This window comes from Campylobacter sp. BCW_6873 (assembly GCF_001762365.1).
GTDB classification, from domain to species: domain Bacteria; phylum Campylobacterota; class Campylobacteria; order Campylobacterales; family Campylobacteraceae; genus Campylobacter_D; species Campylobacter_D jejuni.
On the sequence record NZ_MJWS01000065.1, the window covers coordinates 57,672 to 173,014 of the forward strand.

The window sequence follows — 115,343 nt, forward strand, 5'->3', positions numbered from 1 at the left end:
CTTTTTCGCGATCTAAGTCTATAGAAACGCCAAATTTTTCTATGATTTCTTTGATGGTTTTTCCAGCTTGCCCTATGATATCAACGATTTTTGAAGGATCAACGCTAAAAAGCTCAAGTTTAGGTAAAACTTCTTCATTGACTACGATTTCTTTGGCGGCTTCTTCCATGATATTTAGGATGTGAATTCTTCCTTCTTTGGCTTGGTATAAAGCTTGTTTTAGTGTTTCTTGATCGATTCCGCCTAGTTTTATATCCATTTGAAGAGCAGTAACGCCGTCTTTGCTTCCTGCTACTTTAAAGTCCATATCCCCATCATGATCTTCAAGTCCCATGATATCTGTTAAAACAGCAAATTTGCTATCTTCAAAGATAAGCCCCATGGCTACTCCTGCAACAAGTTTTAAGCTTGGCACTCCTGCTGCTTTTAGGGCTAAAGATCCGCCACAAACCGTTGCCATAGAACTTGAGCCATTGCTTTCTAAAATTTCACTGACTAAGCGGATTACATAAGGATAGTTTTCATCTATGCTTGGATAAAGTGCTCTTTTGGCTAAATTTCCATGTCCTAGCTCTCTTCTTCCTGGAGCTTTGATAGGACTTGCTTCGCCTACTGAAAAACCTGGAAAATTATAATTTACCATAAAGCGTTCGCTTATAGGATTTTTTTCTGTAAGCAAGTCTATCATTTGAGCATCGTTTTCTCCGCCTAAGGTTGCAACCACTAGAGCTTGAGTTTGTCCACGAGTGAAAAGACAAGAGCCATGAGCGTTTGGCAAGAGATTGGTTTCTATACTGATAGGACGCACCTCGTTTAAACTTCTACCATCAGCTCTTTTGCCTTCATTTAAAATTTGCTCACGAATAAGTTTGCGTTTGACTTTAGCTAAGGTATTTAAGATACTTTCTTCGCTCCAGTCTTTAGCGATTTCAAGATTTAAAATTTCTTTAGCGATTTTATTTAGTTCGCTTGCTCTTTCACTTTTTGCCATTTGGTTGATGGCTTCTTTGATTTGTTTTTGGAAATTATTTTCTATAAAAGCTAAAATTTCAGGATGTTCAATCTCATTTTTTAGTTCGATTTGAGAATTTTTTTTGTGTTTGCTAAAGGCTTCTTCGTAAGCATTTGAACCATTTAATATAGCTTTTTGAGCTAAATTTAGAGCTTCTAAAATTTCATCTTCGCTAAGTTCATTCATGTTTTGTGAAGTGGTTTGAGTTAAAACATCAGCATAAGGAGCTTCGATAAAAATTTCATTTTCTTTTTGATCAGGTAAGGCTCTCATTTCTATCATCAAAAGCTCATCTTTTACACCTGCTACATAGAGATCTAGAGTGCTATTTTGAAGCTCTTCATTGTTTGGATTGAGTATGAAATTTCCATCTATCTTTCCTATGCGAACACCACATACTGGAGCTTTCATAGGTATATCGCTAAGATAAAGTGCCACGCTTGCGGCATTTAAGCTCATTACTTGCAAATCTACTTTAGGATCAGCTGAGAGGACCATCACAACGATTTGAGTTGGATAAGCATAGCCTTTTGGAAAAAGAGGGCGTAAGCTTCTATCGATAATACGTGCTGTTAAGGTTTCTGCATCGCTTGGCTTGGTTTCTCTTTTGACATAACCACCAGGGATTTTTCCCGCGGCATAAGCTTTTTCGATGTATTGGACGGTTAGAGGTAAAAAATCTTCTTCAACTTGTTTTTCTTCTCTTGCAACTGTAGCTAGAACAACGCTTTTGCCTTGTCTCATTAAAACAGCACCAGCAGCTTGTTTGGCGACTTTATCTATATCAAATATTTCTGTATTTTTGTTAATTTCTATGCTGTATTGCATTATTTTTCCTTTTTTGCCAGATAATAAATTCGTAAAATTTTTTAAAATATTTAGCAAATTTCATCCTTTTTAAATTTTGTTTTCACTTTCTGCTAAAGAGAAATCGTATTTTACTCCTCCTAAAGGATAGAAGTTGAAAATAAAATAAACTCCGCTTTGATTTTTAGCTGTGATACCACCACTTGTGAGTTGTGGATCGATTCTTTCTCTATACATTAAAGAATAGTTCCAACATTTTCTTTGATAGGTATAGCCAAGTTCCCACATGTTTGCATGAGCTCTTTGAGTATCAAACCAAATTCCACCAAATAAATTGTAATTAGGTGTGGCAATATAATTTGCTCTTGTGCCAATAAAGCTATATTTTCCATACTCATCGTTTTGATAAGCATGAGAAAACATCCAATTAAATTTTGAATTTGTATTGACTTCTATTTGGCTGATGACATTGGTAAAGCGACTTTGCTCATAAGAGTAAAGCACTTCGCTGTTGAGATTGATGTTTTCATTAAAATAATAAGTTAAAAGATTTTCAAATTCATAGAATTTATTTTGTTTATTGAGATAGTCAAGTGAAAATCTGTGTTTGAGTTTTTTTTGTCCTTCGTTGTTATAGAAATATTGCACAGCATAAAGACTTGTATGTTCGTTTTCTTTGTCGTATTCTTCAAGATAATCTTGCGTGATTTTACCTGATTTTGCTCCTGGTAAAATGTAATTCACTCCTAAATTTAAAGTATGAAAGAAATTTTCATAAGCTTTTGAAAGATCGGTGTAGAGATTAAAATCATGAGTGTTTCTAAAATAATGCTCATGGTTTCTTTCGGGATCGTTGCTATAATTTACAAAAGAAGCATAAAATCTTTCTGTAAAAGTAAAGTGTAAAAAGTCTCCAAAAAAAGCGTTGTGATATGAGATAGGCAAGTCTAAATTTAGCTCATTTGCATAAGAACCAGCAGGTCGGTAAAAATTATGAAATGAAGCATCAAATGAATAACGCAAGCGTTCATCAAAAAGGTTATTTAAAAATCTATGATATTGAAAGCTTGGATATTCTTGTAAGGTTGTATTGTTGCTAAGTTTAGATGTGTCGATATAATATCTTGCATAAGCTCCGTAAAAATTGTTTTCATCAGCTAAAAAATAATTGATTTTGGAGGTTACAAGCGAGTTAAGATCTCGATAATCTCTACTTCCTAAATTTAAATAATCCACATCGTTGAGATAGGTTGCATCTATCCATAGGCCTTCTTGAAAATTATCACTGAGTAAAGATTTGATTAAATCATCTCTTGAGTATTTTAGTTCTATTCCATAGTGGGTTTTGTTTTTCAAATTTTCATCGTGAAAATAGGAGCTATTTTCCCTAAAAGCACCAAAATTTAATTCTCCTGTTGAATATGGAGAATCAAGAAATCTTAAAGTAGAATAAAGTCCAAAACCACGGTTTGTTCGAATTTGTGGATCAAGTTCTAAATCCCAATTTTCTTGAGTGGCAATATAAATAGGTTGTTCATAGTATAAGCCTTCGCTACTTTTTAAAACGATTTTTGGGATTAAAAGCCCGCTTTGTCTATGAGTATCAGCACTAAATCCAAAATAAGGTAGATAAAAAACCGGGGTATTTTTAACATATAATCTTGCATTGTAAAGATGAACAAAATTGGTTTCCCGGTTAAGCCAGCCTTTTGAAAAACGAATTTCCCAATCAGGATCTTCAACATTGCAGCTTGAAACTGCTGAAATTTTACTTTCAAAGACTTTATCATTTAGATGGCTTGTTTTGCTTTGAAACCATACTTCAAGATTGTTATTGGAAAAGAAAAAATTACTAAAATCGGCTTGATTGGAATTTAGGTTGATTTTAGCATAATCAGAATGTGATCTTTCGTTTTGTCCTCTTAGGATGTTAACATCGCCAAAAAGCTCAACATCTCCGGTTTTTTCATTGTAAATTGCTTTATTGGCAGTGATGAAATAAAAATCAGAAAAAATAATAACATCATTGTTCGCAGTAAGAATATCACCTTCTTTTTTTGCATCAAGAGCGTAAATATCAACTTGTGCTGCACTTAAAGCTATGCTAGTTCCTAGCAATAAGGAAAATTTACGCCACATCGACTACTATTGTCCTTGCTAGATAATCCTCCCAAGCTTTGCGCAAATCATTACTTAAAGCCCAAGCAAATCCAAGCATAAATACCATAGCACTAACCTGTCTTATGGCAGATCTGATGCAACTTTGGATGAGATTGGGTTTGTCAAGAAGATTTTCATCCAAGATGATAATTTTGCATAATATTTTTCCCAAACTTGCCCCATAAAGATAAGTAAAAATCGCTTGATAACTAAAATGAAGCAAGATGAAGCCAAGATAAAAATTTCCTATAATTTGAGTTGTTTCAAATAAATCTTTTGCTTGGATTAGACGATCATAAAAAATGATAAACACAATCAAAGAAATAATCATATCATCGATTAAAAAAGCTAGAACTCTTTTTCCAAAACTTGCTATTTTTAGATTTTCACGCTCTAAGCGGTCTTGTAAATTTTCTTTCATTTAAGAACCTGATGAGCGATGTCTTTTCTGTATTGCTTTCCTTTGAAATTTACATTATCACAAAGTTTATAAGCATTTTTTTGCGCTTCTTCTATACTTTTTCCTGTGCCAACACAAACCAAAACTCTTCCACCATCAGCCATTAATTTGCCATCTTCTAGGCTTACTCCAGCATAAGAGATATGAGAGTTTTCAGGAATGTTATTTACAGTAATTTCACTTTTTGGTGAACTTTTGTAAGGATAGTTTTCACTCGCGCATACAACCCCTACTGCAAATTCTTTTTTGATTTTGATTTTTGTGTGTCTTAAGCGTCTTTGAGTAGTAGCTAAAATAAGCTCCAAAGGATTTTCGATTAAAGGCATTAAAACTTCACATTCAGGATCGCCAAAGCGAACATTAAATTCTAATACATAAGGTTTATTTCCAACGATCATAGCGCCTATAAATAAAACACCACAAAATTCCGCTCCTTCTTTTTTCATGCCTGCTAAAGTCGGTAAAATAATATCTTTTTGAACTTTTCTAAGCAAGCTTTCATTCGCTAAAGAGCTAGGAGCGTAAGCACCCATTCCGCCAGTATTTGGCCCTTGATCATTATCGAGTAATTTTTTGTGATCTTGTGCTGCAGGAAGTAAAACAAAATCATTGCCATCACATACTGCAAAAATGCTTAATTCATAACCATCTAAAAATTCTTCAATTACAACGAGTTTTCCAGCATCTCCAAAGCTTTCTCCGCTCAGCATTTTAGCTGTTTCTTCTATGGCTTCTTCATGAGTCTTAGCTATGATAACACCTTTTCCTGCACAAAGTCCATCGGCTTTTACTACTATAGGAGGGGTTAAACTATGTATAAAATTTTTTGCTTTTTCAATATCATTTGTGTTTAAAAATTTGGCTGTTTTGATACGGTATTTTTTAAGAAAGCTTTTCATAAAAGATTTTGAGGTTTCAAGCATTGCAGCAGCTTTACTTGGCCCAAAAATAGCAAGTCCTTGTTGTTTAAAAATATCTACAACACCTTCAGCTAAAAAACTTTCACTTCCTACTATACAAAGATCAAAACCTTTTTCTTTCGCATAGGTTGCTAAAACTACTGGATCTTTTAGGTTTAAATTTGTTCCAAGACTTTCGGTAGCGCCATTTCCAGGAGCAAAATAAAACTCTAAATTTTTGTCTACTCTTCTTAAGGCTAAAGCAATAGAATATTCTCTTGCACCACTACCCAAAATCATTATTTTCATTTATATCTCCTTTTAAACCCAAACAGCCGTTTAACAAAGATTGACCCCAAAAAGTCAAAGAAAACCGCTAGGTAATTTTTAAAGGCTGCAACTTCTCGCTTTTTTCAAAGCTCAAACGATGTCACAGAACACGGTAAATCACACAATCGCAGTTAATAAAAATGTGTTGGATCACTTTAAATACCACAAACTGTTTAGGCAAGGAAATTATAACTTAATTTAGCTTAAATTTCTATGTCTTAAATCAGTTTAAATTTGGTTTTTCCTGATTTGTCAAAATGCTTTCCTTGTAAAATAATATCGGCAACATTTTCCCAAACATGTTTTTCATCAATATAGACTATATCAAAGGTGTTATCACGCATTAAAGACTGATAATTCACTTTTTTAGGTGCGTATTTTACTAAATAATATGGATTTTGTGAAAAGTTTTCAATTTTTAATTTACATAATAAATCTAAATCCGATGTGACAACTAAAAATTTTTTTCTTTGTTCTTTTGTAATTTTTTGAATATACACTAAAAGTTTTTGATCAAAAGGATTTAGAGCGGATTTATTTAAGCGACTTAAGTAATGTTCTGCAAAAGAAAGAGAACAGAAAGAATTTTCTATATTGCTCATAGTAAAATAAGAATTTTTAACCCCTGATGATTTTAAAGATAAGTGCCAAATTTTAACATCCATTATGGTTGCACATAGATTTAAACCTGTGACAATTTTTTTAAAGAGCTTTTCTCGTGAAAGCTTAAAAGCATTTTCGAAAATATTGTAATTTTTCTTATAAAAATCCTCCCTTATAGCATCAAGTCTTTTTAGTGTTGTTCTGTAGTATTCTGCTTCTTTTTGTAGCTTAGCCAATCTTTCTTGTCGTGCTTTAAGTTTTTCAGGGTCTGTATTGGCCGCATTGCTTTTAAGATTTATTTCAGATTGTAAAGTTTTCATTTGTGCTTCAAGTGAGGCTAGACGATTTTTTCTTGTATCTATGGTGGCTACTAAAGCTTGGTAATGACACTGCAAAGATAAAAAAGTTTCGTTAAAAATTTTAGTGATATTTGGTTTTTGATCAGCTATCATTTGCTTATATGAATTCTCTAAATGCATCATGATGCTTTTTAACGCGCTAAATTGGGTTTGGTCTATGCTATTATCCATAAAAACTAAAGTATCATAAGCTTTAAATAAAAATCTTTTAAGTATAAGATAATCAAGTATGCAAGGAATTTCCTTTTCATCTTGTAGATTGGCTTGAAGCGTTTCTACGGATAAAATTTCATGGGCAAAATATTTTTGTATAGCTTGAGGTATAGTAAAAGAAAGAGGAATTTTTTCTATACTGTCAAAGTCTGTTGTTCTATAGAGTTCTGTTATATAAGCACTTCTTCTTGAGTTTTGCAAGTCTTCTAATTCATCATCATTATCAGTTTTCCAAAAATCATGCTCAGTGATAAAATCCCCTTCTTTAAATTCTTGAAATTTTGAAGGTTTTATACCCGTTATGGTTTTGCTTGTTTGAACGGGTTTGCCGTCTTCTGCTTTTTTTTCGCTAGAAAGAGTTCTAAATTCCACAAGCATACCAACACTTGGCATACTTTTTTTATCATTCCAAATTTGGCGATTGAAGTCAAAAAAGGTATTTGCTGAGTTTGTAACGGTTCCACGTCCTGTAGAATCCATATAAATAGCTATTTTTCCATGCATATTTCTTCCTTGAAATTTCTTAAATAAATTCTAGCCTTATTTTTATAAAAATTTTATAATAAAAATAAGAGCTAGAAAAAATGGATCATTCCCATTCTATGGTTGCAGGTGGTTTGCTTGAGATATCATAAACAACGCGGTTTATACCTTCTACTTCATTGATGATACGGCGACTTATGTTTTCTAAAACTTCGTAAGGTAAATGCGAGAAAGTAGCTGTCATACCATCACTTGCATCTACAACGCGTATACAAACTGCATTATCATAAGTGCGGTTATCCCCCATAACCCCAACGCTTTTAACATTTAAAAGTACGCAAAATGCTTGCCAAGTTTTATCATACCAACCTGTGCTTTTAAGTTCTTCAAGTAAAATTACATCAGCCTTACGCAATAGTTCTAAGCTAGGGCGATTTACTTCTCCCATAATGCGTATAGCAAGCCCTGGTCCAGGGAAAGGATGGCGATAAACTACTTCTTTGCTAAGTCCAAGCTCAAGTCCTAGGGCACGCACTTCATCTTTAAAAATTTCTTTTAAAGGCTCTATGAGTTTAAGATTCATTTTTTCAGGCAAGCCCCCTACATTATGATGGCTTTTAATGGTTTTGCTTGCACCTACAACAGAACTTTCTATGATATCAGTATAAAGTGTTCCTTGAGCGAGATATTTTACATCTTTATGTTTTTTTGCTTCTTCTTCAAAAACTTCTATAAAGGTATTTCCTATGATTTTTCTTTTTTGCTCAGGATCTCTAATATTAGCCAAGCGACTTAAGAAAATTTCACTTGCATCAATGCTGATAAGATCGATACCTAAGGTATTTTTAAACATAAATTCAACTTGTTCTTTTTCTCCGCTCCTTAAAAGTCCATTGTCTACAAAAACTACTATAACTTGCTCTTTTATAGCACTGGCTAAAAGTGCAGCAACTACACTACTATCTACTCCGCCACTTACAGCACAAAGCACTTTATCACTGCCTACTTCTTCACGGATTTTTTCTGCTTGAGTTTTTGCAAAAGAACCCATATTCCAAACACTTTCACAATTACAAGCGTATTTAGCAAAATTTTTTAAGATATTTTTGCCAAATTCACTGTGTTGCACTTCTGGGTGAAATTGTAAGGCAAAAAATTTCTTATCTTCGTTGCCAAAAACACAAAAAGGACTATTTTCACTTGTGGCTAAAACTTCAAAACCTTGAGGTAAATTTTCTACTTTATCAGAATGACTCATCCAAACGGTTTGTTTTTTTGGAAGATTTTTAAATAAAGCACTATCTTTTTTAACTTCTATATTTGCTTTACCATATTCTTTATGTCCTGCAGGTGCAACTGTAGCTTTGTAATGATGTGCCATAAGCTGCATACCATAACAAATTCCAAGAACAGGTAAACCTAAGTCAAATATGCCTTTATCGCAAAAATACGCATCAGTTGCATATACGCTTGCTGGACCTCCGCTTAAAATAATACCTTTTGGTTCTTTTGCCTTAATATCAGCTAAACTTACATTAAAAGGTAAAATTTCTGCATAAACTCCTTGTTCCCTTAGGCGTCTTGCTATAAGTTGAGTGTATTGAGAGCCAAAGTCTAAAACTAAAATATCTGCTTTTTTCATTATTTACCACCTATGTAATTGTTCGTATTTTTTAATGGTTTTTACCGAACCATTTTGTTCATAGCTTGTGTATTGAGGGTTGCCTTTATATCCGCAAGCACAGAAGAAAATTAAGAAAAGAAATGCTAAAATCATCTTATGAGAAAAAGAAATAATATTAAGATGACTAAAAACGCTAGTGCTGTTATTAATGAATTGATGGATAAACCTCATTATAAGCCTTTAAAAACCTTATTTTTTTGCAAAGATTTTTTAAGTTCTTTTCCGCTTGCTAAGCAACGTTTGATTGCTAAAATTTATGTAAAAAATCATATTTTAAATATAATAACCTTACATCCAGCAGCTTATCAAGAATTAAATCATGATGATAGCAAAATTTATATTAAATTTCTCATAAAAGCATATGGACAAAAATATCCTTTAAGCGGATTTGTTGATATAAAAGATATAAAAATTTTTTCCCAAAAATACACTTATGTAGTAAATAAAAACAAAAATGATGAAAAACTCTCTAAAAATTTTTATTTGGAGCTTTCTAAGGGTGAATTTAAAAATTGCTTTAAAGATGAAAAATTATTTAAGAAATTTGAAGATTTAAGAGAACTTATAAAAAAAGGTTCTAATCTTGACTAAAGAGAATTTAGAAAATGAGCTAAAAACTCTTCCCAATAGTGCTGGAGTTTATCAATACTTCAATCAAGAAGGAAAGCTTTTATATGTAGGTAAGGCTAAAAATCTTAAAAATCGTGTCAAATCTTATTTTGCTTTTGCTCCAAATTTACATGCAAGTCCAAGAAATTCTTTAAGAATTCAAAAAATGATTGAAGAAACAGTGCATTTGGAATTTATCTCTACTAATTCAGAGGCTGATGCTTTGATTTTAGAAAATTCTTTTATCAAACAACTGCATCCAAAATATAATATTTTACTAAGAGATGATAAAACTTATCCTTATATTTATGTGGATTTTGAAGAAGAATTCCCACGCTTTGAGATCACTAGAAAATTGGTAAAAAAAAGCAAAATCAAATATTTTGGTCCTTTTTTTAAAGGCGCTAGAGAGCTTTTAGATGCGCTTTATTTATACTATCCTTTAAAGCAAAAAGCAAGTTGTAAATCCCCTTGTATTTTTTATCAAATTTCTCGTTGTCTTGCGCCTTGTGATAAACGTATCAGCAAAGAAAAATACCTTGAAATTTTAGATGAGGCTATGCACGCACTTTTAAATCCTAGTATTTTAATAAAAAATTTAGAAAAACAAATGCTTGTTTTAGCGCAAAATGAAAATTACGAAGAAGCAGCTAAAGTAAGGGATCAGATTGCAACGATTAAAGATTTGGAAGTTAAGGTTGAAATAGATATTGCAAAATTAGAAGATTTTGAAGTATTTGCTTTAGCCTTTGAAAATTCCATGCTTTCAACCTTACGTTTTGTGGTGCAAAATGGAAAAATTATCAGTGCAAATTCTAAGATTACTCCTATAAAAAATGATATACAATGGGATAAAAATGAAATTTATAAGCAACTGATTTTAGAAAATTTTAGCATGGATATTCCTTTACTTGCAAATGTTATTTATGTTTATGAAGAATTTGAAGATAGAATACTTTTAGAAAAAATTTTAAGTCAAAGGTTTGATAAAAAAATCAGTATTAAAATCCCTAAAATAGGAGAAAAAAGAAAAATTTGTGATTTGGCTTTTCAAAATGCCCTTTTAAATATAGAAAAAGAGCAAAAAAATCATGATTTTACTATACAAAAAGAATTAAAGTCTTATTTTGAGCTTGAAAATTTACCAAATAATATAGAAATTTTTGATAATTCTCATTTGCAAGGCGTGGCAAATGTTGGAGCTATGGTAACTTATAGAATAAATTCTTGGGATAAGTCAAAATATCGAAAATTTCATTTAAAACATAAAAATGATTATGATCAAATGCGTGAAGTCTTAACGCGTAGGGCTTTGGACTTTGATAAAATACCCCCTCCTGATTTATGGCTTATAGATGGAGGAAAGGTTTTGCTTGATTTGGCTAAAGAAATTATTGTAAGTAGTGGGGCAAATGTCGATATTTTAGCTATTTCAAAAGAAAAGATCGATGCAAAAGCACATAGGGCTAAAGGAGGTGCTAAGGATAAAATTCATTCCTTAAAAGGAGAATTTAGCTTAAGTATTAACGATAAAAAACTACAATTCTTACAGAAATTAAGAGATGAAGCGCACCGTTTTGCTATCAGCTTTCATCAAAATACTAAGAAAAAACAGGACTTGAAAAGTTCTAAGCTTGCAAATTTAGGACTTAGTTCAGGGGTTATACAAAAACTTTTAGCGTATTATGGAAATTTCGAATCTATATATAAGGCTGATTTTAAAGATCTTGCAATGCTTGTAGGCAAGAAAGCGGCGCAAAAAATAAAGGAAAATTGATTTGATATTAGCAGGGATAATTTTTATTTTTAATCTAATTTTAGCGTATTTAAGTATTGATATCTCAAAGCTTGATAGTGTTGCTGAACAACTGAAAATAGGTATGTTTTCTAGCATTTTTGTTTTATCTTTAACACTTTTTATTTTTGCTTTTAGACAAAATAGAAATATAAACAAAATATATCAAAAAATTTTTTGCATGCAAAATGATTTTTTAAATTTTCAAAAAAAGATTGATGTTGATAGTGCGCTTGATTTGTTAAAGGAAAAATTTGAAACTACGGGACAAAATTTAACTAAAATATCCCATGAAAAAGACAGATATTTGCATTTATTAGAAGAAAATTTATATCAGCTTGGAAATATATCCAATGCAATGCGTTGCTTAAATGAAGGGTATAATAAAGAAATTAATTCTTTGATTTTAAATGCCTTAAATTCTCAAAAAGATCAAATTAGATTAGAATTAAATGAGGCTTTAGAGCATCATAAAAGCATTATAGGGACATCTCATGGAAAGGTTTTGCAGTTTGAAGCAAGTGTGGCTATAGTTAATAATGATGAGCTTGAAAATTTTTTACTTGCAAATTTACTTTCGTATTTTGGCATAGAAAGTACTTGTTTTAAAAATTTAAGTTTTGATGTTAATGACTTTCATTTGATTTTTATCAAGGATAAAATTTTAAATGAAAATGTAAAGAAAAACTATGATTTTATAGTGATGGGTCGGCATAAAAATACACATTATGAGTATTTTTTAACTTTACCTTTTGAAAAAAAAGATCTTGAAAATATTTTGCAAAACAAGCTTGATAAGGTTTGCACTTTAAAATTTAAAACCCCTTATCAAAATAATGTATTGCTTTTTAAACAAAATGATTTTGATGCAACCTTATTTTTCAATATAATAGAAAAACAATGCGATAAAAATATATGTATAAATTCTTTTAGTCAATTAAAACAAGAATTAAGCAAGGAGACTTATCGTTTGATTTTGCTTGATTATGAATTAATTAAATTTGATCTTGAGCAAATGAGAAATTTGCTAAGTGCTTATAAAAAACAGCATCCACAAAGCCATATCATCTTTTTTTCAAAGGAAAAAGTTAGGGATTTTGATTGTGTGAGCGAAGTTTTAAGTGATGTAAGTAGAAATGATCTTATAACTTTACTTAGAAAGTATTTGCCAAAGGCCTAAACTTTATAAAATTTAACTCCAGCTAAATCGAGAATTTTTACCTTTTTTTCTTTGATAAGTTGATTTAAGAGAGTTTTGGATTGTTCATCAAATTTCGCTTCTATGTCTATTTCGCTTTGTGAGCGTAAATGAAGCATTTTTAATAATTCTTCTTCATTGAAGCTTAGTTTTTCACCTTCATAATGCCTTTTGGCTAAGAGTACAGGAGTAGAATCTATAAGTTTGGAAAGTTCTAAAAGTTTTTTTTCGCTTACTTTTTTAACGGCATAAGCAGGAGGTCTATCTATGGTACTTAGATCAACTCTTAAAGGCATGATTTTTTTTAAAGCTTGATTGAGCGCTTTAAATTCTTCTTCGTTGTCATTAAGATCTTTAACAATTAGAATTTCCATAATCAAATCTCCATTAAACCTGGCTCTAAAATCTGCCATTTTTTCTATCATTTTTTCTAAGTCAATGTTTTTTAAAGCTCTATCAATACGATAAAAAGTTTTAGCAACTGCACTATCTAGGCTAAATTTGACCACATCTAGTTTTAGCAAAGCATTAAATTTGTCTTCATTTAATACAGCTGTACCATTGCTTAAAATAAGCAATTTTTTATCTTTAGCAATGCTGCGTAAAGATAAAATAAGCTCATTTAAATAAGGATAAAGACTAGGCTCTCCGTTGGCAGTAAGGGTAAGAAAATCAAATTCAACATTTTTTTCAAGCATGGCTTTAACTTCGGAGATAATTTTATCTATGCTGATAATTTCATCCTGTTTTTCTTGGGCTTTTTTTGGATCAAGCTCGCAATAAACACAATCAAAATTGCATTGTTTTTTGCTAGGGCTTAAATCTATACCCAAAGATCTTCCAAAACGCCTTGAGCTAACAGGACCAAAGAGTATTTTCATTTAGCTGAACTTTCTTGTACAAGCTTGATAAAATATTTTGCATTTTCAACAGGAATATCAGGCAAGATCCCATGTCCTAAGTTGAAAATATGAGCTTTATTTTGCATGGTTTTTAGTATTTTTTCTACTTCTTCTTTAATGGCATTTTTATCATAAAGTCTGCAAGGCTCCATGTTGCCTTGAAGAGTGTATTTGTGCGATAGTTTATCACGTGCTAAATCAAGCGGAGTGCTCCAATCAACTCCAAAAACATCAAAATTACCATCGATTCTATCTAAATAACCGCTAATGCCTTTAGGGAATAAAATTACAGGTATATTTGAGTATTTGCTTTTAATAAAATTTGAAATTTCAAGCATATAATTAAAAGAGAATTCAAAAAACTTATCGTATTCTAAAGCACTTGCCCAGCTATCAAAAATTTGTACAGCATTGGCACCTGCTTTAATTTGCTCTTCTAAATAAAGTTTTAAAACTTGAGTTAGTTTGTTTAGAATTTTATGTAAAAGTTCTGGGTTTTGATAAAGCATTTTTTTACACTTTGCATAATTTTTACTTCCACTTCCTTCTATCATATAGGTAGCTATAGTCCAAGGGCTTCCGCAAAATCCTATTAAAGCCTTGTTTTGGGATAATTTTTCTCTTGTAAGCTTTAAGGCATCATAGACATAATTTAATTTTTTATGCGCATTTTGATCGTCAAGTTTTTCTAAGTCTTCTAGGGTTGAAATAGGATTATCAAAAACAGGTCCTTCTCCTTTTTCAAAATGTAAATTCATGCCCATTTCGAGAGGAACAACTAAGATATCTGAAAAAATGATTGCTGCATCTACATCTAAAATATCAATAGGCTGTAAAGAAACTTCAGAAGCTTTTTTATAGTCTTTACACAAAGAGAGAAAATCGCCCGCTTGTTTTCTTACTTCCATATATTCTGGCAAATATCTTCCTGCTTGACGCATCATCCAAATAGGGGTATAGGGTGTAGGTTTTTTAAAGCAAGCATCAATAAAAATCATTATTTTCCTTTGTTTTTGGCAAAATTATAACAGAAATTGATAAATTAAATTGGTCAATTTTTCTATATTTGCTTCATATAAAGGAAATAATAAATTTTTTCATCTTATCTGGAGTTATTAGAAAATTTACGAGAATTATTGGAATTCTCGTTTATGTAATTTGAGTTTTGATTGATTTGTATATTAAGCCTTTGTATTGTTTGTGGCATTTCCTGCGTCAATTGTAGCAAAAAGCTTATTTAGCAAAGTCTCCTCATTTTTTTTGTATTGATCTTCTCTCATTTTTTGCCAAGCATAAGATCTAAAATCTTCTCTAACAACACCAAGATCAATGTCTTCATTAGTAAATTTGCTTGAGCTTGTTTTTTCTTCTTCCTTTTCTTCTTTGTTTTTTACTTCATTTAATGTGGCTTGAAATTCATCTGCTGAAGTATTTTTCTCTTTAACCTTTGTTGTGGTGCTAAAAATAGCATTTGATGTTTTTTGAGTATTATCTACTACCATTTTCTCCTCCTTTATTTAACTTTACATTAAACAAACAAGCAATTTCTATTCCAATTTATATCTTTTTTAAACTTTTTCTTTGAAATTTTTTATAATTTAATTTATCTTTGGCAAAAAGTAAGGCAAAAATCAAAGCAGGGCTTACAAAAAGTGCCGAAAATAAAGCATTAAATTCTATGCCCAATCCTGCTAAAACAATCCCACCTAAAAAACTTGCTAAAGCTATGCCTACATTAAAAGCTGCTTCATTTACACTTACTGTGCTGTCTATGACTTTATAAGTATGGCGTTTAGCTTTAGCAATGCTAAGCATTTTTAGCGCAGGTATAGTGGAAAAGGCAAAAAATCCTATCAAAGCTACGCTAAAAATGATTAAAATTTTAGAATGCATGGTGAGAAATACGCTTAAAAATACTAGAACTTGTATGCTTAAAATAAGACGCAGGGAAAAAATAGCACCTTTTTTATCTACTATTTTTCCGCCCCATAAATTCCCACAAATTGCACAAATTCCATATAAAAGTAAGATATAAGCTGTATCTTGGACTTTAAAACTGCTTATTTCTACGAGTAATTTTTGCAAATAAGTATAAAGAACAAATTGAGCCCCACAGCTACAAATGGTTATAGTATAAGTTTTTAACAAATTTTGATGCGAAAAAGCAGGGATTAGATTTTTAAGACTTGTTGGACTAGGATGTAAATTTTTGGGCATCATATGCCATACTCCAAAAAATGCTAGGCTTGTAATGATAAAAATAAGTAAAAAGATAAATTTAAAGCCAAAATAATGCCCTATGAAAGTTCCAAGTGGCACTCCAGTAACCAAGGCTACAGTAAGTCCTGTGACCATTATAGCTAGAGCGCTTGATTTTTTATCATCTGGGGTTATAGCACTTACAGCTAAGGTAGCAATGACAAAAAATACTCCATGTTGTGTTCCTGCTACAAAACGCGCAAACGCTGTAAGATAGAAATTTTGGCTAAAAAAGATAATGAAATTTGCTAAAGCAAAAATTCCAAGATTGATTAAAAGTTGTGTATGTCTGTGAAAACGACTTAAAGGTATAGTAATAAGAGGAGCACCTATAACAACACCTATGGCATATAAGGTTGTAAGATAGCCCGCAGTTTTTGCATCTACGCTAAAATACGCTTCAACATCAACCAAAACTCCTGCCATAACAAATTCGGTTACACCCATACAAAAAGCACTAAGAGCTAGTGCAAAAAGAGCTTTTTTGTAATTTTGCATTTTAATTTCCTTATAAAAATAAAAACGCATTATAATAAAATAAAAATTTTTAAATGTAAATAATGAAAAAAATTATTTTATTGCTTGGTTTAAGTTTGATGAGTTTAGGGGCTTTGAGTTTTGATGAGCTTATTTATAAAGATGAAGTAAAACCTAGTTTTGATTGCTCTAAAATCAAAGATGATGGCAAAAGTGATGATGAGCTTATGATATGAAATTGGTATATGTAATGAATTTGAGAATAACAAACTTGCTTTAGCAGATAATTCTATAGCAGTTTATATCAAAATATTTCAAAAAAGCAGATAAAAAGATGAAAAAATATTTTAAAGCCATTTCAAAAAAGATGGTCAAAGAAAGAAAAATTTGTATAAAAAATATGTAAAATACAAAAGCAGGGGAAAATCCTATTTTACCTTTACTCAATGCAAGTGATTGCATGCAAGAAGCTTATGCAAAGAGCAAATAAAGATACAAAGATCAAAGAATTTTTAAGCAAATTTTTAAAAATAAAGTTGATAAATATGAAATTTACTCGCTCAAAGTTTAAATACCAATAAAGATTTGCAAGATTTTATAGACAGCTTAGCTAAAGAAGATTTGATTGATTCTAGGGCTAAATTAAGCCTTAGGATTTAAATTAATTGCGAATTTAGCCGCTTCAAAATAACTTTTAGTGTTGATTTTAGCATTTTTATAGGCCTTATCAAAGGCCGTACCATGATCAACGCTGACGCGTATGATAGGTAAATTTAAACTCACATTGATGCTTTTATCAAAATACAAGGCCTTTAAAGGAGCAAGGGCAAGATCGTGATACATAGCCACCAAGCGATTGCAGTTTTTTAAACCAGCCTTAGTAAAAGCCGTATCAGCTACTAAAGGATAGGGTAGATAAACACCCTTGTTTTTAAAACTTAAAAGCAATTCTTTTTGTAAATTTTCATCTTTTAAAGCTTTTTTGAAAAATTTTTCATCTTTTTTAGAGCGTAAAAAGGCATTAACAAAAGTTATAGCTTTTTCCATGATTTTTTCTTCTTCTCCGCCTATGACTCCGTAATCTCCAGCGTGAGGATTAAAACCTAAAAGCCCTATTTTTTTAAAATGCGTTTCTTTGTAAAAATCTTTTAAAAAGATGCTTAAATTTTTAAAAGTGATTTTTTTACTCACCTTAGCTAAAGGTACATGTTCGCTAAAAAGTCCTACAAACAGCTCTTTACAACCTAGCATCATAATGGCATTTTTTTTAAAAAAATCCCTTAAAGCATCGGTATGTCCTTTGTATTTAAGTCCTGCGTCTTCCCAAGCTTTTTTGTGTATAGGTAGAGTAAGCAAGGCATGGGCGTGTTTTTCATAGACAAAATAACTTGCCGCCTTAAAGCTTAAAAAACCATAAAGTCCACTTTTTGCATCTATTTCTCCGGCTTTGATTTCAAAATTTTCATCCACTTTAAAGCCTAAAGGAAGGCAAAAAGAGTAAATTTCAAGAGAATTTTGCTTTTTAAGAAATTTAAACTCATAGTCTTTTTTATCTTTAAAAGCTACGATTTTTACATTAAAAGGTTTTAAATTTAAAAGTTTTAAAGCTTTATCAAGCAAGCTTTCGTGGATAAAATAAAAAGGTGTGCAGATTTTGCTTAGTTCTTCATGAGAACGCACTAAAATTTCAAGTCCTATGCCGTTTATATCGCCTATGCTAATGGCTAGTTTTTTCATCTTTTAATAAGTTCTTTCATTTCTAAAATAGCGTTTTGAAGTCCTGTAAATACAGATCTTGCTACAATGCTTTGTCCTATATTTAGCTCACAAATTTCTTTAATTTTTGTTATAGGTTTTACATTTTTGTAATTTAAACCATGTCCTGCGGCTACTTTTAAACCAAATTCTGTGCCTTTTTTAGCACAGAGTGTTAAATTTTGCAATTCTTTTTCAAATTGAGCTTGCAGGGTTTTTTTATCTTGATTGAGTTCTTTTAAGGCAAAAGCAGTATGAGAGATATTGCTAAAAAGTGCGTTGTGTAAATTCGCATAATGTCCTGTATGAAGCTCTATGAATTGGGCTTTTAAAATTTTTGATTTTTCTATATCTTCTAAACTAGGATTGATAAAAAGCGAAACTTCAATGTTTACACTTTGAAGTTTTTCTATGCTTTGTTTTAATTTAGCATGATTTAAACAAAGCCCCCCTTCTGTAGTAAGCTCTTCTCTTTTTTCAGGCACTAAAGTAACACGGTGGGGTTTGAGTTTAAGAGCTAAATTTAAAATTTCATCATTTAAAGCACATTCTAAATTGATAGGGCTTTTGCAAAATTTTATGATATTTTCCAAGTCAAAATCCTGAGCATGACGGCGATCTTCTCTTACATGCAAAGTGATTTGATCTCCGTGTTTAGCTGCTATAAAAGCAGCCTCTAAAAGATCAGGATCATTTACCATTCTAGCTTGTCTTAACACTGCGATATGATCGATATTTACACCTAAAAGCATATTTTTCCTTTAGAACTTTTTTGCTATTATACTATAAAATCAAACAAGGAAAGTCATGTTAGGTATAGATCTTGGTTCAAATACTTTAAGAGCAGTGCAAATAGATGAAAAATTAAATAAATTAAAAGAATATGAATTTGTTATTGGAGCAGCGAAAAATCTAAATCAAAGTGGAGAAATTTCTAAAGAAGCCATACAAAGATTAAAAAATGCTTTGAGTATTTTGACTAAAGAGCAAGATTTAAGCAAAGCAAGAGCTGTAGCGACTGCAGCTTTTAGAAAAGCAAGCAATACAAATGAAATTTTTGCCCATTTAAAAGAAGAATTTGGGATTGATTTTAAGCTTATAGATGCCAAAAGTGAAGCTAAGATCAGTGTTTTAGGTATGCAAGTGGGCTTAAGAAGGCTTAAAATTTGGGGAGAGTTTGCGTATTGTGATTTAGGAGGGGCTTCTTGTGAGCTTTCTTTTGGAAAAAGTTTTAAAAGTTTTGATTTTGGTATTATTAGTTTTTATGAAAAAAATTGCCATTCTTATTATAAATCTTGTATTTCTTACAAAAAATTGATAAAAAAATATCCTAAATTTATCATCAATATTAAAGATAAAAAACTTAAAATTCATTTTTTAATTGCAAATCCCTATTTAAAGCATTTAGCTTTTATGGCTTTTGATGAGGTGGCTATGATTAAAAAGGAACTTCGTTCTTTAGGAGTTAAAGCGGTGGTTTTAAATTCCGGAGTTCCTACTACGCTTAGCGCATTAAAACAAAATATAAGCTATGAAAAGTATGAAACAACTAGAGTAAATGGTAAAAAACTTTGCCATAAGGATTTTTTAAATTATGCTATTAAACTTTTTCATATGGAAGAAAAAAAGGCTATAAAAGAAGTAGGCATGATGAGAAAAAATTATTTGAGTGCAGGTTGTTTGCTGTTTTATGCTTTGTTTGATAAACATAAACTTCTAGTCATTGATGAGGGTTTAAGGGAGGGAGTTTGTTTAGCAAGTATGAAAAATATAAAATTTTAGTTTTTTTGAAATTCGAAAAAATGAAATTTTTCATCAAAATTAAAAAATAAAATTTTAGCTTGAGATAAAAAACTTTCGTAAGTTTTAATGTTTTTATTTTTTGTGTATTCTAATAAATCTTCAAAACCAAAATCCATTAAAGCAAGACTTTGTTTTTTAAAATTTAAAGGTTTAAAATCATATGCTTTGATGAGTTTTTGAAGATGGGTAAAATTAACATTATAAGTTAGATCGCTTTTGCCGAAAAAATCTTTTAAAGATACTTCAAAAGGGCTAAAAACTTCGTGCTTTTGATAGATTCTTAAGCTAAAATTTTGTACATTAAAAGTTCCATAGTCAAATCCTGCAAATACAAATCTATCGCAAGCTTGATCTAAATCTTTAAAAAAATTTTCAAGTTCTAAGCTGAGTTCGCCTTTTGTAAAATTTAAAGCTTTGCATTTTGTGATTAAATTTTCATCCATATTTTTAAAAATAAGTTTAAAATTTTCTACAAATGCCATTTTATCATGATTTATAAGTTCGCAAGTAAAACTATCAAAAAGTTCATTGCAAAAGAAAAAAGCGTTCTTAAAATGGCATTCTTTAAGGTTATTTTTGTGAGTAAATTCCACTCCTTCTAAAGTGTTTTTTTGTAAAGCTCTTAATTTTTCATGCGGTTCTATGACGAAAAAAGAAATTTGAGAAAAAATTTCAGGTCTTAATTCAAGCAAAGCGGATAAAAAATCACGACTTAAATAGCCTTCATTAGCGCCTATTTCTACAAGTTCTAAAGGGAGTTGTAAAATTTTTTTATCTATTAAATTTAAAAAATGCTTGGCTAAAAGTGTGCCAAAAAGATTTCCTACGCTCACAGCAGTAAAAAAATCTCCGTTTTTTCCTATACTTACAGCATTTTTATAATAGCTCTCATGGAGCCAAGCATGGAAAAAGTCACTAAATTTCATTGAAAAATAGCATTAAATTTGGAGACAAAATCCAAAGGATCGACTTGTTTGCCTCCAGCTAAAATTCCAAAATGCAAATGCGGCCCACTTACCCTACCGCTAGCCCCGCTAAGTCCTATAAGCTCACCTTTTTTTATCTTTTGTCCTACTTTAACATCGATTTTAGAAAGATGATAGTATTGTGAATAAATTCCAAAACCATGATCAATGACTACTGAATTTCCTGCAAAATAACGATCTTTTGCAATTTTTACTATGCCTGAATTGGCTGCATAAATAGGCGTTCCTGTGGCAGCTCTAAAGTCTGTTCCACTGTGATAACTTGCTACTTTTTCATTAAAAGTTCTTGCTTTACCAAAATCACTTGTGATAAAAGATTTTAAAGGTATATTAAAAGCACCGTTAAATAAAGCTTTTGGAGTATAAGAGCTATAAATCGCATTGGCTTCTTTTAATTCTTTAGCGATGCGTTCTTGTACGGTTTTTGGCGGAAAAATCTTTTTGTTTTCAACTTGCAATTTTTCACTTTTATAATTACCTTCTAAAGTTTTTATGAAAATTTCTTCTTTTTTATTTTTATAAAATGCGATAAGTTTTGTATTTTTCGGGGGATTTTTGTAAGGTAAGGAAAAAATAGCTAGAATTTTTTCTTGATTTTTAGGATGTGCAAAGGTGAGAATATTTTTATCATTATTTTTTAAAGATAAAAAATCTTTCTTATCTAGCTCCAAAAATAAAGCTTGACCTTTGATGAGTTCTAAATTTTGAGCTCCAAAAAGCCAAAGAGTAAGGCTTAAAAAAAGCCATAAGGCTTTCATAGGCTTAACTCTTTAAGATCGGCGATTTTTAAAAACTCCGCATAAATTTCATAAACCAAAGCTTGGCGATTATTTTTAAGTTTTTCATCTTCAGCATTAATCATTACTTGATTAAAAAACTCGTCGATAAAAGGCTTGAGTGCAAAAAGATTTTCAAGTTTTTCTTGTAAAGAGTTGGCTTTAGTTTTTTCTTGAAAAGCTTTGTAAAGTTTGCTTTCTGCTTCTTGAGTAAAAAGACTTTCATCAACTTTATGAGGATTTTTAGTGGCGATATTGGCTAGTCTTTTAAAGGTTGCAAAATTTTCATTAAAATTATCTTTTTTGCTAAGTTTTATAAGAGCATTTACGCTTTGATTGATATGAATAAGATCTGTATTTTGTGAGCTTAAAACCGCTTTTACAAAAGAAGCATTGACCGTATAAAAAGTATAAAGTCTTTCAAAAATAAAATCTTTTAAAATTTGCATATCAAAGCTTTTATAATGACTTGAAAGTTTTTCTAATAAAATTTGGATATCAAATTCTTTATTTAAATTTAGAGCGATTTTAATGATCCCATTGGCTGCTCTTCTTAAGGCATAAGGATCCTTTGTTCCGCTTGGAATTTTTCCTATACTAAAAAGTCCTATAAGGGTATCAAGCTTGTTTGCAAGGGCTACTATGCTTGAAAATTCTGTGCTTGGAAGTGGAGCTTGTTCAGAATTAGGAAGATATTGTTCTTTGATGGCTAGGCAAATTTCATAATCTAAGCCCATTTTTTGCGTATAATAACTTCCCATAATGCCTTGCAAATCAGTAAATTCATAAACCATTTGTGTGGCTAAGTCTGCTTTGGCGTATTTTAGTGCTGTGCTGATATTTTCGATTTTATCATTATGAAGCATTTGACATAAAATTTCAGCAATTTTAATCTCTCTTAAACTTTTATCTTGCATTGTGCCTAAACCTTCAAGATAAGTCATTTTGGCAAGTTTTTCAGGTTGTAAACCATTTTGTAAATCATTTTGATAAAAAAACATTGCATCGCTAAGTCTTGCACGCAAAACTCTTTCGTTTCCATGTATGATTTTTGAATAATCCTTACATACTGCATTGCTTACTACTATAAAATGATTACTTAAGCCTTTGTCGTTAAAAACCGCAAAATAGCGTTGATTTTCTCTCATTGAAGTGATGATGACTTCGCTAGGAATTTCTAAAAATTCTTCTTCAAAGCTTCCTAAAAGTGCATTAGGATATTCTGTGATAGCAACTACTTCAGCTAAAAGCTCTTCATCTTCTCCAATTTGTATATTTTTTTGACTTTCTATGAGTTTAAATTGTTCAAGTATTTTTTCTTTTCTTTTGATTGGATCAAGGATAATATAGTTTTTTTCTAGTAGTTCAAAATATTCTTTTGCATTGTTAAAATCTTTCAAATCATAACTTACACTTCTGTGAATGAAAGTTTTTTTAGCACTTTTTACCCCATAACTTTGAAAATCAACAAGTTCATCATTTAAAATGCAAGCTATAGAACGGATCGCACGAATAAATTCAAAAGAATTTGCACCCCAACGCATACTTTTGCCAAAACTAAGACTTTTTAGAAATTTTTCTACCATTTCTCCTAAAATTTCTTGACTTTGTAAACCTTTGATAGCTTTTTGATGATATAAAACTTCCTTACCTTTGATTTCTTTAAAAGCGAGTTCATTTTCACTGATCCCTGCTTTTTGCAGGAAGCTTTGTCCCGCAGGAGTTAAAACTCCATCTTTATAAGCAACATTTTTAGGTGCTCCTATAAATTCAGCAAAACTATCTTCTTGTTTATCTGCAAAATTTTCATGAAAAAAAACTAAACGACGCGGAGTATAATAAAATTTAAAATCACTTACCAAGCGATATTCTTCTAAAACATTTTTCCATTTTTTTTCTATATTAGCTAATTCTTTTAACAAAGGAATAGCAGGTAATTCTTCTGTGCCAATTTCTATTAATAATTCACTCATAATTTACTCTTTTTAAAATTTGTTTCTAATTTTAACTAAAATTTCATTAAAAAACTTATAAATACTTTTGCAAAAAGCCTTTGAGTTCACTAGCGTTGCTAAATTCATTTTCTTTTAAATCTTTTTGATACCATTTGGCATGAAAATAAGACAAATTAGCATTTTTAGCACATTCTTTATCTTTTTGACTATCCCCTATAAAAACGCTTGTTTTATATGGAGCTTCGCTTTTTAAAAGCTCTAGCATCATAGGATGAGGTTTGGGTTCTATGCCTAAACTTATACCTAAAATTTTATCAAAATAAGGAATGATATCGTGTTTTTTAAGTATACTTGAAAGCGAGTTTTGAGGGGCGTTAGTGGCAATAGCTAAAAAACAATTTTTGCTTTTTAAAAATTCTAAAAGTTCTTTCACTCCTTCAAAAAGCACCACGCTTTGTTCATAGTGTTTGACAAAATATTTTTCATAGCCTTCTTTAAAACTAGAATGATGGAAATTTTCTATATTATAAAGTTCTTTTTCCCAGTCAATATTAGGAGTATTGATGGTTTGCATAATGATTTCTCTTGAAAGTGGGGCTAGGTTTAAATCTTGCCTTATTTCATTAACTGCACAAGAAATGGCATTTGCACTATCGATTAAAGTTCCATCCATATCAAAAAATACATTAATCATTCATAATCCTTTAAATAATTTTTATGTTTTTCTTTTTTCTCACCTTGTTTTTTTTGCTTATCTAAAGCATTGGCAAGATTTAAAAGTTCACTTTTTTCTTTGGAAAAATCTAAACAAGCATTGACAAAAAATTCAAGATTTTTTGCATAGGTTGAGTTAAGATTTACTGCGGGATTTCTTTCAAAAAATTTAGCATTTTTTAACATTCTTTCTTCAAATTTAGTTTTATCAAAATCTTCTTTTTTAAGCGCAGATATGGCGCCATTGAAAAATTTTTCAAGATTTCTTAGGTATTTTACACGTAAGGCTTTTTCTTCATTTTTTGTCAAAATTCTTCCTTAGGTATTTTTATGAATGCGACATTCTAGCGCTTCTTGAACTAAATTTCTAGCGATTACTTTTTCAGAGCGAATGATGCGTATATTTTCATCTATGCTTGAAAAAAGCATCTTTTTCAAAGTTCCATTTACATGAATGATAGTATCTATAGGTTTTGGATAATTAGCTAGCACTTGACATAAAATTTCAAGTTTAGCTTCATTTGTAACTGTGATAATAGCTACGGCACATTCTTCTATATTGGCAATTTTTAAGGTTTCTTCTTGAGCAGCATTGGCAAAAACGACATTTTCACCTCGACTAACTCCAAGTTCTACTAAATTTAAATCACTTTCTAAAACAAGATAAGGTACGCCTGAGTTTTTGATTTTTTGTACGACTTCTTGTCCTAAGCGTCCATAGCCAAAAACAACAAGATGATTTTTAAGCTTGATATTGCTGTCAATATTTTGCACAGCGTTGGTATTAAGTGCTATATCTTCTACAACATTGGTAATTTTTCTTATATTGTTTAAAATAAAAGGCGTGATAATCATGGTTAAAATAGAAACAACAATTAAAATTTGTGAAGTTTTGATATCAAGCATATTTTTTGCTTGTAAAAGAGAAAAAATTGCTAGGGCGAATTCGCCAATTTGAGCTATGGCAAAAGCTGTTTTAAGCGCTACTCTTTTTTTGGTGTAAAGAAATAAAAAGCCAAAAACTATGCCAAATTTTAAAGCCATTACAAGAAGGGTTAAAACTATGATTAAAAACCAATTTTGTGCCACTACATCAAGTTGAATTTGCATGCCTACAGTTATGAAAAAAAGCCCTAAAAGCAAATCTCTAAATGGGATCAAGTCCGCTTCTATTTTGTGTTTATATTTTGTTTCTGCTATCAAAGCACCTGCTATAAAAGCACCCAAAGAATAAGAAAATCCAAAATAATTTGCTAAAAAACTTGCTCCAATAACCATAAATAAAACAGTACTAATAAAAATTTCTTGAGAAGAAGTGTGGATAATGAGTCTAAAAATTCTATCCACTAGATATTTACCTATGAAAAATAATAAAGTGATTAAAATAAGTGCTGAAATTAAAGTGGTAAAAAGGAGTTTTTCTATGTTTTGATTGTTGGATGAAAAAATATCTACAAGCAAAAGCAAAGGAATAACGGCTATATCTTGAAAAAACAAAATTCCCAATGCTTTTCTGCCATATTGCTCATTTATATCGCCATTATCATTTAAAATTTTAAGCACCACTGCGGTTGAAGAAAGTGCTAGTGCAAAGCCTACTATGGTAGCGCTTTTATCTCCAAGTCCTAAAATTCCTATAGCAAGTAGCATAAAAACAAAGCCACAAGTAAGCATCTGCAAAGAGCCGTTTAAAAAAACTTCTTGTTTCATTGCCATTAAATGCTTAAAAGAAAATTCAAGCCCTATGGTAAACATTAAAAACACTATACCAAATTCGGCTATATGGGTGATTTCGCCTTTGCCACTTAAATGATAAATTTCAGAAATGATTTCTCCAGCAGCTATATATCCAATGATAGTTGGAATTTCAAATTTTTTAAATATGACATTTAAAACTATAGCTATAGCAACGGTGATTAAAAAAATTTCTAAAAAATTATCCATTATTTTTTATTTTTTCTCATAAAAAATCAAATCAAAGCTATTTTTATGCTTAACAACGGCTTTACTAGTCGCTTCTTTATCTTGTTGTTTACTTAATTCTAAGCGTAGTTCATCAATTAAATTTTCAAATTCGTGAAGTTGGTTTTTCAATTTTAAGATAACATCTACCCCAGCAAGATTGATTCCCATGTCTCTTGTTAAACGCAATATAAGTTTAATACGGTCAATATCTCTTTGAGAATAAAGTCTTATTTTTCCATCGGTTCTACTTGGCTCTATTAACCCTTCTCTTTCGTATTGCCTTAAGGTTTGTGGATGTATGCTTAAAACTTTAGCCACAACACTGATTAAATATACAGGTTCATCATAATGGTGTTCCATATTTTATTCCTTTCTTTAAGGTAATTTTTCTTTTAAGAGTTCTATAAATTTTTCATCAAGAGCATCTAAATTTGGCAAAACAACATTTAAAATCAAATACATATCCCCATAAATATCACTTTTTCTATTTTGCACCCCATAACCTTTTAAACGAATTTTTTGGTTATTTTTTGAATTAGGTGTTATGTTAATTGTCGCTTCTTCCTTGCCTTCTTTGAGTGTTTTTATATTTATTTTTCCACCAAAAAGTGCAGTTTTTAAAGAAATATCAACCTTTTGATATAAATCATCATCTTCTCTTGTGTAAATAGGACTTTCTTCTATTTTTACAATAATGATTAAATCGCCTCTAGCTCCATTTCTGCTTTGTTTTCCTTTAGAGCGAATTCTTAGTTTCTCGCCTTCTTTTATACCGTGTGGAATTTTAAATTTAATGGTTTCGCCTTGAAAATTAAAACTATGTTCCCCGCCTTTAACAGCTTTTTCAAAAGGAATGTGAAGCTCTAGATTGCTGTCTAAATTTTCTTCTTCAAAACCTCCAAATCCTCCAAAACCACTGCTAAAGCCTTTTGAAGAAAAGCCGTTAAAACCCCCTCTTGAGCGTCCACCAAAGCCTCCTCCAAAGAGATCTTTTAAAATATCGTCTAAATTTACCCCACCAGTATTTCTTGAAAAATCATGAAAACTTTGTCCACCAAACATAGAATCGCCGTATTGGTCATACTGAGCTCGTTTTTTTTCATCACTTAAAATTTCATAAGCAGCATTAATTTCTTTAAATTTTTCTTCTGCACCTTTTTCTTTGTTGATATCAGGATGGTATTTTCTAGCTAGGCGACGGTAAGCTTTTTTTATTTCATCTGCACTAGCGTTTTTGCTAACTCCAAGAGTTTCGTATAAACTATTCATGTTATATTTCCTTAAAAATTTTTACTTGATTATATAAAGGATTAAATTATAACATAAACTTTAGCCTAAGTCAATCAAGTTTTATAAATTTTTATCACTCAAGGTTTTATTTACAATTTTGTAAATTTTCGGTTTTATACTATGAAGACAGTAAAATATTTTACGAGATAATTTATCTTTAAGAATAAAAGGAAATGAAATGAAAAAGATTTTTTTATCATTAAGTTTAGCGAGTGCTTTATTTGCTGCAAGTATTAATTTTAACGAATCAACTACAACGGCTAATCGTGTAAACCCTGCTGCTGGAAATGCAGTGCTTTCTTATCATGATTCTATTAAAGATGCAAAAAAATCAGTGGTTAATATTTCTACCTCAAAAACTATTACAAGAGCGAATCGTCCAAGCCCTTTGGATGATTTTTTTAATGATCCTTATTTTAAACAATTTTTTGATTTTGATTTTCCTCAAAGAAAAGGAAAAAATGATAAAGAAGTGGTGAGTTCTTTGGGATCAGGGGTGATTATTTCAAAAGATGGTTATATAGTAACAAATAATCACGTTGTAGATGATGCTGATACGATTACAGTAAATTTACCAGGAAGTGATACAGAATATAAAGCAAAACTTATAGGTAAAGATCCAAAAACAGATTTGGCTGTTATAAAAATAGAGGCTAATAATCTTTCAGCTATTACTTTCACAAATTCTGATGATTTAATGGAAGGAGATGTTGTTTTTGCACTTGGAAATCCTTTTGGAGTCGGTTTTAGTGTTACAAGTGGGATAATATCTGCTTTAAATAAAGACAATATAGGTTTAAATCAATATGAAAATTTTATACAAACAGATGCTTCTATTAATCCGGGAAATTCAGGTGGAGCTTTGGTGGATAGTCGTGGATATTTAGTAGGTATTAATTCAGCTATTCTTTCTCGCGGAGGTGGAAACAACGGCATAGGTTTTGCTATACCTTCAAATATGGTTAAAGATATAGCTAAAAAACTTATTGAAAAAGGCAAGATTGATAGAGGATTTTTAGGTGTGACTATTTCAGCTTTGCAAGGTGATACTAAAAAAGCTTACAAAAATCAAGAAGGAGCTTTGATTACTGATGTTCAAAAAGGTTCAAGTGCTGATGAAGCAGGGCTTAAGCGTGGAGATTTAGTTACTAAAGTTAATGATAAGGTTATAAAAAGTCCTATTGATCTTAAAAATTATATAGGAACTTTAGAGATTGGTCAAAAAATTTCATTAAGTTACGAAAGAGATGGAGAAAATAAGCAAGCAAGTTTTACTCTTAAAGGTGAAAAAGAAAATCCTAAAGGCGTACAAAGCGATTTGATTGATGGTTTGAGTTTGAGAAATTTAGATCCAAGACTTAAGGATCGTTTGCAAATTCCAAAAGATGTTAATGGTGTTTTGGTTGATAGTGTTAAAGAAAAGAGCAAAGGAAAAAATTCTGGTTTCCAAGAGGGTGATATTATCATAGGTGTTGGACAAAGTGAAATTAAAAATTTAAAAGATTTAGAACAAGCCTTAAAACAAGTTAGTAAAAAAGAATTTACTAAAGTTTGGGTATACCGCAATGGTTTTGCGACTTTGCTTGTGCTTAAATAAAAATAACGGAAGGATTTTCCTTTCGTTATAAATTTTAGTTTAAAATTAAAATTAAGTTTAAAATAAAGGAAAACTATGACAAATATTCTTATGATAGAAGACGATTTAGAATTAGCGGAAATTACAGCTGAATATTTGGAAAAATTTGATATGAAAGTTGATATAGCTCATGAGCCTTATATAGGTCTTTCTAAGCTCGCATTAAAAGAGTATCAGCTTATCATTTTAGACCTTTCTTTGCCAGGGCTTGATGGGCTTGAAGTGTGTGAAGAGATTCGTAAAAAGTATGATACACCTATTATTATTTCAAGTGCAAGACATGATATTACAGATAAGGTTAATGCTTTAGAGCTTGGAGCAGATGATTATCTACCAAAACCTTATAATCCAAAAGAATTACAAGCACGTATTAAAAGTCATTTAAGACGTATTTCAAATACAAAAAGCGCCATAGCAAAAAGTGTAAAAGATCTTGTTTATGATCAATATAAGCATATTATTACCATGAAAGGACAAGAGCTTACTTTAACTAATGCTGAATTTGATATTTTAAGCTATTTGATTAAAAAAGAGGGTGGAGTGGTAAGTCGTGAAGAGCTTGTTTATAATTGTTCTTCTATTAGTGAGGATTCTAGCAATAAAAGTATAGACGTTATTATTAGTAGAATTCGTCAAAAGATGGGAGATGATCCAAAAACTCCAAAATATATTCACTCTATACGTGGAATAGGTTATAAGCTTACTCAATGAACAAATCTTCGATTTTCTATACTATAACTTTTATTTTTATTTTTGCTGGGGTTAGTGTTATACTTGGCTTTTTGTGGCTTATAGAATACGATCAGCAAAATTATACTAGAGAATTAAATACAAAATATTCTTTAATAGCTAATGCAAGGCTCTTAAATTTTGCAGGAGTTATCAGTGAAAAAGAATTTGAAGAGCAGACAAAAAATTATAATAAAATGGATGAGATAACAGAAGCAAAGCAGATCCGTAAAATTCTTTTTAGAGGTGATGTTTTAGCTAGAGTTGAGGTTAATAATGGCTTAATCGAGATTATTTCTTATAATAGACAGGTGTATTTAAATATTATTTATGATGGAAAGGTTTATCTTTATAAGGATCAAGATTATCAAACCTATAGGTATTTTATTATCAAAGCTATAGCTGTAGCTGTGATTTGTATTCTTGTATTACTTTATATTTATATATTTAAAAAATTAAAACCACTCAAAAGACTTAAAAAACAAATTGATAAATTTGCCCAAGGAAAGCTTAGTGATATAGAAGATGTAAGCACTGGGGTGGATGAAATTTCACAAGTAAGTGAAGCTTTTTATCAAGCCATTGTTCAAATTCGAAAGCTAAACCAATCTCGTCAGTTTTTTTTAAGAAATATTATGCATGAACTCAAAACTCCTATTACTAAGGGGCTTTTAACTTTAGAAATGATAGAAGATAATAAATATAAAGAGCGCTTAAATGGGGTTTTTACTAGACTTGAAATTTTAATTAATGAATTTGCTGCTATTGAGCAAATTACTTCAGGGGCTGCTTTTATAAATAGAAAAAAATACAATATTTTAGATGTTTTAGATGAAGCCAAAGAAATTGCAATGCGAGATGATAGCAATATACGTATTTTTATGGAAGAAAGTTTTTTTGTAAATGTGGATTTTAAACTTTTTACTACGGCGATTAAAAATATGATAGATAATGGTATTAAACATTCTGAAGATGGGTTTGTGCAAATTGATATTATAGACGATTATATTTGTTTTAAAAATCGTGGTCCTGAGCTTAACAATACTTTAGAATATTATACTCAAGCTTTTACTCAAGGATCAAAACAAAAATCAAGTTTTGGATTAGGGCTTTATATTGTAAATACTATTTTAGAAACACATGGAATGAAGCTTGATTATTTATATGAAGATGGGGTAAATTTGTTTTATTTTAGAAATTTAAAAAGTGTTATTGTTAAGGAGTAAATTAATTTTTTGTATAAAAAATGCATTTTTGTGTAAAAACCCTTGACAAAGTTTTTTAATTTCACTATAATTACATTTTACTTTTAAATATTCCGGATTAGCTCAGCGGTAGAGTAGTCGGCTGTTAACCGATTGGTCGTAGGTTCGAATCCTACATCCGGAGCCACTTTTTAACTCCATTTTAATATTCGTAAATGTATTTTAACATAAAAAATTAATAAGTCTTTATCACAAAAAATTGTGATAAAGTTTTTATTTTGTTTGTTTAAGATTTTTGACAATTTTATCTATTTTTTTACTCGCCTTTTGATAATCCCCATCTTTAAGTTCTTCTAAAGCTTCAATAGCAAAATCAAAATCACCAAGTTCGTTATCATTAGAATTTTCTTGAAGATTTTTGACAATTTTATCTATTTTTTTACTCGCCTTTCGATAATCCCCATCTTTAAGTTCTTCTAGGGCATTAACAGCAAAAGAAAAATCTTCAACTTCATTAAGATAAGCTTCTATAGCTTCTTTTATTATAGCTGATTTTGGCTTAGAAAGATTTTTACTTAAATTATCCAAACGCTCCTTAAGCTCTAAAGGCATTCTAAAAGAATAAGTTTTTACATTGTGTTTCATTTTATCCTCCTTAAGAATGTTTTTTGTAAAATTTTATAATTTGCTTACAAGTTTTGCAGGTAAATTTGTGACCTTGTAGTTCTATTTTTTGATGAATGTTATAAGGAACATCGTGAATTTTACCAGGACAATTACAGATATAAAGATAAAATTGTGGATGCTCATTATCTTCATCTTCTGCTGCTTCAAAGCTAATATCACTGCCATCATCTGTAGATAAAGAAGAACTTCTCCATTTTTCAACTTTCATGTCTTCGTATAGTATGTGTTCTAAAAGCCACTTTTTAGCCACTATATAAAGTTTTTCTTTAAGATCATTGGTTGATTTGATATCTTTGATTAAATTAATCATGGTTTGGATGATTTCTTTATGTATTTTTCGATGTTCTTCTAAATTTGGATAGCCTATTAGCTGCATGTATTTTTCTTCATCATTAAAGTGATCTTTCATATAATTAAAAAATTCAGCCAAAAGTTCTTTGACTTCATTTTTACTTACAGATCTATCTGATACAACTTCAACTTTTGCAGCAAGTTCAAAAAGCTTTTTATGTTGCTCGTCAATTTTAGCATTGTGCACACTATAGCTATTATCCCATTTTGGAAGCATTTTAACTCCTTAAGGAAAAATTTATTTATATAAAAGGATTATAGATAAAAATAAATTAAATAAAAATGAAATTTTATTAAATAATTGATAAGAATTTTGATACAATGATATATATTTTAAGAGATTTGAAGTTAGAAAGATTTAAATTATGGCTGCTAAAATTTTACTTTTAGAAGATGATTTGAGTTTGAGTGAGATCGTTGAAGAGTTTTTAAATGATGAAGGATATGAAGTATTTTTATGCAATAATGCGCAAGAAGCTTTAGATATAGCTTATGAAAGATATTTTGATCTTTGGATTTTAGATGTAAAAGTTCCTTTAGGAGATGGATTTTCATTGCTTAAAGAATTAAGAAAAAGCGGAAAGCAAACTCCAGCAATTTTCATGACTTCTTTAAATACAACAAACGATTTAAAACAAGGCTTTGATGCAGGTTGTGATGATTATATAAAAAAACCTTTTGAACTTGCTGAGTTATCTATTAGGGTTAAAGCTTTGCTTAAAAGAGCTTTTTCACATAAAAATGAAGATTTTGAAGATTTAGGGGATGGATTTAGATTTGAATTTACTACACAAATTCTTTACTATAATAATAAAGCCTTGACTTTACCGAGTAAAGAAATTAAGCTTTTGTCTTTATTGCTTAAAAATAAAAACAACTTTTTAAGCACAGAGAGAATTTTTGAAGAACTCTGGGATTATGATGAGGAGCCTAGTGAGCTAAGTTTAAGGGCTTATGTGAAAAATTTACGTAAAATTTTAGGAAAAGAAAAAATTATAAATCAAAGAGGCAGGGGATATTGCTATGGCTAAAAAAGTCATTAGGCAAATTTTATTAATCTATCTAACAACTACAGGTATTTTTTTAACTATTTTTTTTGCATTATGGTATCAAAAATTATATGAAGAATTAGTTGTTTTAAAGGGTGCCACTTTGAGAGAAAATCATAGAAATATTGTTATAAGCATCTTAAATTCTCGTTTTACCCCTATAGATATAAGTGCAAAAAATATTGCTCAAAGCACAGCACTAAAATTTGCTATATTTGATGCTAAAAAGATTGTTTTTAGTAATATAGATTTTGATTTAAGAAAGGCAAAGATAGAGCTTAAAGGTGGAGGTATTTGTGATAATAAGGTTTTTTTCCTTGCTCCTATGAGTGCGGATCATTATTTTTTAAGACATGCTAGCAATGAAGAAGTAAATACTAACGATGGTTTGCAAATTTTAATACAGGGTGAAGATGTTGGTAAAGATCTTTTTTGGATTAGAACGAAAGTTTTTGGTTTTGCTATTATGGCTTTTTGCATATTGGGCTTAATATCTTATATTCTAGTAAAAATTGCTCTAAAGCCTTTAGAGGATAAAATCAGCACACTAAATCGTTTTATTAAAGATTCAACTCATGAACTCAATACTCCATTAAGTGTTATTTTGATGAGTATAGAACAACTTGAGCATCAAAATTTAGGAGATAATGCTAAATTTACAAGGATCAAGCTTGCTGCAAAAAGTTTGTCTCAAGTGTATTCTGATCTTGTTTTTTATAATTTTCCTAATACCTTAGAAACAGAAAAACAAAAATTTGATTTAAGAATGCTACTTGAAGAAAGATTGGAATATTTTAAAGTATTTTTTGAGCAAAAAAAAATTACACTAAAGCTTGATTTAAATCAAGCAAATATTTTTGCCCCTAAAAATCAAATTTCTAAATTGATTGATAATCTTATAAGCAATGCTATTAAATACAATAAAAAAGGTGGAGTAATTTCTATAATTTTGAAAGCCAATTTTTTAAGTATTGCGGATACAGGTTGTGGAATTTCAAAGTCAAATTTAAATCAAATTTTTGATAGATATACAAGATTTAATACCGATCAAGGAGGATTTGGTATAGGGCTTTCTTTGGTAAAAAAAGTTTGTGATGATAATGATATTAAGATTATTTGCGAATCTGTAGAAAATCAAGGGAGTGTTTTTAAATTAAATTGGTAATCAGCAAGAATTTTTCTTGCTGATAAGAGGTTAGAGCAGATATTACATCATTCCGCCCATACCACCCATACCACCCATTCCGCCCATACCGCTCATATCCGGCATAGCAGGTTTATCTTCTTTAATTTCACTAATTGTTGCTTCAGTAGTTAAAAGCATACTAGCTACAGAAACTGCATTGAGTAAAGCTACTCTTTCTACTTTAACAGGGTCGATAATTCCACTTTCAAGCATATTAACATATTCACCTTTTGCAGCATCAAATCCTGTGTTTTCATCTTTAGCATTTTCTACGCTATTTACAACCACACCTGCATCAAAGCCTGCATTTTCAGCAATTTGTCTTAAAGGTGCTCTTAAAGCTCTTTCAACGATAGCTGCGCCAATTGCTTCATCACCTTGTAGATCAAGTTTGATTTTAGCTTTTGCTTTGATAAGTGCTGCACCACCACCAATTACTATACCTTCTTCAACTGCTGCTTTAGTAGCACTTAAAGCATCATCAACACGATCTTTTTTCTCTTTCATTTCAGTTTCAGTTGCTGCACCTACTTTAATCACTGCAACACCACCGCTTAATTTTGCAAGTCTTTCTTGTAGTTTTTCTCTGTCATAATCTGAAGTTGTTTCAGCAATTTGTGCTTTGATTTGATTTACTCTTGCATCGATATTTGCTTTTTCACCTGCGCCATTTACTATGGTTGTATTGTCTTTATCGATAATTACGCTAGAAGCTTGTCCAAGATCTTGTATGGTCGCACTTTCAAGAGTTCTTCCAAGTTCTTCAGAAATCACTTCTCCGCCTGTTAAAATTGCTATATCTTCAAGCATAGCTTTTCTTCTATCGCCAAAACCTGGAGCTTTTACGGCTGAAATATTAAGAACACCGCGAAGTTTATTTACAACCAAAGTTGCAAGCGCTTCACCTTCAATATCTTCAGCGATAATTAAAAGTGGCTTGCCTGTTTTTTGAATTTGTTCTAAAACCGGTAATAAATCTTTTAAATTTGCAATTTTTTTATCAAAAAGCAGGATATAAGGGCTTGAAAGCTCTACTGTCATTTTTTCTGCATTAGTGATAAAATAAGGGCTTAAATAACCTCTGTCAAATTGCATACCTTCAACTACATTTAATTCATCATTGATTGATTTTGCCTCTTCAACAGTGATAACACCATCTTTGCCCACTTTTTCCATAGCATCAGCGATTAAATTTCCGATTTTTTCATCAGAGTTGGCTGAGATTGTAGCAACTTGTGCAATTTCTTTTTTATCTTTTACTTCGCGAGAAAGTTTTTTAAGTTCGCCTACTATAGCTTCGCAAGCCTTATCCATACCGCGTTTTACTTCAATAGGATTTGCACCTGCTGTGATATTTCTTAAACCTTCTTTGAAAATTGCATGAGCTAAAACCGTTGCAGTAGTTGTTCCATCCCCTGCTTGATCAGCTGTTTTGCTTGCTACTTCTCTTACAAGTGAAGCACCCATATTTTCAAGACTGTCTTTAAGTTCTACTTCTTTAGCAACACTTACGCCATCTTTAGTAATGCTTGGAGCACCAAAGCTTTTTTGGATTAAAACATTGCGTCCTCTTGGCCCCATAGTTACTTTTACCGCGTCATTAAGTTTTTTAACGCCCTCATAAAGTTTATTTCTTGCTTCATCTGAAAAAATAATTTCTTTTGCCATTTTTTATCCTTTTTATAAATTATTTTAAAATTCCTAAGATATCATCTAAATTTAAAACTAAATATTCATTATTATCAAGTTTAATTTCTGTTCCACCGTATTTAGCAAACACGATTTTATCACCATTTGCAATATCAGTGATTTCTTTACTTACTGCCACTACTTCACCCATTAAAGGCTTTTCTTTAGCATTATCTGGTATAATTATGCCTGAGGCTGTTGTTTTGGTTTCTTCAACGCGTTTAACTAGAACACGCTTTCCTAAAGGTTGAAAATTCATTTTTGTCCATCCTTAAAAATATTGATTTTAGCACTCTTTTATTTAGAGTGATAAAATCATACTATAAAAAATGAATTTTGTCAATACTTTAAATTAAAATATTTATAAAAGTTTAGTTTTATAGACTAAAGTTATTTTATAAAATAAACTAAAGGATAAAAATGAAAAAGATTTTTTATGGAGTTATAGCTTTTGTTGTTGTGCTTTTAATTGCTATTTATACCATACTTTTCACAAGTTTTGGTAATAATATAGTGGTAAATATAGCGCAAAAAAAGATCAAAGAAAGTGCGGGATTAGATGTAAATATCACGCATTTTAATTTACGTTTTTCAAGTCTTGAATTGCAAGCAAATATCGCAAATATGGCAGATTTTAATCTTAAGGGAGCTTTGAGTCCTTTTAAGCTTGGATTTGATCTTGACTATCTTATTTCTTTAAATCAAAATTATGCTAAAAATTTAGGTTTAAATTTAAATCAAAACCTTTCTTTTGGCGGTAAGATTCAAGGTAAAGCAAGTGATTTTACTTTAGATGGAAAAGGTTATTTATTAGGTTCAAATGTACTTTTAAATGCAAGAATGTATAATTACAGCCCTATTGCTTTAAATTTAGATGCGCAAAATCTTAAGATAGAAGAAATACTTCATCTTTTATCTTACCCTAGTTACGCTAAAGGTTTTTTAAATGCTCAAGCAAAAATTTCAGCACAGAATTTAAAACCTGATGGAAATATTATCATAAAACTTGATACAAGTTATATAAACTATGAGGCGATAAAAAAAGATTTTTCTTTAGACTTGCCTTTAAATTCTAATCCTAAAGCAGAAATTTTGGCCAATGTTAAAGAAGATAAGATTTATGCTGTAAGTAAAATTTACAATGATTATCTTAACTTACAAACTCAAAAAACTCTTTATGATATTAGCAAGAATGCTTTAAGTACTGATTTTAGTTTAAGTATTCCTTCTCTTGCAAAGCTTGAAAAGCTTACAAAAACTAGACTAAATGGTAGTTTGGGTGTGATAGGTCAAATAAGTGTTGTAAATAATATTTTATCAAGTTTAAATGCTCAAGTTATTGGACTTGGTGGAGAAGTAAAGGCAAGTTTGAAAAATAATAAAATTTTTGCAGATATTAATGAAGCAAGCTTGGAAAAATTATTAGCTCTTGCAGGATATGGAGCTTTGGTTTCTGGAAATTTAAATGCTAAACTTCTAAATGCAGATTTGGATTTTTCTAATTTTGATCTTGAAGCAAAAATAAACAATGCAAAACTTAACACCAATGAGCTTAAAAAAATAGCTAAAATAGAGCTTCCAAATACAATTTTTAGTTTTGATGCTAAAGCAAATGCAAAAAATAGTAATATTTCTTACAATGCTTTACTTGCTTCAAATTTGCTTAATATTAAAAAACTTCAAGGAACTTATAATTTAAAAAATAGTGAGTTAAATACAGATTTAAATGCTTTTATTGATGACTTGTCTCAGTTTAGTACTATAGCAGGACAAAAATTACAAGGTAAGGCAGATCTTACTGCAAAAGCTCATATTATAGGCACTCAAATACAAAATTTAAATGCAAATGCAAATTTGGCAGATGGTGTAATCAAGGCTGATTCAAATGGTAAAAAACTTGATTTAACCATTGATAAACTTGATTTATCTAAACTTTTTGTTATAGCAGGTATGCCAAATTATGCCAGTGGGATTGTTAATGCAAAAGTTAATTTAGATAATATCGATTTTAACAACCTTAATGGTAAAGCAAATTTAGAAGCTAAAGGTATTTTAAATGCTACAACTTTAAGTAACATTTTAAATAAAAATTTTCCAAACAATACAAGTTATGATTTAAATACCAAAATTAATTTTAAAAACAATATCGCTCAATTTGATTCCGTTTTAAATTCATCTTTAGCTGATCTTACAAAACTACAAGGAAGTTTTGATATAGGCAAAATGCTTTTAAATTCGGATTTTAGTCTAAAGATAAATGATTTTTCAAAACTAGGCTTTTTGTTGGATAGAAAACTTAAAGGTAAGGCAGAATTTAATGGAAAGGTAGGTTTTGATAAGAGTTTAAATTTTGTTGTAAATAGTCCAAATTTATTTGAAGGGAAGCTTCAAAGCACACTTAAAAATAACCTTTTGCTTGCTGATTTAAATGGAGTGGATTTAAGTAGTCTAGTTCAAAGTTTGGACTTTATGGATGTTTATCAAGGCAAGGCAGATGTGAAGGCAAATTACAATCTTTTAAGCGAAGAAGGCGAGGTTAATTTGGACATGAAAGAGGGTAAATTAAAACCAAATCTTATTACCAATGCTTTAAAAATTTTAACGCTAAAAGATATTACAAATGATGTTTATCGTACTGCTAATGCTAAAGCTTTGATTAAAAAAGAAAATATCAAACTTGATCTTAATATGCAAGCAGATCGTTCTTATATTTTAGTACAATCAGGAGCTTTAAATTCTAAAAGCGGGGCTTTAAATTTGCCTTTTGATATTAAACTCGATAGAGCCAATTTTAAAGGAAGTATTACAGGAACTACGGAAAATCCTAAAGTAAATTTAAATGCAGGAAGTGTGTTAAATTCTATTAAAAATGTAGTAGGTGGTGGTGTGAGTGATGGTGCTAAAAGTACAGGCGATAAAGTAGATAAAGCGGTAAATAAATTATTAAATAAGATTTTTTAAGGTAAAAAAATGTTTAATGGACTCATAAGAGAAATTGCTAAAGTTCAATCTTATCAAAACAATACTTTAAGTTTAAAAGCAAAATATCGCCCAAATCTTGGCGATAGTATAGCTGTGAATGGAGCTTGTTTGAGTGTGACAAAACTTTATGAGGGAGGTTTTGAAGTGGAGCTTTCTCGTGAAAGTCGCACTCATATAGCTATAGAAAATTTAAAAGATAAAGTTCATATAGAACCTGCTTTAAGATACGGCGATAGAATTGATGGACATCTTATGCAAGGACATATTGATTTTATCGGCACACTTGAAAAGATTCAAAAAGATGAAAATGGAGTGGATTTTTATATATCTTTACCTAAAGAAGCTATGAAATTTATGGTAGAAAAAGGAAGTATAGGCGTTGATGGAGTAAGTCTTACTATCAATGAAATTTTAAAAAATGGTATTAGGCTTACTATTATTCCTATTACTTTTAAAGAAACGCTTTTTAAAGACTATCAAGTAGGTAGAAAAATCAACATAGAAAGTGATTTGCTTGCTCGTTATATTTATGCACAATTACAAGGTAAAAACAAAGGATTATCATGGGAAGAAGTGGAAAGAATTTCTTATCTTTATTAGAAAATGATAAAGTCGGTATTTTTTGTGCTTTTGATAAGGATTATAATGTTTTTAGGGCTAAAATTCATAATGAGAATTTATTTTCTCATTTAGGTTTTAAAGACATTGAAAAATGTGTTTTTATGGATCAAATTCACTCTCATAAAGTTATTATTTATGATAAAAATTTAAAAAATCTCAGTTGCGATGGGATTATAAGCAAGGAAAAAAATACGGCTCTTTGTGTTTTAAGTGCGGATTGTTTGCCTTTAATTTTATATCATGAAAGTGGCATTATAGCAGCTTTGCATTCAGGTAGAAAAGGAAGCTTTGAAAATATCCTAAAAGAATGCGTTGATCAAATTGCTATGCAAAATTCACATTTAGATAAGAATAAATTTCATCTTTTTATCCTGCCTGGAATTTGTGCTAAAAATTATGAAATAGATGGAGAAATTTTAGAATTTGCTAAAAAAGAATTTAAAGAATTTGTTCAAGACGATAAACTTGATTTAAAAGCTTTAGTAAAATTTCAAGCGCAAAATTTAGGCATTGAAAATATTAAAGATTGTGGAATTTGTAGCTTTGATGATGAGAGTTTTTTTTCTTATCGTCGAGATAAAACGACTAAGCGTTTTGTGAGTGTGGTTTATTTAAAGGATTAAAATGTACGAAAGAAAAGATTTAAGAGTGTTAAAAATCATTCAAAAAGCTAGAGAATTTGGCGATGGGGATTTGTTAAATGAAGCTTTGGTGAAACAATTGATTGATGCAGATTTTTGTGAAATTAATGAAAAAGAAAAAGAAGAGCTTGCAACTCTTCTAAATTCTTTAATCAATGCAAAAGATAAAGCGTTGTTGAGTAATTAAAATTCTATATAGTTTTCAAAATCTTCTTCTTTTGGAGGATTAGGTTGATTCGAGGCTAGGGCTTCTTTAACAACCTGCTCGTATCCAGCTATGATATGTTTAAAATTCTCTTTCGCTTTTCCACTAAGTTCTGATTTGGCGATTTTTACAACAGATGCAGGATTTATAGCTTTATTGTTTAAATATACTCCAAAATGCAAATGAGGCCCTGTGCTCATACCTGTTGAACCAACATATGCAATTACTTGTCCTTGATTTACCTTTTGTCCGTTTTTAATTTTTGCAAAACGACTAAGATGAGCATATAAAGTCATATAACCTGAGTCATGCTTGATTTGAATTACATTTCCATAACCACCTTTTGTGCCTATAAAGGTTACTACTCCTTTGCCAGCACTTTTTACAGGAGTTCCAGTAGGTGCAGCATAGTCTATACCAAGATGGGCGCGATAGCGTTTTAATATAGGATGATATCTTGCTGTTGTAAAAGGAGAGGAAATTCTAGTGTAGTTCACAGGTTTTGTAAGTAAAAAAGATTCTAATTCTTTGCCATCGCGATCATAGAATATATCATTATAAGAAAAGACTTCTCTAGCGCTTTTATTGATTTCTACCATTGCCATTTTTATATTTATATCGCCCCAAAGTTTACCCATGCGTCTTTTTTGTTCATAATATAGGGTTACTTCATCACCTTTTTGGATATTGCGAAAATTTATACTTCCTCGAAAAGCACGAACCATAGCACGAGCTAAAGTACTGCTACCGCTTTCTTCATAGACATCTTGATAAGCAGAGCTTTTAATGGTTAAATGTAAAATTCTATCTTCTTTTTGATAAGATACAGGAGTAAAAGCAAGAGTGTATTGTCCATCTTTATCTTTATAGATATGAATTTGTAAATCATCACTAATTGGAATTAAAACTTGTTCTATGTTGTTGTTTTCATCTTTTAAAACTTGATATTTTATTTTATAGGCTATATCAGAAGCAAGTTCTTGATCTTCTCTATCAAGTCCATAATAAAGCGACATAGGTATGGAATTTCTTTGTAAGAATTTAAGCAAGGTATCTCCATTATCCCAAGTTAGCTCTTCAACACTTAAAGCTGCAAAACTTTGAACAACAAAAATAAATAAAAGCAATAATTTTTTCATGAGATAACCTTAATTTTTAAAAGAATTTTGAAATTTAAAAGCTATATTTTACTTTATTTTTCTTACAATTGCTTAACAAAAAAGGATTATAATTCTATAAATTTTTATTTAAGGAGCAAATTTGTTTAAAACTATAGTGTGTTTTTTAGCTTTAAACCTTAGCCTCTTTGCGGTTGGATTTGATTTAAAACCTATAAAAAGTGAACTTGTAAAAGTTGATGATATTTATGGTTATATTAAAGATAGTGATGATATAAAACTTTATTCAAGTGGCGTAGTAGTACAACATTTTAGCAATTCGCAAAGTATCATCGCTAGAGCAAGTGTTATAGATAAAAAAAATAGTTTGGCAAAATTAGAATTTAGCGTTTTTTCAGCTCTTAAGCAAGATGCTTTGCCTTTGCCAAATGTTTTACCTAAAGTAGGTGATGAGGTTGTTTTAAATTTTCTTTATGATAGAGGATTGGTAATTGCTCCTGATGAACAAACTTATAATGAACTTGTTAGAGAATTTCCGCAGATATATTTTACCCATATTGACATTTTTGGAGCACAATTAATTAGAACGGCCACTCTTTCTCCTAAGCGTTCAGATTTTAGGCAATTTTGTGATGATAATGCGGTTGGCATTTTGGTTGTGGCTTTGGAAAATCAAGCAGAAGTTGTAGATTGTCAAGATTTTAATAAGCTTTATGAAGTGCCTATAAGCAAGCCAACTAGCGTTCAGGTTCCTTTTTATTCTCGTATAGGTGGATATAAAAGTAATTTTTTTGATTTTAACTCTCAAGAAATAGGAAATTATTATAGGTATTATGATGCTTTGATTAATCTTCCTAAGGTGCAATAAACATGAAAAAAGAATTTGAACAATATTTTAAACGATTTTTAGGAGAAGAAAACGCTTATTTTGATGAAATTCACAAAAGAGCTTATAGCTATGATGCGACAAAAAAACATTATTTACCCGATGGGGTTCTTTTTCCAAGAAATGAAGAAGATATTGCTCAAATTTTAAAATTTTGCAATGAAAATAATATCATAGTCATACCACGAGGCTCAGGATCTGGTTTTACAGGAGGAGCTTTAGCTGTTAATGGCGGGGTGGTGCTTGCTTTTGAAAAGCATATGAATAAAATTTTAGAAATTGATCTTGAAAATTTAGTGGCTGTTGTGCAACCTGGGGTTATTAATATACATTTACAAAAAGAAGTGGCTAAATACGGACTTTTTTATCCGCCTGATCCTGCTAGCATGGAGTATTCTAGCTTAGGGGGTAATGTAAGCGAAAATGCTGGGGGAATGAGAGCTGCAAAATATGGCATTACAAAAGATTACGTGATGGCTTTAAGGGCTGTTTTGCCTAGCGGAGAAATCATTCGTGCAGGAAAACGCACTATTAAAGATGTAGCAGGTTATAATTTGGCAGGAATTTTAATCGCTAGTGAAGGTTCTTTGGCAGTTTTAAGTGAGCTTACTTTAAAATTAATACCTTTACCTAAATTCAAAAAAACTGCTTTTGCTATTTTTCCAAGTGTAAAAAGTGCTATGAATGCGGTTTACAAAAGTCTTGCTAGCGGTGTAAGTCCTGTATCTATGGAATTTTTAGACAATCTTAGCATTAGAGCGGTTGAGAGTAAATTTAATAAAGGTTTGCCTATAGAAGTGGGTGCTATTTTGATTGCTGATGTGGATGGTAATGTTAAAGAAGCTATTGATGAGGATTTAAGAAATTTAGAATATTATTTTTTAGAAGCTGGAGCTAGTGAATTTAAAATAGCAAAAGATGAACAAGAAGCCGCAGATATTTGGTTTGCTAGAAGGAATTGTTCTCAAAGTATTGCCATGTATGGGGCTTTAAAACTTAATGAAGATATTACAGTTCCGCGTTCTAAACTACCTGCTTTGCTTGAAGGTATAGATGAGATTTCTAAAAGATATGGTTTTAAAATTCCTTGTTTTGGGCATACAGGGGATGGAAATGTGCATACTAATGTTATGATTCCTGATAAAAATGATAAAGAGCAGGTGAAAAAAGGCTACGAAGCTGTAGAAGAGATTTTTAAATTAACAGTGAAACTTGGAGGAACTTTAAGCGGAGAGCATGGTATCGGACTCTCTAAAGCACCTTTTATGAATTTAGCTTTTTCTGAAGCCGAAATGAATTTAATGAGAAATATTAAAAAAGCTTTTGATCCAAATAATATATTAAATCCTTTTAAAATGGGACTTTAGAAGGTGAAAAATTTTTTTACTATTTTGCTAAATTTGCGCGATAAGGAAATTTTAAATTATGCAGCAGCGCTTAGTTTTTATACTGTATTATCTTTAATACCTATTTTATTTGTATGTTTTTCTGTTTTTACGCAAATTTCCAGTTTTAAAGCTTATTATGAAAAAGCAAAGCAAGTAATTTTTGCTTTTTTAATACCAACGCAACAAGATATTGTTGCTACTTACATCGATACTTTTTTAAAAAATAGTGTAAATTTGGGTATTGTAGGTCTTATTGCTATGGCATTTACTTCTTTAGCTTTTTTTTCAGGCTATGATTTTGTAATCAATCGCATTACTAAAAATGAACCTAAAGGACTTTGGCAAAGCATTAGTTCTTATTGGACTCTTTTGACTCTTGTTCCTTTAGGGCTTGGGCTTAGTTTTTATATTTCAGGTTTTATCCAACAAACTTTAGATGATTATAAAATAGGGTTTAATTTTTTTGAAATTTTACCCTTTGTAATTATTTGGGGTTTATTTTTTATATCTTATTCAAGTTCTGTTCATAAGGGAACTCTTAAAAGTTTAGCTTTAGTATCTTTTGGAGCGGGTGCTATTTGGTATATAGGAAAAAATTTATTTGTATATTATGTGGTATATAATAAAACATACGCTAGTGTTTATGGATCTTTTTCTACTATTTTATTCTTTTTTATTTGGATTTATATTTCTTGGATTATTTATCTTTTTGGGCTTAAACTCTATTATTTTCTAAATCACAATCATAATGAAGGGAATAAAATTCGCAAAAATACAAAGAAAAGCTAGATATTTAAATCGCACAGAGATTAAAGAAGCAATAAGATAACTTATAAAAATCCAAAACGGGATATGGATATTAGTTCCATAAATTTTAAATTTAAAAAATTCATCCAAGATAAAATTGAGCAAATCTCCATAGTTTATAAGATGCAAAAATAATACTAAAGGATAAAATATTACAAAAATTCCACTCAAAATAATACCTAAAATTTGTTGGTAGCTTATAAGTGGAAAAAAATAAAGCACAGGTAAAACCATAGCAAAAAAAGTCCAAATATTAAGCAAAATAATATTTATAAGATTATTAAATTTATTTGCAAAATGATGCATATATAAAAAAATATAAAAAACACCTAAAATAGAAAATAAAAATCCAATACTAAATAAAAGTCTAGGGTAAAGAGAAATGCACAATAAAATACTACAAAAAAGTGTAAAGAAATTAATAATTTTTATATTTTTACACAATAGATAAAAAACCCAAAAAGCCATAATCAAGGAGCGCACAAAAGAAGGGACAAACCCTATTAAACAAGCATAAGCTAAAAGTAGTGTAAAAATTAAAATACTTAAATCTAAACGTAAATTTCTATAAGGAAAATATCTTTTTTGGAAAAAACTATAAATTGGAGCTAAAATAAAGAAAACTAAGCTAAAAAGTAAGCCTATGTGATAACCGCTAATTGCTATAAGGTGTGCTATGCCGTAGTAATTTACATCGTTTCTAAGCTCTAAAGATATGGGCAGTGCAAAAAATAAAGCACCATAAAATTCTTTAATTTTTTCATTTGTATGTTGATTTAAGAAGTAAGATATAATGGGATTGTATTCTTTTTCTTTTAATTTTTTAAAATCATAAGAAGGTGCATAAAAACTTTTGCTCAGATAGTCTTTAAAGTTAATATTATGGGTAATAATTCTAAGGCTTAAAAGTTGATTCTTGCTTAAATTTAAATCCTTAAAACTTGTAGTATAAAAAGTGAAGTTTTCAGTTTGTAGCTTTAAAACCCAGTATTTTTTATTTTTTTTATTATATTTTATATATTGGTGCGTTAATAGAGCGTTACTTATAAAGTAATGTTTTTGGTTTTTAAAGTTTAAAAAATTATTATATTCTAAAAGGATATTAAAAATAAAAATAATAACAACAGATAAAAATAAATAATGAAATTCTTTAAAAGAGTAAAAAAAAGAATTCCATAGAGACATTATTTTTTGGAAAATTTACTTAAATAAAACCAAATTATTCCAGCTAAAAATAATAAAAATAAAGGAGCAGCATAAGGATATAAACTCAGTTTATCAAAAATTGCTTCAATAATATACCCAAAAGTATAAGCAGTAAAACCTAGAACAATAGCCCATGACAAACTAGCTAGAGTATTGATAATAAAAAATTTAATAAAATTATATTTTGCCATACCTGCAGCTATAGGAATGAAAGTTTTTAAACCATAAATAAATTTTTGAGTTACAAATAAAATAATTCCGTGTTGTTTTGTTTTCATCATAGCAAGGGCTAGCTTGCGTCGGTGTTTTTTAAAATAAGGCATAATATCTTTTTTATAATATTTTCCAAGTATAAAAAGCAAAGTTGAACCTATGGTATTAGCAATAAAAGCAAGAGAAATGCAAAAACTAAGATCCATTTTTCCTTGAGAACTTAAAACTCCTGCAGCTAAAATTCCAACCATTCCACCTCCTAAAGAGTAAAAGAATAAAACAATATAACCATATTTTATTAAAGTATCAATCATATCTTGCATAATAAACCTTATTTAGCGTATTCTACAGCTCTAAGTTCACGTATAACATTGACTTTAATTTCGCCAGGATATTGCATTTTTTCTTGAATTTCAGCTGCTATTTCCTTAGCCAAAAGTACACTTTCATCATCATTAACAAGCTGAGCATTGGCTATGACGCGAATTTCTCTTCCGGCATTGATTGCATAGGCATTTTTAATTCCTTCTTTACTTTTAGCGATATCTTCTAGCTCACTGACTCTTCTTAAGAAAGCTTCTAACACTTCTCTTCTAGCTCCAGGTCGTGCAGCACTTAAAGTGTCTGCTGCACAAACAGCTGCTGATTCTATGCTTGTAGCTTCTTCGTGTCCATGGTGTGCGTAAATAGCATTGATTACTACAGGATGCTCTTTATAGCGTTTGCAAAGTTCTGCACCTAAATCCACATGAGATCCTTCAAAATCATGGGTTAATGCTTTTCCTATATCATGTAAAATTCCCGCGCGACGCGCTAAATTTTCATCTCCACCACATTCAGCAGCAATGATTCCTGCAAGGTGAGCCACTTCCAAAGAATGTGCTAAAGCGTTTTGTCCATAGCTTGCTCGGTATTTGAGTTTCCCTATGAGTTTTACAATTTCAGGGTGTATTTTATTTAAACCTAGATCCATAACTATGGTTTCTCCTTCTTCTAGAATAGCACTATCAAATTCTTTGCATACTTTTTCGTGAATTTCTTCTATGCGCGCGGGTTGAATTCTGCCATCTTCAACTAAAAGCTCTATAACTTTTGTAGCAATAGCACGGCGATAAAGATTAAAGCAACTTACTATAATAGCACCTGGTGTGTCATCGATGATAATATCAACACCTAAAACCATTTCTAAGGTTTTAACATTGCGTCCTTCTTTACCAATGATACGTCCTTTAAGTTCATCGTTTTTAATGTTAATAACATTGATAAGTCTTTCAGCCGCAAATTCACCTGCAAAACGAGAGGTAGCTTGAGCAATGATGAAATTAGCTTTTCTTTTGGCTTCATTTTTTGCTTCTTCTTCATATTTTCTTACTATATGTGCAATTTGCTCGCGAGAATTTTCTTCTACTTTTTTAAGAATGATTGCTTTAGCTTCATTTTGTGTAAGTCCTGTAGAATGTTCTAAAATTTTTAAAACATCGTCAAGTTTTTCTTGATATTTATTTTTTAATTTATCAACATCAGATTGTAAGTCTTGAATGTGTTTTTGTGACTTACAAAGGTATTCTTTATCTTCTTTTAGTTTTTCTTCTTCTTGCTGAAGTTTTTGTTCTTTTTTAGAAAGATCATCAAATTTTTGATTAAAATCTTTTTGAATTTTGTGAGTTTTTTCTTCATATTTTTTTTTAACTTCTAATTCTGCATTAAGAATTGAATTTTTTGCATCTTTTAAAATAAGCTCTGCTTCGTATTCTATAGCTTTGGCTTTAGCTTTAGCTTGCTCTACGAAAATTTCATATTTGGCATCATTGATTTTTTTTGCAACTAAATATCCTATACCGAGTCCGACTATAGCGGCTATAAGTGCGATAAGTGATTCTATCATTTTTTCTTTCTTTCTTGTAATATTTTTTATAAGGGTTTATGTATAATTTTCCTGAAATATCATGCTTTTGTGTTAGATTATTTTGACTTAAAGCATCTATACTTTGGACAAATATTATATGAGGTTTGTAATTTAAATTTTCAAAAAATCTATCATAAAAACCTTGCCCATGTCCTATTCTTTTTAAATTTTTATCGACGCCAATTACAGGCACAATAGCTAAATCAATTTTTGCTTTAAAAAAAGAATCTATAGGCTCTAAAACCCCAAACCTTTTTTTAATAAAAGGCAATCTTAATTTTACAATTTTTAAACTTTTATCTTGCATAAATGGAACAAAAAGTTTGTAATTTTTATTAAGAATATGGCGAAATTTTATTAAGTTTGGTTCATAATGCAAAGGAATAAAAATTAAAATATTTTTAGCTTTAAATAGTTTTATTATTTTAAGACATTCTTTAAATATTTTATAATCTTGTTTGAAATTTAGTTTTGAATGTTTGAAAAGGCGTATTTTTTGCAATGCCCTGAAATCTGTTTTTTCCATTAATATGCCTTTAAAAAAATATTATCTTATGTATGTTATAATTTTAGCATTTTTATAAAGAAGAATAAAGGATTGATAAATAATGAAAATTAAAAAAATACTTTTACTAGTGATAATATCTTGTTTGTTTGTTGCTTGTAGCAATGATAAAGAAAAGCAGCAAAATGATGTAAATTTAAGCACCGAGACAAGTATAAATCAAAGTGATGATATGAATTTTAAACTTAATTTGATTGATGGAGGATCAATTTCAGTTAAAAAAGAAAATGCCGTTTTAAATTTCAACGATGAAGATAAGGCAACTTTGTTTGTATTTTTTACCACTTGGTGTACCCCTTGCATTGCTGAAATCCCTCATCTTAATAAATTACAAGAAAAGTATAACAATGATTTTAATATAGTTGGAGTTTTATTAGAGGATAAGTCTAATGAGGAGATTCAAAAATTTATAGAACAACATAAAATATCTTATAAAGTCTCCAATGGTGAAAATAACTATCTTTTAGCTAAAGTTTTAGGTGGGGTAAATGGAATTCCTACCATGTTTCTTTACAACAAGCATTCTAAATTGATTAATCAGTATTTAGGGCTTATTCCTGAAGAAATGCTAGAAATCGATATACAAAAGGCTATACTTTAATGTTTAATTTTTTTAAAAAAGGACTTACAAAAACTCTTGAAAATATTATTGGAGTTAAAGGAGAGAATAAAAAGATAACCAAAGATTTGCTTGAAGAAATTTTGCTTGAAGCAGATGTAAGTTATGAAATAGTTGAAGAGATAATTTATTATTTACCACCTCAAAATGAAGTAAAAAAAGAAGATTTAAAGCGTGTTATGGGTTCTTATTTTCTTTATGAAAAAAAAGAAACCAATCAAGAAAAACCTTTTGTAGAACTTATTTTAGGAGTAAATGGAGCAGGAAAAACAACAAGTATTGCCAAACTTGCTTATTTATATAAAAACCAAAATCAAAAAGTGATTTTAGGAGCGTGTGATACTTTTAGAGCAGGTGCGATTGAACAATTAAAACTTTGGGCACAAAAAGTGGATGTAGATATAGTTTTAACTGCACAAGGGCATGATCCTTCAGCGGTTGCTTTTGATACCATTTCTAAAGCAAAAGCAAAGGATTTTGATAGAGTTATTATCGATACAGCAGGGCGTTTGCAAAATCAAAAAAATTTAGCCCATGAGCTTGAAAAAATTGTGAGAATTTCAAACAAAGCTTTAGAAGGTGCACCCCATAGAAAAATTTTAGTTTTAGATGGAACACAGGGAAATGCTGGAATTTTACAAGCTAAAGCTTTTAATGAGCTTGTAAAACTTGATGGTGTGATTATCACAAAGCTTGATGGGACAGCTAAAGGGGGTGCACTTTTTAGTATAGCAAGAGAGCTTGAGCTTCCTATTTTTTATGTAGGCGTGGGTGAGCAAATGACGGATTTACAAGAATTTAATGCAAATGCTTACTTAGATACTTTATTAGATCCTATTTTTGAATAATGGCAAAAAATAAAGCACTTTTTGAATGCCAAGCTTGTGGAAATCAACAAAGCAAATGGCTTGGAAAATGTCCTGATTGTGGAGCTTGGGATAGTTTTATAGAATTAAAAGCTGAGCAAATTAAAGTTTTAAAAGAGCTTGCACAAGTTAGTATGAAAACAAGTGAGGCTGTTTGTATTGAAGATGTGGAGTTAGAACATTTTACAAGATACAGCACAGATGATAATGAGCTTGATTTGGTTTTAGGCGGAGGGCTTGTTGAAGGTTCTTTAGTGCTTATAGGCGGAAGTCCAGGTGTGGGAAAATCTACGCTTTTGTTAAAAATTGCTTCAAATTTAGCTAAACAGGGTAAAAAAGTGCTTTATGTCAGTGGCGAAGAAAGTAAAACCCAGATTAAATTAAGAGCTGATCGTCTTGAGGCTAATACTCCGAATTTATTTTTACTTACTGAACTTTGCCTTGAAAATATTTTAGAAGAATTGCACAAAAAAGATTATAGCATTCTTATCGTTGATTCTATACAAACTCTATATTCAAATAAAATCACTTCAGCAGCAGGAAGCATCACTCAGGTGCGTGAGATTACTTTTGAACTTATGCGTGTTAGCAAGGCTTATAATATCAGTACTTTTATCATAGGGCATATTACTAAAGAAGGTGCTATAGCAGGGCCTAGGGTTCTTGAGCATATGGTAGATGTGGTGCTTTATTTTGAAGGAGATGCCACTAAAGAAATCAGACTTTTAAGAGGCTTTAAAAATCGTTTTGGTGGAACGAATGAAGTAGGTATTTTTGAGATGACTGCTAAAGGTTTGATCAGCGCAAAAGATTTGGCAAATCGTTTTTTTACTCGTGGAAAGGCTATTTCAGGAAGTGCTTTAGGTGTTGTGATGGAAGGATCTCGTGCTTTGGTTTTAGAAGTTCAAGCTTTAGTGTGTGAAAGTTCTTATCCAAAGCGTAGCGCTACGGGATATGAAAAAAATCGCTTAGATATGCTTTTGGCTTTGCTTGAAAGAAAGCTTGAAATTCCTTTAGGACATTATGATGTATTTGTAAATATTAGTGGCGGAGTAAAAGTAAGCGAAACTGCGGCGGATTTGGCTGTGGTTGCAGCTATTATTTCAAGTTTTAAAAATCGCCCTTTGAGCAAAGATAGTATTTTTATAGGGGAGCTTAGTTTAAATGGAGAAATTAGAGAGGTTTTTAGCCTTGATACGCGTTTAAAAGAAGCTAAAATGCAAAAATTTAAAAATGCCATTGTTCCTTCTAAGCCTTTGGAAGATATAGGGCTTAAGTGTTTTGTTGCTAAAGAACTTTCGCAAGTTTTAGAATGGATGTAAATTTTCATTAAAATATAAGTAAGATTTTGCTAAAATTTCGAGTTTAGAATAAAATTTTTGAGGAAACCATGAAAGATTTATTTTTATTTAGCTCTTTGCTTGATGCAAGTCATACTTTTTCTTATTTTTTTCACATAGGTTTGGTAGCTTTAATTGCTGTTATAGTGGCTATGATGGCTACTCGTTCTATGCAACTTGTTCCACGCGGTATGCAAAATTTAGGTGAGGCTTTTTTAGAGGGAGTTTTATCTATGGGTAGAGATACCATGGGAAGTGAAAAAGGTGCAAGAAAATATCTTCCTTTGGTTGCAACTTTGGGGATTATAGTGTTTTTTAGTAATATTATAGGTATAATACCTGGTTTTCACGCTCCAACTGCAAGTTTAAATTTGACTTTGTCCTTGGCTATTATAGTTTTTGTATATTATCATTTTGAGGGTATTAGGGCACAAGGTTTTGTAAAGTATTTTGCTCATTTCATGGGACCTATTAAACTTTTAGCTCCTTTGATGTTTCCTATAGAGATAGTTTCTCATCTTTCTCGTGTGGTTTCTTTGTCCTTCCGTTTGTTTGGAAATATTAAAGGTGACGATTTATTTTTGATGGTAATTTTAGCTTTAGTTCCTTATATAGCTCCGCTTCCTGCTTATGTGCTTTTAACTTTTATGGCATTTTTACAAGCTTTTATTTTTATGATTTTAACTTATGTATATTTAGCGGGTGCAACTGTTGTTGAGGAAGGTCATTGATCTATATTTTAGAATTTTTTAAAGGTGCATCTTTAGCTTTAATGCTTTTGTGCACCTTTTTTCTCCTTTTTAAATTTATATCTTATTTTTATCTTGTTTTGGGGTTTATTTTTAGCCTGCTTTTATTTTTGGTTTTTATGTTGTTTATAGAAAACTATGAACTTAAAAATCAGAAAAAATAGTTGTTTTATAATTTCATAATTTTAAAATTAAACAAATACAAATCAAAGTCTAATATTTAAAGCCTTTTCTAAAAGAAAAAAAGATAAAATAAAGCATTTAAAAATTCAAGGAAATTTTATGTTTGAAGTAGTTATAGGTCTTGAAGTTCATACTCAATTAAATACTAAAACAAAAATCTTTTGTTCATGTGCAACTTCTTTTGGAGAAGCTCCAAATACCAATGTTTGTCCCACTTGTTTGGCCTTACCAGGAGCTTTGCCTGTTTTAAATGAAGAGGTTGTAAAAAAAGCTATAGCTTTTGGAAAAGCTGTCAATGCAACAATTAATAAAAAAAGTGTTTTTAATCGTAAGAATTATTTTTATCCAGATTTACCTAAGGCTTATCAAATTTCACAATTTGATATCCCTATAGTAGAAAAGGGTGAGCTTTTTATCAATGTAAAGGGTGAAAATAAACGCATAGGTATTACAAGAGCACACTTAGAAGAAGATGCAGGTAAAAATATCCACGAAAATAATTTTTCTAAAGTGGACTTAAATCGTGCAGGAACTCCTTTGCTTGAGATTGTCAGCGAACCTGAGCTTAGAAGTAGCGATGAGGCAGTAGCTTATCTTAAAAAGCTTCATTCTATCATACGCTTTTTAGACATTTCAGATGCAAATATGCAAGAAGGAAGTTTTAGATGCGATGCAAATGTTAGTATAAGACCTAAGGGTGATACAAAACTTTATACTAGGGTAGAGATTAAAAATCTTAATTCTTTTCGTTTTATCCAAAAAGCTATAGAATATGAGGTAAAAAGACAAAGTGAGGCTTGGGAAGATGGAACTTACGAACAAGAAGTAGTTCAAGAAACCAGACTTTTTGATACAACAAATTTAGTTACAAGAAGTATGCGTGGTAAAGAAGAAGCGGCAGAATATCGCTATTTTCCAGATCCTGATTTATTGCCTGTTTTATTAAAAGATGAGTTTTTGGATATTAAAATCCCTGAACTTCCTGATGAGAAGAAAGCACGCTTTATAGACGAGCTTGGTATAAAAGAAAGTGATGCTGAGGTTTTAATCAGTTCTTTAGAAATGAGTCGTTTTTTTGAAAGTCTTATTTCTCAAAATTTAAATCCTAAGCTTTGTGTAAATTGGTTAAATACTGAACTTATGGGACTTTTAAAAGGAGAATTGACTATAGAAAATTCTCCTGTAGATGCTCAAAAGCTTGGAGTTTTAATTAAACGCATAGAAGATGGCACTATCAGTGCAAAGGCGGCTAAAGATGTTTTGGCTTTTGTATTTGAAAATACTAGTGTGGAAATTGATGAAGCTATAGAAAAGCTAGGACTTAAGCAAGTAAGTGATGACTCAGCCATAGAAGCGGTGATTGAACAAATTTTAAATGCAAATGCTGATAAGGTTGCAGAGTATAAAAGTGGTAAAGAGAAGCTTTTTGGATTTTTTGTGGGTCAAGCAATGAAAGAAGGCAAAGGAGCTTTTAATCCTGCAAAAGTAAATGAAATTTTAAAAGCAAAGCTTGGTTAATGCGTATAGCGGTTATTGGTGCGGGAAAATGGGGCAGTGCTTTACATCTAGCCTTAAAAGAAAATCACAATTGCTTTATCAGTTCTTTGCATCAGCGTGATTTAGAAGATTTTGTTAGCATAAAAGAAGCTTTAGAATGTGAATATCTTATTTTTGCTTTAAGTTCTCAAGGAATGCGTGCTTGGCTTAAAGAAAATTTTATCAACAAGGGACAAAAAATTTTAATTGCTTCAAAAGGCATAGAAGATCAAAGTTGTCAATTTTTAGATGAAATTTTTTTAGATTTTGTACCAAAAGAAAATTCTTGTGTTTTAAGTGGTCCTTCTTTTGCTGCTGAAGTAATGCAAAAACTTCCTACTGCTTTGATGATTAGTGGGATAAATCAAGAGCTTTGTAAAAAATTTGCAAGTTTTTTCCCTGATTTTATTAAAACTTATATTGATAATGATGTGCGTGGTGCTGAAATTTGTGGTGCTTATAAGAATGTTTTAGCGATTGCAAGTGGGATTAGTGATGGGTTAAAACTTGGCAATAATGCAAGAGCAGCATTGATTTCAAGAGGACTTATAGAAATGCACCGTTTTGGTAAATTTTTTGGCGCTAAAGAAGAAACTTTTTTAGGGTTAAGTGGAGCAGGGGATTTGTTTTTAACTGCAACCAGTGTTTTATCAAGAAATTATAGAGTGGGTTTAAAACTGGCGCAAAATCAAAAGTTAGATAGTATTTTAGCCGAGCTTAATGAAGTAGCAGAAGGTGTAAAAACTGCTTATGCTATAGAAAAATTAGCAAAAATGAAAGGAATTTATACACCTATTGTAAATGAAGTAGTGGCAATTTTTAAGGGTAAAAGTGTGCAAGAAGCAACGCAGAATTTATTAAAGCAAAATGATTAAGGAAAAATCATGATAATTAAAAATGCAAAAATTTATGGAGATTCTTTACAAGATATAGAGATTAAAGAAGGAAAAATTACCAATATTGGTTCTAATTTACAAGGTGAAGAAATTTTAGATGCTAAAGGTATGACTTTACTTCCATCTTTTGTGGATTTGTGTGTAAGTTTGAAAAATGATAAATTTTCTTTAGCTAATTTAGAGCTTTTAGAAAATGAGTGTCTAAAAGGAGGAATTTCTAGTATAGTTTTGCGTGATTGCATGGATTTTGATGAAGAAAGTTTTGCTTTATTTTTACAAAATTTAGCTCAAAGAAAGATGCAAATTTTTTCAAGTGTGCGGGTTAAGGATGCAAATGGCAAGCTTAAAAATTTAGCCACTCTTTTAAACAAGGGGGCTTGTGCTTTAGAGCTTGATAGCTCTTTGGATGCAAATACTTTAAAAGTAAGTTCACAATATGCTTTTATGAAAGACTCTCCAATTTTTGTGCGTTGTTATGATAAGGATTTTGATGATAATGGAGTGATGAATGATTGTGAAATGAGTTTTGAGCTAGGGCTTATAGGCATGAGTAAAATTGCTGAAACTAGCCAGATAGCTAAAATGAAAGAATTGGCTAAATTTTATAAAAATAAGGTTATTTTTGATCTTTTAAGTTTGAAAGATTCTTTAGTATTATTAGATGAAAAGGATTTAAAACTTGTAAGCATTCATCATCTTATCAAAGATGATAGTGCTTGTGAAGATTTTAATACGGCTGCGAAACTTATGCCACCTTTAAGAAGCAAAGAAGATGTTTTGGCTTTAAGAGAGGCTTTAAAAGAAGGAAAGATCAGCTTTTTAACTTCCTTGCATAGTGCAAAATCAATTTCTTTAAAAGATTTAGCTTTTGATGAAGCGGCCTTTGGAATCCATAGCGTATGCGAATTTATAAGTCTTTGCTATACTTTTTTAATCAAAGAAGGATTTTTAAATTGGCAAGAGCTTTGTCAATTTACAAGTAAAAACCCTAGTGAATTTTTAGGTTTAAATAGTGGAGTTATAGAAGTTGGCAAAGAAGCTAATCTAGTTCTTTTCGATGAGAATGAAGAAATTTTTGCTCCAAAAAGTTCTCTTTATTCTGAGGATAAACTTTTTGGAAAGATTAAAATGCATATAATTAAAGGAAAAAATATTTTAGAAAAATAAGCTTTACTTAAATTCCTAAAGATAGTTTAAATCCTAAAAATACAAGTGCTGCCATAATACCAGCGGCTGGTAAAGTGATAATCCAAGCCAATCCTATAGGCTTCATCATAATCCAATTTGCGTTTTTATTATACACTCCTATACCCAATATAGCACCTATGAGTATATGGGTGGAGCTAACAGGAATTCCAAATTGTGTAGCTAAGAGTATAACTATACTTGCACCAAGTTCTGCAGAAAATCCAGTAGTAGGGCGTATGGTTGCAAGTTTTGAACCCACTGTAGTAATCACTTCTTTACCTAAAAACCAAAGCCCTACAACTAGAGCAACTCCAAACATAGCTAAAGCGGCAAAAGGTACAGGAGAAGTCGCGTTAATTGTGCCGTTTTTTAAGACATCTAAAATCGCTGCAAAAGGACCTATAGCATTGGCTATATCATTGGCTCCGTGTGAAAATGCAAAACTAGAAGCTGTAAATATTTGAAACCATGAGAAAATTCTATCAGTAGTTTTATTAAGTTCTGTTTTTTTAACGATTTTGACTATAGCAAATGTTACAACATAACTTATAGTTCCTATAATTCCGATAATCCAAAAGTTTTGTAAAATATCTAAAGTGCTAACATTATTTAAACCTTTAAATAAAAACATTGCCGAAATGATAGCAGCAGCAATACAAGCAATGATTGGCATATGAGTTTTTAAAATAGAGTAAATATCTATATCTTTTTCTTGATCCTTAAATTCCTTCATTTTATTTCTATAGAAATTATTTTCTTGTTCTTCCTCATCTAAAGCTATAGCGGAAAGTTCTTTGATTTGTTCTTCTTGGGATTTTGTTTTTAAATTTAAAAAGTATTCTTCTTTGAATTTTTTTCTTTCTTTTTTGATATTTTTCAAATCATCATTTAGTTTTTCTGATGGTTTTAAAATTTTTTTATCAATATATGAATAAATAATATAAGCTACAATACCCCCTAAAAGAGGCGAAGCTACCCAAGAAATAGCTATTCTTAAAATTTCACTCCATTTAACCATGGAGAGTGTTTGAATCCCATCAAATTTTAAAAGCCCCATCATAATGCTAGCACCTACAATCCCACCAACTATACTGTGTGTGGTTGATACAGGTAAGCCTTTCTTGGTTGCAATAAAAATCCAAACCCCAGAGCTTAAAAGTGCAGCAAGCATAATGATAACAAAAAGCATAGGATCTAAAGAATTTGGAAAAATAACAATACCGCTGCGTATGGTCTTAGTAACTTCTGCGCCTGCGAAGATTGCCCCGCTTAGCTCAAAAACAGCTGCTATAATTAAAGCTTGTTTAATGGTTACTGTTTTTGCACCAACGCTTGTTCCAAAAGAATTGGCTACATCATTTCCACCTATATTAAATGCCATAAAAATGCCAAATATAGAAGCAAGAATAAAAAGAATCAGTTGATGTTGCGAAATATAACCAAATCCCCAAATAACAAATGCGATGGTGCTAATAATAAAAATAACAAAAGCTATGAGGTTGTCTTTTTGCATTAATAACCCTTTTTTATTTTAATTATACACTTATTTACTTTAAATTTGCTAATTTTAATTTTTAGTCTTTATGGAATTTTTATTTATATTATTTTTTTATAATAAATACTCAAACAAGAAATAATAAGGAATATAAGAATAATGAGGGGTATTTTTTATATAATAGCATTGTTTTCTTTACTCAATGCCGATGAACTTACAGAGGCTTTAGCAAAAAATAATAATCAAAATTCTTGGGAGCACTTTGATTATAAAAATACCAAAGAAGCTCCAAAAATTCAAGAAGAGAATGTGGATTTTAAAAGCACTTTTGATAGCTTGCTTTCAAAAACTTTAGAAAATAATAATGGTATAGATAAAACAGATGGGAATTTAGATTTTCAAAACGAAAACGCGCAGGTTAAAAATTTAAGTTCTCTTTATGAGGGAGAGAATAATTCTTTGCTTTTTCAAAAAGAACTTTTTGTGGCTCAAGATAATTATAATTACTCAGGGGGCTTAATCAATCGTTATGAAAAAGATGATTTTTTATTTGGAGTTAATGGTTTTATTGACAAACAAAAAGAACAAAAAGATACTAAAAGCTTTGGTGCAGAGTTTGGTTATAGTAAATTTATAAAGGCTTATAGTAATTATTACATACCCAATGAAGCAGAAAAAAATTTACAGCTTGGAATGAGTTTTGTAATTCCAACTTACACCGCTTTTGCTTTTGATATAAGTAAAGATAATGATAAAACTAATTATCAAGTATCTTACTCTCCTTATAGTGTATTTAGTTTAAATTTATTGCGTCGTGATTATAGCGCAAGAGAGAGTGTTGATGATACTGTTGTTCAAGTTGGATTTAGTTTTAATTTCAATGAAAGTTTTTTAAAGCAATTTAGAAAAAAAGATAATACTTTAGAGGAGGTTAATCGATATGATTTCCTCCAAAGAACCCATTAGTTCATTCCAGCATTATGAAATTTTTCTGGATTATCCATAGCATAGTTGAATTTTTCTCGATCAATTTGTTTATCCCAGATGGCAACGATTAAGGCTGCTACTGAATTTCCACAAAGATTTCCAACAGCCCTCATTTCAGACATAAATTTATCAACACCTAAAAGAACGCCTATAGCAGCTACTGGTAGAACTTGCGCTAAGGTTGCATTTGCTTCTGAAATTTCCATATTTCCTAGAGCTGCAAGCGTACTTCCAAGCACTATAAAACCTGATCCAGTTACACCTACTGCACCTTTTGAGGCTATCATTAATACTATTAAAATACTGATTTCGTGTGCTAAACTTAAATTTACATTGAAAGCTTGTGCTAGAAAGATTAAGCTCATAGCTAGATAAATATTTGTACAATCAAGATTAAAACTATATCCCGTTGGTAAAACAAGTCCGACTGTTGCTTTAGAAAGTCCTGCTTTTTCTAGTTTTCTCATTAAAGGAGCAAGCGCAGACTCGCTTGAACTGGTTGCAAAAACGATCAATACTTCTCTTGAGATAAATCTCATAAATTTGAAGATATTTACTTTTGCAAAATAACAAATCAGACCTAAGATTCCAAATATAAAAACAAGACATGAAATCAGCATTACTAAAAGTAAATATGCTAAGTTGATCAAAGAGCCAATTCCGTATTGAGCTATGAGTACAGCCATTGCTGAAAAGGCGGCAATAGGACTAAAATACATAATGATTTGTAGAATTTTAAAAACAAAATTTTGTACCACTTCAAAAACTCTTTGAATTGCCTGTTTATCTTCTATTCTCATTAAAGAAATAATCAAAGCAGTAATTATAGCAATAACTAAAACTTGTATGGTTTTTCCTTCTGTAAAAGGCGTGATAATATCAGTAGGCATAGCATCTTTTAAAATATGCATGATCTCAGAGCTCGCACTTACTTCTGTGGTTTGAGAAATGTATTTTTGAACGCTTTTTGTATCAAGTTGACTTGGATCAAGATTCATTCCATGGCCTGGTTGCATAACATTTGCCATAAAAATACCTATAGCAAGTGCTAAAGTACTTACAACTTCAAAGTAGATAACCGCTTTAGCGCCAATACTACCTACTTTTTTTAAACTTTCAAGACTAATGATGCCCAAAACCAAAGTAACAAAAATAATAGGACCTATAAGAACCTTTAAAGCACCTATAAAATAATCAACTCCTGGTTTGCTAGCAATGGCTAATTCTTTATCTGTATAGCCAAGTATAATACCTGTAATAATGCCTATAATCACCCAAAATCCAAGACTTTTTATAATACGTTTATATAAAGGCGGTTTTCTTTCAGCTAAAGTTTGACTTAAAGTTTCCAAGTTTATTCACTCCTTTTGATCTTTTGTGAAATATAATTTTAACAATGCGTATTGTAAATTTTAACAAAAAAACAAATCTAGAAATACTTTCTTTTATATGATATGATAATTTTTTATATAAATGTTACAAAATTTCTCATTATTTGCATTATAAAATTTAAAATATTTTTTGAAAATTTTATAATTTAGTATACTTTTTATTGTTTATTGTTAGTAATAATTCTATTTTTGATTTATTTGTTTTATTGGGATGTTTTAATTATGAAAGAAATAGTTTTATCTGAAAATGCTTTAATTACTTCTAAAACAGATCTTAAGGGGAATATCATTTATGCCAATAATGACTTTTTAAAATATGCAGGTTATAAGGTCGATGAGCTTTTGTATAAACCTCATAATATAGTAAGACATGAAGATATGCCACGTACTGTATTTAAATGTCTTTGGGATTATATTCAAAAAGGAGAAGAAATTTTTGCATTTGTAAAAAATAAAGCTAAGGATGGTAGTTTTTACTGGGTATTTGCAAATGTAAGTGCTTCATTTGATGCCAATGGAAATATCATCAATTATTATTCTGTTCGCCGTGCGCCTAATAGAAAATCTCTTTCTATAATTAAAGAAATTTATAAAATTTTACTTGAAAAAGAGCAAAAATCAGGCATTAATGCTGGAATTTCAGCTTTAATGGATATTGTAAGTTCTTATAAAATGACTTATAATGAACTTATTTTTAACTTACAAAAAAATAATTAAATAAGATATATTTAATTATTTTTTTGTATAATTTCCCCCTACAAATTAAAGCAGTGCTTCATTAAAGTATCACTTTAATTTATGACTTCAAAAAATTTTTAGTAAAAAGGGGTAAATTTATGGTTAAAAATGGATTATTATTAACTATTTTTCTAAGTGTTATCGGTGTTTTGGGTGCCATTTTTATTCATATTTATATTGGAGCGATAATTTTTATTTTAATCGCTGTTTTAATGATTTATTTGCTTAGACAACACAAAGATGAGCAAATGATGATAGATAAACTTTTGGTTCTTTGTAGAGAGTTAAAAGAAGGAAATTTTGACAATAGAATGATATATGTAAAAACAAAAAGCAAAAAATTAGCCGAAATAGCAGATAATCTTAACAATACTATTGATGGACTAGAAGCTTACTTAAGGGAAATTAATACTTCTATTTCTTGTTCTCAAAAAGGTGAATTTTATCGCAAAGCTTTGCCTGAAGGTTTAAAAGGAATTTTTGCTCATAATATCGAATTTATAAATAAAGCTTTAGCAAACATAGAAGTGACAGCAAGATCCACTTTTAAAAATGCTTTATCAAGAACTTTAATGGATTTAAGCCTTGGAAATCAAAATAAAGATATGTCTCAAATTTCTAGCTCATTAAATCAAGATATTAGCATGATGAAAAATGTATATGATACAGTTGATGCCATTACTCATACAGCTACAGAAAATGGCTCAGAGGTGGATTCTTTGCAAAGTGCTATGGGTTCTTTAATGGATGTTGTAAATTCGAGCAAGGAAACAGTGCAAACTTTTGTAGCTAATTCCCAAAATATTACTTCAGTGGTTGAAGTAATACGCGATATAGCTGATCAAACCAATCTTCTAGCTTTAAATGCTGCTATTGAAGCTGCACGTGCAGGAGAACATGGTAGGGGCTTTGCGGTTGTGGCTGATGAAGTTAGAAAGTTAGCAGAAAGAACTCAAAGATCTACAAGCGAAATTTCCATTGCAATTCAGACTATGCAACAGGATTTTGTAAATATCCAAAGTGGCAGCGATCAAGTTTTTAACATTGTTAGTGAATCTGAAGAAAGAATTAATAAATTTTCTCAAGCTTTTAAACGTCTAGAAGAAAATAGTAGTGCTCTTGGTGTTAATTTTGGATCCTTTGCAAAGAGATTGATTTTATCTGTAGTTAAAATCGATCATATTCTTTATAAATCAAATATATATTTAAATTTAAATGGAGCTCAAAATTTCAATCTTGAAAGTGTAGATCCAATTTCTAATCTTTGCCAAGATGAGAGAGCTCAAGGTGTTATTAATGAACTTAGCTCTGAAACTGAGTTAAATTTAGCTAAAGAATTTATAAAAGATAATGCTAAAAAAGCAATAGAAGAATCAAGTCAAGATTATATCGATCAAAAAGCTTATGATGCGATTGTAAATGATATTAAATCACTAGAGCAAAGAAGTGCTGAAATCTTAGCAAAATTAAAAATATAAATTAAGAGGGTGGGAAAATGTCAAGAGAAATTTTTTTACAAGAAGATAGTTTAATTACTTCTAAAACAGATTTAAAAGGTAAAATAGTTTATGCAAATGATGATTTTTTAAAGTATGCAGGTTATACCATGGGTGAAGTTTTAAATAAACCTCATAACATAGTAAGACATGAAGATATGCCAAAAACTGTTTTTAAATATTTATGGGATTATATGAGAGAGGGTAAGGAAATTTTTGCTTACGTAAAAAACAAAACTAAAGATAACAATTACTACTGGGTTTTTGCAAATGTAACTCCATCAATAGACATTAATAATAATATCATAGGCTATTATTCCGTTCGTCGTATGCCAAATAAAAGCGCTATTTCTACAATAGAAAGCCTTTATAGTGATCTTTTAAGAGTAGAACAGCAACAAGGTTTAAATAAGGGTGTTGAGATGCTTAAAAATTTCTGCAAAGATGCAGATAAAACTTATAATGAGTTAATTTTCTCTCTCCAAGAAGCTAAATAAATTTTTGTTAGACTTAAAACGAGTTTGTTTTAAGTCTAAATATTATATAATCTTTCTTTTAAAAATTCACATTTTTCAAGGCAAAATATGTTTGATGTCATTGTTATAGGTGGTGGACATGCGGGTGTTGAAGCAAGTGCTGCTGCTGCTAGAATGGGTAAAAAAACCTTACTTTTAACTACATTGATTGAGCAAATAGGAGCAGCAAGCTGTAATCCAGCTATAGGTGGGCTTGCTAAAGGGCATTTGGTAAAAGAACTTGATGCCATGGGTGGTCTTATGGGTGAAATCACTGATGAAGCGGGAATACAATTTCGCATTTTAAATGAAAGTAAGGGTGTAGCCGTTCAAGGAAGTAGGGCGCAAATTGATATGGATAAATACCGTATCATTGCACGTAATAAACTTTTAAAACTTCCAAATTTAGAAATTTCTCAAGAACAAGCGAATGCTTTAATCGTAGAAAATGATGAAGTTAAAGGCGTAAAAACAAATTTAGAAAACACATATTTTGCCAAAAAAGTGATACTTACAACAGGGACTTTTTTAAATGGACTTATTCATATAGGCGAAAATAAACTTCAAGCAGGGAGGGTAGGGGAGCTTGCTTCAGTAAATTTAGGAAATTATCTACAAACTTTGGGTTTAAAAATGGGGCGTTTAAAAACAGGAACTTGCCCAAGAGTGGATGCAAAAAGCATTGATTTTAGCGTACTTGAAATTCAAGATGGTGATGTAAACCCTAAAGCTTTTAGTTTTCGTTCAAGAAATTTTAATCCTACTCAACTTCCTTGTTATATCGCGCGCACTAATACAACTACACATGAGATTATTAAGAATAATTTTTATCGTGCTCCACTTTTTACAGGACAAATTGAAGGTGTGGGGCCAAGATATTGTCCTTCTATAGAAGATAAGATCAATCGTTTTAGCGACAAAGAAAGTCATCATCTTTTTATAGAGCCTCATACTATCGATGCAACGGAGTATTATATCAATGGTTTTTCTACTTCTTTACCTTATGAGGTACAAACTCAAATGCTGCGTTCTATAAAGGGTTTTGAAAATGCTAAAATAACCCGTTTTGGTTATGCTATAGAATATGATTATATAGAGCCAACTGAACTTAAGCATACTTTAGAACTTAAAAAGATTAAAAATCTTTATTGTGCAGGACAGATTAATGGAACTACAGGTTATGAAGAAGCTGCAGCACAAGGCTTTATAGCAGGAATCAATGCAAGTTTAAGCATAGATATGAAAGAGCCTTTGATTTTAAGGCGTGATGAAGCTTATATAGGAGTTTTAATCGATGATTTGGTAGTAAAAGGCACAAAAGAACCTTATAGAATGTTTACTTCAAGAGCGGAATTTAGACTGCTTTTAAGGGAAGAAAATGCTATACTTAGACTTGGAAAATATGGCTATGATTTAGGGCTTTTAAGCGAGCAAGATTTTACTTATATACAAAATATTGCAAACAATCTTCAAAAAGGACTTGAATTTTTACTTTCTAAAGAATTTACACCTAATAACCAAAATAATGCTTTTTTAGAGAGTTTAGGAGAAGATAAAATTTCTTCTATAGTCAATCTTCAAAAAATTGTCGCAAGAGCAAGTTTTGATATAGAAAAATTAAAAAAACTTGATCCTATGTTTGAAACTATGGATCATTACTCCTTAAGAGAGATTTTAAATGAGGCAAAGTATTATCATTATATCAGTATGCAAAAAGCTCAAGTAGAAAAAATGAAAAATCTTAGCGAGCTTAAAATTCCTGAAAATTTTGATTTTAAAAGTGTAAGCGGTTTGAGTAATGAGGTTGTAGAAAAACTTAATCATCATAAACCTCCAACCATTTTTGCTGCAAGTCAAATCAGTGGAATCACTCCTGCAGCGTTAGATATTTTACAAATTTATATCAAAATACAAAAGAAAAAAGCTTAAATGCTTGCTTTTTTTATTTTTTTATCTACTTTAGTTTTACTTTTTTGGCGTCCATGGAATTTACCTATTTGGGTATTTTCTAGCTTGGGAGCTTTTTTTGTTTTTATTTTTCAATTGGTAGATTTTAAAGATGCTTATTTTGTTTTTTCTTTGGTTTGGGATAGTTCTTTAACTTTAGTTGGGTTGATTATCCTTTCTTTTAGCTTGGAAGCTTTAGGATTTTTTGATTTTATTGCGAGTAAAATTTTGCATTTTTCTAGAGAGAAAAATCAAGAAAAAATTTATATTAGCACAAAAAAGTTGATGTTATTTTTGTTGATTTTTGTCTTTTTTCTTTCTGCATTTTTTGCTAACGATGGAGCGATTTTAATCATTACACCTATTATTATAGCTTTATTTTCAACTCTTAAAGATTGTAAAAATCATGCTTTTATTTTAAGTTCTTTTTTGCTTAGTCTTTCTTTTTTATGTGATGCAAGTTCAAATGCTTTGGTTATTTCAAATTTAACCAATATCATTACAGCAAATTATTTTAAGATAGAATTTTTAGAATTTGCTAAAAATATGTTTTTGCCAAATTTTTTGTTTTGCTTTCTACTATAGTTATGGTTTTTATGCTTTATGGGAGAGTTTTGCCTAAAAGGCTTGAATTTAAATTAGTCAAAAAAGAGCAAATTTCATTGAAATTGTTTTTTCTTTGCATAGTATTTTTACTTCTTTTTGTGATCAGTTTTTTTATAGGTGAAATTTTTGATATTAAAATAAGTTTTTTTGCTTTGCTTTGGGCGGGAATTTTTTGGCTTATTGTTTTAAAAATTCAAGGTAAAAAAAGTGTTAAAATTCTTTTTGAAGCACCTTATGGAGTTTTGCTTTTTAGTTTTGGGCTTTATATGGTGGTTTTTGCTTTACATAAAATAGGCGTGAGTGAAATTTTGGTTAAAAGCTATGCTTTTTTGATGCAAGATAAGAGTGGAATTTTTGGTGTGGCTTTGATTTCAGCTTTTGGATCTTCTGTGTTTAATAATTTGCCTATGGTTTTAATCGGCGATTTGGCATTAAAAGAATATTTTGAGAATTTTTCTTTTGATTCCTTGATGATTTATGCGCATCTTTTGGGGGTAAACATAGGCCCAAAACTTACGCCAATAGGTTCTTTGGCAACTTTGCTTTGGCTTGGAGTTTTGGCTAGAAAAGGCATTAATATTTCTTTTTGGCAATATTGTAAATTTGGCTTTTTGATAACTTTACCTGTGCTTGTTTTTTCTCTTTTTGCTCTTATTGTCTAAATATCAAAACTTGTTAAACAAAGAAAAAATTTATTTTAATTTCGATAAACTTTTAACTTGGTTAAAAAATAAAATCGAAAGGACAAGTTATGGCTACATCTGAGAGTAGACGAAGCTTTATGGGCTTTGCATTTGGAAGCGTAGCTGCTGTAGGCGGTGTTTTCTCGCTTGTTGCGATGAAAAAAACTTGGGATCCACTTCCAAGTGTCAAAGCTGCAGGTTTTACTACAGTAGATTTATCAGGAATGCAAGATGGAGAGCTTAGAACTATAGAATGGCGTAAAAAGCCTATTTTTATATTAAAAAAAGATGCGAGTATGCCAAAAGATGAAAAACGTGATGTTGTGGTAGATAACGCAGCTTATACTGTGGTTATAGGACTTTGTACGCATTTGGGTTGTATACCTGCTTACCAACCAAGCGAGCAATTGTTTAAATGTGCCTGTCATGGTGGAGAATTTGACACAAGTGGAAAAAATGTCTTTGGACCTCCTCCAAAGCCTCTTGAAATTCCTCCTTTTAAGATTGATGGAACCAAACTTGTTTTAGGTGAAGAGGGTCCTGAATATAAAAAAATGATAGCGGAGGCTTAAGATGGCACAAATTAGAAAAGCTAATGGTCTTGTAGATTGGCTTGATCAAAGACTTGCAATACATAAACTACTTGATGTTTTAATGGTAAAGTATTGGATACCAAAGCAAATTAACTTTCTTTGGGCAATGGGGGTTATTTTAACCACTCTTTTTGCAGTGCTTTTTGTTACAGGACTTTTACTTGTAATGTATTATAAACCAGATACTGCACTTGCTTTTGATAGTGTGAATAAGACTATTATGCAAGAGGTGGATTATGGATGGCTTTGGCGTCACATGCATGGTGTTGCCGCTTCTGTTGTATTTTTGATTATATACATACATATGTTAACAGGAATTTATTACGGTTCTTATAAGAAAGGTCGTGAGATGATTTGGGTTAGCGGTATGCTTTTGTTTGTTGTATTTTCTGCTGAAGCTTTTAGTGGGTATATGCTTCCTTGGGGACAAATGAGTTATTGGGCAGCTCAAGTAATCACTAATCTTTTTGGAGGGATACCATTTATTGGCCCTGAACTTGTGATTTGGATTCGTGGAGATTATGCGGTTTCTGATCCAACTTTAACAAGATTTTTTATGCTTCATGTGTGCTTGCTTCCTATAGTTATCATTGCTATTATAGCATTTCACTTCTATTCTTTAAGAATTCCTCATGTTAATAATGAAATTTCTGAAGAACTTGACTTTGACTTAGAGGCTGAAAAGTACATGGCAGGTGACACAAAGGGTTCTAAAGTGATTCCTTTTTGGCCAGGATTTTTATCAAAAGATTTTATGTATATAAGCTTTTTTATGATTTTCTTCTTTTATTTAGTCTGTTTTAAATTTGAATTTGCAATGGATCCAATTAATTTTGATCCGGCTAATGCGCTTAAAACACCAGCTCATATTTATCCTGAGTGGTATTTCTTATGGAGTTATGAAGTTTTAAGAGGATTTTTCTTTGATATTGCAGGTATTAAAGCTTTTGATATAGGTTTGGCTGCATTTGGTATTGCTCAAGTGATTTTCTTCTTGCTTCCTTGGCTTGATAGAAGTGATGTTGTAAAACCAGCCCATGAAAGACCTTTATTTTTCATTTGGTTTTGGATATTGCTTATTGATTTAATTGTTTTAACAGTTTATGGAAAATTACCTCCAACAGGTGTAAATGCTTGGGTAGGATTTTATGCTTCTATAGTATTTTTACTTTTACTTATTGTAGTTTTACCGGTTATTACTATTATGGAGAGAAAAGGAGCTAAACAATGAGAGAAATAAAAATATTTTTAGTTGTGGTAGTTTTTACTGCGCTTGTATATTGGGGGGTAGAGCCTTATGCTCATTCAGTGATGAAACCTCATGTTGCTCCTGCAAATTTTGATTTTGCTGTTGAAGATACTACTTTTGCAAAAGGTATAGTTGAAGCTAAAGAATTAGCTCTAAAAGATGCACAAGCTTCAGGAGATGCTAAAAGAATAGAGAGTGCAAACAAAGAACTTGAAAAAGCAAAAGAAGAATTAAGCAAAGTTGAAACACTTTGGGCAGATGTTGCAAAGATCGATTTTGCTAAGGGTGATGCAAAAAAAGGTAAAGAATTTTTTGAAAATAACTGTTTTGCATGTCATGGTGTAAAAGAAGATGGAATAGCAGCTAATATCACCGATTCTTCTATGGGAGTAATACCACCTGATCTTAGTGCAGCTGGTGCTATTTTTGATGAAAAATTTTTAGCAGCTTTGATTATGCATCCTGCGCTTGCTTTAAAAGTAGATCATAAATTTGGTGATGCTTTTATTATGACAGCTTACAATAAAGATACTTCAGGAGAAAGTGAAGAAGCTACAAATGCAAATATAGCCAATGTAATTGCTTATCTTAAAGATGTGAGTGTTAAATTTGAAACCAATGAAGATGCTACTATTAAGAAAGATGTTGAGGCAAAATATGCTAAAATGGAAAATAGTGCTCAAAAAGCGGCTTTAATGGAAAAAGATATAAAATTTGCTAAAGATAAAGCAACTTTTATTGAGGCTTGCGGACGTTGTCATGATATGAAATACGATAGCTTTTTTACTCCATCAAATCAAAATGATTTAAAAACTTATTTAGGTTCTGTTCCGCCTGATCTTTCTATGATGATAAGATCTCGTGGTGAGCAATATTTACATGATTTTATTAATAACACTCAAAAACTTCTTCCAGGAACCGCTATGCCAAGAGTAGGTTTAACAGAAGCTGCACAGGCTAAGGTTGTATCTTATATTGATCAAGTGGGTGATAGCAAAAAAGAAGAAAGAAAAACTACAGGAATTTATGTAATGATATTCTTTGTAATTTTAAGTATTTTTGCTATAGGTTGGAAGCGTTCTGTTTGGTCTAAATTACATTAATATTACATTTTTTGCCATTATTTAATGATAATGGCAAAAATCTTATTTTTTCTTCATTTTTATTAATTTTTAATATTTAAAGAGAGATACTTCAAAATATAATTATTTTAGAATTTAGGAGTATTTTATGTTAGAAAAAACTTTAATCAAATCTATTTTAAAAAAATGGGATTATGGGGATTTTAGAGTTGTTTTTTGGGATAAAGAAGAATTTTTTATCGGAAACAAACCTGCTAAATTTTCTTTAATTTTTAAAGAAAAAATTCCTTTTTTGGAGTTATTTGGTGATACAAGTTTGGTTTTTGCAAGACATTATATGCAGGCAAAACTTGACATAGAGGGCGATTATGATGAAATGGCTAGGGTATTATATTATTTTTCTAATCAGCAATTTTTTAAAACCAAAAAAGATGTATTGAGTAAAATAACTCAAAAGCAAGAAAGTAAAAATATCAAAAGTCATTATGATATAGGTAATGATTTTTATAAGCTTTGGCTTGATGATACTATGAGCTATTCTTGCGCTTATTTTAAAGAGCCTAATAATACTCTTTATGAAGCTCAAATTAACAAAATAGAACATACCCTTAAAAAACTTGATTTAAAAGAAGGAGAAAAGCTTTTAGATATAGGTTGTGGCTGGGGTTGGCTTTCTATTATGGCGGCTCAAAAGTATGGAGTTAAGGTTGTTGGAATTACTATTTCAGAGGAGCAGTGTAAAAAAGCTAAGGAAAGAGTAAAAGAACTTGGTCTTGAAGATAAAATAGAAATAAGACTTCAAAATTATCAAGATTTAGAATTTGAAAATTATTTTGATAAAGTTGTTTCTGTGGGTATGTTTGAACATGTAGGTAAAGAGAATTTAGGACTTTATTTCATGAAAGTAAAACAAGTGTTAAAACCTGGAGGTTCTATGCTTTTACATTCTATTTTAGCCATGTTTGAAGGAAAAACAAATGCTTGGATAGATAAATATATTTTTCCAGGAGGATATTTACCTTCTTTAAGAGAGGTTGTAAGTGCTATGAGCGAGTGGGATTTTCATCTTCTTTTAGCAGAAAGTTTAAGAATGCACTATGCAAAAACTTTAGATTTATGGGATGAAAATTTTAACAAAGTATTAGACAAGGTAAGGGAAAAATATGATGAAGAATTTATAAGAATGTGGGATTTGTACCTTCGTTCTTGTGCCTCTGCTTTTCGTGTTGGAAGCGTGGATTTGTTTCAATTTTTAATCACAAAAGAAATCAATAATAATCTAAGTCTTACCAAGGACTATATATATAAGTAAAAACTAAACTTAAATTTGATAAAATCTTAGCTTCATTTCACACACATCAATCCTTTTTAGCTTGTGTAAATTAAGGGATGTGGAGGAATAAAGCTAAATTTATAAGGAGAAACTCATGGTTAGTATGAGAGATTTATTAGAATGCGGTGTGCATTTTGGACACCAAACAAGACGCTGGAATCCAAAGATGAAAAAATTCATTTTTGGCGAGAGAAAAGGTATTTATGTAATTGATTTACAAAAAACTTTAAGATATTTTAGATATACCTATAATATCGTTCGTGACGCTGCTGCTGAAGGAAAAACTATACTTTTTGTTGGGACAAAAAAACAAGCAGGTGGAGCGATTAAAGAATACGCTGAAAAATGCGGTATGCCTTATGTAAATCATAGATGGCTTGGCGGTATGATGACAAATTTTGGTACCATTCGCCAATCAATTAGAAAATTAGAAGTAATTGAAAAAATGGAAGAAGATGGAAGTATTAAACTTTTAACTAAAAAAGAAGCTTTAATGCTTACAAGAAAAAAAGAAAAATTATTAGCTTATTTAGGTGGAATTCGTTATATGAAAACTCAACCTGATATGATTTTTGTTATTGACACAGTAAAAGAAAAAATTGCTGTTCAAGAAGCAAATAGATTAAGAATTCCTGTTGTAGCTCCACTAGATACAAACTGCGATCCTGACTTGGTAACTTATCCTATTCCAGGAAATGATGATGCAATCCGTTCAGTGCAACTTTTCTGCCAAGAAATGGCTGAAGCGATTAATGAAGGAAAAGCTTTAAGAGAACAAGATGGCGAAGCTTTAGCAAATGAAGAAAAAGAAATCACCGATGAAGAGAAAAAAGAAGTTTTAGATGAAGCGATGAGCGAAGAAGACTTCGGTGAGGAGCAAGAATAATGGCTGAAATTACTGCTGCAATGGTAAAAGAACTCCGCGAAAGTACAGGCGCGGGGATGATGGATTGTAAAAATGCTTTGAGTGAAACTAATGGAGATTTTGATAAAGCAGTACAACTTTTAAGAGAAAAAGGTTTAGGTAAGGCTGCTAAAAAAGCAGATAGACTTGCTGCAGAAGGTTTAGTAAGTGTAAAAGTAAGTGATGATTTTACAAGTGCAACTGTAAGTGAGATTAATTCCGAAACAGATTTTGTGGCAAAAAATGATCAGTTTATCGCTTTAACAAAAGATACCACAGCCCATATTCAAAGTAATAGCTTACAAAGTGTGGAAGAACTTCATTCAAGCATAATCAATGGCGTAAAATTTGAAGAATATTTAAAAAGTCAAATTGCAACTATAGGAGAAAACTTAGTTGTAAGAAGATTTGCAACTTTAAAAGCAGGTGCTAACGGCGTTGTAAATGGTTATATCCATACAAATGGCCGTGTTGGTGTTGTGATCGCTGCAGCTTGTGATAGTGCTGAAGTGGCTTCAAAATCAAGAGATTTGTTAAGACAAATTTGTATGCATATTGCAGCAATGAGACCAAGTTATTTAAGTTATGAAGATTTGGATATGACTTTTGTTGAAAATGAATACAAAGCTTTGGTTGCTGAACTTGAAAAAGAAAATGAAGAAAGACGCAGACTTAAAGATCCAAATAAACCTGAACATAAAATTCCTCAATTTGCAAGTCGCAAACAATTAAGCGATGCAATTTTAAAAGAAGCTGAAGAAAAAATCAAAGAAGAGCTTAAAGCTCAAGGTAAACCTGAAAAAATTTGGGACAATATTATCCCGGGTAAAATGAATAGTTTTATAGCTGATAATTCTCAACTCGATAGCAAACTTACTTTAATGGGTCAGTTTTATGTGATGGATGATAAAAAAACTGTAGAACAAGTGATCGCTGAAAAAGAAAAAGAATTTGGCGGAAAAATTAAAATTGTTGAATTCATTTGCTTTGAAGTTGGTGAAGGTTTAGAAAAGAAAACTGAAGATTTTGCGGCTGAAGTTGCTGCACAACTTTAAAAACGGTTAAAAATGGAACTCTTAAGAGTGGAAAATTTAAGCCATAGTTTTGATTATCCGCTTTTTGAGGGTTTAAATCTTACTTTAAATACTAAAGATTGCATTGCTATTCAAGGGAGCAGCGGTTGTGGTAAATCTACTCTTTTGCATATACTTTCTTCTTTATTGATTCCAAAAAAAGGTGAAGTTTTTTTTAAAGGTTCTAGTCTTTATCAGATAGATGAAAACGAAAGATTAAAAATTCGCCGTTATGATTTTGGTATTATTTTTCAGACACATTATCTTTTTAAAGGTTTTTCAGCTTTAGAAAATATCGAACTTGCTAGTGTTTTATCAGGTCAAGATTTAGATGAGAAAATTTTAAAAAGGTTAGGTATTGATACGCTTTTGCATCAAAAAATAGGAAAGCTTAGCGGCGGACAACAACAGCGTGTGAGTATCGCGCGTGTGCTTTGTAAAAAACCAAAGATTATTTTTGCTGATGAAGCAACTGGAAATTTGGATTTTGATAATGCTAAAAATGTTATCGAGCTTTTAATATCCTATGTTAAAGAAAATGATGCAGCTTTATTTTTTGTAACTCACGATAGCAAGCTTGCAAGTTTTTGTGATAAAACTTATACTATAAACGCCAATGGAATTTGTTAATTATTTAGGTGATAAAAATGTTGTAACTTTTATGTTGCTTCTTGCTAGAATGAGTGGTCTTATAGTTTTTTTTCCTTTTTTTTCACATAATTCTATTCCTATGGTGATAAAAAGTACTATAGTTTTATTTTTGACTATGTATTTATATCCTTTGGCTAGATTAGAATCTTTGCATTTAGATAGTTTTTTTGTTTTGCAGCTTATTAGTGAAGTGATTTTTGGAATGATAGCAGGATTAATGCTTCAAATTATTTTTGCTATTATTATGATGGCAGGTGAGCAGATTGCTTTTACTATGGGATTTACTATGGCAAGTATATTAGATCCAAGTTCTGGAACGAGTATGCCTATCACATCTCAAATTTTAAATTTGCTTGCTTTGATGTTTTTTCTTGCTTTTGATGGCCATCATTTAATGCTTTTGTTTTTAAGTCATTCTTTGGGTTATATTAGTTTAGGTGGATTTTATCCGCATGAGAATTTAATGCATTATCTAAATATGGGTATGTTTAATATTTTCATCATAGGTTTTACTATGAGCTTTCCTATACTTGGAATTTCACTTTTAGCTGATGTTATTTTTGGACTTTTGATGAAAACAATGCCACAATTTAATCTTTTAGTTATTGGATATCCTATAAAGATAGCTTTAGGCTTTGTAGTTTTGATTGCTATTTTACTAGTTATGATGCAATATTTTAAAAATTTAATTTTAGAACTTTTTACTCATATGCAAACTCTTTTTTTCTCCTAAGGAAAGGATAAATGAAATTATCGTAAAATAGTGATTATTTTTCAAGGATTAAAGTGATGAAAATTTTACTTTTAAATGAAAACCCTGTAGTTTCAAGACTTGTAAGCCTTAGTGCTAAAAAAATGTCTTATGATTTTGAAGAACTTAATGCTTATAGTGAAAATTTGGGTAATTATGATGTGATTGTTGTAGATAGTGATACTCCAGCACCTTTAAAAATTCTTAAAGAAAAATGCGATAGATTGATTTTTTTAGCTCCGCGAAACCAAAATGTAGAAGATATAGATGCGCAAATTTTACAAAAACCTTTTTTACCTACAGATTTTTTAAATTTACTTAATAATAAAGATGTAAACAAACATACACCTATTGATTTGCCAATGTTAAGCAATGATGAAAATCCTTATGCTGATATAAGCTTGGATTTAGATAATTTAAATTTAGATGATTTGCCTGATGAAAATTCTTTAGATATAAATTCAGAGGGAGTGAAAGATTTGAGTTTTGATGATGATGCTCAAAATGATAATGCAAACAAAGCTTTAGAAACTCAAAATTTAGAAGATGAAAATTTAGAACAAGAAACAACTAAAGAACAGACTCAAGAAGACATTCAAGCTGATTTAGATTTAACTTTGGAAGATGGCGGAAGCGAAAAAGAAGACTTAAGCCAAGAACATACAGCTTTAGATACTGAACCTAGTTTAGATGATAAAAATGATGAAGATTTAGAAATCAAAGAAGATGACAAAAATGAAGAAATAGAAAAGCAAGAATTATTAAACGATTCTAAAACAAATACATTAGAAATGCAAGAAGAGCTTAACGCTCAAGATGATAATGCAAACAAAGCTTTAGAAACTCAAAATTTAGAAGATGAAAATTTAGAACAAGAAACAACTAAAGAACAGACTCAAGAAGACATTCAAACTGATTTAGATTTAACTTTGGAAGATGGCGAAAGCGAAAAAGAAGACTTAAGCCAAGAACATACAGCTTTGGATTCTGAGCCTAGTATAGATGAACTAGATGATAAAAATGATGAAGATTTAGAAGATAACAAAGAATTGCAAGCTAATATAAGCGACTTTGATGATCTTCCTATGGTCGAAGAGCAAGAAAAAGAAATGGATTTTGATGATATTCCTGAGGATGCTGAATTTTTAGGTCAAGCAAAAGATAATGAAGAATCAGAGGAAATTTTAGAGGAGTTTACTCCTGTTGTGGAAGAAGATGTTCAAGATGAAATGGATGATTTTATTTCAAATTTGAGCACTCAAGATCAAATCAAAGAAGAACTAGCTCAACTTGATGAGCTTGATTATGGTATTGATAGTGATAATAGTAGCAAGATTTTAGAAGATTTTAAAGATGAGCCAATTTTAGACGATAAAGAATTAGGAACAAATGAAGAGGAAGTGGTTGTGCCAAATTTAAATATAAGTGATTTTGATGCATTGAAAGAAAGTGATATACAAGAAGCTCTTGGAGAGGAAATTGTAGAAAAAAATGAAGAGCCTATAGTAAGTAATGCAACTAAAGATGATAATAGTGAAGAGATAGTTAATGAGCTTAGCCAAAGTATAGTAGGAGCGATCACTTCAAGTATTAAGGATGATACCTTAAAAGCTGCTCTTAAGGGTATGAATATGAATATAAATATAAACATTAGTTTTAAAGAGGATTAAAATTGCAAGGTTTTATTTTGTTGATTTCAGGTCCTAGTGGAGCTGGAAAATCAACTCTTTTAAAAAAACTTTTTGATGAATTTGAAGATGAGCTTTATTTTTCTATTTCTTCAACAACTCGCAAACCAAGAGAGGGTGAAAAAAATGGAATACATTATCATTTTATATCTCATGAAGAATTTCAAAAAGGTATAGATGGTGATCATTTTTTAGAATGGGCTAAAGTGCATGAAAATTTTTATGGCACTTCTTTAAAGCACACTCAAGATGCTTTAGATAATGGAAAAATAGTTGTTTTTGATATTGATGTGCAAGGATTTAAAATAGCCAGACAAAAAATGGCTGATAAGATTGTTTCTGTTTTTATTACTACAAAAAATAAAGATGAGTTAAAAAAAAGACTTATTAAGCGAAATACTGATACAATAATACAACTAGAAAAAAGATTACAAAACGCTAGTGATGAAATGAAAGAGCTTAGCGACTATGATTATCTTATCATTAATGATGAGCTAAAGCAAAGCTATGAAGCATTGCGAGCGATTTTAATTGCCCATAAATTTAGAACCAAAGGGCAGAATCTAGGACAAATTCAAAATATTTGGAATGAAGGAGAATAAAATGGGTGGTTGGTCAAGTCCAAGTCATTGGTTGATTATTTTATTGATTGTTGTATTGCTTTTTGGAGCAAAAAAAATTCCAGAACTTGCAAAGGGTTTAGGCAAAGGTATTAAAACTTTTAAAGATGAAATGAATAATGATGATGAAGTAGCAAAAAATACTCAAAAAATAGAAGAAAACAAAAATACAACTAATAATACAAATGCTGATGCAAGTATAGACGAAACAAAAAAAGCTTAAGGTTTAGTCTTTTGAAAAGTATTATTTTTAATGAAATTAAAAAGATTTTAGAGTGTGATTTTACACTTGAAAATCCAAAGGATAAAAATTTAGCACATTTTGCTACCCCTTTGGCTTTTTCACTGGCTAAGGAATTAAAAAAATCTCCTATGTTGATCGCTAGCGACTTAGCGAGTAAATTTCAAAATCATGATTGCTTTGAATCGGTTGAAGCTGTAAATGGGTATTTAAATTTTAGAATTTCCAAAACTTTTTTAAATGAACTTGCAAATCAAGCTTTAGCAAATCCAAATGATTTTACTAAAGGAGAAAAAAAACAAGAAAGTTTTTTGCTTGAATATGTGAGTGCAAACCCTACCGGACCTTTGCACATAGGACATGCAAGAGGCGCTGTTTTTGGAGACACCTTAACAAGACTTGCAAGACATTTGGGCTATAAATTTGATACAGAATACTATGTCAATGATGCGGGTAATCAAATTTATTTACTAGGGCTTTCTATTTTACTAAGTGTGAAAGAAAATATACTTCATGAAAATGTTGAATATCCAGAGCAATATTACAAAGGCGAGTATATAGCAGATTTGGCAAAAGAAGCTTTTGAAAAATTTGGTAAAGAATTTTTTAGTGAAGAAAATATCCCTAGTTTAGCTGATTGGGCAAAAGATAAAATGCTTGTTTTGATTAAACAAAATTTAGAACAAGCAAAGATTAAAATTGACAGCTATGTAAGCGAGAGATCGTATTATGACGCTTTAAATGCAACTTTAGAATCTTTAAAAAAACATAAAGGAATTTACGAGCAAGAAGGTAAAATTTGGCTTGCTTCTTCGCAAAAAGGCGATGAAAAAGATAGGGTAATTATCCGTGAAGATGGACGCGGGACTTATTTGGCAGCAGATATTGTTTATCATAAGGATAAAATGAGTCGTGGTTATGGCAAGTGTATTAATATCTGGGGAGCAGATCATCATGGTTATATCCCTAGAATGAAAGCTGCGATGGAGTTTTTGGGATTTGACTCTAATAATCTTGAGATTATTTTAGCACAAATGGTTTCCTTGCTTAAAGATGGAGAGCCTTATAAAATGAGTAAAAGAGCAGGAAATTTTATCTTGATGAGCGATGTGATTGATGAAATAGGAAGTGATGCTTTGCGTTATATCTTTTTGAGTAAAAAGTGCGATACTCATTTGGAATTTGATATTAGTGATTTGCAAAAAGAAGATAGCTCTAATCCTGTGTATTATATCAACTACGCACACGCTAGAATTCATCAAGTGTTTGCTAAAGCTGGTAAAAAAATCGATGATGTAATGGGAGCTGATTTACAAAGTTTAAATCAAGATGGTGTAAATTTACTTTTTGAAGCTTTGAATTTAAAAGCTATTTTAAATGATGCTTTTGAGGCTAGAGCTTTGCAAAAAATTCCTGATTATCTTAAAAATTTAGCTGCAAATTTTCATAAATTCTACAATGAAAATAAAGTTATAGGCTCTGCAAATGAAAATGATTTACTTAAATTATTTTCTTTGGTTGCTCTTAGTATTAAAACCGCATTTTCTTTAATGGGTATTGAAGCGAAAAACAAAATGGAACATTAAAACAGCATTTTGCTGTTTTAATAATTTAGTAAAAATACTGCTATTATTACGATAATGATGCCTAAAATTCCTATTTTGTTTAATTTTTCTTTATATAAAATCCATCCACCAAGACAAGTTCCTATGATGCCTATAGCACCCCAAGTTGAGTAAGCTATGCTTAAAGGAACGTATTTTAAAGAAAAAGAAAGTAGAAAAAAAGCAAGTATAGCATTGACAATCGCAGCCAAGCCCCAAATTTTATGCTTAAAACCATCTGATTTTTTTAGCAATAAATTTGCTACGATATCTAAGAATGCTGATAAAACAATGATAAAAATATACATTATTCTTTAACCTCGCCTATATTAATCATGATAATTCCAACGATAGAAAGAACAATGCCTAGAATTTGAGTTAAGGTTAAACTCTCTTTAAAAACTATAAAAGAAACTAAAAGTATAAGAATAATCCCTAAAAGTTCCCATATAGCATAGGCTATACCTACTTGAATTTTTTTAATCGCCTTGCCCATAAAAAAATAAGAAAAAGCTATAAATAAAGCCATAAATATATAGCCTAAAATTTGATTTTCCATTTTTAAAAAACTAGTACCTAAAACTTCAAATACAATAGCAGCAATCAAGAAAAACCAAGCAACAAAAAGTTCTTTTTTTGCGATATTCAAAAACTTCTCCTAAAATAAATGGTAAAATCATACCATTTAAAGCTTTAATTAGCCTTTTTAGTTTATACTTTTAAGTTTGAAAATCTTTAAAGAAAGTGAGAATTTATGGGACGAGCATTTGAATACCGAAGAGCTTCTAAAGAGGCTAGATGGGATAAAATGAGCAAGCTTTTTCCTAAGCTTGCTAAAGCCATACAAGTAGCTGCTAAAGAAGGTGGCACTGATCCTGATATGAATCCAAAATTAAGAAGTGCTATAGCTACAGCAAAAGCAAATAATATGCCAAAAGATAATATAGATGCGGCTATTAAGCGTGCGAGTGGAAAAGATAGCGCAGATATTAAAAACATTCATTATGAAGGAAAAGCTGCACATGGAGCTTTGGTTATAGTTGAATGTATGAGTGATAACCCTACACGCACCGTGGCCAATGTAAAAGCTATTTTTAGCAAGAATGGTGGAGAAGTTTTACAAAATGGATCTTTAGGCTTTATGTTTACTAGAAAAGCGGTTTTTCATCTTGAAAAATTTGCAGGAGATTTAGAAGAATTAGAACTTGATTTGATCGATGCAGGGCTTGAAGAATTAGAACAAAATGAAGAAGAGTTGGTAATTAGCGGTGATTATACTGCTTTTGGTGAGCTAAGCTCTGCTATAGAAACTAAGGGTTTAATTCTTAAAAAAGCAGGACTTGAGTATATACCAAACAATCCTGTAAGCTTTAGCGAAGAACAGCTTAGTGATATAGAAAAACTTTTAGATAAGTTAGAAGATGATGATGATGTTCAAGCTGTTTATACAAATATAGATTAAGGAGAAAATATGATAAAAACAATTGACACAAGCAAAGTAAATGAATACAAATTTGCTCTTATAGAAACTGAAAAAGGTACAATGAAGCTAAAACTTTTTGGTGATGAGGCTCCACAAACGGTTTGTAATTTTGCTACTTTGGCTAATGAAGGATTTTATAAAGATTTAAATTTTCATCGTGTGATCCCAAATTTTGTCATACAAGGGGGTTGTCCACACGGCAATGGTATAGGTGGGCCTGGATATGAAATCATTTGCGAATGTGATGATCAAGAACATAAACATGAGCGTGGAACCTTATCTATGGCGCATGCAGGACGCGATACGGGTGGATCCCAATTTTTCATTTGTCACAGCCCTCAAGCTCATTTAGATGGGGTTCATACTGTTTTTGGGCAAATTGATCCAAAAGATGAAGAAAGTTTGGAAGTTTTAGACTCTATACGCCAAGGAGATAAAATTTTAGATATAAAAATTTTGTAATTAAATTTAAATCTTATCAATGTAAAGCTAGTCATAAAATTTGACTAGCTAAAAATAATTAACACATAATTTTTTTTAAAGCTTTTTTTTCTATAATTATAATTTTATTTCAGTGAAATGTAACAAAATTACAAGGAGTTATGATTATGAAAACTAAGTTTTCACTTATTTTAAGTGCTTGTCTTCTTTCATCTTCACTTTTTGCTAAAAATACAGATGATGAAATAACTAAGCTTCAAAAACAGCTTGCACAAATTCAAGCTGAACTTGCACAAATTAGAAAAGAAAGAGAAGCACAAGCTAAGCAAAATGAAGCTGTAAAAGCTGAACTTGCTGATCTTAATGATAGAGCTGATGAAACAGAATTTCAAGCTGCTTTAAGCAAGGTTAAATTTGGACTTGAGTTTTCAACAGCGGTTTCAAATACAAACTATAAAGTTAGCGGACAAGATTATAGTGCTAATAACAAATGGATGAATGAGCTTCATTTAAATATGAATGCTGATATTAATGATAAAACCAAATTCTATGGTCGTTTATCTATGGCTAAAAATTGGTCTCAAATGGGTTGGAGTGGTACTCCTTATGACTTAGATGCAGGAAGAAACACAAGATCAAGCGGGCCTGTGCTTTATGTAGATAGAGCTTATCTTGACTACTACATCACACCTGAATGGATTGCGACTGTAGGAAGACAACCAGGAACCGATGGCCCAGGAAGTAATCTTAGAAACAATGCTTTAAGACAATCCACTTATCCAGCCTTGGCAATCAACGCTCTAGGTGATGCAGCGGTGATCACTTATAAACCTGAAAGTTTGCAAGATCATAAGGTAGCTATCCGTGCAGCTTATGGTAAAACTTATCAATGGGATGAAGAAGGCAAAGTAAGAGACTGGATGAGTGATCAAAAAGATGCTGATGCAAATCTTTACTATGCTGCAGTAGAAGGAGAGCTTCCTATAGAAGGCATGGGAGATAATTTAATATTATTTAATATTGCATATTTAAGCGATTTTGCTTTGCCGCTTAACAATGGTCCAATTGCTTTACCTGGTGGTGGTGCCGGTACTACTATTCTTGATGATGATGGTGTGGTAAATTTAGGAGATTTAACTATAGCAAATCTTCATTTTGAAAATTACAAAGCTTTTGGAACGAATTTTAATTATTTTCTATCTTTAGGTTATTCTCACGGGAACAACAATCAATTAAGTTCGCCATTAAGCACAATTCTTCAGATACAAGGTTATAATGGCAAGTTTAATGAAGAAGACGGCTATGCTGTGCATGTAGGCGGACGCTATGATTTTACCAAGGCTTTAAAAGTAGGATATGAGTTCTTCTGGGGAAGTAGATACTGGTATACTATGAGCCGTCCAAGTATCAATGATCCGCTTAATATAAGAATGACAAGAGGAACGGCACATGATTTTTATGTGATTTATCAACTTGATAGATATCAATTCTTACGCTTAAGCTATACTAATATCCAAAACATTTGGGGTAATCGTGGCTTACCATTTGGTGGAGCGAAAAAAGATAAAGCAAGAGCTGATAATATTATGTTAATGTATAATGTAAAATTCTAAGGAGCAAAAGATGAGAAAAATACTTTTTGCAAGTTTATTACCTATCATTGCTTTGGCTGATTGTGCAAGTTTGATGGCAAAATACGAAGCTCCAGAGCCAGAGTCAAAAACAATGAAACAAGTTGAACGCTGGATTAGTAAAAAAGTTAGCGATCCAGCTGATGCTGCTATTTTAAAAGAGTGCATGATCGCTCGTGCAGCGGACAATCCAAATCAAGTTTCAGTTGCAGGTAAATAAAAAAAAGCGGTGTAAAACCGCTTTTTACTGTTTAATCTTTTAAGCTACAATTTTTTAAAATTTTCTTCAAATAAGGCTAATATGCAAGAAATCATTTCTTTTATTGTTGAGACGGCTAGCGCTTGGGGGTATTTGGGTATTATTATCTTAATGACCTTAGAGAGTTGTTTTATACCTTTTCCAAGTGAAGTTGTTATGATACCTGCTGGATATTTGACACATAAAGGAGAACTTGATATCACTCTTTGTATACTTAGTGGGACTTTAGGTTCTGTTTTAGGGGCTTTGATTAATTACTATATTTGCTTTTTTTGGGGTAAAAATTTTGTATTAAAATGGGGCAGGTATTTTGGTATAAATGAAGTCAAATTTGCTAAATTTGAAGAATTTTTTAACAAACACGGGGAATTTTCAACCTTTACTTGTCGTCTTTTACCAGGGATTCGTCAGTATATTTCTATGCCTGCAGGTTTGGTAAAAATGAAACTTATAAATTTTATACTTTTTACTGCACTTGGTAGTGCTATTTGGGTGACTATACTTGTATTTTTGGGTTATTATATAGGACAAAATGAAGAGTTGATTAAAACTTATTTGACTCAAATTTTAATCATTATAATTGTTTTTGTGATTTTAGCAAGTTTAATTTATATCAAAATCAAAAAGCCTTTTAAAAAGGCTTAAATTTTATCTTTTACGCTTTGTATAGCGTTTTTGATTTGTTGTTTTGAATTTTCTAATTTTATTTTTTCTTTTTCATTGAATTTTAATTCAAAAACCTTTTCTATACCATCTTTTCCTATGATAGCGGGCATTGAAAAAGCTATATCATCAAAAACCACACTTACAGGATGTAAACTTTTTCTATCTTCTAGGATGGCTTTGGCTAAATTTGTACAAGAAGTTCCTATGCCAAATTCTGTTCTTCCTTTGCGTTCATAGATGAAATATCCTTCGCTAATCACAGCTTTTTCGAGTTCTTGTATGTCTAAATCTTTGCCTAATTTTTGCTTATAAAAATCTAATAAATTTTGTCCTAAAACGCTTGCATTAGAAAGTGCTGCAAACTGAGAATCTCCATGTTCGCCAATCATACAAGCAAAAATATCTTTTGAATTTATGTTTAAATCTTTGGCTAAAAATTTCTTAAGTCTTGAACTATCTAAATTTGTTCCACTACCAAAAACATGATTTTTAGGTAATTGGCTTAATACTTGAGTGTAGTAAGTTATGGTGTCATTTGGATTTGTTGCGACAATGTATTTGCCTTTACAATTAGCATTTTTTAAGGTTAAGACAATGTCTTTAAGTTCGAGGATATTGTTTTGAAGTTCTACTAAGCGACTAGGCAATTCTTTTAAACTTTCTTTTCTAAAAGCTAAAATGATAATATCACAAGAAGCTAAATTTTCTAAATTTAGTGTATGAAAAATTTTTGTATAAGAAAAATGAATGGCTGACATATCTTCCAAATCTCTTGCATGAGCTAGAGCTAAATCTTGTTTTATATCATATAAGTAAAGTTCTGAACAAATTCCTTGAGTAACTATGCTATAAGCACTAGCAGCTCCTACATAACCTAAACCAACTATACCGATTTTTGCCATTTTTTCTCCTTATTTATTTTAAAATTTGCTATAATTATAACAAATTCAATCAAAGATTATTAAAATATGGAAAAACCTGATATACAAAGATTAACTAATTTTTTAATTATATATACTAAAACTTTACTAGGTGCTGGAACTTATACAGCTAGGGTGGCAAAATGCGTAAGAAGAATAGCTGAGGTTTATGGCTATGAGATAAATATCAATTTCTTTTTTCATCATATTACTTTAAATGTTGTAGATATGGATGATAACTCCATTCAAAGAACTTATGTTATACCCAATCATCATGCCCATGTTAATTTTAAGCTCATTTTTGATTTAAGTGCTTTAAGCTGGGCTATATATGATCACAAATACGATCTTGAAAAAGCACAAGTTGTTTTTGAGAAAATTTCTCAACAAAAAAAGCATTCTTATTTGCTTAATCTTTTATTTGTTTCTATGGCAAATTCGGCTTTTTGTAGGCTTTTTGGCGGTGATTTTGGCGCTGGAAATTTGGTGTTTTTTGCAACTTTCGTGGGATTGTTGTTAAGATATATTTTAACTAAAGCAAAGATTGATTTAAGAATTCAATACATCCTTTGTTCTTTTATCTCATCGTGGTTTGTATTTTTTGGACTGGATATGGGATATACCAATACTTCTGATGTGGCTTTGGGTTCTAGTATTTTATATCTTATACCAGGGGTATTTTTTATAAATTCTGTGATTGATATATTAAAAGATCATATTTTAATGGGGCTTAGCCGTATTATCAGCGTGGCTATTTTGATTTGTTGTATAGCACTTGGAATTTACATGACACTTAGTATTTCGGATTTTGGGATTTTAAGATGATTGAATTTATTTTAAGAGATATGTTTTTTGCTGCTGTGGCAGGATTTGGCTTTGCTTATGCTTGCAATCCACCTTTAAAAACCCTTATTTTATCTGCTCTTTTAGCAGCAATTGCGCATGGGCTTCGTTTTACCTTGGTGGAATATTTTCATTTTCAAACTTTAGCAATTGCAACTTTTGTTGCTTCATTTTGTATAGGATGTTTAGGAATTGTTCTAGCAAAAATCATCAAAACCCCTGCTGAAATTATCGCTTTTCCTGCTCTTATTCCTATGATACCTGGAATTTATGCTTACAAAGCGATTTTGTATCTTATTTCTTTTATACGCAGTGATGATTTGAAGGCTAAGTCTGAATTTTTGGTTCAATTTTTTGATTATTTTTTTACAACTGTTTCTGTGACTTTGGCTCTAGCTATAGGAGTGAGTGTTACTTTGCTTATATTTTTTGAACAAAGTTTTATGATGACTAGACATGCAAAAAAACATTAAAACTTGTTGTAAAATTGTTTAGTATTTCTTTTTATAATTTTAAATCAAAAATTTAAAAAAAGGCGGTATTGTATGTTATGTCCAGTTTGCAATGTGGATTTGGTTATGAGTGATAGGAGTGGAGTTGAGATTGATTATTGTCCAAAATGTCGTGGCGTTTGGCTTGATCGTGGAGAACTTGACAAAATCATAGAACGCAGTGTCCCTAATACAGCAAATTTTAACCAAGATTCAAGACAAGAGTCAAGATATAATAACTCAGCTTATCATCAGCACAATGATTACTATAAAAAGAAAAAGAAAGAAAGTTGGTTAGGCGAACTTTTTGACTTTTAATTTTTATAAGAATAACAAATATTTATATTCTTTTTAGCTTAATATCTTAAAATGTCAAGCAAAAAGGATATAAAATGTATAAATTTTTATCACATGAGCCTTTAGCTAACAAATCTTGTAATCATAATCACGAAGAACATTCTCATGAACATCATCATTCCCATGCTGATGCAAGAAGTGTGGATAAAAAGATTTTAAAAATTTCTCTTTTAATGACTTTTTCTATGATGCTTGTGCAATTTATTTATTCAATCCTTTCAAATTCTTTAGCACTTTTAAGTGATACTTTGCATATGTTTTCTGATGTTTTTGCCTTAGCTCTTAGTTTTTTAGCCATTATAGCTGTAGAAAAATGGCAAGATCATCAAAAGACCTTTGGGTATTTTCGTCTTGAAGTTTTAGTGGCTTTTATCAATGCTTTAACTATTATTTTATCTGCTTTATTTATCATTTATGAGGCTATAGAAAAATTTATTAATCCAAAAGAAATTGACGCTAAAACCATGATAATTGTAGCTATTTTGGGCTTTTTGGTAAATGGGGTTAATGCTTTGATGATGTTTAAGGGTGCAAATTTAGAAAATGTCAATATGAAATCTGCTTTTTTACATATGATGAGTGATTTATTGGGTTCTTTAGTGGTTATTATAGGTGGGATCGCGGTGTATTTTAGTGGTATTGTTTATATAGATACGATTTTAGCTATTGTATTATCAATCTTGCTTTTAAGATGGGCAATTATCTTGCTTAAACAAAGCGCTAATGTCTTACTTGAAAGTTCTCCTGTGGATATAGAAAAAGTAAGACAAGTTTTGCTTTTAAATCCTAGTGTGGATGAGGTAGTGGATTTGCATATTACTCAAATCACCAATAAAATGCTAGTAGCTTCTATGCACTTAAAAGTGAAAGTTTGCGATCTAAAGGAATTTGAAAAACTATCTCAGGATTTATCCCATAAATTACTACATGAATTTGAAATCGGGCACATTACTATACAACCTATAAGGAGTGAAAATGAAATTTAAAGTAAAAAATGTTAATTGCATAGGTTGTGTAAATTTGATCAAAAATTCTCTTGAAGATGAATTTGGTAATATAGAAGTAGATTTGGAGCAAAAAATTTTAAGTTTAAATTTAGAAGAAAATCAAGTATCAAATTTTACAAAAGAATTTCAAGATTTAGGTTTTGAAATCATAGAGCGTTTATAATGGAAGAATTGCGTATAAAAATAGGTAAAATGACTTGCGTTAATTGTTCTAACGCTATAGAAAGAGCTTGTAAAAAAATTGATGGTGTTAAAGATGCTAGTGTTTCTTATGTGAATTCTAGCGGAGTTTTTTTACTTGAAGATCAAGAAAAACGCAAAGATATCATCGCAAAAATTAAAAATTTAGGCTTTGAAATTTTAGAAGATGAACAAAGCTTGAACGCATACAAGGCAAAAAAACACTTAGAATTAAGAAAAAATTTGCTCTTAAGTATAGTTTTGAGTGTGATTATTATGTATTTTGAAATGTTTGTTAAAAGTTCTTTTTCGCAAAATATCCAAATGGCTTTGAGTTTTTTTGGGATATTTTATTGTGGGAGAGATTTTTTTTCTCATGCTTTTTTAGGACTTAAAAGTAAAAATTTAGATATGAATACCCTTGTAGCTTTAGGGACTTTGAGTGCTTTTGTGTATTCTTTTTTGGTGTATTTGCAAATTTTTAAAGAAGAAGATTTGTATTTTAGTGGTGCAATGATGATTATTTCCTTTGTGCTTTTAGGAAAATATCTTGAAAGTAAAGCTAAATTTAAAGCACAAGATTATCAAAGAATTTTGGAAAATATAGATACAAAAAAGACAAAAATTTTGCTTGAAGATGAAAGTATTAAAGAAATTCCAAGTTCTTTTGTCAAAAGTGGCGATGTGCTTTTGGTAAAAGAAGGAGAAAGCATTGTTGCAGATGGAGTAGTGCTTTTAGGGAGCGCAGAGCTTGATATGAGTTTTTTAAATGGAGAGTTTTTGCCTGTTTTAAAAAAAGAAGGCGATGAAGTTCAAGCAGGAGCAGTAGTTTTAAATGGCGCTTTAAGGATCAAAGCAAACAAAAAGGCTATGGATAGTACTTTAGAACAAATCAAAAATCTAGTTTTTGAAGCAGGAAATATTAAAAGTCCTTTGGCAAATTTAGCAGATCAAATTTCTAAATACTTTGTAGGGGGTATAATATTTTTTGCTTTTTTAGTTTTTGTTTTTTGGGCGGTAAAAGCGGATTTAAATACAGCTTTTTTACACGCTTGTGCTGTGCTTTTGATTTCTTGTCCTTGTGCTTTAGGGCTTGCAACGCCTATAGCTTTGGTTGTGGCAAGTGCAAATGCGGCAAAAAATTTCATTCTTATTAAAAATCCTGCTGCTTTAGAAAAATTAGCCTTAGTTAAGTACGCTTTTTTTGATAAAACAGGTACATTAACAAAGGAAAATTTGAGTATTTTTAAGCACAATCTTTCTAAAGATGATTTTGATAAATTATGTCAAATTGAAAGTTTAAGCTCTCATCCTATAGCCAAGGCTTTGCATAAAGATCAAATTTTTGATTTAAAGGGCGAGGGAAGAGTGATTGTGGGTTCTGGTATAAAATACAAAGAAGATAATAATATTTATCTTGTAGGTAGCGCGGAGTTTTTGCACAAAAATGAAGTTGACACAAAAGAAAGCGATATCTTTTTTGATTCTTTTAAAGAATATGTTAGGGTGTATTTTGCTAAGAATAAAAAGTGTTTAGGTGGTGTTTTGTTAAGCAATGCTTTAAAAGATGGGGCCAAAGAGCTTGTGTTAAATTTAAAAAAGCAAAATCTTAAAACTTTTATTTTAAGTGGTGATCATATAAAAAATGTAGAAAAAATAGCCAAAGAATTACAAATAGATGAATTTCACGCTCAACTTAAGAGTGAAGAAAAACTACAAATCATTCAAAAATTTAAAAAAACTCTTTTTGTAGGAGATGGGATCAATGATGCGGCGGCTTTATCTGCTGCAAGCGCGAGTATGAGTTTCTCAAAAGCAAATGAACTTGCAAAAAAAACAGGGGATTTTATCTTGATAAAAGATGATTTATCAGCGATTTTTAAATGTTTTAAACTTGCTAAAAAAACACGCAGTATTATCAAGCTAAATCTTTTTTGGGCTTTTATTTATAATGTACTTTGCATTCCTATCGCAGCAGGATTTGTACCTTTTATCACTTTAAGTCCTCATATAGCAGCACTTGCAATGTGTTTTAGTTCTGTTGCTGTGGTACTTAATTCTTTAAGGCTTAGAAAATCTAAGCCTTGATCTCATTAATAGCGCGATAAGCTTGGTCGATAGCTGAATGCATATAAGCTGACCAATCTGAATCTGAATTAGCTATAACAATATTGCCAAAAGGTTTTCTAGCTATAAGCCTGGTTTGCTCTGCAATTTTAGGATCATCATAAAGACTATTTTCTGTATAGGAGTAACAATGCCCCCAGCGATTTACAACAATTGCTAATATATCTTTTTCGTGGTTAAAACCTGCAGATCCCAACATTCCTTGAAGTTGTTCCCTAATGATTTTTTCATGTTCTTTAAAACTCATGGTAAATAATAGATTTCTACCTACTCTGGCTCTATCTCTTGCATCAAGCCCTTCAAGATCAATACCTTGAATATTGGCTAGAGCTAAAGGAGAGCAAACCATATGAATACATATAGGTTTTTTTGGATCTCTTGGGTGATGATAGCCACCCATATCAACCGGATAATCAAGTTTTGTTCTAGCGTAAGGCATTTTCGGTGAATAAATTTCGTGAACTCCTAGTTTAATAAATGGTTCCCAATTGCTTATAATTACTTTGGTGTGAAGTAGAGATGTTTTTACATTTTTACTTAAGGCTTCTTTTTGTTCTTTAGGTAAACTAGGGATAATATAAGGAATCATACTGTTATAATTAGCCATTACAACATTTTTTGCTTTAATTCTATATTTTTTTCCTTGATTGATATAGCTTATTAAGGTTCCATTTTTTGTATTTTCTACATGAATAACAGTGCTGTTTAATCGTAAACGAACTTTATTATTAGGGTCATCAAGTTTTGAGTAATCAAAATGGGCTAAGGTGATATCGTCCATATCTTTACCTTTTTGTGACACTGTAGGAATCAGCTTTCTTACCATTAATCTTGCTACTGTAGCATTTCCATCGGCACAATGATAAATGTAAGGTTCTTCCATTTCGGCCAAAGCTTCTCCTTCGATAGGATCAAGTCCTAATTTATCAAACCCAGGTAAAAAAGAAATTCTTGCATCCTCACAAGAGATTGCATCTATACCTAAAGCTAAAAAATCATCCGTCATTCCCTCAAAAAATGTTATGGCTTTTTGGGATAATTTTACTTTTTCTTCTAAGAATTTTTTATAACTTGTTTTAGCCATATATTCTTCTTTTTCCTCTTTGCTTAAACCTTTGAGATAGTCTTTATTGCTTTTAAAAAGAGATATTAACTCTCTTTTATCTTTAGAAGTCATAGGAAAATCTTTAATAAAATTTTCAATACTTTTTCCATTATTTTTAGAATCTGGGATATCATCGCAAATAACTTTTCTAGGATTTCCATTGACAACTTTATCAACACCAAAATTTTCTTTTGAAAAATATACCCCTCTGCTTAATTTTAAATCTGGGTAAAAATTTACATCAAATCGTTTTGCTAATTCATCTATACTGACTCCAAGTGATTTTAAGAGTTCGATTACTTCTTTAGAATAAAGTGCTTTTGGGGATTGAAAACTTTCACTTCCTCCGTAACTTAAAATGGTTCCTTCATCAAGTTGTATTTCATTGCGTCTAGCATGTCCTCCAAAATCATCATGATTGTCAAGAATTAAAATTTTTTTATTTTCCCCAAATTTTTGTTGATAAAAACAAGCTGCAGCTAGCCCACTGATTCCAGCTCCAACGATTACTAAATCATATTTTTCTTTAGGTTTTATACTGCTAAAACCAAATTTATCTCCATCTCTTAGCATGTGAGCGTATTTATAGCTTTTATTATTACTACCTCTTAATCCAAGTAGATTGGGAGGATAATATTCTTTTGTAAAGTCTTCAATTTTGCTATCTTTTCCATAGAGTAATTGTAAGGGTGTCATGCCGGCAACGACAGCTAAGGCCATGCCATTAAGAAAGTCTCTTCTTTGCATTTTTATTCCTCTTTCTAAATAATTTATAAAAATATTGTAGCTAAAGATCAATTATATTATTATTAAGCAATACCTTAATCTATATTTTGGATTTGAGGATTGCCAAAACAATCTTTAAGAGCCTCTTTAAGATCTTCTTGTGGGTCAAATTTTTTAGCCCCTTCTTTAAGCATATTAATAGAACTTTGAATATTGTTTTTATTTTCACTGTTTGGTAATTCTTGAGTTAAGGATTGAAGCTTATTTTCATCAATTGTTAGTGCTTTTTGCACATTAATTTTTGCATTTTCTCCAAATTTAGCTTTAAAAAGTTCTTGTATGAGTTTAAAACCTTTATTGAGCGTATCGCGATTTTTTCCTTGTGCGTTTGAGCTTATATTTAAAGTATTGCTTTCAAAACTAATAAATTTCGTGCTTTGTTTAAAGCATTCTGCAAGATCAAAATCCCTATCATAAATACTATCAAGCAAAATTTCATAAGCATTTTTTTCTATTTTTTTCTCAAGATTAGGCATGATAGGAGAAGGTGTGATCTTAGGTGTAGTATTTGTTATATTTTCTTGTTTGATTTCTTGGATTTGTGCGTCAATTTCTTTTAAATGGCTTGCTTCCATCATCATAAAAGCCATAACACAAAGCGTAAAGCCATCATCATCGCAAAGCATATTTTTAGCTTTTGATAAAATACGGAAAAATCTTTCATAAATTAAAGTAGAAAATTCTGTACTTTTTGCAAAAAAGCTTTCTTTTAAATAAAAAAGCATTTCATCAATCACGCTTGAAGCTTCATAGTCTTGTAATTCCTCTAAATATGCAAAAACTTTTTCTTTGTCTTTTGTTAAAATAGCCTGATAAAAGGCTTTGATTTTTTGAGGATCTAAAAAGCCTAGCATATCTGTAATTTTACTAATGCTGATTTCATTTTGACAAAAAATAATGGCTTGATCAAGTAAGGTTAAAGTATCTCTTAAAGATCCATTACCACTTCTTGCTATGAATTTTAAAGCTTCTTCTTCAAATTTAACATTTTCTTTAAGTAAAATTTCTTTAAGATGATTTAAAATTTCACTTTGTGGAATTTGTTTAAAGCGAAAATGTTGTGTTCTAGAAAGCACAGTAGCTGGGAGTTTTAAAGGATCCGTGGTCGCAAGTATAAATTTAACATAACTTGGTGGTTCTTCTAAGGTTTTTAAAAGCGCATTTGCAGCTTGCGGGGTAAGCATATGCACTTCATCAATGATGAAAATTTTAAATCTTGCCATGGAAGGGGTGTATTTGGTTTGTTCAATTAAGGTTTGTATGTCTTCAAGTCCACGGTTGCTTGCAGCATCCATTTCTATAATGTCTATATGTTTGCCTTCAAGTGCTGCAAGACAGTGTTTGCAAGTGCCACATGGAGTATCACTTGGCCCTTGTTCGCAAACTAAAGCACGAGAAAAAATTCTAGCGCTTGAAGTTTTTCCACTTCCTCTAAGTCCTGAAAAAAGATAAGCATGAGCTAAGCGATTATGATTTAGAGCGTATTTTAAACTTACGCTAACTGTCTTTTGTCCTATGAGTTCATCAAAGGTTTTTGGTCTGTATTTAATCGCTAAAGCTTGAAGCATTTTCTACTCGTTCATTATAGATAAAAGTTCTACATTATCTTTAGTTTTAAGCATTTTAGAATATAAAAATTTCAATGCCTCAACATCATCCATTTGAGAAATCGCTGAACGGATCGCCCAAATTTTTTGAAGATTTGCTACGCCTTGGAGTAATTCTTCTTTTCTTGTTCCTGATTTGATGATATTAATCGCAGGATAAATTCTTCTATCAGCGATATTTCTATCAAGAACTATTTCGCTATTTCCTGTGCCTTTAAATTCTTCAAAAATCACATCATCCATTCTTGAACCTGTGTCAATTAAAGCTGTAGCAACTATGGTTAAAGAGCCTCCATTTTCTATATTTCTAGCTGCACCAAAGAAACGTTTTGGTTTGTGTAGGGCATTAGCATCCACCCCGCCGCTTAGGACTTTTCCACTGCTTGGAGTTGCGGTGTTATAAGCACGTGCCAGTCTTGTGATGCTATCAAGTAAGATAATAACATCTTTACCTGTTTCTACCATTCTTTTGGCTTTTTCTATCACGAGTTCAGCTACACGCACGTGATTATAAGCAGGTAAATCAAAAGTAGAACTAAAAACTTCCCCTTTTACACATCTTTGCATATCGGTAACTTCTTCAGGTCTTTCATCGACTAAAAGCACGATTAAATGCATTTCAGGATGGTTTTTTGCAATGGCAGTAGCAAGTTCTTTCATAAGCTCTGTTTTACCTGTGCGTGGTGGAGCAACGATGAGTCCGCGTTGTCCTTTTCCTATAGGGGTAAAAAGATCCAAAACACGACCTGTAAGCTTCATTGCATCGTATTCGAGTTTGATTTTTTCTGTTGGAAAAATAGGGGTTAAGTTATCAAATAAAGGTCTTTCTTTGGCTTCTTGTAAAGGCAGATAATTGATCGCTTCGATTTTTAAAAGAGCGTAGTATTTTTCCTGATCTTTAGGTTCTCTAACTTGTCCTGTAACGATATCGCCTACACGCAGAGCAAATTTTCTAATTTGCGAATTTGAAACATAAGCGTCATTAACACTATCGCTAAGATTAGAGTCCATGCCTCTTAAAAAGCCATAACCTTCAGAAGAAATTTCTAAAATCCCTGTAAAAAGTATGAAACCGCCTTTTTTTGTTTGTGCTTTTAAAATTTCAAAAATAAGTTCTTGACGGCGAAATTCTCTTGGGTTTTCGATTTCACATTCATTGGCGATTTTAACTAGATTTTCTAAATCTAATAATTTTAATTCTTCGATTTTATAACCTTCCACTGGAACGTGGGTTCTTTGATGTTGTTTTTTTTCTTTTTCCATAAGTCCTCGTAAGATTTAGCAGAATAATTTTTGTAAAATGTGATTTTAGTAAAAAAATGCACTTTTTGTCAAATTTGTCTATAATTATAAAAAATATTTTTTTTAAAGAATGATTATGAAATGTGAACATTGTAGACTTGATTATAAACAAGCCCAAATGATAAAGCATAAGGGTAAATTTTTTTGCTGTAAGGGTTGTGAGAGCGTTTGGGAAATTTTACATGAAAGTGGATTAGATGAGTTTTATGAAAAGCTTGGAAATCAAACTTTAAACCCTGTAAATTTTCAAAATGAAATGAAAAATTATGATGAGTTTATTACTAAAACCAAAGAAGGATTTAGTGAAATTTATCTCATGATACACGGTATAGAATGTGCAGCTTGTGTGTGGCTTAATGAGAAAATTTTAACCAAGCAAGAAGGAATTTTAGAACTTGATATCAATCATTTAAGCCATAAAGCACGCATTGTTTTTGATGAACAAAGTATTTCTTTGGTGCAAATTTTAAGACTTATTGAAAGCATAGGTTATAAAGCGAGTGCTTATGATGCGAGCAAGGCTTCAAAAAAAGCGGATTTACTAAAAAGAGAATTTTATTCTAAGCTTGTTGTGGCTATAGCTTGTGTGATGAATATCATGTGGATAGCAGTGGCAAAATACGCAGGATTTTTTAGCGGTATGGATAAGGATACTAAAGATATTTTAAATTTTGCTGAATTTATCCTTTGTTCTCCTGTGCTTTTTTATACGGGATCTCATTTTTATAAAAGCGCTTTTAAAACTTTAAAAATGCATAGTTTAAATATGGATGTATTGGTAATTAGTGGAGCGAGTTTGGCTTATGTTTATTCTTTATGGGCTATGTTTTTTAGGGTAGGGGAAGTGTATTTTGACTCTGTGGCGATGATAATTTGCTTTGTGTTTATAGGTAAATATCTTGAGATGTTTAGTAAAAAGCGTGCTTTAGATACTATAGATGGGCTTAATGATTTTTTGCAAAATGAAGTTTTAGTTTTTAATGGTAAAGAATTTGTTCCCAAAGAAGTCCAAAAGGTTTGTTTAGGAGATAGAATTTTACTTAAAACTGGAGATAAAATTTTAATCGATGGGATCTGTAAAAGTGGCGAAATGAGCGTGGATACTTCTTCTTTAAATGGAGAAAATATCCCAAAACTCATACAAAAAGAAGATGAAATTTTTTCAGCTTGTATAGTGCTTGATGGAAGTGTGGAGTATGAAGTAACAAAGCTTTACAAAGATTCAAAACTCAGTCAAATTATCCAGCTTTTAGAACTTGCAAGTTCTAAAAAAGCAAAACTTGAAAGTTTGGTCAATAGTCTTTCGGCTTATTTTTCTAGAACGGTTTTATTGATCGCTTTTGTTTGTTTTGCTTTTTGGTTTTTTTATAAGGAAGAGAGTTTTGAAATTTCTTTAGTCAATGCGATTGCAGTTTTGATTATCGCTTGTCCTTGTGCCTTGGCTTTAGCAACGCCCGTGAGCAATCTTGTGGCCTTAGGTAGGGCTTTAAAAAAGCATATTTTATTTAAAAGTTCTAGCGTGATAGAAGATTTAAGTAAATGTGATTGTGTAGTGTTTGATAAAACAGGTATTTTAACTAAAATAGAGCTTGAACTTAAAGAGGTTTTTTTAGATAAAGCGCTTGATTTAAATGAGCTTTATAATTTTGTAAAACTTTCTAAACATCCTATCTCTCAAAATATTGCGTCGCATTTAAAGCAAAAAGGAGCTAAGGATTTAAATTTGGACTTTAAAAAACTTTCAAGCATTCAAGCTAAAGGTTTAAGTGCTGAGTTAAATGAAGGGTTGCTTTTAGGCGGAAGTTCTAAATTTTTGCAAGAAAAGGGTATTGCAACTAAAGAATTTGATAATACACATTTTATTTTTGCCAAGGAAGGTAAAATTTTAGCTTTTTTTGAGTTTGATAGTGTTTTAAGAGAAGGTGCAAAAGAGCTTATCACTTATCTTAAAAAAGAAAAGAAAGAATTAATGATACTAAGTGGTGATCATCAAAAAGCAGTGGAAAAAATAGCTAGAAAATTAGAAATTCAAAATTATCAAGCTTCTTGTTTGCCAGAAGATAAGATGAAAACTATAGAAAAATTAAGTAAAAATTACAAAGTTTTATTTGTAGGTGATGGGGTAAATGACGCACTAGCTTTAAAATATGCAAGTGTTTCGATGACTTTAAGAGAAGGAAGTGATCTAGCTATAGAAAGTAGTGATGTTTTACTTTTGAAAAATGATTTACTTTCTTTAAAAAAAGCCATCAAATTATCTAAAAATACCTTTAAAATTATCAAGCAAAATCTTGCTTTTTCTTTGTTTTATAATGCTTGTACCATACCTTTGGCTTTTTTGGGTATGATAAATCCTTTATTTGCTGCTATTTCTATGTCTTTTAGTAGTATAATAGTCATTTTAAATGCTTTAAGGATTGAAGAATGAATAGTATAATCATGATGATGATAGGAGTTTCTATCTTAGCGTTTTTTATCATTTTGGCAACTTTACTTTGGGGGATTAAAAATAAGCAATTTGATGATGATTATAAATTTACTACTTTAAATGATGATGAGGATTCTTTGCGTGATGCTATAGAATTAGAAAGGCGTAAAAAAGAAGCTTTGGATAAAAAAAGGCTTTCTTAAAAAGGAAAGCCTTTTTTAGAAATTATTTTAAAGTTTCAATATGAGCTTCGATAGCTTTAAAATCTTCTTCAGTTAAACCTTTAAGGTTAAGTTTCATGATCGCACCTTGACCATAAGCATTTCTTTTGCCTTCTGAATATTCTTTCATGTATTGAAGTCTTTCAGCAGAAGAAAGAGTTTTTAAAGCTGGAACTTTGTTTAAGTAAACTTTGTCAGCATTTGCACCATGGCATACTGCACATTTTTTAAAAAGTGTAGCACCATCTGCAGCAAAAGCAGAAACACCAAGACATGCCAAAGCAGAAACTACTAATAATTTTTTCATTTGTTTTCTCCTTAGTAAAAATTAGATTGCTAGGTATTATATATCTTTATTTTTATAAAAATCTTAAGAAATTAGAGATAATGTTTATTTTCTTTTTAAAAAGCTATATTATAATGTTTTTTATGAAAACAAAAGCATTATTTTTAGATAGAGACGGTGTGATTAATATAGATAAAAAATATGTTTATAAAATAGAAGATTTTGAATTTTGTGATGGAATTTTTGAACTTTGTAGATATTTTTTGGCTAGAAATTATTTGCTTTTTATAGCGACAAACCAATCAGGCATTGCAAGAGAATATTACAAGGAAAGTGATTTTTTTAAGCTTTGTGATTATATGCTTAAAGAATTTGCTAAACAAGATATAAAAATTGATAAAATTTATCATTGTCCGCATTTAGAAGGTTGTGAGTGTCGCAAACCTAAAGCAGGCATGCTTTTAAAAGCAAAAGATGAGTTTGATTTGGATATGAAAAATTCTATCTTTATCGGAGATAATCTAAGTGATATGCAAGCAGGATTAAATGCTGATATTGGCACTTTGATTTTAGTGAATGAAGAAAAAAAAGAAGGTGATTTTTTTAGACAATTTAAAAATTTAAAAGAAATTTTGAGCTTTTTTAAAGAAAAGGACATTTAAATGAGAATAGCAATCACAGGTGGCGCAGGGTTTATAGGTTCGCAACTAGCTTTAAATTTGCAAGAAAAACATGAAATTTTAATCATCGATAAAATGCGTAGTAGTGTGACTTTTGAAAATGGAAATTTGCAAAGTTTTGGGCATTTTAAAAATTTACTTGAATTTGATGGAGAGCTTTTTGCAGGTGATATTAACGATGAAAAAGTTTTAAAAAAGATTGAAGATTTTAAGCCAGAGATTATTTTTCATCAAGCAGCAATTTCAGACACTACGGTTTTTGATCAAACTAAGGTTTTGCAAACCAATTTAAATACTTTTAAAGATTTTATAGAACTTAGTGTAGATCTTAATGCAAAGCTTATTTATGCAAGTTCAGCTTCGGTTTATGGTGATGCAAAAAGTCCACAAACTGTAGGTAAAGATGAAGAACCAAAAAATCCTTATGCTTTTTCAAAATTGATGATGGATAAGCTAGCGAAAAAATACTATGATAAAGCCCATTTGGTAGGACTTAGATATTTTAATGTTTATGGAAAAGGCGAATTTTATAAAAACAAAACTGCTTCTATGGTTTTGCAATTTGGCCATCAAATTTTAGCAGGAAAAAATCCACGCTTGTTTGAAGAAAGTGATCAAATTTATAGAGATTTTACTTATATTAAAGATGTTATTAATGCCAATTTAATCGCCCTTGATTCAAAATGTGGGGTTTATAATGTGGGCAGTGGTAAAGCAAGAACCTTTCAAGATATAGTTGATATTTTGCAAAAAGAGTTAAAGACTGATTTGCCTTGTGAATATATCCCAAATCCTTATATAAAATCTTATCAATTCCATACTGAAGCAAAGCTAGATCAAACTTGGGATTATCAGCCAAAATTCACTTTAGAAGAGGGGATAAAAGATTATTTAGGCGAGATAAAAAGACTCTTCGAAAAGGAAGTAAATGCTTGTTGAGTTTTTAAGCCAGCAAAAACCTAAAATTTTAATTATAGGGGATTTTATGGTGGATAATTACACTTGGTGTGATTGTTCGCGTATCAGCCCTGAAGCCCCTGTTTTAGTGGCTAAAACTCTTAAAGAAGATAAAAGATTAGGCGGGGCTGCGAATGTTTATGCAAATTTGAAAAGTTTAGGCGCTGATGTTTTTGCACTTGGTGTTGTGGGCGATGATGAGAGTGGGAAATTTTTACAAGAAAATTTAAAAGGAGAATTTTTGATCCAAAAAGGACGCAAAACCCCTTTTAAAAATCGCATTATGGCACACAATCAGCAGGTTTTAAGACTAGATGAAGAAGATACAAGTGAGATTTTGCTTGAAAATGAACTTATTGCTTTGTTTGATGAAAAGATCAAAGATTTTAAAGCTGTGGTTTTAAGTGACTATGCTAAGGGCATTTTAACGCCTAAGGTTTGCAAAGCTTTGATAGAAAAAGCAAATGTTTTAAATATCCCTGTTTTAGTTGATCCTAAAGGGAGTGATTTTAGTAAATACAGCGGTGCAACTTTGCTTACCCCTAATAAAAAAGAAGCTTTAGAAGCTTTGAAATTTGAAAATTTAGAGGGTGAAAATTTAGAAAAAGGGATTAAAAAATTAAAAGAAGATTTTTCTTTGCGTTATTCTATCATCACTCTTTCAGAAGCAGGGATTGCACTTTTTGATGAGGGTTTAAAAATCGCACCTGCTAAAGCCTTAGAAGTTTATGATGTAACAGGGGCTGGCGATAGCGTGATTGCCATTTTGGCTTTTTGTTTGGCAAATGGGATTAAAATTTTTAAAGCTTGCGAACTTGCCAATGAAGCTGCAGCTGTTGTAGTGAGTAAAATAGGTAGCGTGAGTGTGAGTTTTGATGAGATTAAGAGTTTTAATCGTGTGGATTTTGAGAAAAAAATCAAAAGCAAAGAAGAGCTTTTAATGCTTTTAAAACAAAATGATAAAAAGATCGTTTTTACAAATGGTTGTTTTGATATAGTGCATTTTGGACATATAAAATACCTTGAGAAAGCTAAAAGATTGGGTGATGTTTTGATTGTAGGTTTAAACTCAGATGCGAGTGTGAAAAGACTCAAAGGCGAGAATCGTCCTGTAAATTCAGAGTTTCAAAGAGCTTGTATGTTGGCAGCTTTTTATTTTGTGGATTTTGTAGTGATTTTTGATGAAGATACGCCTTTGGAACTTATAAGCTTTTTAAAACCTGATATTTTGGTTAAAGGAGCTGATTATAAAGATAAGCTTGTTGTGGGTGCAGATATCGTTTCAAAGGTTGAATTAATCGACTTTGAAGAAGGATTTAGTACCAGCAAGATCATAGAAAAGATTAAGGATAAAAAATGATAAATTTAGTAGAAAAAGAATGGCAAGAACATCAAAAAATCGTTCAAGAAAGTGAAATTTTAAAAGGACAAGTCGCTAAAATAGGTGAGCTTTTGTGTGAGTGTCTTAAAAAAAATGGTAAGATTTTGATTTGTGGAAATGGTGGAAGTGCAGCTGATGCACAGCATTTTGCAGCTGAACTCAGTGGGCGTTATAAAAAAGAACGCAAGGCTTTAGCAGGTATAGCACTTACAACCGATACTTCAGCACTTAGTGCTATAGGAAATGACTATGGCTTTGAGTTTGTTTTTTCAAGACAAGTGGAAGCTTTAGGAAATGAAAAGGATGTTTTAATCGGTATTTCAACGAGCGGAAAAAGCCCTAATGTTTTAGAAGCTTTGAAAAAAGCAAAAGAGCTTAATATGCTTTGTCTAGGGCTTAGCGGAAAAGGTGGTGGAATGATGAATAAGCTTTGTGATCATAATCTTGTTGTGCCAAGCGATGATACGGCTAGAATTCAAGAAATGCATATTTTGATCATACACACACTTTGTCAGATCATCGATGAGAGCTATAAAACTGATTTATAAAAACCTATGAAAAGCTATAAATAAATATCAAATATTTTTAGATTTTTATTGAAAATTTATTGCTATTACTTAAAAATTTATACAAGGAACTTTTTATGGTAAATCAACCAACAGCTACTATTTTTGCTGGTGTAAATGGTGCAGGAAAGACTACTTTATATTTTTTAGCACAAGAGCAAGGAATAAATTTAGGTTATCGCATAAATGTAGATGAGATAGCTCAAAGCATTGGAGATCATAGAGATAGACAAACTCAAGTTCGTGCCTCAAAGATAGCTATAAAAATGCGTAAAGTATATATAAATGATAAACTTAATTTTAATCAAGAAACTACGCTTTGTGGAAAAGCTATATTAAATCTATTTAGTGAATTAAAAGAGCATGGTTATAAAATCAATTTACACTTCGTAGGACTTGATAGCCCGCAAACTGCAAAAGCACGAGTAAAAATAAGAGTAGCTAAAGGCGGACACGACATAGAGCCATATTTAATAGATAAAAGATATTATGAAAGTATGCAAAATCTTTTAAAAATTATGCCATTATGTGATGAGATTTTGGTTTATGATAATACTAAAAATTATGAATTAATTGCAAAGATAACAAACGGGATATTGGATTTGCAAAATAATGTCGCTTGGTTTAGTGATTTAATACCAGATAAAATACAATCTAAAAGCCACTCTTATAATAATGAATATAATCATTCTAGTAGGATTAAACTATAATAGATAAGCTTGTTTCTATCAGACATGCTGCAAATTTACTTGGTGTTACAATACAAACAATCCGTAATTGGGATAAACAAGGTTTGTTAAAGCCTGATGATATTACTCAAGGAGGACAGCGTAGATATAAATTACAAACTCTTAAAAATATCAATAAAAATATAAAATTTAATACTGATAATTTAAAAACTATTGCTTATGCAAGAGTTAGTAGCCACGATCAAAAATTTGAACTTGTAAGACAAGTTCAAATTTTAGAAATTTATTGTACTAAAGCAGGGTTTAATTATGAAGTTATACATGATTTAGGCAGTGGCATAAACTACTATAAAAAAGGTTTAACAAGACTTTTAAATTTGATTTTAGACGGACAAGTAAAAAGATTGGTTCTAACTCATAAAGATAGACTTCTTAGATTGGGTGCAGAGTTAGTATTTGCAATATGTGAAGCTAAAGAAGTCGAAGTAATTATTATTAATAAAGGTAATGAAAATGCTAAATTTGAAGAGGAATTTGCCAAAGATATTTTAGAAATAATAACAGTTTTTTCAACTAGGTTGTATGGTTCTCGTTCAAAGAAAAATAAAAAATTACTTGATGATATGCAAGGCGTAATAAATGATACTTTTGCATAAAATAGAGCTAGACTCGAATAATAAGCAATAATACATATTTTAAAAAAAGTGTTTGTTTTCGCTAAAATTAAAATACCTTTGCATCTATATAAATATTACAGCTTTTAATACATAAAAGCCTAGTAAGGTTTAAAGGCAAGAAAATAAAATAAAAGAGCTAAAAAGCATAAGCAACCCTATAAAATTTTTTTATGGAGTGCTTAATTTTTTAATTTCTTCTATCACTCTTTTAGGCTTTAGATCTTTCATGCATTTATGGTGCTTTAAAGGACAGGTTTTTTGCATACAAGGCATACAAGCTAGATCTAAATGCACTAATTTTGCGTTTTCATTTTGCCAAGGCGAGGTTTGAGTAAATTTCGTAGGGCCAAAAATAGCTACGGTTTTTACCTTATAAACCGCACTTAGGTGCATAGGACCACTGTCATTTGTGATGAAAAGATCGCAAAAAGAGATATTTTGACAAAGGGTTTTGATGGTGGTTTTATTGCAAAGATTTTTTACTTTTATGTTTTGTTCTTTTAAAATTTGATAAATTTCATTACAAAGTTCTTGTTCGGCTTTTCCTGCGCCAAAGATTAAAATCTCATGACTTTGGCTGAAATTTAAAGCCACTTTAGCAAAATAACTCGCATCCCATCTTTTTGCACTTCCAAAGCTTGCGCCAGGGTTGAGTCCTAGAATTTTTTTGCCATTTTTTAAGACAAGAGGGTTTTGAAATTTTAGCTTAAAGGGAAGTTTTAAGTCTTTAAAATGAGCTTTTATACTAAGTGAGTTTTCTATAAAATAAAGGTATTTTAAAACTTGATGTTCTTCTTTGTGCTTGTTTTTGTCAAAAAGATATCTTTGCTTTGTTTTAAGAATATGTAAGATAATCTTAGAAGAAAACGCAGATCTAAAAGCAAAGCTAAGATCGATTTTACCAAGTTCTTTGCGTAAAGATAGGGCTTGTTTATAGCGGGATTGTTTATTTTCTATGATGATTTTAGAATTAGGAAATTCTTTAAAAAGTGCTGTGGAAACCAAAGAGCCATAAAGGATAAATTGGGCATTTTTAAAATGTTCTTTTATAGCGTATAAAGCAGGTGAAGCCATCACTGCATCGCCTAGCCAAGTGGGAAGATGTATAAAAATTTTCATGAATTTCCTAAATTTTGATAGAATTGTTTTTATTATTTTAACAAAATTTAGGAAAAATATGCCACAACTTTCTATCATAATCCCGCTTTTTAATTCTTGTGATTTTATCTCAAGAGCTTTGCAAAGTTGTATAAATCAGACTTTAAAAGATATTGAAATTTTGATTATCGATGATAAAAGTAAAGATAATAGTTTAAATATAGTTTTAGAATTTACTAAAAAAGATCCAAGGATAAAAATCTTTCAAAATGAAGAAAATTTAGGCACTTTTGCAAGTAGAAATTTGGGAGTTTTACATTCTAGTTCTGATTTTGTAATGTTTTTAGATAGTGATGATTTTTTAACACTCGATGCTTGTGAAATAGCCCTTAAAGAGATGAAAAAAGGTTTTGATTTGCTTTGTTTTGATGCCTTTGTACATAGGGTAAAAATCAAGCAATTTTATCGTTTTAAACAAGATGAAGTTTTTAATCAAAAGGAATTTTTGGAATTCTTAAGCAAACAAAGGCATTTTTGCTGGTCTGTTTGGGCGAAGTGTTTTAGAAAAGATATCATCTTAAAAAGTTTTGAAAAAATTAAAATTGATGAGCATTTAAGTTATGGTGAAGATGTGCTTTTTTGTTATGTTTATTTTATGTTTTGTGATAAAATAGCTGTTTTTAAAACTTGCATTTATCATTATGAATTTAATCCAAATGGAAGATATGAAAACAAAAATAAAGAAATTTTAAATCAAAATTATCAAGATAAAGTAAAAAGCAATGAGTTGATAGAAAAGTTTTCTTTAGAATTTGAAAATGATACTTTTCATCAAAAATTATTTAAGGTTTTAAAGAAAGAAGAGATGGATTTAAAAAATAGAATTTAAGATTAGATTTTATATAATTAAGTTTTTATATTTTTTTAATATTAAAAGGCTAGTAATGACTGAAATTTCAAGTTTTTGGTATACTCCTAAAGGTTGTAATGGCATAGGTTTGATGGAAATTCTTACGATTAAATCTTGGCTTGATAATGGATATAAATTCCATCTGTATACTTATAATTTAAATGATAGAATCTTTTTAAAATTCCAAGAATTGTTTGATAATTTTACACTTAAAGATGCAAATGATATTGTGCCTTTTGAAGAATATTTTAGTGATGATAGGGGAGCTGGAGTGGCTGCTTTTTCAGATTTTTTTAGATTTAATCTACTCTATCTCAGGGGGGGGGATATGGGTAGATTTAGATATGGTGTGTTTAAGCCCTTATGATTATTATGAAAAAGAATATATTTTTTCTAAGGAAATTGATGATGATCCTAACAAAGCTAGAATTACAACTTCATTACTTAAATTTCCAAAACAAAGTGATTTTGGAAAATTACTTATAGAAGAAGCAAAGAAGATTGTAGATAATAGAAAAACCATCCCTTGGGGAGTCATAGGACCTTGGTTTTTAACTAAATGGGTTAAAGAATGTGATTTGGAAAAATATGCCTTAGATTATAAGGATACTTGTCAAATTCCATGGAAAAATGTTAGAGATTTTATAGATAAGAAAAAAACTTTTGATGAAAATAGACCTTGTTTGCATTTGTTTTCTGAAATGTGGAGACTTAATAAAATGAATAAGAATTACTTTTATAAAGGAGGAATTTATAATAAGTTATTAGTGAAATATAAAATAAAAATGTTAATTAAACAAATTAAATTATGGGAATTATATTTAAGATTAAATTTCCCATTGAATAAATTATTATAAATAATATTAGAAGTTATATTTATCTTTTGGATAGTTCATATTTGGTTTTTGAATATTGAAATTAAAGCTATTGTATTTATCTAAGATTAATTTTTCATCTAAAATATTAATATCTATAATGTTTTGTAATTTAGGATAATGTTCTTTTAAAAAATTATCTAGAGGGGTTAATTCTACATCGTTGATAGTTATTTTTTTTCTAAATTTTTCGCAAGGAAAATGATAATTTAATAATTCAGTATGATATAGTTTGTATTTTTTTGTATCAACAGCTTCAAAATAATAGGCTAAATTATTAATAATATCTATACTTTCTTCCCACGTGATATTGTTATTTTTAATAAGCCACTGGTCATTACCTATATTATTTAAATACCCAAAATTATGCTTTTTAATAAATATTTTTTGATTTTTAACAATAAAATCCATACGAGAATAAGCTACAAAGTCATAATCTTTTCTAGGTATATAAAAACTTTTATAGAGCTTTTTAGCATCATAAATATGATCAACATCAATCTTTATTAGCCATTCATTTTGAGGTATATAGGTCATTAAATAATTGCAATAAAAATAAAATTTATTTTTTTCTTCTTTAGGATTATTAATTTGAATTTCATAAGGATATTTTACTGGTATAAAAGAAGGGTGTTGTTTGCAAAATTCTAAGATTATTTCTTCACTTCCATCATCACAATCATTATAACCTATAACACCTCTTTGTATGGCAGGCAATATGCTTTCAAGAGAAGCTCTTAAAGTAATGGCTTCATTTTTTACTCTTATAAAAGCCCAAGGATTTAAGGGAGAGTTTTTATCTTTTGATCTAGGATCAAAGTCAAAATACCCCTTATGCCCCCCCCCATGAATGGTTTTGTTTTCTTTTATGAAGTATTCATTGGTATGAGTATTAATTTGATTTAGAATATTTGTATTGATATTTTTATCAATTTTATGCAATGGAATTTGAATAGGATGATAGGTAATTTTATGTCTAATGTATTGTCGCAATTTTTTATTAAAAATAAATAAGCATATAAATTTTGCAAAAAATTTTCTAAAATAATATGAATAATACATACTAAAAAAACTTTCGTAATGGCGTATATCTTAAAAATTTTCCTAACAAAATTTTATTTTTCTTTTTAGTAAAATAAAAAGGCATTTTATTCATACTTTGTAAAAATATATTATAAATAAGAGGATATTTTTTTAAATTATTAATATGATAATTAATAAGTAGTTTTGAAAAAGCACTCTCTTTATCTGATGGTAATAAAAGCTCCATAAATTCTTTATTTCTTTTTTTAATTATATTTTGAAGATAGTTTTCTGCTTCTTGAATTTTCCCTTGTTTCATTAAACAATCAACCAAATATATTCTATATTTATCATTATCAAGGTCTAGTTTTAATGCATCTTCAAGATAATTTTGTAATTTTTTAAGCTTGATGCCAGTTTTTAATCCTGATAGATATGCATAAAATGATGAGTAGGCTTTTTGATCTCTATGGATATCAAGACAATGATAATATTTTGTAAGTATATTGTACTTTTGTTTCTCGTTTAATAAATCATGAATATTAATATGAGACCCATGTCCACTAATTGCTGAAGAAAGCCTTGTTACTGCTGAATAAGAACCATAAATTTTTGTTGCATATGACATAAGTGTAACATCATATATAAACATTTCCGTAGAACTCATAGAGTTAAAATCTCTAAAATTATTAGCTAAAAAAACATTATCTAGTTTTAAATAATCTAACATTATTTCTGCAGAGCTGACATCATCTGTAAAAATTACAACAGTTTGTTTTTTGCTTTCATTTTTTATTATTTCTATAGCAAGTTCATAAGGGGTTGCATGATATGTTGTTGCGGTGTTAAATTTTCTAAAATTAGCATAAGAATATACTGTATCACCATTTCTTAGATGTAATGCGCAGAAATTTTTTAAAATTTTTGCTTTTTCTTTAGCATCATGCATTATTTTTTTATATTTATCGTTAAAAATTATTTCATTTTCCCAAATTTGTTTACATTTCATAAGATAATCATTAAGATCAATATCTTTCCAAGAATATCTCATATAGAAAGGAATCTCAAAGTATGAATATGGAGTGTTTTGGAAAATTTTTTGAAACTGTTTAAAGCTATTTAAAGGCGTTTTATAGTCTGAAAAAATATCTTTAGGAATTATATTTTGTTCTATACAATATTCTTTTAGGAAATTTTTAGCAAAAATATCCTCTTTTAAATCAAAATTTGCAGAAATAATTTTTTGATTTTCAAAATCTTTATCTATTGTTTTATTTGTATTATCTAGAACAAATTGTTCTAGGGTATCAGTCCAAGTAAAAAGAAAATTACACTCGAGTTTTTTGGCAATATAAAATGCGTTTAATATTCCCAAAAATCTAGTTCCATTACTATCTTCTCTATTTGATATAATATACTTTTTCATTGTAATCTATCTTAAGTTAAAATTATTATAATATCAGAATTATAACATTAAAGAAATCAAGGAAAGCTTATGTCTCAAATTTCAATTATTTTGCCAACTTTTAATGTAGAAAAATATATAGCCAAAGCTTTAGAAAGTTGTATCAATCAAACTTTTAAAGATATAGAAATAATTGTAGTTGATGATTGTGGGAGTGATAAAAGTATAAATATAGCTAAAGAATACGCTAAAAAAGATGAAAGAATAAAAATAATTCACAATGAAAAAAACTTAGGTCTTTTAAGAGCTAGATATGAAGGGGTTAAGGTAGCTAATTCTTTATATGTCATGTTTTTAGATCCTGATGATTATTTAGAATTTGAGGCTTGTGAGGAAGTATCTAAGTATTTAGTTCAAAACAATGATTTGATATGTTTTAATTATAATACTCTGGATACAATTTTGAAAAAAAATATTTTTTTTACCGATAGTAATTATAATATTGATGAGTATTTGAAATTTTTAGCAAAACAGATTATTAATTCAAATATATATAATTGGGGTATATGGACAAAAGTTTTTCAAAAACAAAAATATTTAAAGACTTTTGAAAAAATCAATGAAAACCCAAAACTTACTATGGCAGAAGATGCATTGCTCCTTACTTTGTATTATCTTGAATGTAAGCGTATTGTAACTTTAGAGCAATGTTTGATTAATTACAATATACAAAATATTAGCTCATCAACCAATGAAAGAAAAAATTTTCATAAGATGCAATTTTTTATAGAAAATTTAAATTTTGTTATTCATAGGCTTAATTTATATTCTAATGCTTTAAATTCTATATATTTTTTATTATGTCAATGCTTTATTTGCGAGCTTTCTATACATAAATTGGATTTAAAATATCGTATTGTTCATAATAATTTTTTTAAAAAAATTCTCATAAAATTAAAAAGAAAAAAGATAAAATTAATAAGAAAAAAATATATAAAACAATTAGCAATGGAATTAAAATGAAATTTCTTATCATCAATCTTAAAAAAGCAAAGAAAAGAAAAGAATACATTAGTCAATTGTGTCAAAAATATCAACTTGATTATGAAATCATCGAAGCTGTAGAAGGAAAAGTTATAAGTAAGCAAGAATATTTAAATATAGTTGATTATGACAAAATGCTAAATTTTCATAAAAGAGAATTAGGGCTTGGAGAGCTTGGTTGTTCTTTATCTCATAAAAAATGTTATGAAAAAATATTGCAAGAAAATTTAAAACACGCTGTGATTTTAGAAGATGATGCGTATTTTGATGAAAACTTACTTGAATTTTTACAACACCTTAATGAATTTCCTAACGACTTGGAGCTTTTGTTATTAGGGCATCAAAGACAGGTTTATAATGATGATGGTTTTAGGATAGAAAGTCCTTACTCAAGAAGATTTGCAAAAAAAATCTTAAATTATAAAATTCGTCGTTTGATCGCTAGAGGCAACGGTACTTATGGTTATTTTATAACCAAAAATGGAGCCTTAAAACTGCTTTCTCATTTAGAAAAAATTTATTTGCCTATAGATGCTCTTACTTGTAATGAAAAAGTTTTAAACACTTACGCTTTGTTTCCTGTGCTTGTTTATACACATGAAAATTTTATGTTTGAAAGTTCTACTCAAGATGATAAAAAATTTCTTAAAAAGAAAAATAAAATAAGTAAATATATTAAAAAAATTCATATTTTTATAAAATATTTTTTACCTAGTTTAAAAAAGGTTAGACCTTATGAAAATATTGATTGTTAGTGACTATTTTAACAAAGGTGGGGTAAGTTATGTTATTTATCAACTTGTTAAAGAATGGAGTAAAAATCACGAGCTTTCTTTGTTATTTTTTGAAAAGACACCCCTAGCTTATGATGATATTTGTAGCAATTCTTATGTTGAATTTATCAACACCAAAGCTTTAACTCCCATCCGTTTTTTAAATAAACTTATCAATAAAATCATATATAAGTGTACAATTAAAAAAAAATTAAAACAGTATAAGCCTGATATTATGATTTCTTTTAAAACCAAGCCCAATTTATTTACCCTACTTGCAAATAAAAATATAGGCATCAAGCATATTATTTGCGAGCATGGTTTTCATCTTGGAGAAAAGTCTAAAAAAACCAATCGTTTAAGAAGAAAACTATATCCTTTGGCTACCTATTTAAGTGTTTTAACTGGGGAAGATTTTAAATATTATTCTTTTGTAAAAAACAAAATCATCATGCCTAATCCCTTGGGTGTAAAAAAACAAATTCATACAAATGATAAAGAAAACATTATTTTATATGCAGGAAGATTAGAGGAAGAAAAGGCTGTGGATGTTTTTATTAAAGCTTTATCTTGTATCCAAAAAGATGTTTTAAATAAATGGAAGATTATCATAGCAGGAGAGGGTTCTTTAAAAAAGAATTTGATGGAGCTTGCTAAAAATTTAAATTTGCACATCGATTTTGTAGGCTATATAGAAGACTTAAGTTTTTACTATGAAAAAGCTAAAATTTTATGCTTATGTTCCAAACAAGAAGGCTTGCCCATAGTTTTAATCGAAGCTGCTTTTTATGAATGCGCTAGAATCAGTAGTGATTATATGGGTGTAAGCGAGTTAATCGATGATAAAAATAATGGACTTTTATTTAAGATGGGTGATTTTAATGATATGGCTTTAAAAATATCGCTTTTAATGCAAGATGAAAACTTAAGACAAGAAATTGTTAAAAAGGCCAAAGAAAAAGTTGAATCTTATAAAGTAGAAAGTGTGATGAAAAAATGGGATGAATTGTTTGATATGATTAAAACTACTTAATATATTTCCAAAAAGTATATTGTGCATAAAGTTTTGCTATGATAAAACCTCTTTTGCCTTCTAAAAAACCTAATTTTACAAAATAAAGCTTGAAAAAAGTCCAATAAGGATTTATTAAAGCTTTAAGAAGGTTATTTTTTTTAGGATTTAGACCTGAGTATTTATTTTGCTTATCTATAAATTGCTCGATATTTTCATAAGCATAATGTAAAAAATGATGTTTTAATTTCCCTATTTTTTCTTGACAGATTATGCTTTCGTGAACTTCTCTTTCATTAAATTTGGCATATTTTTTATGAAATAATCTTATGTTATAATCAGGATATAGCCCCATTTTTGTTATTGCTTCTCCAAAGAAAAAATTTAATCTTGCTACTTTGTATGCTTTAAATGATGGATTTTTAATTATTTGCAATACTTCCTCTTTTAATTCTTCAGTAAAAACTTCATCACTATCTAAAACAAATATCCAATCATTATTTGCTTTTTCAACTCCAAATTGTTTTTGCTTTCCAAAACCAAGCCAATCTTGATGGAAAATTTTCACGTTTTTAAAAGTTTTTGCTATTATTAAACTATCATCCGTGCTTCCGCTATCTATTAAAATAATTTCATTGGCAAAATTAACACTTTGTAATACTTCTTGAAGATATTTTTGGCTATTAAAAGTTAGTATTACTATTGAAATATTCATGAGTATATTCCTTGATTATAACTTGCAAAGCGTCTATGGAAAAAAAAGTATTCCCAAGGTCTTTTTTTAATCATTTCTTCGCAACTTTGTGCTTGATAAAGTGTCAGTTCTTCTAAACTTGCATTTTGAGAATCTTTTGCTTTAAAAAACTCTATGCAAAATTTACCATCTTCTTTATAGGCATAAACAGGGATGATCAAAGCATTAGTTTTTTGAGCGATAAAACTTGCTCCCATTTGATAGTTTACTTCTTTGCCAAAAAATTTTAGCTTCACGCTTTCTTTATCAGTGCAGTCTTGATCGGTTAAAATTCCTAAAGTTCGCTCTTTTTTTAGAGCACTTAGCATTTGTCTTATACCGCCTTTTTTGTCAATAAGTTCTATGTCAAATTGAGTGCGACTTTGGCTTAAAATTTCATACATAATTTCACTTTTTAACTTTTTTCCCACTATGGAAATCGCACCATATTTAGCTGCATAAGCAAGGCTTAAAATTTCCCAGTTTCCATAGTGTGCAGTTGTGAAGATAATAGGACGCTTTAAAACTAGAGCATCTGTAAGAAAATTTTCATTGATAAAATTTACTTTATTGAGAATTTTTTCCTTGGTGGTGTTTTGATTTTGCAAACAATCAATTCCAAATTGAGCAAAATTTTCATAAATTTTCAAAGACAATTTATCGCGTTCTTTTTGAGCGTATTGAGGAAAACAGATTTGCAAATTTGTATCGATGATTTTACGATGTTTTTTGTTAAGATGAAAAGTGATTCTTGCTGCAATCAAAGCTAAAAAATACAAGATACAATCAGGCATAAAAGTAACAAAAAATTTCAAAATATAATAAAGACTAAGATATATTCTATCACTATTTTTCATTAAGTAAGCCTTTGGCAAGTTTGAAGATATCTTCTTCTTCTATACGCGTGATACAAAAATCACTTTTATCGATATGCTTGGCATTTTGGATTTTTTTACCTGCATCAATGATTTTATTGATATGAGTTTGAAAAGCATTGCGGTAGCTTGGTGTTGCACCAAAAATCGTAATAGATGCCTTATTTAAAGTAAAAGCTAAATGTGTTGGGCCGCTATCATTTCCTATGATTAAATTCATCATTTTTGTAAAAGCCATTAGTTCTTCAAGATTGAATTTTGGCGCTAATTCTATATGTGTTTCATCAATACCACTAAGATTTAAAACCTCTTTAGCAAATTCGTATTCTTTTACATTTCCCCAAGCGAGCCAAATTTTTGCTTGTTGAAATTCATTGATTAAAAGCTTACAAAGTATAGCAAGTTTGGTTTTAGGGTAGATTTTATTTTCTACACTTGAACCCACGTGTATGAGTATGTTTTTTTCGTTTTTGTCGAGCTTGAGTTTATTGCTTAAGAGTTGTTTTAAATTTTCATCTACGCTAAAAATATCTTGTTTAAAGGCTAAATTTTTGACATTAAAATCAGTATTTAACATAAAGGAGGTAAGACTTAAGTATCTTACAAATACATTTTCATTGTAATCTAACTCAAGTTTTTGGTTGTAGAAATTATGAGCAAAACTTTCTTTAAGACTATTTTTATCAAAACCAAAATTATTTCTACTTAAAATTCGACTTACAATAGCAGATTTTATAAGCCCTTGTAGATCTATTACTGCATTATAGTTGTTTTTTCTTGCTTTAAGAAGAATTTTTAGGCTTTTTAAAATTTTTTTGTCTTTTAAGGGCAGGGCATAGAGTCCGTCTATTAAAGGATGGTTTTTAAGTATGCCTTCAAATTTTTCATCTACAAACCAATGAATTTCTATATCTTTTTTAAAATTTTTGACAAATTGCAAAACCACGGCACTTTGGATAATATCACCAAGTGCTGATAAACGAACAATTGCTATTTTCATTAAAAGCCTAATATTTTAAAATTTTTGCTATGATTTTAGCGAAATTATTTAAAAAAAGGTTAAAAATGGCAAAAAATGAAGGCTATATTTGTGTTTTTGATTGTGAGAGTGTGCCAGATGTTGAGCTTATCCGCAAAACTTTAGGTTTTGAAGGAAGTGATTTAGAGGTAAGTTTGAAAGCACTTCAGTGGCAAAAAGAACAAAGTGGGAGTGAGTTTTTGCCTTTGCCTTACCATAAAATCATCAGTATTTGTGCGGTTTTAAGCGATAATTTTGGAAAATTTATCAAAGTAAATAAAATTGATGGGCAAAATGAAAAAGAAATGATTGAGAATTTTTTTAATTTTATAGAAAATTATGAGCCAAAATTAGTCAGCTTTAATGGTAAAAATTTCGATATGCCTGTTCTTGTTTTAAGGGCTTTAAAATACAATTTAAAAGCAGCAACTTATTTAGATACTCAAAGCGATAAATGGAATAATTATAAAACAAGATTTTCAGAATTAAAACATTGTGATTTATTAGAATCCTTAGGATCTAATGGGCGTGGAATAAAGCTTGATACACTTTGCTCTATGGTGGGTTTGCCAGGAAAATATGATGTGCATGGCGATGAGGTGATGAAACTTTTTTATGAAAATGAACTTGAAAAAATCCACGAATATTGTGAAAGTGATGTTTTAAACACCTATATGCTTTTTTTAAAATATGAACTTATTAAAGGTAATGTTAGTGAAGAAGATTATGTTGATTTTCTTTCTTATATGAGAGATTTTTTGCGCGCAAAAAAATCAGATCGTTCTTATACAGAAGTTTTTGCAAAAGCTTGTGAGAGTGAAATTTCAAAAGTTCGATCTTAAGTATTTAAGAAAATATATTAAAATTTATTTTTGACATTTTAAAAAAGGAATGATGATGAAAATTCTTATTAGCGGTGGCGCAGGTTATATAGGTTCTCATACTTTAAGACAATTTTTAAAAACAGATCATGAAATTTGTGTTTTAGATAATCTTTCTAAGGGCTCTAAAATCGCAATAGAAGATTTGCAAAAAATAAGAGCTTTTAAATTTTTTGAACAAGATTTAAGTGATTTTCAAGGTGTAAAAGCATTGTTTGAGAGAGAAAAATTTGACGCTATTGTGCATTTTGCAGCGAGCATTGAAGTTTTTGAAAGTATGCAAAACCCTTTAAAATATTATATGAACAACACTGTTAATACAACAAATCTCATCGAAACTTGTTTGCAAACTGGAGTGAATAAATTTATATTTTCTTCAACGGCAGCCACTTATGGCGAACCACAAACTCCCGTTGTGAGCGAAACAAGCCCTTTAGCGCCTATTAATCCTTATGGGCGTAGTAAGCTTATGAGTGAAGAGGTTTTGCGTGATGCAAGTATGGCAAATCCTGAATTTAAGCATTGTATTTTAAGATATTTTAATGTTGCAGGTGCTTGCATGGATTATACTTTAGGACAACGCTATCCAAAAGCGACTTTGCTTATAAAAGTTGCAGCTGAATGTGCCGCAGGAAAACGTGAAAAACTTTTCATATTTGGCGATGATTATGATACAAAAGATGGTACTTGCATAAGAGATTTTATCCATGTAGATGATATTTCAAGCGCGCATTTAGCAGCTTTGGATTATTTAAAAGAGAATGAAAGTAATGTTTTTAATGTAGGTTATGGACATGGTTTTAGTGTAAAAGAAGTGATTGAAGCGATGAAAAAAGTTAGCGGAGTGGATTTTAAAGTAGAACTTGCCCCACGCCGTGCGGGCGATCCTAGTGTATTGATTTCTGATGCAAGTAAAATCAGAAATCTTACTTCTTGGCAGCCTAAATATGATGATTTAGAGCTTATTTGTAAATCTGCTTTTGATTGGGAAAAACAGTGTTAAAAAAACTTTTTTTTATTTTAAGCAAGGAAGATAAAAATTTTTTATTTTTCTTGCTTGTTTTTTCAGTATTTGTTTCTTTTATAGAAACTTTTGCAATTTCTTTGGTAATGCCTTTTATCACTTTGGCTAGTGATTTTTCTTATTTTGATCGCAATAAATATTTAATCAGCCTAAAAGAATATCTTAATATCCCTGTTTTTGAAATCATTGTTTATTTTGGAGTGGGGCTTATTGTTTTTTATGTGTTTAGAGCTTTGTTAAATGCGTATTATTTTCATCTTTTGGCAAGATTTTCTAAAGGGCGTTATCATGCGATCGCTTATAAGGTTTTTTCTAAATTTTTAAATATTAATTATGAAAAATTTACTCAAAAAAATCAATCTGAAATTTTAAAGTCCATTACAGGGGAAGTTTATAATCTAAGCACCATGATTTCATCATTTTTACTTTTGATGAGTGAAATTTTTGTAGTGCTTTTGCTTTATGCTTTAATGCTTTTGATTAATTATAAAATCACTTTATTTTTAAGTATTTTTATGGTGTTAAATGCCTTTATTTTAGTGAAAATTTTAAGTCCTATCATTAAAAAAGCAGGAGTAAGACGTGAAGAAGCGATGAAAAATTTCTTCGAAATTTTAAATACAAATTTAAATAATTTCAAATTTATCAAGCTTAAAACCAAAGAAGATGGAGTATTAAGCCTTTTTAAAGCACAAAGTGAAGCTTTTTCTAAAGCAAATATTACCAATGAAAGCGTAGCTGCAGTGCCTAGAATTTATCTTGAAGGAATAGGTTTTTGTGTACTTGTTTTTATCGTGGTATTTTTGGTTTTGAAAAATGAAAGTGATATTTCAGGTATTTTATCCACGATTTCTATTTTTGTTTTAGCGCTTTATCGCTTAATGCCAAGTGCAAATCGTATTATCACAAGTTATCATGATTTGCTTTATTATCATTCTTCTTTGGATATTATTTACCAAAATTTAAGACAAGAAGAAGAAAATTTGGGCGAGGAAAAATTAAGCTTTAATCAAGAGCTTAAAATTTGCAATCTTAGCTTTGGTTATGAGGGAAAAAAACATTTATTTAAAAATCTTAACTTAAACATTAAAAAAGGCGAAAAAATCGCTTTTATAGGGGAGAGTGGTTGCGGAAAAAGTACCTTAGTAGATCTTATCATAGGACTTTTAAAACCAAAAGAAGGGCAAATTTTAATTGATGAGCGAGAATTAAATGCAAGCAATGCAAAAAATTATCGCCAAAAAATAGGCTATATTCCGCAAAATATCTATCTTTTTAATGACAGCATAGCTAAAAATATCACTTTTACAGATGCGGTTGATGAAGAAAAACTTAACAGGGTTATCAAACAAGCAAATTTAGAGCATTTTATAAAAAATTTACCTCAAGGAGTGCAAACAAAAGTGGGCGATGGGGGGAGTAATTTAAGCGGGGGGCAAAAACAACGCATAGCCATAGCAAGAGCTTTATATTTAGAGCCTGAAATTTTAGTGCTTGATGAAGCAACTTCTGCGCTTGATACTCAAAGTGAAGCAAAAATCATGGATGAAATTTATAAAATTTCTAAAGATAAAACCATGATTATTATCGCACATCGCCTTTCTACGATAACACAATGTGATAAGGTTTATCGTTTAGAACACGGCAAGCTTAAAGAGGAGAAATGATGAAAATAAGCTTTATTATCGCAACTTTAAATTCGGGAGGCGCTGAGCGTGTTTTAGTAACCTTGGCTAATGCACTTTGTAAAGAGCATGAAGTAAGTATTATTAAATTTCATGCAGGAGAATCTTTTTATAAGCTTGAAAATGAAGTTAAAGTTACAAGTTTAGAACAATTTAGATTTGATACGCTTTATCATAAAATCGCAAGTCGTTTTAAGAAATTTTTTGCTTTAAGAAAGGCTTTAAAAGAAAGTAAGGCTGATGTTTTTATTTCTTTTTTGGATACGACTAATATTGCTTGTATTGCTGCGAAAATAGGGCTTAAAACTC

Annotated in this window: 111 protein-coding genes, 1 tRNA gene and 4 pseudogenes (2 of these 116 cut by a window edge); 72 read left to right on the forward strand and 44 right to left on the reverse strand. The window is 30.3% G+C overall.

Going from position 1 to position 115,343, the window contains the following annotated elements; translation table 11 throughout:
• The 6 genes from AJ932_RS04155 to guaA form a co-directional block, all read right to left on the reverse strand.
• Positions 1–1,840, reverse strand: partial view of a polyribonucleotide nucleotidyltransferase gene (locus AJ932_RS04155; protein WP_044779118.1) — the 5' portion only. It extends 320 nt beyond the left edge of the window; 1,840 of the gene's 2,160 nt are visible here — the first part of the coding sequence; the start codon lies at positions 1,838–1,840; the stop codon falls past the left edge of the window.
• Positions 1,841–1,909: 69 nt separating this feature from the next.
• Positions 1,910–3,958, reverse strand: coding sequence for an LPS-assembly protein LptD (locus AJ932_RS04160; RefSeq protein WP_070278233.1), 2,049 nt, complete (start codon positions 3,956–3,958; stop codon positions 1,910–1,912).
• Positions 3,948–4,400 carry an RDD family protein gene (locus tag AJ932_RS04165; protein ID WP_002861946.1) on the reverse strand — a complete coding sequence of 151 codons (453 nt, stop codon included), beginning with the start codon at positions 4,398–4,400 and terminating at the stop codon, positions 3,948–3,950. Before AJ932_RS04165 ends, AJ932_RS04160 begins: the two co-directional genes overlap by 11 nt.
• Entirely contained in the window at positions 4,397–5,647 is a 1,251-nt protein-coding gene (gene purD / locus AJ932_RS04170) for a phosphoribosylamine--glycine ligase (RefSeq protein ID WP_070278231.1), read from the reverse strand. Before purD ends, AJ932_RS04165 begins: the two co-directional genes overlap by 4 nt.
• 239 nt (positions 5,648–5,886) lie before the next feature.
• The gene (locus tag AJ932_RS04175) at positions 5,887–7,347 is read right to left on the reverse strand and encodes a hypothetical protein (RefSeq protein ID WP_070278229.1); all 1,461 of its coding nucleotides are present in this window, start codon (positions 7,345–7,347) and stop codon (positions 5,887–5,889) included.
• A gap of 85 nt (positions 7,348–7,432) precedes the next feature.
• Entirely contained in the window at positions 7,433–8,968 is a 1,536-nt protein-coding gene (gene guaA / locus AJ932_RS04180) for a glutamine-hydrolyzing GMP synthase (protein ID WP_070278227.1), read from the reverse strand.
• A 138-nt stretch (positions 8,969–9,106) separates the two neighbouring features.
• Between guaA and AJ932_RS04185 the strand changes: the two genes are divergently transcribed.
• From AJ932_RS04185 to AJ932_RS04195, 3 genes are read left to right on the forward strand one after another with little or no spacing between them, the layout of a single operon-like run.
• Positions 9,107–9,601, forward strand: a complete 495-nt coding sequence (locus AJ932_RS04185; protein ID WP_070278225.1) for a hypothetical protein — start codon at positions 9,107–9,109, stop codon at positions 9,599–9,601.
• Positions 9,594–11,396 carry an excinuclease ABC subunit UvrC gene (gene uvrC / locus AJ932_RS04190; protein ID WP_070278223.1) on the forward strand — a complete coding sequence of 601 codons (1,803 nt, stop codon included), beginning with the start codon at positions 9,594–9,596 and terminating at the stop codon, positions 11,394–11,396. Before AJ932_RS04185 ends, uvrC begins: the two co-directional genes overlap by 8 nt.
• A gap of 1 nt (position 11,397) precedes the next feature.
• Positions 11,398–12,594 (forward strand): hypothetical protein, encoded by a 1,197-nt coding sequence (locus tag AJ932_RS04195; RefSeq protein WP_070278221.1) that lies wholly within the window; start codon positions 11,398–11,400, stop codon positions 12,592–12,594.
• Here AJ932_RS04195 and AJ932_RS04200 read toward each other — a convergent pair.
• From AJ932_RS04200 to AJ932_RS04215, 4 genes are all read right to left on the reverse strand, one after another.
• On the reverse strand, positions 12,591–13,493 hold the full coding sequence (locus tag AJ932_RS04200) for a radical SAM protein (RefSeq protein ID WP_070278219.1): 903 nt from the start codon (positions 13,491–13,493) through the stop codon (positions 12,591–12,593). The two genes, AJ932_RS04195 and AJ932_RS04200, sit on opposite strands and share 4 nt — an antisense overlap.
• Positions 13,490–14,512: a uroporphyrinogen decarboxylase gene (gene hemE, locus AJ932_RS04205; RefSeq protein ID WP_044780107.1), complete on the reverse strand. Its 1,023-nt coding sequence runs from the start codon at positions 14,510–14,512 to the stop codon at positions 13,490–13,492. The genes AJ932_RS04200 and hemE overlap by 4 nt, the downstream gene beginning before the upstream one ends.
• A 183-nt stretch (positions 14,513–14,695) precedes the next feature.
• A complete protein-coding gene (ciaC, locus tag AJ932_RS04210; protein WP_002861937.1) occupies positions 14,696–15,016 on the reverse strand; it encodes an invasion antigen CiaC in 321 nt (106 codons plus the stop codon).
• 55 nt (positions 15,017–15,071) lie between these two features.
• Positions 15,072–16,271 carry an MFS transporter gene (locus AJ932_RS04215; protein WP_002861936.1) on the reverse strand — a complete coding sequence of 400 codons (1,200 nt, stop codon included), beginning with the start codon at positions 16,269–16,271 and terminating at the stop codon, positions 15,072–15,074.
• A gap of 62 nt (positions 16,272–16,333) precedes the next feature.
• On the opposite strand from AJ932_RS04215, the pseudogene AJ932_RS04220 reads away from it, so the two are divergent.
• A pseudogene (locus AJ932_RS04220) lies at positions 16,334–16,910 on the forward strand (hypothetical protein).
• On the opposite strand, the gene pdxA reads toward AJ932_RS04220, so the two are convergent.
• Positions 16,893–17,987: a 4-hydroxythreonine-4-phosphate dehydrogenase gene (gene pdxA, locus AJ932_RS04225; RefSeq protein ID WP_044780106.1), complete on the reverse strand. Its 1,095-nt coding sequence runs from the start codon at positions 17,985–17,987 to the stop codon at positions 16,893–16,895. The pseudogene AJ932_RS04220 and the gene pdxA overlap by 18 nt on opposite strands.
• On the reverse strand, positions 17,984–18,757 hold the full coding sequence (locus AJ932_RS04230) for a pyridoxine 5'-phosphate synthase (protein ID WP_070278217.1): 774 nt from the start codon (positions 18,755–18,757) through the stop codon (positions 17,984–17,986). The genes pdxA and AJ932_RS04230 overlap by 4 nt, the downstream gene beginning before the upstream one ends.
• A 55-nt stretch (positions 18,758–18,812) precedes the next feature.
• Between AJ932_RS04230 and AJ932_RS04235 the strand changes: the two genes are divergently transcribed.
• A complete protein-coding gene (locus AJ932_RS04235) occupies positions 18,813–19,787 on the forward strand; it encodes an exopolyphosphatase (RefSeq protein ID WP_044780104.1) in 975 nt (324 codons plus the stop codon).
• On the opposite strand, the gene AJ932_RS04240 is transcribed toward AJ932_RS04235, so the two are convergent.
• The 8 genes from AJ932_RS04240 to AJ932_RS04275 are packed head-to-tail and all read right to left on the reverse strand — an operon-like array spanning position 19,784 to position 27,473.
• Entirely contained in the window at positions 19,784–20,734 is a 951-nt protein-coding gene (locus AJ932_RS04240; protein ID WP_002870996.1) for an SAM-dependent methyltransferase, read from the reverse strand. The two genes, AJ932_RS04235 and AJ932_RS04240, sit on opposite strands and share 4 nt — an antisense overlap.
• On the reverse strand, positions 20,731–21,552 hold the full coding sequence (locus tag AJ932_RS04245; protein ID WP_044780102.1) for a M23 family metallopeptidase: 822 nt from the start codon (positions 21,550–21,552) through the stop codon (positions 20,731–20,733). The genes AJ932_RS04240 and AJ932_RS04245 overlap by 4 nt, the downstream gene beginning before the upstream one ends.
• Positions 21,549–23,543, reverse strand: coding sequence for a glycine--tRNA ligase subunit beta (glyS, locus tag AJ932_RS04250; RefSeq protein WP_044780101.1), 1,995 nt, complete (start codon positions 23,541–23,543; stop codon positions 21,549–21,551). Before glyS ends, AJ932_RS04245 begins: the two co-directional genes overlap by 4 nt.
• A gap of 55 nt (positions 23,544–23,598) precedes the next feature.
• Positions 23,599–24,219: an HAD family hydrolase gene (locus tag AJ932_RS04255; protein WP_070278216.1), complete on the reverse strand. Its 621-nt coding sequence runs from the start codon at positions 24,217–24,219 to the stop codon at positions 23,599–23,601.
• Positions 24,216–24,548, reverse strand: coding sequence for a hypothetical protein (locus AJ932_RS04260; RefSeq protein ID WP_044780099.1), 333 nt, complete (start codon positions 24,546–24,548; stop codon positions 24,216–24,218). Before AJ932_RS04260 ends, AJ932_RS04255 begins: the two co-directional genes overlap by 4 nt.
• Positions 24,549–24,557: 9 nt before the next feature.
• Positions 24,558–26,183, reverse strand: a complete 1,626-nt coding sequence (locus AJ932_RS04265) for a cation:proton antiporter (RefSeq protein ID WP_070278214.1) — start codon at positions 26,181–26,183, stop codon at positions 24,558–24,560.
• A gap of 6 nt (positions 26,184–26,189) precedes the next feature.
• Positions 26,190–26,564 (reverse strand): heat shock transcriptional regulator HspR, encoded by a 375-nt coding sequence (hspR, locus tag AJ932_RS04270; protein ID WP_044780097.1) that lies wholly within the window; start codon positions 26,562–26,564, stop codon positions 26,190–26,192.
• A 15-nt stretch (positions 26,565–26,579) separates the two neighbouring features.
• Positions 26,580–27,473, reverse strand: coding sequence for a DnaJ family protein (locus AJ932_RS04275; RefSeq protein WP_002870990.1), 894 nt, complete (start codon positions 27,471–27,473; stop codon positions 26,580–26,582).
• A 199-nt stretch (positions 27,474–27,672) separates the two neighbouring features.
• Between AJ932_RS04275 and htrA the strand changes: the two genes are divergently transcribed.
• The 4 genes from htrA (at position 27,673) to AJ932_RS04295 (ending at position 31,251) form a co-directional block, all read left to right on the forward strand.
• Complete coding sequence (gene htrA, locus AJ932_RS04280) at positions 27,673–29,091, forward strand: serine protease HtrA (protein WP_004305601.1); 1,419 nt, start codon at positions 27,673–27,675, stop codon at positions 29,089–29,091.
• 75 nt (positions 29,092–29,166) lie between these two features.
• Positions 29,167–29,841 carry a response regulator transcription factor gene (locus AJ932_RS04285; RefSeq protein ID WP_002777451.1) on the forward strand — a complete coding sequence of 225 codons (675 nt, stop codon included), beginning with the start codon at positions 29,167–29,169 and terminating at the stop codon, positions 29,839–29,841.
• Entirely contained in the window at positions 29,838–31,085 is a 1,248-nt protein-coding gene (locus AJ932_RS04290) for an ArsS family sensor histidine kinase (protein ID WP_004305599.1), read from the forward strand. The genes AJ932_RS04285 and AJ932_RS04290 overlap by 4 nt, the downstream gene beginning before the upstream one ends.
• Positions 31,086–31,176: 91 nt before the next feature.
• Positions 31,177–31,251: transfer RNA gene (locus AJ932_RS04295), tRNA-Asn, on the forward strand.
• Between the two features lie 218 nt (positions 31,252–31,469).
• Here the strand turns inward: AJ932_RS04295 and AJ932_RS10780 are convergent.
• Positions 31,470–31,709, reverse strand: a pseudogene (locus AJ932_RS10780) (ribbon-helix-helix domain-containing protein); the annotation flags it as partial.
• A gap of 10 nt (positions 31,710–31,719) precedes the next feature.
• Positions 31,720–32,319, reverse strand: coding sequence for a bacteriohemerythrin (locus AJ932_RS04305; RefSeq protein WP_002861919.1), 600 nt, complete (start codon positions 32,317–32,319; stop codon positions 31,720–31,722).
• A 148-nt stretch (positions 32,320–32,467) separates the two neighbouring features.
• Between AJ932_RS04305 and dccR the strand changes: the two genes are divergently transcribed.
• Positions 32,468–33,133 (forward strand): two-component system response regulator DccR, encoded by a 666-nt coding sequence (gene dccR / locus AJ932_RS04310; RefSeq protein ID WP_070274380.1) that lies wholly within the window; start codon positions 32,468–32,470, stop codon positions 33,131–33,133.
• Positions 33,126–34,316 (forward strand): two-component system sensor histidine kinase DccS, encoded by a 1,191-nt coding sequence (dccS, locus tag AJ932_RS04315; protein ID WP_070248815.1) that lies wholly within the window; start codon positions 33,126–33,128, stop codon positions 34,314–34,316. Before dccR ends, dccS begins: the two co-directional genes overlap by 8 nt.
• Before the next feature lie 42 nt (positions 34,317–34,358).
• On the opposite strand, the gene groL is transcribed toward dccS, so the two are convergent.
• Both groL and groES read right to left on the reverse strand, forming a co-directional pair.
• Positions 34,359–36,005: a chaperonin GroEL gene (gene groL, locus AJ932_RS04320; protein WP_070278213.1), complete on the reverse strand. Its 1,647-nt coding sequence runs from the start codon at positions 36,003–36,005 to the stop codon at positions 34,359–34,361.
• A 19-nt stretch (positions 36,006–36,024) separates the two neighbouring features.
• Complete coding sequence (groES, locus tag AJ932_RS04325) at positions 36,025–36,285, reverse strand: co-chaperone GroES (RefSeq protein WP_002825273.1); 261 nt, start codon at positions 36,283–36,285, stop codon at positions 36,025–36,027.
• 161 nt (positions 36,286–36,446) lie between these two features.
• On the opposite strand from groES, the gene AJ932_RS04330 reads away from it, so the two are divergent.
• From AJ932_RS04330 to AJ932_RS04345, 4 genes are read left to right on the forward strand one after another with little or no spacing between them, the layout of a single operon-like run.
• Entirely contained in the window at positions 36,447–38,987 is a 2,541-nt protein-coding gene (locus AJ932_RS04330) for a hypothetical protein (protein ID WP_044780095.1), read from the forward strand.
• Between the two features lie 9 nt (positions 38,988–38,996).
• Complete coding sequence (locus tag AJ932_RS04335) at positions 38,997–39,608, forward strand: riboflavin synthase (RefSeq protein WP_044780094.1); 612 nt, start codon at positions 38,997–38,999, stop codon at positions 39,606–39,608.
• Positions 39,572–40,252, forward strand: a complete 681-nt coding sequence (locus AJ932_RS04340; RefSeq protein WP_002861915.1) for a polyphenol oxidase family protein — start codon at positions 39,572–39,574, stop codon at positions 40,250–40,252. Before AJ932_RS04335 ends, AJ932_RS04340 begins: the two co-directional genes overlap by 37 nt.
• A 1-nt stretch (position 40,253) precedes the next feature.
• Positions 40,254–40,457, forward strand: coding sequence for a hypothetical protein (locus AJ932_RS04345; RefSeq protein ID WP_002853612.1), 204 nt, complete (start codon positions 40,254–40,256; stop codon positions 40,455–40,457).
• Here the strand turns inward: AJ932_RS04345 and AJ932_RS04350 are convergent.
• On the reverse strand, positions 40,454–41,614 hold the full coding sequence (locus tag AJ932_RS04350) for a M23 family metallopeptidase (RefSeq protein WP_002852845.1): 1,161 nt from the start codon (positions 41,612–41,614) through the stop codon (positions 40,454–40,456). The genes AJ932_RS04345 and AJ932_RS04350 overlap by 4 nt on opposite strands.
• Positions 41,615–41,735: 121 nt before the next feature.
• On the opposite strand from AJ932_RS04350, the gene AJ932_RS04355 reads away from it, so the two are divergent.
• The 3 genes from AJ932_RS04355 to AJ932_RS04365 are packed head-to-tail and all read left to right on the forward strand — an operon-like array spanning position 41,736 to position 44,656.
• Complete coding sequence (locus AJ932_RS04355; RefSeq protein WP_070278211.1) at positions 41,736–42,461, forward strand: plasminogen-binding N-terminal domain-containing protein; 726 nt, start codon at positions 41,736–41,738, stop codon at positions 42,459–42,461.
• Between the two features lie 2 nt (positions 42,462–42,463).
• Positions 42,464–43,846, forward strand: coding sequence for an FAD-linked oxidase C-terminal domain-containing protein (locus AJ932_RS04360; RefSeq protein WP_044780093.1), 1,383 nt, complete (start codon positions 42,464–42,466; stop codon positions 43,844–43,846).
• Positions 43,847–43,849: 3 nt separating this feature from the next.
• The gene (locus AJ932_RS04365) at positions 43,850–44,656 is read left to right on the forward strand and encodes a YihY/virulence factor BrkB family protein (RefSeq protein ID WP_044779068.1); all 807 of its coding nucleotides are present in this window, start codon (positions 43,850–43,852) and stop codon (positions 44,654–44,656) included.
• Here the strand turns inward: AJ932_RS04365 and AJ932_RS04370 are convergent.
• Genes AJ932_RS04370 through AJ932_RS04385 form a run of 4 tightly spaced genes read right to left on the reverse strand, consistent with a single transcriptional unit; the run spans position 44,600 to position 48,525 of the window.
• Positions 44,600–45,859, reverse strand: a complete 1,260-nt coding sequence (locus AJ932_RS04370; protein WP_044780092.1) for a ComEC/Rec2 family competence protein — start codon at positions 45,857–45,859, stop codon at positions 44,600–44,602. The genes AJ932_RS04365 and AJ932_RS04370 overlap by 57 nt on opposite strands.
• Entirely contained in the window at positions 45,859–46,416 is a 558-nt protein-coding gene (locus tag AJ932_RS04375; RefSeq protein ID WP_044780091.1) for a DedA family protein, read from the reverse strand. Before AJ932_RS04375 ends, AJ932_RS04370 begins: the two co-directional genes overlap by 1 nt.
• Before the next feature lie 8 nt (positions 46,417–46,424).
• Positions 46,425–47,978 (reverse strand): ribonuclease Y, encoded by a 1,554-nt coding sequence (gene rny / locus AJ932_RS04380; protein WP_044780090.1) that lies wholly within the window; start codon positions 47,976–47,978, stop codon positions 46,425–46,427.
• Positions 47,899–48,525, reverse strand: coding sequence for a 5-formyltetrahydrofolate cyclo-ligase (locus tag AJ932_RS04385; RefSeq protein ID WP_002860439.1), 627 nt, complete (start codon positions 48,523–48,525; stop codon positions 47,899–47,901). Before AJ932_RS04385 ends, rny begins: the two co-directional genes overlap by 80 nt.
• 82 nt (positions 48,526–48,607) lie before the next feature.
• Here AJ932_RS04385 and AJ932_RS04390 point away from each other — a divergent pair, with 82 nt between their 5' ends.
• From AJ932_RS04390 to AJ932_RS04425, 8 genes are all read left to right on the forward strand, one after another.
• A complete protein-coding gene (locus AJ932_RS04390) occupies positions 48,608–49,165 on the forward strand; it encodes a TlpA family protein disulfide reductase (protein ID WP_044780089.1) in 558 nt (185 codons plus the stop codon).
• Complete coding sequence (gene ftsY, locus AJ932_RS04395; RefSeq protein ID WP_002880578.1) at positions 49,165–50,031, forward strand: signal recognition particle-docking protein FtsY; 867 nt, start codon at positions 49,165–49,167, stop codon at positions 50,029–50,031. The genes AJ932_RS04390 and ftsY overlap by 1 nt, the downstream gene beginning before the upstream one ends.
• Positions 50,031–51,371 (forward strand): DNA repair protein RadA, encoded by a 1,341-nt coding sequence (gene radA / locus AJ932_RS04400; RefSeq protein ID WP_044794125.1) that lies wholly within the window; start codon positions 50,031–50,033, stop codon positions 51,369–51,371. Before ftsY ends, radA begins: the two co-directional genes overlap by 1 nt.
• 68 nt (positions 51,372–51,439) lie before the next feature.
• On the forward strand, positions 51,440–52,120 hold the full coding sequence (locus AJ932_RS04405) for a F0F1 ATP synthase subunit A (RefSeq protein ID WP_002858390.1): 681 nt from the start codon (positions 51,440–51,442) through the stop codon (positions 52,118–52,120).
• Positions 52,117–52,302 (forward strand): hypothetical protein, encoded by a 186-nt coding sequence (locus tag AJ932_RS10785; RefSeq protein ID WP_044779077.1) that lies wholly within the window; start codon positions 52,117–52,119, stop codon positions 52,300–52,302. Before AJ932_RS04405 ends, AJ932_RS10785 begins: the two co-directional genes overlap by 4 nt.
• Before the next feature lie 118 nt (positions 52,303–52,420).
• Positions 52,421–53,839, forward strand: a complete 1,419-nt coding sequence (gene gatB / locus AJ932_RS04415; protein ID WP_044780087.1) for an Asp-tRNA(Asn)/Glu-tRNA(Gln) amidotransferase subunit GatB — start codon at positions 52,421–52,423, stop codon at positions 53,837–53,839.
• Positions 53,839–54,732 (forward strand): NAD(P)H-dependent glycerol-3-phosphate dehydrogenase, encoded by an 894-nt coding sequence (locus AJ932_RS04420; protein ID WP_070278209.1) that lies wholly within the window; start codon positions 53,839–53,841, stop codon positions 54,730–54,732. Before gatB ends, AJ932_RS04420 begins: the two co-directional genes overlap by 1 nt.
• 9 nt (positions 54,733–54,741) lie before the next feature.
• Entirely contained in the window at positions 54,742–55,920 is a 1,179-nt protein-coding gene (locus tag AJ932_RS04425) for a metal-dependent hydrolase (RefSeq protein ID WP_002905840.1), read from the forward strand.
• A 7-nt stretch (positions 55,921–55,927) separates the two neighbouring features.
• On the opposite strand, the gene AJ932_RS04430 is transcribed toward AJ932_RS04425, so the two are convergent.
• Positions 55,928–57,454: an inorganic phosphate transporter gene (locus tag AJ932_RS04430; RefSeq protein ID WP_002852729.1), complete on the reverse strand. Its 1,527-nt coding sequence runs from the start codon at positions 57,452–57,454 to the stop codon at positions 55,928–55,930.
• Positions 57,455–57,595: 141 nt separating this feature from the next.
• Between AJ932_RS04430 and AJ932_RS04435 the strand changes: the two genes are divergently transcribed.
• A complete protein-coding gene (locus AJ932_RS04435) occupies positions 57,596–58,402 on the forward strand; it encodes an inverse autotransporter beta domain-containing protein (protein WP_070278207.1) in 807 nt (268 codons plus the stop codon).
• Here AJ932_RS04435 and AJ932_RS04440 read toward each other — a convergent pair.
• Entirely contained in the window at positions 58,399–59,775 is a 1,377-nt protein-coding gene (locus AJ932_RS04440) for a cation:dicarboxylate symporter family transporter (RefSeq protein ID WP_044779083.1), read from the reverse strand. The genes AJ932_RS04435 and AJ932_RS04440 overlap by 4 nt on opposite strands.
• Positions 59,776–60,036: 261 nt before the next feature.
• On the opposite strand from AJ932_RS04440, the gene cetC reads away from it, so the two are divergent.
• The 17 genes and pseudogenes from cetC to argS all read left to right on the forward strand — a co-directional run bounded on the left by cetC (position 60,037) and on the right by argS (position 77,570).
• Positions 60,037–60,531: an energy taxis response protein CetC gene (gene cetC, locus AJ932_RS04445; protein WP_044780084.1), complete on the forward strand. Its 495-nt coding sequence runs from the start codon at positions 60,037–60,039 to the stop codon at positions 60,529–60,531.
• A 752-nt stretch (positions 60,532–61,283) separates the two neighbouring features.
• Complete coding sequence (locus AJ932_RS11020; protein WP_374700111.1) at positions 61,284–62,030, forward strand: methyl-accepting chemotaxis protein; 747 nt, start codon at positions 61,284–61,286, stop codon at positions 62,028–62,030.
• Positions 62,031–62,047: 17 nt separating this feature from the next.
• Positions 62,048–62,545: a bipartate energy taxis response protein CetB gene (gene cetB, locus AJ932_RS04455; RefSeq protein ID WP_044780082.1), complete on the forward strand. Its 498-nt coding sequence runs from the start codon at positions 62,048–62,050 to the stop codon at positions 62,543–62,545.
• A gap of 87 nt (positions 62,546–62,632) precedes the next feature.
• Positions 62,633–64,492, forward strand: coding sequence for a tRNA uridine-5-carboxymethylaminomethyl(34) synthesis enzyme MnmG (gene mnmG / locus AJ932_RS04460; RefSeq protein ID WP_044780081.1), 1,860 nt, complete (start codon positions 62,633–62,635; stop codon positions 64,490–64,492).
• Positions 64,493–65,778: pseudogene (locus tag AJ932_RS04465) on the forward strand (arsenic transporter). It abuts the gene before it with no gap.
• 89 nt (positions 65,779–65,867) lie between these two features.
• Positions 65,868–66,371 carry a ubiquinol-cytochrome c reductase iron-sulfur subunit gene (gene petA / locus AJ932_RS04470; RefSeq protein WP_002852880.1) on the forward strand — a complete coding sequence of 168 codons (504 nt, stop codon included), beginning with the start codon at positions 65,868–65,870 and terminating at the stop codon, positions 66,369–66,371.
• Between the two features lies 1 nt (position 66,372).
• Positions 66,373–67,623, forward strand: a complete 1,251-nt coding sequence (locus tag AJ932_RS04475; protein WP_002861894.1) for a cytochrome b — start codon at positions 66,373–66,375, stop codon at positions 67,621–67,623.
• Complete coding sequence (locus tag AJ932_RS04480; protein ID WP_053872767.1) at positions 67,620–68,744, forward strand: cytochrome c1; 1,125 nt, start codon at positions 67,620–67,622, stop codon at positions 68,742–68,744. Before AJ932_RS04475 ends, AJ932_RS04480 begins: the two co-directional genes overlap by 4 nt.
• 127 nt (positions 68,745–68,871) lie before the next feature.
• Positions 68,872–70,035 carry an SAM-dependent methyltransferase gene (locus AJ932_RS04485; RefSeq protein ID WP_002861892.1) on the forward strand — a complete coding sequence of 388 codons (1,164 nt, stop codon included), beginning with the start codon at positions 68,872–68,874 and terminating at the stop codon, positions 70,033–70,035.
• Between the two features lie 115 nt (positions 70,036–70,150).
• Complete coding sequence (rpsB, locus tag AJ932_RS04490) at positions 70,151–70,942, forward strand: 30S ribosomal protein S2 (protein WP_002853455.1); 792 nt, start codon at positions 70,151–70,153, stop codon at positions 70,940–70,942.
• Complete coding sequence (tsf, locus tag AJ932_RS04495) at positions 70,942–72,015, forward strand: translation elongation factor Ts (RefSeq protein ID WP_002866193.1); 1,074 nt, start codon at positions 70,942–70,944, stop codon at positions 72,013–72,015. The genes rpsB and tsf overlap by 1 nt, the downstream gene beginning before the upstream one ends.
• 12 nt (positions 72,016–72,027) lie before the next feature.
• Positions 72,028–72,663, forward strand: a complete 636-nt coding sequence (locus AJ932_RS04500; RefSeq protein ID WP_070278205.1) for an ABC transporter ATP-binding protein — start codon at positions 72,028–72,030, stop codon at positions 72,661–72,663.
• Positions 72,650–73,417: a flagellar biosynthetic protein FliR gene (fliR, locus tag AJ932_RS04505; RefSeq protein WP_002855878.1), complete on the forward strand. Its 768-nt coding sequence runs from the start codon at positions 72,650–72,652 to the stop codon at positions 73,415–73,417. Before AJ932_RS04500 ends, fliR begins: the two co-directional genes overlap by 14 nt.
• Before the next feature lie 56 nt (positions 73,418–73,473).
• Positions 73,474–75,105 (forward strand): highly acidic protein, encoded by a 1,632-nt coding sequence (locus AJ932_RS04510; protein WP_070278203.1) that lies wholly within the window; start codon positions 73,474–73,476, stop codon positions 75,103–75,105.
• A 2-nt stretch (positions 75,106–75,107) separates the two neighbouring features.
• Positions 75,108–75,725 carry a guanylate kinase gene (gmk, locus tag AJ932_RS04515; protein WP_002866189.1) on the forward strand — a complete coding sequence of 206 codons (618 nt, stop codon included), beginning with the start codon at positions 75,108–75,110 and terminating at the stop codon, positions 75,723–75,725.
• A 1-nt stretch (position 75,726) separates the two neighbouring features.
• Positions 75,727–75,966 carry a twin-arginine translocase TatA/TatE family subunit gene (locus AJ932_RS04520; RefSeq protein WP_002852866.1) on the forward strand — a complete coding sequence of 80 codons (240 nt, stop codon included), beginning with the start codon at positions 75,727–75,729 and terminating at the stop codon, positions 75,964–75,966.
• 11 nt (positions 75,967–75,977) lie between these two features.
• Positions 75,978–77,570 carry an arginine--tRNA ligase gene (gene argS / locus AJ932_RS04525; RefSeq protein WP_052801695.1) on the forward strand — a complete coding sequence of 531 codons (1,593 nt, stop codon included), beginning with the start codon at positions 75,978–75,980 and terminating at the stop codon, positions 77,568–77,570.
• A 17-nt stretch (positions 77,571–77,587) separates the two neighbouring features.
• Here argS and AJ932_RS04530 read toward each other — a convergent pair whose 3' ends face one another.
• Positions 77,588–77,896 carry a DMT family transporter gene (locus AJ932_RS04530; RefSeq protein WP_070247783.1) on the reverse strand — a complete coding sequence of 103 codons (309 nt, stop codon included), beginning with the start codon at positions 77,894–77,896 and terminating at the stop codon, positions 77,588–77,590.
• Positions 77,896–78,237 (reverse strand): DMT family transporter, encoded by a 342-nt coding sequence (locus tag AJ932_RS04535; RefSeq protein WP_070278201.1) that lies wholly within the window; start codon positions 78,235–78,237, stop codon positions 77,896–77,898. Before AJ932_RS04535 ends, AJ932_RS04530 begins: the two co-directional genes overlap by 1 nt.
• Positions 78,238–78,342: 105 nt before the next feature.
• Between AJ932_RS04535 and AJ932_RS04540 the strand changes: the two genes are divergently transcribed.
• From AJ932_RS04540 to AJ932_RS04560, 5 genes are all read left to right on the forward strand, one after another.
• Positions 78,343–79,050 carry a YebC/PmpR family DNA-binding transcriptional regulator gene (locus AJ932_RS04540; protein WP_002861884.1) on the forward strand — a complete coding sequence of 236 codons (708 nt, stop codon included), beginning with the start codon at positions 78,343–78,345 and terminating at the stop codon, positions 79,048–79,050.
• A gap of 9 nt (positions 79,051–79,059) precedes the next feature.
• A complete protein-coding gene (locus AJ932_RS04545) occupies positions 79,060–79,533 on the forward strand; it encodes a peptidylprolyl isomerase (RefSeq protein ID WP_044780073.1) in 474 nt (157 codons plus the stop codon).
• A gap of 146 nt (positions 79,534–79,679) precedes the next feature.
• Positions 79,680–81,125, forward strand: a complete 1,446-nt coding sequence (locus tag AJ932_RS04550) for a DUF3373 family protein (protein WP_070278199.1) — start codon at positions 79,680–79,682, stop codon at positions 81,123–81,125.
• Between the two features lie 10 nt (positions 81,126–81,135).
• A complete protein-coding gene (locus AJ932_RS04555) occupies positions 81,136–81,363 on the forward strand; it encodes a hypothetical protein (RefSeq protein WP_044779097.1) in 228 nt (75 codons plus the stop codon).
• A gap of 81 nt (positions 81,364–81,444) precedes the next feature.
• Positions 81,445–82,047 carry a DedA family protein gene (locus tag AJ932_RS04560; RefSeq protein ID WP_070278197.1) on the forward strand — a complete coding sequence of 201 codons (603 nt, stop codon included), beginning with the start codon at positions 81,445–81,447 and terminating at the stop codon, positions 82,045–82,047.
• Here the strand turns inward: AJ932_RS04560 and AJ932_RS04565 are convergent.
• A complete protein-coding gene (locus tag AJ932_RS04565) occupies positions 82,044–82,970 on the reverse strand; it encodes a lactate/malate family dehydrogenase (protein ID WP_070278195.1) in 927 nt (308 codons plus the stop codon). The genes AJ932_RS04560 and AJ932_RS04565 overlap by 4 nt on opposite strands.
• A 66-nt stretch (positions 82,971–83,036) precedes the next feature.
• Here AJ932_RS04565 and AJ932_RS04570 point away from each other — a divergent pair, with 66 nt between their 5' ends.
• The 6 genes from AJ932_RS04570 to copA all read left to right on the forward strand — a co-directional run bounded on the left by AJ932_RS04570 (position 83,037) and on the right by copA (position 87,954).
• Positions 83,037–83,813, forward strand: coding sequence for a threonine/serine exporter family protein (locus AJ932_RS04570; protein WP_070278193.1), 777 nt, complete (start codon positions 83,037–83,039; stop codon positions 83,811–83,813).
• Positions 83,810–84,304, forward strand: a complete 495-nt coding sequence (locus tag AJ932_RS04575; protein WP_002831613.1) for a threonine/serine exporter family protein — start codon at positions 83,810–83,812, stop codon at positions 84,302–84,304. Before AJ932_RS04570 ends, AJ932_RS04575 begins: the two co-directional genes overlap by 4 nt.
• A 72-nt stretch (positions 84,305–84,376) precedes the next feature.
• The gene (locus tag AJ932_RS04580) at positions 84,377–84,640 is read left to right on the forward strand and encodes a zf-TFIIB domain-containing protein (protein WP_070278191.1); all 264 of its coding nucleotides are present in this window, start codon (positions 84,377–84,379) and stop codon (positions 84,638–84,640) included.
• A 74-nt stretch (positions 84,641–84,714) separates the two neighbouring features.
• Positions 84,715–85,665, forward strand: coding sequence for a CDF family cation-efflux transporter CzcD (gene czcD, locus AJ932_RS04585; protein ID WP_070278188.1), 951 nt, complete (start codon positions 84,715–84,717; stop codon positions 85,663–85,665).
• Entirely contained in the window at positions 85,655–85,849 is a 195-nt protein-coding gene (locus tag AJ932_RS04590; protein WP_002861875.1) for a heavy-metal-associated domain-containing protein, read from the forward strand. The genes czcD and AJ932_RS04590 overlap by 11 nt, the downstream gene beginning before the upstream one ends.
• Positions 85,849–87,954: a copper-translocating P-type ATPase CopA gene (copA, locus tag AJ932_RS04595; RefSeq protein WP_002861874.1), complete on the forward strand. Its 2,106-nt coding sequence runs from the start codon at positions 85,849–85,851 to the stop codon at positions 87,952–87,954. Before AJ932_RS04590 ends, copA begins: the two co-directional genes overlap by 1 nt.
• Here copA and AJ932_RS04600 read toward each other — a convergent pair.
• The 3 genes from AJ932_RS04600 to rho all read right to left on the reverse strand — a co-directional run bounded on the left by AJ932_RS04600 (position 87,944) and on the right by rho (position 92,754).
• Positions 87,944–89,845 carry an NAD(P)/FAD-dependent oxidoreductase gene (locus tag AJ932_RS04600; protein ID WP_002861873.1) on the reverse strand — a complete coding sequence of 634 codons (1,902 nt, stop codon included), beginning with the start codon at positions 89,843–89,845 and terminating at the stop codon, positions 87,944–87,946. The two genes, copA and AJ932_RS04600, sit on opposite strands and share 11 nt — an antisense overlap.
• A 74-nt stretch (positions 89,846–89,919) precedes the next feature.
• Positions 89,920–91,452: a DNA polymerase III subunit gamma/tau gene (locus tag AJ932_RS04605; protein WP_044780067.1), complete on the reverse strand. Its 1,533-nt coding sequence runs from the start codon at positions 91,450–91,452 to the stop codon at positions 89,920–89,922.
• 3 nt (positions 91,453–91,455) lie between these two features.
• Positions 91,456–92,754, reverse strand: a complete 1,299-nt coding sequence (rho, locus tag AJ932_RS04610) for a transcription termination factor Rho (protein WP_002853705.1) — start codon at positions 92,752–92,754, stop codon at positions 91,456–91,458.
• Positions 92,755–92,863: 109 nt separating this feature from the next.
• Here rho and AJ932_RS04615 point away from each other — a divergent pair, with 109 nt between their 5' ends.
• Together AJ932_RS04615 and ccoS are read left to right on the forward strand one after the other, a co-directional pair.
• Positions 92,864–95,221: a heavy metal translocating P-type ATPase gene (locus AJ932_RS04615; protein WP_079861364.1), complete on the forward strand. Its 2,358-nt coding sequence runs from the start codon at positions 92,864–92,866 to the stop codon at positions 95,219–95,221.
• Positions 95,218–95,424, forward strand: a complete 207-nt coding sequence (ccoS, locus tag AJ932_RS04620) for a cbb3-type cytochrome oxidase assembly protein CcoS (RefSeq protein ID WP_002852798.1) — start codon at positions 95,218–95,220, stop codon at positions 95,422–95,424. Before AJ932_RS04615 ends, ccoS begins: the two co-directional genes overlap by 4 nt.
• Positions 95,425–95,446: 22 nt before the next feature.
• Here the strand turns inward: ccoS and AJ932_RS04625 are convergent, their stop codons facing one another.
• Complete coding sequence (locus AJ932_RS04625) at positions 95,447–95,749, reverse strand: c-type cytochrome (protein WP_002852762.1); 303 nt, start codon at positions 95,747–95,749, stop codon at positions 95,447–95,449.
• Positions 95,750–95,829: 80 nt separating this feature from the next.
• Between AJ932_RS04625 and gmhB the strand changes: the two genes are divergently transcribed.
• From gmhB to AJ932_RS04655, 6 genes are all read left to right on the forward strand, one after another.
• Positions 95,830–96,390 (forward strand): D-glycero-alpha-D-manno-heptose-1,7-bisphosphate 7-phosphatase, encoded by a 561-nt coding sequence (gene gmhB, locus AJ932_RS04630; RefSeq protein WP_070278185.1) that lies wholly within the window; start codon positions 95,830–95,832, stop codon positions 96,388–96,390.
• Entirely contained in the window at positions 96,391–97,347 is a 957-nt protein-coding gene (gene rfaD, locus AJ932_RS04635; RefSeq protein ID WP_070278183.1) for an ADP-glyceromanno-heptose 6-epimerase, read from the forward strand.
• Complete coding sequence (gene rfaE1, locus AJ932_RS04640; protein ID WP_070278181.1) at positions 97,337–98,725, forward strand: D-glycero-beta-D-manno-heptose-7-phosphate kinase; 1,389 nt, start codon at positions 97,337–97,339, stop codon at positions 98,723–98,725. Before rfaD ends, rfaE1 begins: the two co-directional genes overlap by 11 nt.
• Entirely contained in the window at positions 98,722–99,294 is a 573-nt protein-coding gene (gene gmhA, locus AJ932_RS04645) for a D-sedoheptulose 7-phosphate isomerase (protein WP_070278180.1), read from the forward strand. The genes rfaE1 and gmhA overlap by 4 nt, the downstream gene beginning before the upstream one ends.
• Before the next feature lie 95 nt (positions 99,295–99,389).
• Positions 99,390–100,022 carry a zeta toxin family protein gene (locus AJ932_RS04650; RefSeq protein ID WP_070278178.1) on the forward strand — a complete coding sequence of 211 codons (633 nt, stop codon included), beginning with the start codon at positions 99,390–99,392 and terminating at the stop codon, positions 100,020–100,022.
• Entirely contained in the window at positions 100,022–100,657 is a 636-nt protein-coding gene (locus AJ932_RS04655) for an IS607 family transposase (protein WP_070278176.1), read from the forward strand. The genes AJ932_RS04650 and AJ932_RS04655 overlap by 1 nt, the downstream gene beginning before the upstream one ends.
• 189 nt (positions 100,658–100,846) lie before the next feature.
• Here the strand turns inward: AJ932_RS04655 and waaF are convergent, their stop codons facing one another.
• On the reverse strand, positions 100,847–101,797 hold the full coding sequence (waaF, locus tag AJ932_RS04660) for a lipopolysaccharide heptosyltransferase II (protein WP_070278175.1): 951 nt from the start codon (positions 101,795–101,797) through the stop codon (positions 100,847–100,849).
• A 58-nt stretch (positions 101,798–101,855) separates the two neighbouring features.
• Between waaF and AJ932_RS04665 the strand changes: the two genes are divergently transcribed.
• Positions 101,856–102,665 carry a glycosyltransferase family 2 protein gene (locus tag AJ932_RS04665; RefSeq protein ID WP_070278173.1) on the forward strand — a complete coding sequence of 270 codons (810 nt, stop codon included), beginning with the start codon at positions 101,856–101,858 and terminating at the stop codon, positions 102,663–102,665.
• 55 nt (positions 102,666–102,720) lie between these two features.
• Positions 102,721–103,543: pseudogene (locus AJ932_RS04670) on the forward strand (glycosyltransferase).
• Between the two features lie 6 nt (positions 103,544–103,549).
• On the opposite strand, the gene AJ932_RS04675 reads toward AJ932_RS04670, so the two are convergent.
• Complete coding sequence (locus AJ932_RS04675; protein WP_070278171.1) at positions 103,550–104,623, reverse strand: hypothetical protein; 1,074 nt, start codon at positions 104,621–104,623, stop codon at positions 103,550–103,552.
• 1 nt (position 104,624) lies between these two features.
• A complete protein-coding gene (locus tag AJ932_RS04680; RefSeq protein ID WP_070278169.1) occupies positions 104,625–106,010 on the reverse strand; it encodes a hypothetical protein in 1,386 nt (461 codons plus the stop codon).
• A gap of 69 nt (positions 106,011–106,079) precedes the next feature.
• On the opposite strand from AJ932_RS04680, the gene AJ932_RS04685 reads away from it, so the two are divergent.
• From AJ932_RS04685 to AJ932_RS04695, 3 genes are read left to right on the forward strand one after another with little or no spacing between them, the layout of a single operon-like run.
• Positions 106,080–107,012, forward strand: a complete 933-nt coding sequence (locus AJ932_RS04685) for a glycosyltransferase family 2 protein (protein ID WP_070278167.1) — start codon at positions 106,080–106,082, stop codon at positions 107,010–107,012.
• Positions 107,009–107,788 (forward strand): glycosyltransferase family 25 protein, encoded by a 780-nt coding sequence (locus AJ932_RS04690; RefSeq protein ID WP_070278165.1) that lies wholly within the window; start codon positions 107,009–107,011, stop codon positions 107,786–107,788. The genes AJ932_RS04685 and AJ932_RS04690 overlap by 4 nt, the downstream gene beginning before the upstream one ends.
• Entirely contained in the window at positions 107,769–108,839 is a 1,071-nt protein-coding gene (locus AJ932_RS04695) for a glycosyltransferase (RefSeq protein WP_070278164.1), read from the forward strand. The genes AJ932_RS04690 and AJ932_RS04695 overlap by 20 nt, the downstream gene beginning before the upstream one ends.
• Here AJ932_RS04695 and AJ932_RS04700 read toward each other — a convergent pair.
• The 3 genes from AJ932_RS04700 to waaC are packed head-to-tail and all read right to left on the reverse strand — an operon-like array spanning position 108,832 to position 111,426.
• Positions 108,832–109,533, reverse strand: coding sequence for a glycosyltransferase family 2 protein (locus tag AJ932_RS04700; RefSeq protein ID WP_070278162.1), 702 nt, complete (start codon positions 109,531–109,533; stop codon positions 108,832–108,834). The genes AJ932_RS04695 and AJ932_RS04700 overlap by 8 nt on opposite strands.
• Entirely contained in the window at positions 109,530–110,408 is an 879-nt protein-coding gene (locus AJ932_RS04705) for a lipid A biosynthesis lauroyl acyltransferase (protein WP_070278160.1), read from the reverse strand. Before AJ932_RS04705 ends, AJ932_RS04700 begins: the two co-directional genes overlap by 4 nt.
• Positions 110,398–111,426, reverse strand: coding sequence for a lipopolysaccharide heptosyltransferase I (gene waaC / locus AJ932_RS04710; RefSeq protein ID WP_070278158.1), 1,029 nt, complete (start codon positions 111,424–111,426; stop codon positions 110,398–110,400). Before waaC ends, AJ932_RS04705 begins: the two co-directional genes overlap by 11 nt.
• Positions 111,427–111,491: 65 nt before the next feature.
• On the opposite strand from waaC, the gene AJ932_RS04715 reads away from it, so the two are divergent.
• The 4 genes in view from AJ932_RS04715 to pglH are tightly spaced (at most 55 nt apart) and all read left to right on the forward strand, a layout consistent with a single transcriptional unit that may run on beyond the window.
• Positions 111,492–112,286, forward strand: coding sequence for a 3'-5' exonuclease (locus AJ932_RS04715; RefSeq protein ID WP_070278156.1), 795 nt, complete (start codon positions 111,492–111,494; stop codon positions 112,284–112,286).
• A 55-nt stretch (positions 112,287–112,341) separates the two neighbouring features.
• Positions 112,342–113,328 (forward strand): UDP-glucose 4-epimerase GalE, encoded by a 987-nt coding sequence (gene galE, locus AJ932_RS04720; protein WP_070278154.1) that lies wholly within the window; start codon positions 112,342–112,344, stop codon positions 113,326–113,328.
• Positions 113,322–115,016: an ABC-type lipopolysaccharide transporter PglK gene (gene pglK / locus AJ932_RS04725; protein ID WP_070278152.1), complete on the forward strand. Its 1,695-nt coding sequence runs from the start codon at positions 113,322–113,324 to the stop codon at positions 115,014–115,016. Before galE ends, pglK begins: the two co-directional genes overlap by 7 nt.
• Positions 115,013–115,343 carry the 5' end (the start) of a GalNAc-alpha-(1->4)-GalNAc-alpha-(1->3)-diNAcBac-PP-undecaprenol alpha-1,4-N-acetyl-D-galactosaminyltransferase gene (pglH, locus tag AJ932_RS04730; RefSeq protein ID WP_079860937.1) on the forward strand. Its footprint extends 749 nt past the window's final position, so only the first 331 of its 1,080 coding nucleotides appear in the window; its start codon is at positions 115,013–115,015; the stop codon falls past the right edge of the window. Before pglK ends, pglH begins: the two co-directional genes overlap by 4 nt.

Coding starts and splice junctions, on each gene's coding strand:
- AJ932_RS04160 (WP_070278233.1), bottom strand. CDS start 3,958: ATGTGGCGTAAATTTTCCTTATTGCTAGGAACTAGCATAGCTTTAAGT.
- AJ932_RS04165 (WP_002861946.1), bottom strand. CDS start 4,400: ATGAAAGAAAATTTACAAGACCGCTTAGAGCGTGAAAATCTAAAAATA.
- purD (WP_070278231.1), bottom strand. CDS start 5,647: ATGAAAATAATGATTTTGGGTAGTGGTGCAAGAGAATATTCTATTGCT.
- AJ932_RS04175 (WP_070278229.1), bottom strand. CDS start 7,347: ATGCATGGAAAAATAGCTATTTATATGGATTCTACAGGACGTGGAACC.
- guaA (WP_070278227.1), bottom strand. CDS start 8,968: ATGAAAAAAGCAGATATTTTAGTTTTAGACTTTGGCTCTCAATACACT.
- AJ932_RS04185 (WP_070278225.1), top strand. CDS start 9,107: ATGAGAAAAAGAAATAATATTAAGATGACTAAAAACGCTAGTGCTGTT.
- AJ932_RS04200 (WP_070278219.1), bottom strand. CDS start 13,493: ATGAAAATACTCTTTGGTCCTGTTAGCTCAAGGCGTTTTGGAAGATCT.
- hemE (WP_044780107.1), bottom strand. CDS start 14,512: ATGATTTTTATTGATGCTTGCTTTAAAAAACCTACACCCTATACCCCT.
- ciaC (WP_002861937.1), bottom strand. CDS start 15,016: ATGGTAGTAGATAATACTCAAAAAACATCAAATGCTATTTTTAGCACC.
- AJ932_RS04215 (WP_002861936.1), bottom strand. CDS start 16,271: ATGCAAAATTACAAAAAAGCTCTTTTTGCACTAGCTCTTAGTGCTTTT.
- pdxA (WP_044780106.1), bottom strand. CDS start 17,987: ATGAAAAAACTAGCCATTAGCATAGGCGATATAAACGGCATAGGACTT.
- AJ932_RS04230 (WP_070278217.1), bottom strand. CDS start 18,757: ATGCTTTTAGGTGTAAATATCGATCATATCGCAGTGTTAAGACAAGCT.
- AJ932_RS04235 (WP_044780104.1), top strand. CDS start 18,813: ATGTTAGGTATAGATCTTGGTTCAAATACTTTAAGAGCAGTGCAAATA.
- AJ932_RS04240 (WP_002870996.1), bottom strand. CDS start 20,734: ATGAAATTTAGTGACTTTTTCCATGCTTGGCTCCATGAGAGCTATTAT.
- AJ932_RS04245 (WP_044780102.1), bottom strand. CDS start 21,552: ATGAAAGCCTTATGGCTTTTTTTAAGCCTTACTCTTTGGCTTTTTGGA.
- glyS (WP_044780101.1), bottom strand. CDS start 23,543: ATGAGTGAATTATTAATAGAAATTGGCACAGAAGAATTACCTGCTATT.
- AJ932_RS04255 (WP_070278216.1), bottom strand. CDS start 24,219: ATGATTAATGTATTTTTTGATATGGATGGAACTTTAATCGATAGTGCA.
- AJ932_RS04265 (WP_070278214.1), bottom strand. CDS start 26,183: ATGGATAATTTTTTAGAAATTTTTTTAATCACCGTTGCTATAGCTATA.
- hspR (WP_044780097.1), bottom strand. CDS start 26,564: ATGGAACACCATTATGATGAACCTGTATATTTAATCAGTGTTGTGGCT.
- AJ932_RS04275 (WP_002870990.1), bottom strand. CDS start 27,473: ATGAATAGTTTATACGAAACTCTTGGAGTTAGCAAAAACGCTAGTGCA.
- htrA (WP_004305601.1), top strand. CDS start 27,673: ATGAAAAAGATTTTTTTATCATTAAGTTTAGCGAGTGCTTTATTTGCT.
- AJ932_RS04285 (WP_002777451.1), top strand. CDS start 29,167: ATGACAAATATTCTTATGATAGAAGACGATTTAGAATTAGCGGAAATT.
- AJ932_RS04290 (WP_004305599.1), top strand. CDS start 29,838: ATGAACAAATCTTCGATTTTCTATACTATAACTTTTATTTTTATTTTT.
- AJ932_RS04305 (WP_002861919.1), bottom strand. CDS start 32,319: ATGCTTCCAAAATGGGATAATAGCTATAGTGTGCACAATGCTAAAATT.
- dccR (WP_070274380.1), top strand. CDS start 32,468: ATGGCTGCTAAAATTTTACTTTTAGAAGATGATTTGAGTTTGAGTGAG.
- dccS (WP_070248815.1), top strand. CDS start 33,126: ATGGCTAAAAAAGTCATTAGGCAAATTTTATTAATCTATCTAACAACT.
- groL (WP_070278213.1), bottom strand. CDS start 36,005: ATGGCAAAAGAAATTATTTTTTCAGATGAAGCAAGAAATAAACTTTAT.
- groES (WP_002825273.1), bottom strand. CDS start 36,285: ATGAATTTTCAACCTTTAGGAAAGCGTGTTCTAGTTAAACGCGTTGAA.
- AJ932_RS04330 (WP_044780095.1), top strand. CDS start 36,447: ATGAAAAAGATTTTTTATGGAGTTATAGCTTTTGTTGTTGTGCTTTTA.
- AJ932_RS04335 (WP_044780094.1), top strand. CDS start 38,997: ATGTTTAATGGACTCATAAGAGAAATTGCTAAAGTTCAATCTTATCAA.
- AJ932_RS04340 (WP_002861915.1), top strand. CDS start 39,572: ATGGGAAGAAGTGGAAAGAATTTCTTATCTTTATTAGAAAATGATAAA.
- AJ932_RS04345 (WP_002853612.1), top strand. CDS start 40,254: ATGTACGAAAGAAAAGATTTAAGAGTGTTAAAAATCATTCAAAAAGCT.
- AJ932_RS04350 (WP_002852845.1), bottom strand. CDS start 41,614: ATGAAAAAATTATTGCTTTTATTTATTTTTGTTGTTCAAAGTTTTGCA.
- AJ932_RS04360 (WP_044780093.1), top strand. CDS start 42,464: ATGAAAAAAGAATTTGAACAATATTTTAAACGATTTTTAGGAGAAGAA.
- AJ932_RS04370 (WP_044780092.1), bottom strand. CDS start 45,859: ATGTCTCTATGGAATTCTTTTTTTTACTCTTTTAAAGAATTTCATTAT.
- AJ932_RS04375 (WP_044780091.1), bottom strand. CDS start 46,416: ATGCAAGATATGATTGATACTTTAATAAAATATGGTTATATTGTTTTA.
- rny (WP_044780090.1), bottom strand. CDS start 47,978: ATGATAGAATCACTTATCGCACTTATAGCCGCTATAGTCGGACTCGGT.
- AJ932_RS04385 (WP_002860439.1), bottom strand. CDS start 48,525: ATGGAAAAAACAGATTTCAGGGCATTGCAAAAAATACGCCTTTTCAAA.
- AJ932_RS04390 (WP_044780089.1), top strand. CDS start 48,608: ATGAAAATTAAAAAAATACTTTTACTAGTGATAATATCTTGTTTGTTT.
- ftsY (WP_002880578.1), top strand. CDS start 49,165: ATGTTTAATTTTTTTAAAAAAGGACTTACAAAAACTCTTGAAAATATT.
- radA (WP_044794125.1), top strand. CDS start 50,031: ATGGCAAAAAATAAAGCACTTTTTGAATGCCAAGCTTGTGGAAATCAA.
- AJ932_RS04405 (WP_002858390.1), top strand. CDS start 51,440: ATGAAAGATTTATTTTTATTTAGCTCTTTGCTTGATGCAAGTCATACT.
- gatB (WP_044780087.1), top strand. CDS start 52,421: ATGTTTGAAGTAGTTATAGGTCTTGAAGTTCATACTCAATTAAATACT.
- AJ932_RS04420 (WP_070278209.1), top strand. CDS start 53,839: ATGCGTATAGCGGTTATTGGTGCGGGAAAATGGGGCAGTGCTTTACAT.
- AJ932_RS04425 (WP_002905840.1), top strand. CDS start 54,742: ATGATAATTAAAAATGCAAAAATTTATGGAGATTCTTTACAAGATATA.
- AJ932_RS04430 (WP_002852729.1), bottom strand. CDS start 57,454: ATGCAAAAAGACAACCTCATAGCTTTTGTTATTTTTATTATTAGCACC.
- AJ932_RS04435 (WP_070278207.1), top strand. CDS start 57,596: ATGAGGGGTATTTTTTATATAATAGCATTGTTTTCTTTACTCAATGCC.
- cetC (WP_044780084.1), top strand. CDS start 60,037: ATGAAAGAAATAGTTTTATCTGAAAATGCTTTAATTACTTCTAAAACA.
- AJ932_RS11020 (WP_374700111.1), top strand. CDS start 61,284: ATGGGTTCTTTAATGGATGTTGTAAATTCGAGCAAGGAAACAGTGCAA.
- cetB (WP_044780082.1), top strand. CDS start 62,048: ATGTCAAGAGAAATTTTTTTACAAGAAGATAGTTTAATTACTTCTAAA.
- mnmG (WP_044780081.1), top strand. CDS start 62,633: ATGTTTGATGTCATTGTTATAGGTGGTGGACATGCGGGTGTTGAAGCA.
- petA (WP_002852880.1), top strand. CDS start 65,868: ATGGCTACATCTGAGAGTAGACGAAGCTTTATGGGCTTTGCATTTGGA.
- AJ932_RS04475 (WP_002861894.1), top strand. CDS start 66,373: ATGGCACAAATTAGAAAAGCTAATGGTCTTGTAGATTGGCTTGATCAA.
- AJ932_RS04480 (WP_053872767.1), top strand. CDS start 67,620: ATGAGAGAAATAAAAATATTTTTAGTTGTGGTAGTTTTTACTGCGCTT.
- AJ932_RS04485 (WP_002861892.1), top strand. CDS start 68,872: ATGTTAGAAAAAACTTTAATCAAATCTATTTTAAAAAAATGGGATTAT.
- rpsB (WP_002853455.1), top strand. CDS start 70,151: ATGGTTAGTATGAGAGATTTATTAGAATGCGGTGTGCATTTTGGACAC.
- tsf (WP_002866193.1), top strand. CDS start 70,942: ATGGCTGAAATTACTGCTGCAATGGTAAAAGAACTCCGCGAAAGTACA.
- AJ932_RS04500 (WP_070278205.1), top strand. CDS start 72,028: ATGGAACTCTTAAGAGTGGAAAATTTAAGCCATAGTTTTGATTATCCG.
- fliR (WP_002855878.1), top strand. CDS start 72,650: ATGGAATTTGTTAATTATTTAGGTGATAAAAATGTTGTAACTTTTATG.
- AJ932_RS04510 (WP_070278203.1), top strand. CDS start 73,474: ATGAAAATTTTACTTTTAAATGAAAACCCTGTAGTTTCAAGACTTGTA.
- AJ932_RS04520 (WP_002852866.1), top strand. CDS start 75,727: ATGGGTGGTTGGTCAAGTCCAAGTCATTGGTTGATTATTTTATTGATT.
- AJ932_RS04530 (WP_070247783.1), bottom strand. CDS start 77,896: ATGTATATTTTTATCATTGTTTTATCAGCATTCTTAGATATCGTAGCA.
- AJ932_RS04540 (WP_002861884.1), top strand. CDS start 78,343: ATGGGACGAGCATTTGAATACCGAAGAGCTTCTAAAGAGGCTAGATGG.
- AJ932_RS04545 (WP_044780073.1), top strand. CDS start 79,060: ATGATAAAAACAATTGACACAAGCAAAGTAAATGAATACAAATTTGCT.
- AJ932_RS04550 (WP_070278199.1), top strand. CDS start 79,680: ATGAAAACTAAGTTTTCACTTATTTTAAGTGCTTGTCTTCTTTCATCT.
- AJ932_RS04555 (WP_044779097.1), top strand. CDS start 81,136: ATGAGAAAAATACTTTTTGCAAGTTTATTACCTATCATTGCTTTGGCT.
- AJ932_RS04560 (WP_070278197.1), top strand. CDS start 81,445: ATGCAAGAAATCATTTCTTTTATTGTTGAGACGGCTAGCGCTTGGGGG.
- AJ932_RS04565 (WP_070278195.1), bottom strand. CDS start 82,970: ATGGCAAAAATCGGTATAGTTGGTTTAGGTTATGTAGGAGCTGCTAGT.
- AJ932_RS04570 (WP_070278193.1), top strand. CDS start 83,037: ATGGAAAAACCTGATATACAAAGATTAACTAATTTTTTAATTATATAT.
- AJ932_RS04575 (WP_002831613.1), top strand. CDS start 83,810: ATGATTGAATTTATTTTAAGAGATATGTTTTTTGCTGCTGTGGCAGGA.
- AJ932_RS04580 (WP_070278191.1), top strand. CDS start 84,377: ATGTTATGTCCAGTTTGCAATGTGGATTTGGTTATGAGTGATAGGAGT.
- czcD (WP_070278188.1), top strand. CDS start 84,715: ATGTATAAATTTTTATCACATGAGCCTTTAGCTAACAAATCTTGTAAT.
- AJ932_RS04590 (WP_002861875.1), top strand. CDS start 85,655: ATGAAATTTAAAGTAAAAAATGTTAATTGCATAGGTTGTGTAAATTTG.
- copA (WP_002861874.1), top strand. CDS start 85,849: ATGGAAGAATTGCGTATAAAAATAGGTAAAATGACTTGCGTTAATTGT.
- AJ932_RS04600 (WP_002861873.1), bottom strand. CDS start 89,845: ATGCAAAGAAGAGACTTTCTTAATGGCATGGCCTTAGCTGTCGTTGCC.
- AJ932_RS04605 (WP_044780067.1), bottom strand. CDS start 91,452: ATGCTTCAAGCTTTAGCGATTAAATACAGACCAAAAACCTTTGATGAA.
- rho (WP_002853705.1), bottom strand. CDS start 92,754: ATGGAAAAAGAAAAAAAACAACATCAAAGAACCCACGTTCCAGTGGAA.
- AJ932_RS04615 (WP_079861364.1), top strand. CDS start 92,864: ATGATTATGAAATGTGAACATTGTAGACTTGATTATAAACAAGCCCAA.
- ccoS (WP_002852798.1), top strand. CDS start 95,218: ATGAATAGTATAATCATGATGATGATAGGAGTTTCTATCTTAGCGTTT.
- AJ932_RS04625 (WP_002852762.1), bottom strand. CDS start 95,749: ATGAAAAAATTATTAGTAGTTTCTGCTTTGGCATGTCTTGGTGTTTCT.
- gmhB (WP_070278185.1), top strand. CDS start 95,830: ATGTTTATTTTCTTTTTAAAAAGCTATATTATAATGTTTTTTATGAAA.
- rfaD (WP_070278183.1), top strand. CDS start 96,391: ATGAGAATAGCAATCACAGGTGGCGCAGGGTTTATAGGTTCGCAACTA.
- rfaE1 (WP_070278181.1), top strand. CDS start 97,337: ATGCTTGTTGAGTTTTTAAGCCAGCAAAAACCTAAAATTTTAATTATA.
- gmhA (WP_070278180.1), top strand. CDS start 98,722: ATGATAAATTTAGTAGAAAAAGAATGGCAAGAACATCAAAAAATCGTT.
- AJ932_RS04650 (WP_070278178.1), top strand. CDS start 99,390: ATGGTAAATCAACCAACAGCTACTATTTTTGCTGGTGTAAATGGTGCA.
- waaF (WP_070278175.1), bottom strand. CDS start 101,797: ATGAAAATTTTTATACATCTTCCCACTTGGCTAGGCGATGCAGTGATG.
- AJ932_RS04665 (WP_070278173.1), top strand. CDS start 101,856: ATGCCACAACTTTCTATCATAATCCCGCTTTTTAATTCTTGTGATTTT.
- AJ932_RS04675 (WP_070278171.1), bottom strand. CDS start 104,623: ATGTATTATTCATATTATTTTAGAAAATTTTTTGCAAAATTTATATGC.
- AJ932_RS04680 (WP_070278169.1), bottom strand. CDS start 106,010: ATGAAAAAGTATATTATATCAAATAGAGAAGATAGTAATGGAACTAGA.
- AJ932_RS04685 (WP_070278167.1), top strand. CDS start 106,080: ATGTCTCAAATTTCAATTATTTTGCCAACTTTTAATGTAGAAAAATAT.
- AJ932_RS04690 (WP_070278165.1), top strand. CDS start 107,009: ATGAAATTTCTTATCATCAATCTTAAAAAAGCAAAGAAAAGAAAAGAA.
- AJ932_RS04695 (WP_070278164.1), top strand. CDS start 107,769: ATGAAAATATTGATTGTTAGTGACTATTTTAACAAAGGTGGGGTAAGT.
- AJ932_RS04700 (WP_070278162.1), bottom strand. CDS start 109,533: ATGAATATTTCAATAGTAATACTAACTTTTAATAGCCAAAAATATCTT.
- AJ932_RS04705 (WP_070278160.1), bottom strand. CDS start 110,408: ATGAAAAATAGTGATAGAATATATCTTAGTCTTTATTATATTTTGAAA.
- waaC (WP_070278158.1), bottom strand. CDS start 111,426: ATGAAAATAGCAATTGTTCGTTTATCAGCACTTGGTGATATTATCCAA.
- AJ932_RS04715 (WP_070278156.1), top strand. CDS start 111,492: ATGGCAAAAAATGAAGGCTATATTTGTGTTTTTGATTGTGAGAGTGTG.
- galE (WP_070278154.1), top strand. CDS start 112,342: ATGAAAATTCTTATTAGCGGTGGCGCAGGTTATATAGGTTCTCATACT.